The sequence below is a fragment of the Chthoniobacterales bacterium genome (assembly GCA_018883245.1).
Taxonomy (GTDB): Bacteria; Verrucomicrobiota; Verrucomicrobiia; order Chthoniobacterales; family JACTMZ01; genus JACTMZ01.
The window spans coordinates 1-88,121 of record VEQL01000008.1; the positions used below are offsets into that span (position 1 = coordinate 1).

The following is an 88,121-nucleotide window of genomic DNA, read 5'->3' on the forward strand; positions in this document are numbered from 1 at the left end:
GCGCGTGTTGCCCCCTCCTTGGACCTCTCGCAAGATCCCGATAATTTGCTCCTCGCTGAATCGACTCCGTTTCATTGGTTCTGCTCCTTCTAATGGCGCAGAACTTCACTTTTCAACTGTCCTCTTTCAGGGGGGCAGGCCAAGAGGGTCAGGCCACCATACCATCAAATCAATGCTTCAATCACTGGCAAAGCAGGATACCGCTTCAAAAGAGAAAGTCGGCGATACTAGTCGGCGATACTTTTACTGTCCGCAGAATATCCATGTGGCTCCGAATCTTTCTTTGAAGATTAGATTCACGAAGGAAGCAGACGATTGATCAGGGTTAAGCTCGCGATAATAGGGCGGTGTCAATTTTCCGTGCCTGATCCTGTGCCTACCCGCAGACGACTGGAGCGACTACGACCATAAGGGCGATGCGTATAAGGCCGCCGGACGTGCGCCGGACTGCCCTTACTACGCCAACAAAACGAGTGTATTACTGCGGCCCAAGTGCGCGAATCCGCATAAAGGCTCTATTGCCGGGCATATCGAGAAAGATGGGTATAGTGCTGTGGTTTGTCCAAGCATTGGTCATGTTGCTCTTGCTTTGCAACTGCAGACGCAAGCTGACCGTGTTTCCCGACTTCTGAAGCAATAGGGCGCCGAGATTCAAATCGGCGATGCTATTACTGGTGTAGAGTCCGAAGCGTGAAGCAGCGCTGTTTTCGGACGTGTGCTTGAGGAAATTCACGACCGAGCGCTGGTCGATAAGTGGATTGAATTTCCAGACTACGGCCTCGCCATCCTTGATGCCGTCGCCGCTGGTGTCTTCATTTACAGGACTGGTTCCTGTATTCCCCTCACCAACGTAAACACCCGTGTTCGTTTCGGCACTATCGGCCAGCCCATCCCAGTCCGTATCCCAAGTATTTGGGTCTGTTCCCGTATCTGTTGGTGACAAGTAAATCCAGGTCGCCGTCTCGATGCCATCAGCCAAGCCATCGGCGTCGGAATCCGCTTTGTTCGGATCCGTGCCCGTATCTGTGGCAGACAAATAGACACCCGTCACTGTCTCCGCGCCATCGCTCAGACCGTCACCGTCGGTGTCAGGATTGTTCGGATTCGTGCCGGTGTCAGTCGTCGAAACCCACGTGCCCGTGGTGGTTTCGTAAATGTCGGGAATACCATCACCATCGGTATCTATGGCTGGAGTGTAGAGCGCAATACTGTGTCCACCTCCGGCAGCTAAACTGAGCACGTCGATTAGATTTTCGGGAACGGTCGCCTGGCCGAGCGAGTTATCCCCCCAAGCAACCACAGTCCCATCGGCCTTCAAAGCCAGTGCATGACCAGCAACAAGTGATGCGCTGATATCCACAACATCGGTTAGGCTTGGCGGCACGCTGAGTTGCCCAAACTGATTTAGACCCCAAGCAACTACTGTTCCGTCCGACTTGAGTGCCAGCGTGAAATGATCTCCGGCGGCAACCTTAACTACCCCGTTCAAACTCTCTGGCACTTGGTAAACAGACGAATGATTAAACTGGCCCCAGACAACGACCTTGCCATCCCGTTTCAAAGCGACTGAATGATAAGCGCCAGCAGAGACTTGGATTACATCCGAAAGACCCGTAGGCACGTTCAACTCTCCCCAGTTATTGGAACCGCGTGATTCGACCGTGCCATCAGCTTTGAGCACCGTGTAGTGAGATGCACCTGCAGACACCTGCACCACTCCAGTGAGGCCAGACGCATCAGGCGCGGCTAAGTGGCTATATCCATCCCACAACCACCCCCACACGGCAACCGTGCCATCGCCTTTGAGAGCGACTTTATAGTCGAAGCCACTTTCAATCTGCACGACGTTGGCCACACCCTCTGGCACATATGAAGGAATATGCTGCAGAGATTGGTCAAGCATGGCTCCCCAAGACTCGATAGTTCCATCTAATTTCACAGCGATGGAGTCGCTGCTTCCGGCAGCCACTTGAATAACGCCTTCAAGAGTCGGCGGCACGGCACACTCACCGAAAGCGCTGTCTCCCCAAGCTCGCACACGCCCCGCAGGCCGGCTATTATTCGGCGTGACCGCTGCATTATTCGGATCCGTCTTGTAGTGCGTCTCAATGGAGTCGTTGAACCCGTCTCCGTCGCTATCGGCGTTATACGGGTCGGTCGGATAGCCAAACTCGAAAATATAGGCAGCAACATTTGGATCATCGACGCGTTCGTCACCCCAAATGTCCGAGCCATTGAAGTGCGTAATTAAATAGTGCTGATTCCCACCGTAGTTGTCAGGCTCTTGGCCGTCATAGCCGATATACCAATTGCTATAATTAAAACCCTCACCTGTCACCCACTGCCACAGTCCCTCTTGGGAGCTGTCTGTAGCACCCAACCACGCAAGTTGCGTGTTCATTCCAGAGATAAATGCGTTTTCATCTGCACTGGTTACGGTGGCCAAATGTCCCCCTTTAGATTCAGCATCAGCCTTTGCTTGCTCCCATGTGAAGCTGCCTTGCACAACTTGGTAACGCCCGAATCCCCGCTCCCAAGCATCGGTCAAACCATCGCCATCAGAATCAGCATCTGAATTGGTAAGAGAAATCCCGTCCAAACTGATATCTTTTCTCAAGGCACCTCGGGTGCTGATGTCAGTAAAGCGGACTGTTATTGAAGGCCCATTGGCCGCAGCCTGCAAAGAGAATCGATACCACTGGCCGATATTGTAACCAGCTGCGGTATCAAGATACACGCTCGTTGCCGCGAGAACACTTCCATTTTGCAGCAGTTCCGCTTTGATGCCGACTGTGCCCGGTCGAGTGTTAGAGTCTGTGCCATCATGCCTGAGCCAGAAAGACAAGAGGTATGAAGGTCCAGAAACTACGTTTACAGTTTGCTCGATTGAACCCGATGGAGTTGTCTCGCCAGCACTAAAGACCAGAAATTTTTCGCCTTGATAGGCATCCGGATAGTTAAGTCCATTGGTGATGACTTGAAAGTTCCCACTCCCTGACCAGCCATCCATCAAAGGATTAAAAGTGTTGGAGTTTGCTGGCATATAGACCGAGTCTTCAAAACTCCCATTGGCAAGGAGATTGCCCGCGGTATCATTTCCAGTCGTTGCTGCGGCAAGAACCGAAGTGCTCGCCAGCAGTATCGTGCCCACGAAGCAGCAGAGCGAGACTCCCCACCTACAAAAGGAATATTGAGGGCGCAAAAGGACAAGGATTCTGGGAGTGTTCATAAACTGCTAATATCGCCCACCCTTGGATGGGTGCAACCTAAAACTCAATCCCGACGTATTACTCCGCATGCTGCTATGGATGCGTGTGAGCTTGGTGAGTCAACGGTTGAGGGAGCTGCGGAGGTCCTTGGAGATTTCGCAAGAGGCGCTTGGAGCCCAAGGGTTTGTGTCCGCTCCGGGTTGGGCCAAAATCGAGAACGGGACGCGTCAACCGAGCGATGATTTGCTGGAAAAACTGACCGATTGGATGGTGAAATACGGCTATCTTAAATTGCGGGAAAAGTCGCGGCTATTGGACGAGCTTCTCAGTCTGAAATACATGGAGCACCTTTCACCATTCGTCTGTAGGCTGGCGCGGGACTTTCACCAATCCATTACCACTACCCCTCTCCTCCGTGTGGCGGAACCCGCACCGACCTACCGCGCAAAGCGAAAGAGGTAATAGCTTCAATCTGTCGCGACGAGCGCAGCCAACTCGGGGGCGGTCACTGGCGAAGGCACCGTTGACGCCATCAAATCATCGACAAGATACCGATGCCACAAAGGGGCGCACGCCGCGTGTAGTCCCCTACCCCAAGGGCGGAACCCGAAAAAGCGGGATTGGTATCATCCTCCTTTTGCCTGCACTAAAAAGCTATTTTGCATGCGCACATAGAAGGCATTCCGTGCCATACACGGTGCGGGATATTCCCGAGAACACCGACCTCCGCTTGCGGGAGGTGGCGGAGGCGGAAAAGATCAGCCTCAACAAAGCGGCCGTGCAGGCACTTTCCCGGGGCCTAGGCCTCGACACGGCGGGTGTGCGCCACCGTTCTTTGCGCGGACTTCTGCACAAACGCAAGGCTCCGGACCGGAAAGCTTGGGCGCGCACATTGGAAGCCATGGACAAGGTTGAGGAAGCAGACTGGACATGAGGCTGCTCATCGACTCGAACCGGTTCATCGATTTCTGCGCGGGTGAGGATGATGTGGTGGCGCAATTCGAAAATGCCGAGGCCCTGCTCATCCCTTTTGTCGTGCTGGCCGAAATACGGGCCGGGGCAGGACTGACGCGCCGCGGCGGTGAGCAAGCTTCCCTCCTACAGGAACTTCTCCAGCAACCCGGCGTGCGGGCCGCGCACAGCACCGATGCTGCCGCGCACCACTACGCGACGATCTACCAACAGCTGCGCCGCAAAGGAACGCCCATGCCGTCCAACAACCTCTGGATCGCCGCGCTCGCGCTGGAGCATGGCCTCGTGCTCTACACGCGCGACAAACACTTCGATCACATTCCTTTCGTGCCGAAGCTGGGGTGAACAATTTTGCCTCTGCGGCGCGGGTGAAAGCGGCGCTTGGCGGCTTCACCATTCTTCAACGGCCAGAGCCGGAACGCGGAGAAACTCGGCAGTGTTGCGCGTGACAAGCGTGCATCCGGAGGCGCCCGGCGCAAAGAGGCATTCGATGCGCCTTCCCTCGCGGGTCCGGTAGGCTCTGAAGTCCCCTCAATCGATGGCCACAATCTTGCGGTGCCTGCGCGCTAAGTTCCATAGAGCTGAACCAACCAAGCGTCGGCCAAGCTAGTAGGCGGTCGGCGTATTCGCGCATGAGCGAACGCACGTCCGCGGCATTGCGCTGCAAATCGAACCGGCAATCTACCTCGGCCAGTCGAGGAGCGGGATCACCTTGCGCCCCATGCGGCGATAGACGCGAAAATCTTCGTCGAGCGTCCAGACAACGCTGCCGGCATGCAACTCGCTCATCCGAACCATCGTGGCATCGGCCAAGGACATCCCGGTGTCTTGGTATTTCTCCAGCAACGCGATCAAAGCGGCCCTTTCCCGTCCTGCATCGAATGAAACCTTCAGCGCCCCCTCGGACCAGAAGTCGAGGAATGCCGCGCGCGAACGCGGCATGTCCCCAAGAAGGAAAAGGACCTCGCTGACCACCGGCTCGGAAGTCAGCAAGGGTCCGCGGATTTTCCCCAAGCTGCGCTTAGCCCAATCGTGGTGTTCGTCGCCCCGGTCGAAGAGCGCAACCAACGGACCCGTATCGGCCAAGACAACTTGGTTCACCGCCCGTAGCCGCGAAGCCGTTGTTTGTTGGTGGATAAATCCCCCGGGCCGCGGTCGAGGTCATCGAAGAGGTGCGCGTGTCGCTCGAGCAGCGATGCACCGGCGGCCTGCGGGGAGCGAACCACCGAAAGCAAGGCCTGCCGCAACAAGTCCGAGGCAGACCGGCGGCTGCGACGTGCGCATTCGCGAAGAAGGTTCTTTTCGGCTTTGGAAACCTTGATGGAAAGAGTTTCGGTGACCATGGGCGCAAACGTAGTCGCAAACCGCCGGAAAGCAACTACATCGAATGCTGTGTGGTTTCGCCAGCCGCCAGCGGGGTGCTCCAGCAAAAGCATGCCTCATGCTACCGCGCGCCACTACGCAACGATCTACCAATAGCTGCGCCGCAAAGGAACGCCCATCCCATCGAACGACATCTGGATCGCCGCGCTCGCGCTGGAGCATGGCCTCGTCCGAGCACGGGTGCGGTCTCTGGACAAGGGGCGGAATTTCCAAGTCCAGCCTGCCTTTTTATCCCCCAACAAATAAAGCAGCGTGCGTTTTGGCCTTGCAGCAACCGGGGCAAGGCTCAGGAGCTGGCAGATCAGATCGCTGATCCAACCGGGCAGCGACTGGGCCTGCTTGGAGCATTTCCTTGACGCATGTTGAAGCGAGAGTATCAGTGTGCTATAAATTACTTAGCTTATCACATTGCTGAAAAACGAAATTTTCTTGTTGGCGTAGTGAGAGTGCCGTCCGGCGCAAGCCGGGCGGCACTTTTCGCATTTCGGGAGCCCGCAGACGGCTTCAGTCGCAGCTACAGCTTGAAAAAAACGCGCGTGGTTTGTTCGGTATCGGCGGCGACTTTTTCCAAAGTTTCGCCGCGCAGTGCGGCAATCTTTTCGACGGTGAGGCGGACATGCGCCGGCTCGCACGTTTTTCCCCGGAAAGGAACGGGCGCGAGATACGGGCAGTCGGTTTCCGCCATGTAGCCATCTGCCGTGACGGAGCGAACGGTTTCCTGCACAAGCGCGGCATTTTTGAAAGTCACGATGCCGGTGAAGGAAACAAGATGTCCCAGAGCGGCGATCTCCGCGGCGTCATCCGGTGATCCGCCGAAGCAGTGGAAAACACCTCGCACTTTCCCGGTGTAGGGGCGCAGAATTTCCAGGTTATCCTGCCAGGCGTCGCGCTGGTGGATGACGACGTTGAGACCGAGTTCGACGGCCAGATCGAGCTGCACCTTGAAGGCTTCTGCCTGCGCGGACTTCATTGCGCCATCCGCAATCTCGGCTTCGGTGGCCTCCGCCGTCCCCGCCAACAAGGCGTTGAAGACCGCCTCCTCTTTTTGCACGGTCCGCGCACGGCTCGGCAGATGGTGGTAATCCATGCCGGTCTCTCCGATGGCAACGACTTTCGGGTGGCGTGCGAGCGCGGGAAGTTCATCGAGGAAATCCATCGCGCCTGCTTCCATGACCGAGCAAGGATGCAGACCGACTACGACGTGGACGTTGTCGTATTTTTCCGCGATGGCGAGAGACTTTCGGCAGCTTTCGCGGTCGATACCGATGGTGATGACACGCTGCACACCGGCTTCAGATGCCCGCGCGAGCACGGCATCGAGCTGCCCTTCGAACTCGGGAAAATCAAGATGGGCGTGGGTATCGGTGAGCACAACTGCTACCAGCGAACCACGGCAGAAGCCCACGTCAACCCGCCGCCGAAGACCACCATGAGGATGTGGTCACCGTGCTTGATGCGTCCGCTGCGCTGCGCCTCGTCGAGGGCGATGGCCACGGCCGCGGCCGACGTGTTGCCGTATTCGGTGAGATTCACGAAAAAGCGCTCCATCGGCACATGCAGCTTGTCGGCGATGGTCTCGATGATGCGGAGATTGGCCTGATGGGGGATGAAGCATTCGATGTCGTCGACCGTGAGACCCGCGCGGCCGATGGCTTCCTTGGCGGCGGACATCATCGTGGTGACCGCGTGACGGTAAACCTCGCGGCCAGCCATTTTCATGGTGTTGAGCCTGCTGTCCACGTTGGCCGCAGTAAGCGGAAGGCGCGAGCCGCCGGCCGGCACATTGAGGATCTCGTCGAGCGAGCCGTTGCTGCCGGAATAAACCGAAAGAATTTCTCCCCCGCCCTCTTTGGCCGGCTGGAGCACGGCCGCGCCGGCGCCGTCACCGAACAAGACGCACGTATTGCGGTCACTCCAGTCGATCACACCGCTGACTTTGTCCGCCCCGATAACCAGGATGTTTTCCGCAGCACCCGTGGCGATGTAATTGCGCGCGATGTCGAGGCAGTAAAGAAACCCCGAGCACGCGGCCGAGACATCGAAGCACGTGGCCTTGGAGGCGCCGAGAGCTTTCTGCACAAAGCAAGCCGTCGAAGGGAAAAACATGTCCGGGGTGAACGTGGCCACGATGATGAGATCGAGGTCGGCAGCGGCGACGCCTGCGTTTTCCAATGCGGCGCGCGCCGCGTGAACGGCAAGATCACTGGTGGCCTCGTTGTCCGCGGCAATCCGGCGCTCTTTGATCCCCGTGCGCTCGGTGATCCATTCGTCGCTGGTATCGACGATTTTTTGCAGGTCCGCGTTGGTGAGGACCTTCTCGGGAACATATTTCCCGGTGCCGGTGATGGCGACGGGGCGGAGTGTTTTCGTGCTCATCAACGGGCGTAGAATGCGGCGAGTTCCTCGACGATGTGCGGGTTGATCCGCGTCTGGATCGATTCAAGGGCGACACGGATCGCGTTCTTGATGGCTTTGGGGCTGCTCGACCCGTGCGCGATGATGCAGATGCCGTCGACACCGAGCAGCGGGCTGCCGCCGTATTCCTCGTAGTTGGTGCGTTTCTTCAACTTGCGGAAAGCGCCCTGCATGAGATAGGCGCCGGCCATGCGGAGCGGGGAGCGTTTGATTTCGTTTTTAAGCCAGTGAAAAACCGCTTCAGCGGTGGCTTCGCAGGATTTGAGGACGACGTTTCCGGTGAAGCCGTCGCAAAGAACGACCTCGACAGGGTTTTGGAAGAGGTCATGACCCTCGATGTTCCCGCGAAAGTTAAGTCCGCTCGTTTTGAGGAGTTTGAAAATGTCCTTGGTGAATTCGCTGCCTTTGACGTCCTCGCCGCCGATGGACATGAGACCGATGGCGGGATCCTTGTAGCCGAGAACGTAGCGGGAGAAGACGGCTCCCATGATGGCGTATTGCAACATGTGCTCGGGGCGGGCGTCGGTATTGGCACCGGCGTCGATGAGGACGCAAAGGTTGGTCTCCGTCGGGAGCAAGGCGGCGATCCCCGGGCGGTCGACACCTTCGAGAGTGCGAAGTTTGATCGTGGTGGCGGCGACGGCGGCGCCGGTGTGTCCGGCACTGACCACGGCGTCGGCGCGTCCGTGTTTGACCAAGTCGACCGCGCGAGAGATGGACGAATCTTTTTTGCGGCGCACGCCATCGACGGCGCTTTCCGACATCTCGACGACTTGCGTGGCGTGGACAATTTCCACGCGCGGATCGCGGCAGCCGTTCTTTTCCAACTCGGCGCGGATGCGCGCCTCGTCGCCGACGAGGAATAATTTCTCGAGGTTGGCAAACTCGCGGAGGGCGAGGACCGCGCCATCCACGCAGGCTTGCGGGGCGTGGTCGCCGCCCATGGCATCGAGGGCAACCTTCATCGGCTCAAAAACAAGATCAGGCCGCGCCGACCGAAAGGACTTGGCGCCCTTTGTAGTATCCGCAGGACGGACAGGCGGTATGCGAGGGGATCTTGGCACCGCATTGGGCACAAGTGCCGAGCTTGCCGGCGCGCCAGCGGTTGGCCGCCTTGCGGGTGCGCAGGCGCATTTTGGAAACTTTGCGTTTGGGAACTGGCATAAGAACTCAGCGTTTGATTTTTAGCTTATCCAACTGGTCCCAAGCAGATTCCGCGGTTTGCGGCGACCCGCGGCCGGAGGTCTCCGGCTGTTGATAGGGACAACGGTGGCCGGGAATAAGATCACAGCGGGGGTGATTTGGCAAAGCCAATAAAAGCTCCTCGCGGACCATGGGGGTGAGGTCGACCAGTTCGCGCCCGTCGATCTCGACCTGTGCCGCGAAAGGGTCCACAACCGCTTGGAAAACAAAAGGCTGCAGGCAGGCGACGCAGTTCATTTGGACGGGTGCGACCACGCGCCCGGTGGCAAACAGGCCGCCGCCCGAGAGTCCCACTTGGAAATCGTAAGCGACGGGGCCGGCCGGCTTGGCGCCGATCGCGGAGAGGTCGAGAAACCCCGCGTCTTCCTCGCCTTCGAGGTGTTGGCCCTCGGGCGGGACCTGCCGCAGATGGACACCGATCATGACGCCCCGCCTTGCCGTGAGAACTTTTCCCCGAGCGCAGCCTGCACTGACGGCGACACCACACCGGACACGTCGCCGCCGAGGCGCGCCACTTCCTTGACGATGCGGCTGCTGATGTAGCTGTAGTCCTCCTTGGGCATGAGAAAGATGGTTTCCACAGCCGGAGCAAGGCGCCGGTTCATCAGGGCCATCTGGAATTCGAACTCGAAGTCGGACACCGCACGCAATCCGCGGACCACGACTTGGGCGTGTTCGGCCCGGACAAAATCCACGAGCAGGCCGTCAAGTTTCTGGACCTTGAGGCGCGGTTCGCCGGGGAGGGATGAGCGGATCAGCTCGAGTCGTTCTTCGATATTGAACAGCGGTTTCTTTCCCTCGCTGGGTGCGGCCGCGACGATGACCTCGTCAAAGAGCTTCAAGGCCCTCTGGATCACGTCGATATGGCCGAGGGTAACGGGATCGAAGCTGCCGGGATAAATCGCGCGGACCATGGCGGGCATGTTGTCGCAGATTCGCGGTGTTTGTCAAAACGGCGAACCCGCGCGCAGGTTCACTCCCACTCGATGGTGGCGGGCGGTTTGCTCGAGATGTCGAAGCAGACGCGATTGACCCCGCGCACTTCGTTGATGATGCGCCCGGAGATGCGGGCCAGCAGATCGTAGGGCAAGCGCACCCAGTCGGCGGTCATGCCATCGCGACTGTCCACCACGCGCAAGGCCACGGTATTCTCGAAGGTGCGCTCGTCGCCCATCACGCCCACCGATCGCACGGGAAGCAGCACTGCGAAGGCTTGCCAGACGCGGTCATACCAGCCCGATGACACCATTTCGGCCTGCACGATTTCATCGGCTTCCTGCAGGACGCGGACGCGGGCGCGGCTGACTTCGCCCAAGATACGCACCGCGAGCCCCGGACCGGGGAACGGGTGGCGATGGACGATTTCGCGCGGGAGCCCGAGCTGCAGTCCGACTTCGCGCACCTCGTCTTTGAATAGCTGGCGCAGGGGCTCGACGAGTTTGAACTTCATCCGCTTCGGCAGGCCGCCGACGTTGTGGTGGCTCTTGATCAGCGAAGCCGGGTTCCCGCCGATCGGCACGCTTTCGATCACGTCGGGGTAAAGCGTGCCTTGGGCAAGGTAGCGATAGGGACGGCCGCGGCGCTTGGCAGCCAGGGAGCCCGCTGCCTGCTCGAACACGCGCACGAACTCGGTGCCGATGATCTTGCGCTTGCGCTCGGGGTCGGTGACTTTGCGCAGCTTCCCGAGGAACCGTGCCGATGCGTCAATGATCCGCAAATCGATGTGGAAATGGCGCCCGAAAATTTCCCGCACCCACTCGCGCTCCCCGCCGCGGAGGAGGCCGTTGTCCACGAAGATGCAGGTCAACTGCTCGCCGATGGCCTTGTGCAGCAAGGCGGCCGCCACGGAAGAATCGACGCCACCGCTGAGCCCGAGGACCACGCGGTCCTCCCCGACCTGCTCGCAAATATCCGCGCACGCACGCTCGATGAAGGACCCCGTCGTCCAATCAGGTGCGCAGCCGCAGACACCGAGGACGAAATTCTCGATCACCTCGACGCCACGCGGCGTGTGCGAAACCTCGGGGTGGAATTGCAGGCCGTAAAACTTGCGCTTCTCGTCGGCGATGGCGGCAGCCTTGGAATTTTCAGTCGTGCCGGCCACGACGAAACCGCGGGGAAGCTTCGTCACTTTGTCGCCGTGGCTGTTCCACACATCCATGACCTTGGGCAGACCGGCGAACAGCCCGGCCTTGCGGTTGATGGTCAGCCTGCCCGGGCCGAACTCCCTCTCGGTGGACGGCTCCACCGCGCCGCCGAGATCGCGTGAAAGCAACTGCATGCCGTAGCAGATGCCGAGGATGGGAAGCCCGAGGTTGTAAACGGCACGGTCCACACGAGGCGCGTTCTTGGCATAAACGCTGGCCGGTCCACCGGAAAAGATGATGCCGCGCGCCCCGCTGCGCTTGAGTTCGGCGGCGGAAACCGTGTGCGGAAAAATCTCGGAATAAACGCGGCACTCGCGCACGCGGCGGGCAATCACTTGCGTGTATTGCGAACCGAAGTCGAGGATCGCGATTTTGGAATTTGCAGAAGACATCCGGGTGCGTCCGCTGGACCTCAATCGTAGTAGGACCCGAAGCGGTCGCCCATCGGATCGGGGGAGACGAGGCGTCCGCGCCCGGACAGGCCCTCCTCCAGTTTGTTTGTCACGGCTGCTTCCGCCTCGTCGGCGGTCGCACAACCGGAGAGCGCGGCGAGAACCAAGGCACCGAGGGGGAATAGAATCGTTTTGATCATAAGCGGCCGAATTTGAACCAATAGAATACGCGAGTTTACCCGCATCAGCTCAAAAGTCGAACCCCAATCAGCTCATGATCGCGCGGGCAATCTCCTCCTCCCTCGCCTCGCCGAAAAGCCGGTCCACCAATGCCAAACCGAACTCGAGCGCAGTTCCCGCCCCGCGCGACGTGATGACGAGACCGTCTTCGACGACCCGCTCGCCGACCTGCGCGCCGGGCAGTTCGTTGGCCGCCGAAAAATGGGCGGTGAAGCGCTTGCCCTCGAGCAGACCGGCGTCCTCGAGCACGAGAGGACCGGCACAGATCGCGGCAACAGCCTTGCCCTCGGCGACGAAGTTTTTCGCCAGCTGGGCTGCCGTGCCGTCTTGCCGCAAAGCGGCAACCGCAGCACCACCCGGAATCAAAAGCAGGTCGAAGCTCTTCGCATCGACATCGGTCAGCCGCGCGTCCCCGTGCAACACGATGCCGTTGCGTCCGGTGACATGGATCCCGTCGCCGACAACGGCCATGACAACTTCCGCGCCTGCGCGGCGGAGCACATCCACAGGCGCCACAAGTTCCAGCTCTTCCACGCCGTCGGCGAGCAGGGCGAGCACGCGTTTATTCATGGATGCATCTTAATGCAACCGTGCACGTCGGCGCGAGTCTGCGCGCGTGCCATCAGATCACGCTTTCGAGCCGGCGGGCTTCGGCCAGCGCCATGCCGACAACCTGGTCCATGTTGTAGTAGCGGTAAGTCGCCAGCCGCCCGATGAAAGACACGGATGTCTTGGCGTGCCGCAGACCGAGCGGAGAGTGACCGCAGTCGGCCAACTCCTTGTATTTCCGATACAAAGCCGCCGAATCGGGCGCGGGGACGGGATAGTAGGCCTCTTTGCCCGGACCGTAGTCCTCCGGATACTCGCGGACGATCGTGGTATTCGGACACTGCTGCCCGGTGGCGTGTTTGATTTCCACGATGCGCGTGAAGTCCTCGCTGTTGGGATAGTTCACTTGCATCGCCGGCTGCCAGAATCCCGGCTTGCCCGCTATGGCCTCGCGGTCTTTGAGCCGGTCGGGCGTGAAAGACTCCGACTCGAACCGCAAGGAACGGTAAGGCAAAGGGCCGAAGCAAAAGTCGAAATATTCGTCGATCGGTCCGGTGTAAACGAGGTGCTTGAACGCGACCTGCGGCAAGATGTCACGGAAGTCCGTGCCGAGGAGGATCTGGACCTTGTCGGCGCACGCAACCGCCATGCGCTCGAACATTTTCGTATAGCCGTCTTTGGGCAAGGCCTGGAAATCCTCGCGCAGGTAGCGGTCGTCGCGGTTGGTGCGAACCGGAATGCGCCCGCAGACGGAAGCATCAAGATCCCGCGGGTGCCGTCTCCATTGCTTGAGCGTGTAGCCCTCGAAAAATTTCGCGTAAAGCTCGCGACCGACCTGGCTGACGATCACTTCTTCCGAATTGGACGGGTTTTCGATCGGCACGCGGTGAGCCGCGAGCCAGGCTTCCATCTCCTGCGAGGTGGACGAACGCCCGAGAAACTGCTCGAAAGTGTTGAGGTTGATCGGAAAGTTCCAGTATCGGCCGTCGTCGAAAGACAGGATTTTGTAATCGACCGGATGCCAGCCGGTGAATTGCCCGAGATATTCGACGATACGCGGCGCGTTCGTCCGGAAGTAATGCGGACCGTAGGCGTGGATGAGCACGCCCGCCTCGTCATACTTGTCGTAGGCATTGCCGCCGAGATGTCCGCGCTTTTCCACCACGAGACACATCTTGCCGCGGGTTGTGGCGAGCCGCTCGGCGATGGTCAGCCCGGAAAATCCGGCGCCGACAATCAGGACATCGACTTCGATCGGCATAGGGCCGGTGCGCGGGTGCGGGGGCTCAGGCCGCGCGTTGCCGCCAAGCCTCGACGATCTGCCTCACGGTTTCCTCCAGCGAGACGGTGATATCCCACGCGGGGTAATGCCGGCGCATCTTGGCAAGGTTGCTGATGTAGCAGATGTGGTCGCCGATGCGGTTTTCGTCGATATAAGTATAGGCCTGCTTTTTGCCGGTGAATTTTTCCGTCATGGCAAACGCCTCGAGGATGGAGCACGAGTTGTCGCGGCCGCCGCCGATGTTGTAAACCTCGGCCACCCGGGGAGCCTTGAGAAATTCCTCGATGAAGCGGGCCACGTCGTGGCTGTGGATGTTGTCGCGCACCTGTTTTCCCTTGTAGCCGTAAACTTTGTATTCCCTGCCCTCGAGATTGCATTTCACGAGGTAGCTGAGGAATCCGTGCAACTCGACACCGGAGTGATTCGGTCCGGTGAGGCAACCGCCGCGCAGACAACAGCCGGGGATGCCGAAGTAGCGCCCGTATTCCTGGACGAGAATGTCGGCGGCGACTTTCGACGCTCCGAAGAGCGAATGCTTGGACTGGTCGATGGAAAAATCCTCGGCAATGCCGTCGGCGTAGGCGGGATCGTCGTAATCCCACCGTGTATCCAGTTCGCGGAGTTTGATCGTGTTCGGCCGGTCGCCGTAAACCTTGTTGGTGGACATGTGGACGAACGGCGAGGTCGGGCAGGCCCGGCGCACGGCTTCGAGGAGATTGAGCGTGCCGACCGCATTGGTGTCGAAATCGTCGAATGGGATGGCGGCGGCCCTGTCGTGGCTGGGTTGCGCGGCCGTATGAACGATGGCATCGGGTGCCACCAGCGCCAAAAGTTCGAGCACGCCGGCGCGGTTCCGGATGTCGAGTTCGTGATGATGGAAGTTCGCGATGAGCTTGGCCAGGCGTTCCTGGTTCCAGCGCGTGTCCCCCTGCGGACCGAAGAAGACCGCACGCTGGTTGTTGTCCACGCCGTGGATCTCCCAACCGAGACCGGCGAAGTGAAGGCACACCTCGGAACCAATGAGGCCTGAGGAACCGGTGACCAGGAGTTTCTTCATGTTGGAGATAGGGAAGGCACGAACTTGTCAACAAACATCAAAAACGGCCGGTGATCAATCCGCAACGCCGGCGCACGCCGCGCAAGGTTGGACGAAGGCGGGGAGCCGCAGTAAGGTGAGAAATTATGGTCCCTTTTCCGAATCCTCTGCACCCGGCCGTTGTCCACTTTCCCATTGCTTTCGTTCTGCTCGGAGCCGGGTTGGCGGTGCTGGCGGTGCTCCTCCGGCGTTGGAATCTTCCTTTGATGGTGGCCATTCTGCTCGTGTGCGGCGCCGCAGGAGCAGTCGTGGCGACATCAACCGGCGAGGAAGAGGCCGAACGTCTCCACGAGATCTCGGCCGCCGGAGAAGAGGTCCTCGAAGAGCATGAGGACTGGGGTGAACTGACGAGAAACATCGCCGTGGTTGCCGCGCTGCTGGCGGTGGCGGCGGCTTTCGCGGCCAACAAACGCGTTGCGGGAATCGTCCTCTCGGCGCTCACGGCGGCGGCTGCCTTGGCGGCCGCTTACTCCGTGGTTCAAACCGGCCATTATGGAGGGGAACTGGTTTATCGCCACGGCGCGGGAGTGCGCGCCGCTGCGGACGGCGCACCCTCAGAAACAGCCGTCTCGCCATCCTCCAGCCACGAGGAGAAAAAGAACGAAGAGCACGGCGACTGAGGCCGCACCCGGCTTCAGCCGGCCCACCCGAGCAAACGCCGCTCGCGGATAATCTGCGCCACCTCGGGCGGAACGCACTTTTCCCATGCCGGGTCACCGGCCCGCAGCTTGGCCAGAACATCCGGGGACTTGATGCCGAGAATGTCCTCGCGGTAACGGCTCACGGGGACAATGAAGTCATTCTCGCGCAGGTAGGCGTAGAGGTGGCGCAGCTTGGGATCGACGCGGAGATTGTCGGCCGTGATGACTTTTCCGTCGGGACCCGACCGCGGGTAGGCGTAGAGACGCACGTTGGTTTTGAAAAGCCGTCCGAGTCCCTCGAGGATACCCCCTTCGAGTCCGATGTAATATTTTTCGAGGAAAATTTCCTCCAGGGCCGGAACACCCAAGGCCAAGCCGATGGCCTCGTTGGTGTAGCGGGCGATGTAATCGACGAGGCGAAAGTATTCGCCGAAATTGGAAACGAGCACCGTCTGGCCCAGGGCACCGAGGATGTCGGTGCGGTCGAGAAAATCGCGCGGGTCGAGTTCGCCCGCACTGAGAAGATTCTGCATGGTGATTTCCGCCAGCGTGAGGAATCCGCGGGGGGCTTCCTTCTCGCGCGGGGCAAACTCTTCGCAGGCGCGGCTGAGCATCTCGTGCGTGACGAGCGTGACGGGACGGAAACTCCCGCGCTCCACGAGGACGGCGCGCTTGTAAAGCTCCTCGGACGGCTGGAGCACTTCGCCATCCGGGCGGAACATGGCTGCGCGCCCGAGACCCTGCGCGACGAGTTGCAGGCTCATGAGGCGATTGTCCACGCCGGAGAAGTCCGGACCGCTGAACCGTATCATGTCCACCTCGATACGCTTCGACGTCAGGTCGTCGAGGAGAGTGGCGATGAGCTTCTCCGGTTCGCGGTGGTGGCGGAAAGCCCCGTAAATCAAGTTGACCCCCATGATCCCGAGAGCCTCCTGCTGCGCGATGTTCTCCGCATCGAGCATACGCACGTGGATGATGATCTCGTTGACCGGACCGCGCGGAACACTCTGGAAGCGGATGCCCATCCAGCCGTGGGACTCGCTGTGGCTGTGGTAACTGCGGGCCGCCACGGTGTCCGCGAAGACAAAAAAAGTTTTTTCCGCCCCGATTTTCGCGTCGAGCCGCTCGCGCAACAGCTCGAATTCGTGGTCGAGCATACCCCAAAGACGCTGGCGGCTGACATAGCGCTCGACCGGTCCGTAGATGGCATCGCTGAAAGTCATGTCGTAAGCCGACATGGTCTTCGCCACGGTGCCGGCGGCCGCCCCGACATAGAAGAAACGCCGCGCGACTTCCTGGCCGGCACCGATCTCGGCGAAAGTCCCGTAAACGCGCGGGTCGAGATTGAGTTCGAGCGCCTTCTGGTTGACCTGCTGGTTGAAAGTGTCCGATGACATGAGCGCGATACTTTGCGGTCCGGCGATTCGCGCGGCAACGGCAAAACCGCGCCGGGTCATATGGCGCTCGAAATCAGGCACGGATAATGCAGACTGGCGCGGATGGGATGGGAACACCGCAACGGGGAGGAAGCGCCTTGAGCCGCACGGCCGACGCGACAAGGGCCGCAGCTCTGGCTTCCATCACCGGATGGGATCCCGTCGCCCGCCGACGCGCATTTCTCTCGGTGTGCCTCGCACCAGCACTGGTGTTTCTCGCCCTGGCGATGGTGTATCCGCTTTTCTACAACGTGCTGCTTTCGTTCTCGGACGCGGAAAACGGCCGCATCCGCGAATGGCACTACGTCGGTCTCCGGCAATACGCGCTGGTTTTTCTCGAGCCGGGGTTCTGGTTCACCTTTTGCCGCACCGTGGTATGGACCGTGGTGAGCACGGGACTCCAGGCGGTGATCGGCGTCTTTCTCGCCATCATTCTGAACCAGCATTTCGTGCGCGGGCGGTCCGCGTGGCGGGCGTTGCTGCTTCTGCCGTGGGCCATGCCGCAATACATCACGGCGCTTACTTGGCAAGGCATGTTCCATGGCCACCAAGGCACGGTGAATTCGTTCCTCGGTGCGGCATTCGGTCTTCCGCCGGTCGAATGGCTCACGCACCCGTTCGCCGCTTTCACCGCGGCGATCGCCGTCAATGTCTGGATGGGTTACCCGTTTCTCATGATCGCGGCGTTCGCCGGCCTGCGGGCGGTTCCTCCGTCGATCTACGAATCGGCGATGCTCGAGGGAGCGACGCCGTGGCAGCAGTTCACGAACCTGACTTTGCCGCTGCTGCGTTCCGTGATGCTTCCGGCCACGGTCATAGCGATCATCTGGAATTTCAACAGCCTGAACGTCGTGTGGCTCTTCACCAACGGCGGCGAACCGGCCGACTCCACGCACATCCTTGTCTCGTATGTTTACAAGACAGCCTTCACTTACTACCGCTTCGGATGGTCGGCCGCGCTGTCGGTCGTCATTTTCGTCATCCTGTTTTTCTTCGTGCAGACATTCCTGAAGGTCAACCGGTGGCGCGGCTGATCTTTCAGCGCAGGAAGCACCAGCGCACGAGATCGGGGCCGGCGGCGATCCAGAGCAGGGCACCCGCGGCGAGATAAGGACCGAACGGGATGCGCCCGGCTTCCCCCAAACGACCGGCGGCGAGCAGGAGCACTCCGGCAAACGCGCCGATCACGGAGCCGGCACCGATGCTGAAGAGGGCGCCGGGCCAGCCGAGAAACGCGCCGAGCGTGAGCATGAATTTCACATCGCCGAATCCCATGGCTTCGCGCGGAACCACCACGGCCTCGGCCGCGCCCTTCCATCCGTGAGCACTCGCGTAATCAGCGAGCGCCCCTCCCCGTCTCACGCCCCGGACCCCGAGATGCCAAACCTCGCCGCCTTGCAGGTGAATCTCGAGAACATCCGTCGGGCGGTAAAAAAATTCTTCCAGCTCCCACTCTTCGGCCCCGAAGACGAGCCGCGGCGCGCCTTTGTTGAAGGAAATCTCGAACGGCTCGGCCGGCTCCAAAGCCACGCGTTTCCTGCCGAACGCCAGCTTGCCGAGTTCCACAACGGCGAGAAGGACGGCGAATCCGACAGCCGCCCCGAAGATCGACGCCCTGAGCCGTTCGTCCCACTCAAGCGCTCCTGGCTGAAGTCCGGGCACGACCATGCTCAAAACAACACCGGCAACCGCTCCACCCACGGTCAGGGAGTCGGGCAAGATCATGTGCTCCAGGTCGATGAAAGTCCCGGCGATGAGAATGGCCGCGAAAATCATGTAGGCGGCCGCCACCGGAGGCTCGAACCCGCGCCAGATCAGGACAAAAACAACCGCTGTAAGCAATTCGACCAGCGGGTAACGGAATGAAATTTTCGCCCCGCAAGACGAGCAGCGACCGCGGAGCAGCACCCAGCTGAGGACCGGGATGTTTTCGTGCCAAGGCAAGCTGCGGCCGCACGAGGGGCAGAAGGACCGGCGGGGAAAGGAAAGCCCGATGCCGCGAGGAAGGCGGTGGATGACGGCATTGAGAAAAGAGCCGACAACAAGCCCGAAAACAAAAACGGCCGCAGAAGCCAACGCGGGGTTCATTCCTTCGGCAACTTCTCCTCGGCCAACTCGCAGAGCACATGGAGAAGGAACTTCTGCGCTTCCTGGATGCGCGCGGTGTTGGGACCCTCGACGATCAATTCGATGTCGGCCGCGCCTTTGGTGAAGCCGCCATCGCGACCGAGCAGTGCGATGGTCACAAGCTTGCGCCGGCGCGCCTCCTCAATCGCGGCGAGAACATTGCGCGATTTGCCCGAGCTGGATATGGCGATCAGCACATCGCCGGGTTTGCCGAAGGCGTGCACCTGGCGCGAGAAGGCGTCGGTGAACTCGTAATCGTTGCCGATCGCGGTGAGCAGACCGCCATCGACCCCGAGGGCCAGCGCCGGATAAGGGCGGCGGTCGCCGCAAAACCGGCAGACGAACTCGGCTGCGATGTGGGCCGCATCGGACGAACTCCCGCCATTGCCGCAGAGCAGAAGTTTGCCGCCATTAGTGAGGGCAGAGAGGACAGCATCTGCCGCTCGCACCAGCGGCTTCTCGAGCGCGGACAGGGAACCGAACACGCCCAAAGCGTCGTCGAGGGAACGGCGGAACGGGCTCAAGCGTCCACCTCCGCGCAGAAAACGGGCACCGCAAAAAGAATGGAAAAATGACGCATCATCGTGGCGAGCATTCCGGCCGGCCCCGCGGTTAAGCAAGACAATTTGCGGCATCGCGGCCGTTTGACATCCGCGGTCAAACCTTCTTTGATGCTGCCATGTTTCCGCGTTTTGCGCTCGCGTTGGCGGCGCTGATCCTCGCCTCGTGCGCCGCGCCGCCGCGGCCGGTCGAGCTGGCGTCCGCACCCGTTCTTCCCCTCGCCCTCGACAGCGATTTCCAATTCCGCAAGATGAAGCGCTTCATCAACCAGCCCGCGACCTTCCAGCCGACGGAGAACGAAACGATCAACTTCGACCGCAAGCGCGTGAACCACGGCGCGCTCTCGGCCGACGAACGGCGGCAGCGCGAAGGCACCTACTTCGACTTTTTCTGGCGTGCGCGGCGGCCGGCAGACCTCACCGTGCGTTTCGAATACCGCCAAGCGAAGCTCGGCAATGCGGTGCGCGCGCAGGAAGTGTCATACGAACAGGCAAAGGGGACGGTGAAAACCTCGTTCGCGGTCACCGGCGACGATTTCCAGTGGGACGGACCGGTGACGGCATGGCGGTGCCTGCTGATCGAAAACAAACGCATCGTCGGGTTCACGCAATCGTATCTTTGGAAATGAAAGCGCTGCGGGGGGCGGCGCCATTGACTAGGCCGGGAATCGCGGGCTAACTGGAACCAACTTGAGCGCAGTTTCTCCAGTGCAGGTAGGGGTCGCCGGTTCGACGGTCTGGATCAAGGTCGATGGCCGCGGCACGTTCCAGAACAGCGCGGGCATGAAAGACTTCGCGGCGGAGATGACGCGGCGCGGCCACACGGAATTTATCGTGGACCTGAAAAACTGCGAACTGATGGATTCCACCTTCATGGGGACTCTCGCGGGCATCGCCCTGCGATTGGGAGACAAAGGCAAAGTTCGCATCATCCGCCCGAACGAACGCAACCGGGGCGTCCTGCGAAATCTCGGCCTTGACCGCATTATGCAGGTAGAGACCACGGATCCCGGACAACCCGGGAGCCCTGAGTGGCACGATGCGGAGGGGGAACAGCCGCGCGAAGCGAAGAAACAGGCGATCATCGAGGCCCACGAGAATCTCATGGCTGCCAACCCGGAAAACGCCGTGCGGTTCAAGGACGTGCTGGAATATCTCCGCGAGGGAAACCCGGGGGGAGAAAGCAGCCCTTGATGGGCGTCGGCCGCGCGCACTAACCTCCGACCGTCCCCGCTGGCGAGATGACGACCCTCCTTCTTGCAATTTTCATCGCGCTGTCGGCTGCGCTCGCCTGGCTCGTCGTCCGCCAGCGCCGCGCCCTTTTTGTCCTCGGCCGTGAATGGCGCGCTTTGCGCACCGAGGAGGACCAAGTCTTCGACTTTCTGCACGGCCTCGGGGAAGCTTTCGGTGGCCAGGCCAAACGCCGCGAGCTATACCGCCTCATTGTCGAGGGAGCCGTCCGTATTCTCGACGCCCACGGCGGCGCGCTCTACATCGCGGACAAATCGGGCGCCTTTCTCGCACCGGCCTACGTCAGCCGGGCCTGTCCTCCCCTTGTGCAGCTTCCGGCCCGGATCCGCGAGCAGGCCGCGGTGAATCCGGTGGCGCTCGAGAGCTATCTGCGCCTTCATCCGGTGCACCCGGGCGAGGGCGCGATCGGAAAAATCTGGAAAGAAGGCGGAACGCGCGCGTTCGATTTCGGCAGCGCGGAGTTGCAAGGCCTGGCCACCGAGGGCCAAGCACCGAGTTCCGCGCTCGTCGCGTGCCTCGCCTACCGCGACAAAGTCCTCGGTGTGCTGGCGGTGGTCAACGGGCCGATGTCCTCGGTGTTCGGCGCGGAGGAACTCGACGTGTTCAAAGCCATTGCCGAGCAGTCCGCTTTCGCGTTGTTCAGCGATGCGGTTTACCGGGAGGTCGGCGAGAAGAGGAAACTGGATAGCGACCTGGAAACCGCGCGGGAAATCCAGAGCGTTCTGCTTCCCGGCGAGCCGCCGCGAGTGGCAGGCTATGACTTGGCGGGATGCAACGTCCCGGCGCGCCATGTGAGCGGGGATTACTTCGATTACCTCGCCATCGACGAACACCGCTGGGGCATCGCCATCGCCGACGTCTCGGGCAAGGGCATCCCGGCCGCCCTGATCACCGGTATGTGCCGCAGCGTTCTCAGGGGAGCCATGCAAGGCTGCGCCTCTGCGGCGGAAGTCCTGCGCCGCGTGAACCGCCAACTCTACCCCGATGTGAAGGAGGACATGTTCGTCAGCCTGCTTTACATCATCATAGACACGCGCTCCGGGGACGTGACGCTCGCGCGGGCCGGACACGACCCGCCGCTGGTCTACCGCGCCGCCACGCGCGAGGTTTCCGCACTTGCCGCGCCCGGCATGGCCATGGGCGTTGACAGTGGTGATGTCTTCGATAGGGTCATAGCCGACGAAGTCGTGAAGCTGGAGCCCGGCGACGGAATCCTGCTCTACACCGACGGCGCAACCGAGGCGCTCGACGCCGCCGACACGGAATTCGGGACCGCGCGGCTGACGCAATCCCTGCAGGCCAACGCCCCGAAGGGAGCCGTGGCGACCGTGCGCAACATAGCGCACGAACTGGCGGAGTTCGCCGGGGATGCGCCGCAGCACGATGACATAACTCTGATTTTCATCCGCAAAACATGAGCAAGAAAGACAATCACCAGCCCGCCGGTCACAAACAGGAGGTTCAGGCTGCAGCACCTGCAGAAGCTGCAGAAAAAGACGGGGCGGCGCCGGCCGATGCCGCGGCGGAGGCGGAGAAATTCCGCGATCTCGCCATGCGCACGGCGGCCGACTTCGACAACTACCGCAAGCGCGCAGCGCGCGAGAAAGAGGAAGCCATACGCTACGCGAACTCCTCGCTTCTCGGCGATCTGCTCCCGTTGATCGACAACTTCGAACTCGGCCTCGAGGCGGCGCGCTCCGCCCCGGGCGCCGATGCCATTCTGCAAGGGCTGGGCATGGTCGCGAAGCAGTTCCGCGACTTTCTCGGGTCATCCGGCCTCGAAGAAGTCAAAACGGAAGGGGCCGCATTCGACCCGAACCTCATGGAAGCCGTGGGACATGAAGCCGACGCGAAGACACCCGAGGGCAACGTCTTGAGGCAAACGCGGCGCGGATACAAATTGCGCGACCGGCTCCTGCGACCGGCCAGCGTGGTCGTCTCCAAGGGTCCCGCAGAGTAGTCCGAGCCATGTCATCGCGCCATCGCAGGGATCCTTACGAGATCCTCGGGGTTTCCCGCAGTGCCGCCGTCGAGGAGATCAAAACCTCCTACCGCAAGTTGGCGATGAAATACCACCCCGACCGCAACCCGGGGAACGCGGAAGCCGAGGAGCATTTCAAAGAAATTTCGCAGGCTTACGACATTCTCATCGATCCGGACAAGCGGGCGGCTTTCGACCGCTATGGCTACGCGGCATTCCAAGGCCCTGCCGGAGCGGGGGCGGGCTTCCACGATCCCTTCGATCTGTTCCGCGAGGTTTTCGGTTCGGGCGGCGGCGGAATTTTCGAGCACTTTTTCGGCGGAGGAGGCGGGGGTGCGGCGCAAGGCCGCGGTGCGGACCTTCGCTACGATCTGGAGATCAAGCTGGAGGAAGCCGCGCGCGGCGTGGAAAAGGAAATCGAAATCCGCCGCAACGGGCGCTGCACGGCCTGCGGCGGATCGGGAGCGGGGCCGGGAGCCAGACGCCACACATGCGCGACATGCCGCGGGCACGGCCAAGTCGTCGCCTCGCGGGGTTTTTTCCAGATCGCCCAAACTTGCCCGCGTTGCGGGGGCGCAGGCGAAACCTTCGACCACCCCTGTAAAGTGTGCCGCGGCGAGGGGCGCACCGAGACAACCACGCGCATCAAATTGAAAATCCCCGCCGGCATCGACGATGGTGCCCGGCTCAGATCCTCGGGCAACGGCGAGGCGGGATCACGCGGCGCACCCTGCGGCGATCTCTACGTGGTCATCCATATCCGAGAGCATGCCGTTTTTTCCCGCGACGGAGACGACCTTTACTGCGAACTCCCGGTGCCCTTCGTCACGGCGGCGCTGGGCGGCGAGATTGCGGTGCCCACGCTCGACGGACGCGCATCGCTGAAAATTCCCGCCGGCACGCAAAGCGGCACAATTTTCAAACTGCGCGGCAAGGGCATGCCCCACTTCCGCGGTTCGGGCAACGGTCAACTACTCGTCCGCGTGGCCGTGGAAGTGCCGAGCAAACTTTCGGCCGAACAGCGCAGGAAACTCGAGGAATTCGCCGCGAGTTGCGGCGAGCAGAACACGCCGCTGACCAAGGGATTTTTCGAGCGGGCCCGGGACTTTTTCTCCTGACGTCTACCAGCCCCGTTCCTCGACCGAGTCGAGATAGCGCGAGATCTTGTCGTTGCGGCGCTCCGCAGGCTCGGTGCGGGGAATGCTCGTCACCTTGATCGCGCCGGAATTCTGGTCGCCGTCATTGGCCTGCATCCAGTTCATGAAGTCGGTGATCTCGCGCCCACGTTCGCCCAGCTGCAAGCGGAGTTCTTCCAATTCCTCGAAGCGGCGGTTGAAGCCCCCGCGACGCTTTTTGCCGAGGTTCGTGAAGAGCAACCGGTATTCCTCGACGACCGGCGCGTAGAGCGTGTGCGCACGAAAGCCGAGTTTTTGCGCTTCGATCGAGGCTTGGGAAAGCCGGAACCGTCCGGGTTCGCTGCGCGAAAGATCGAGAATGGCCGCCGCCGGCTCCTTGCCGTCCCCGGATTCGGAGAGAGGCGAAAGAATTTTGTCCAGTTCGTCGCCCGTTTCCTCGATGCCGAGCAGATCAACCCTCGCCTCAGAAGATCGGCGAGCCAGCGACAAGGCCCAAAGGCGCGCGAGCTTGGCCTGATCCGCGGCCAAGTCGGGCCACGTTTGCGCGAAACGTTGCAAAGGATCGCGATCCGGTTCCACGAGCAGGAGGTTCTCGAGCACGCGGCGGCGCCCATCGGGCAAACCGCTCAGCGCTTCGTAGAGCGCAAGGCTCTGCGCGGCGTGCAACTCCCGCGCGCGTCCGCGCAAAGTGCCTGCATTCTGGCCCAGAAAACGGTCGAGACGCGGCATCCCCTTCCCTTCGAGCATCTTGGTGTAGAGCGAGGACCCTCCGGCGGATTCGGGAGCAAGCGATGCGGAAAGCGCGGCGGCCAGCCAGTCGGGAGGATCAACATAACGGCCCGCTTCGAACTTCTGCCGACGAAGCGACCGCTCGAGCAGCAGGCCGCGAAGAATCGCCTGATCCACAAGCCCCGCGTCACCGAGCGCCGAAGGCGCAAGATCGATCTGGATCTTTCGACCCGCCGCGTCGGCATCGAAAACTTGAAGAACCACGGCAGGCTGACGCAAACGGAATCCGTCACCGGGCGAGAGGATAATGAGGATCGGCGACTTCCAATCCTCGGAATCGCGCAACTCGCGCTCGGTCCCGCGTTTCAATTCCTCCGCACGCCGCACCAGGTCCGACCGGCGGCCCGGTGTTCCTCCGAAAACGGTGAACTGCTTCGAGTTGCTCGCGGTCCGGTTCTCCGGCTTGAGCAGATCCGGAGCCGCCACCTGCGCCGATGCCGCGCTGACGAGCACGGCGCAAACCGGCACTAAGAACGAGCGCAATCTCACGGTTTGCCGCCCGACCAACTCAGCGTTGTCGTCGCGGGAGTGATGCGGACTTCCGATGCCCGCGAAAGCTGCGAGAGGGGCACGGACAAGGCGGCGCCCAGGCCGGAGAATTGGCGCGATGCAATCATTCCCGCCGCCGAGGGCAACGGCAATCGGCCGATCGAGAAACTCCGCGCCACCAAGCGCATACCCGCGGCGTCTTCCTCGGGCGCATAAACGCCTTCGAAGTAAATGCGCGGCCCCACCGACAAAGAAGCCTCGATGCCGACGCGCACATCTCCTTCTCCCGGGACGGCGTAGACACGCTTGGGGTGAAGCAAACCGGATGCTGGTCGGAACTTGACCAGCGTGACGAAGCTGGTCACCAACTCGCTCGAAGGCACGGCGAAGGATCTCTTTCCGTCCGCTGATGCGGAATCCGCAATGAGCGAGGTGATGCGCGACGCACACGCATCATCGGGTGCGAGCGGCGCGGGCAGATCGGCAGGCGGCAAGAAAGCCAGAACCGCCGCGGCTGCAAGACCCGCGAGGATGACGAGACGGCAAAATGCGGCAAAATATTTTCCCCAAGCGAGACGCGCACGCTGCCGGCGCTTCTTCTGCTCGACCTCACCGGGGGGAGAGAAACCCGTGGGTGGCGCAAATGGCGCCGATCCCCGCTCCAGCCGGAGCCCGCAGTTGTGGCAATAGACGCGCGTCGGGTCGTTGTCATAACCGCAGTTGGCGCAACTGAGACCCATGGGGAAGCGAACTATTTCCCGGCGCCGCCAGAGGACCCGGAGCTTTTCGCGGGAGGAGTGGCCGCGGGCGCCGGGCTGGCGGCCGGGGCGGGCTTAGACTCGCCCGCGCCGCCGCCCGAATCTTTCTTCGCCGCCTGTTTGTATCCCTCGCTGCGGTAGTCGGTGATGTAAAAACCGCTGCCTTTGAAAATCAGTCCTGCTCCCGTGCCGAGAAGCCGCTTCACCTCGCCGTGGCCCCAAGGAGTCTCCGGACATTGGGCTTCCGGGCAGGTCTTCAGCGGCGCGTCCTTCATGGACTGGAAGATCTCGAAGTTCTTGCCGCATTTCCGGCAATGGTATTCGTAGGTGGGCATGGGACTTTCCTTGTAGCCGCCGCCGATTGATCCGGCAAGGACGCGGACTACGAGCGCGCCTCGGCCGCGGCCATCCCCCGCGCCATGCTGTCGGCGGAAATCACCGCGTCAAGGTCGCCCGCCGCCCCGTCGGGAAACTTATCGAGCACGGCGGCCACGATATCCCAGATGCGCGGGAACGCGATGCGCCCGGCGAGAAACTCAGCCACGGCCACCTCGTTGGCGGCGTTGAGGGCGGCCGGCGCCGTGCCTCCGCGCTCTGCCGCTTGGCACGCGAGATCCAAGGCCGGAAAAACATCGCGGCGAGGCGCCTCGAAATCCAAACGCCCGAGATGCGCGAAGTCGAGCAGGGGCAAGCTGCCGCCCACGCGCTCGGGCCAAGTGAACGCATATTGGATGGGGAAACGCATGTCGGAATGGCTCATCTGCGCGAGCACCGAACCGTCCACGAACTCGACCATCGAATGCACGACGCTCTGCGGGTGTATGACAACATCGACGCGTGGTATATCGACTCCGAAAAGCCAGCGGGCCTCGATCATCTCCAGACCCTTGTTGAAGAGCGTGGCGGAATCGATCGTGATCTTTTCTCCCATTCTCCATGTAGGATGCCGCAGAGCCTCTTCCCGGGTCACGGCACGCAGCCTGTCCGCAGGCCACGTGCGGAACGGCCCGCCGGATGCGGTGAGGATCAGGCGGCGGACGCCACCGCCGTCCCGGCCTTCGAGGCATTGGAAGATGGCGTTGTGCTCGCTGTCCACCGGCAAGATGCGACGACCGTGCTTTTTCGCCGTTGCCATGACGATCTCACCCGCGACCACGAGCACTTCCTTGCTGGCCAAAGCAAGGTCTTTGCCCGACTCGAGGGCGCGTATGGCCGGGCGCAATCCCCCGGTGCCGACGATAGCCACGAGAACCATGTCCGCGTCCGCCATCCCCGCAAGCGCGCACAGCCCGTCTTCGCCGGTGAAAATTTCCCGCGGCGTGTAGTCGAGCTGCCCGCGCAAAAGCGCGGCAGATTCCTCGTCGGGAACGGCAAGCGCGTCCGGCCTCAGGGCATTCGCCTCGGCGGCAAGCTGGGTGATATTGCGAAACCCCGAGAGACCGGTGACGCGGATGCGCCCGCCCAGTTCGCGCGCCACACGGCAGGCGCTGCGGCCGATCGAGCCGGTAGCCCCGAGAATGACCACCCGGCGACCGCTCATGAGACGGGCAGGCCGAGAACCAGACGCATGTAGAAAAACATTATCGGCGCGGTGAAAAGGACGCTGTCGATGAGGTCCAGAACGCCGCCAATGCCGGGCAACAGGTCGCCGGAGTCCTTGGTTTCCGTGCTGCGTTTGACAATCGACTCGGCCAGATCCCCGATCACCGCGGCAGCCCCGAGCAACACGGCAAGAATGGCGAGGTCGAACGAGGTGAAGACGGAAAGTTTTGCGGGAATGAGATACCAGAGGCCGAAGCTGGCACCTATCGAGAAGAGGATCGCGCCGGCCAGCCCTTCCCACGACTTGTGCGGGCTGATGTGCGGCACCAGCTTGTGACGCCCGAAGAGCGAGCCCGCGATATACGCACCCATGTCGCTGAATTTCGTCACCAGCAGGAGATAGAGCACGTAATACTGCCCGGTCGGTTCTCCCAAGGGTCCGCGCGGCGCGAGGTAGATGATTTTGGTGAGGAAGTTGAACAGCCACACGATGTAAAGCAGCCCGAAGAGCGTGTAGGCCATCGTCTCGAGCGGATTCTGGTCGCGCGTGCGGCGGAACATCTGGCGGCCGAAGACCACGAGCAAAAACACCACCATCACGGCGATTTCGAAGTCGTAGGACTTGTCCGGGCCGTAAGACCGGAAGGTGTAAAAGCTCCCGATGAGAAAAATCACCGCGGTGATGAGAGCCGTGAGTTTGAAGTTCGGCACACCGCGGCGGTCGAGCATCTCGTAGTATTCCCAGAGCCCGAGGAGCCCTATGCCCGCGATGGTGATGAAAAAAATCTGCTCGTAGCCGGAGAGCACGGTTCCGAGGACCACGGCCCACATGACCAGCGTGCTGACCAGCCGGCGGTTGAATGTCGTGCGGGCGGATTCCATCGCGCCGCGCATCGTCAAAAGCCCGCGGGCCAAAGGCAAGCGCGCAGTGGTCGGGTCGCGGGCGCAGTGATAGCATCAGAGACGTGGAAAAGACACTCGCTGCCATGAGCCCGGACGAAACTGTCGCGGCGGGTCGGGCCTTGGCCGGCGAACTCGTTGCGGGGGACACGGTCGCCCTGAGCGGCGAACTCGGAGCCGGGAAGACGCATTTGGTTCGGGGTTTGGTCGAGGGCTGGGAAGGAAAGGTGCCCGCGACCAGCCCGACATTCGCCCTGGTCCACGAATATTCCACCCCGCGCGGACCGGTATTCCACTTGGATCTCTACCGTGCAGCTTCGGCCGAAGAGGTCTGGTCCGCAGCCCACGACGAACTCGATGCGCCGCACGGATTGGTGGTCATCGAATGGGCGGATCGCTTTGCCTCGCTTGTTCCGCCGGGGGCAATCCGGGTGCACATCGCGCACGAAGGCGACGACCGTCGCACAATCAGGATTTCCCGATGAAGATCCTCGCGCTCGAAACGTCATCGGCCGTCGGCAGCATCGCGGTGTCAAACGCCGGGAAAATCACCGCATCGCGGAAATTCGACATCCCGCGCGGGCGCGGAGCGGAGCTTTTCACCGCACTGCAGGAGCTTCGTCCCGCGTGGTCGGGATGCAACCGCGTGGCCGTGGGAATCGGGCCGGGTTCTTACAACGGATTGCGCGCCGCTTGCGCCTTGGCGGGGTCGCTGCAGATGGCGCTGGGCATCGATCTCGTGGCTGTGCCCTCGCCGTGCCTTCTGCCGGTGTCCGATGAGCGCTACGCGGTGGCGGGAGATGCGCGCGGCGGGCGCTTTTATCTCGCCGGAGTGCGCAAGCGCCGGCTGGAGGGCGAAGTCCGGTTGGTCACCCCCGAAGAGTTTCGACTCCAACGGCACAAGAAAGGCGATATCCCGTTCTACCGCATCGGAACGCTGGCCGGAGAAGACGATGTTCCGGAGACCTCTCCCGATGCGGCTGTCCTCGCTTTGATTGCCGGCGATCTGCCGCCGGCGGATCCCGCCACTTTCGGGCCGATTTATCTCAAGCCCCCTCACATCACCCAGCCGCGGGGCACAACCCGATGACTTGCCAGCGGCCCTCCGTGCGTGTTCATTGCCAGCCTTGTTCCGCATGAGGTCATCCGTGGTCACCATTGCCATTTTGCTGGCCGCTGCGACCTCGCGCGCGGCAGGCACGCCGCATTCGGATGTCGTCGAGGTCCCCCAACCCACATGGGAAACGCAGAAACAGGCCCGCACCTATTTGCTCCACATCCCCGCCCCGCGCGGCCAAATCACGGACCGCAACGGCGCCCCCATGGCGCAATCGCGCGTGAGCTACAACCTCGGCTTGAGTTTTCCCACGCCGCTCGAATTCACCGACGGGCAAGCGGTCAACTTCGCGCGCAGCCAAATTCTCACCGCGGAAAAGCTGCTAGGGCGCAAATTCGAAGTCACCGATGAAGCATTGCTGCAGCATTACAAGAACCGCGGGATCCTGCCGTTCATTCTCGCCGAGGATCTCGGCCCCGAGCAAATCACCGCCGTGAGTCGCGGCCTCGGTGCGGGGCTGGTGCTACAGCCCGCCTACGTCCGCTACTACCCCCTCGGCGCGCTCGCCGCGCACATCGTCGGCTACGTCGGCCGTGTGGCACCTCTCTCGGTCAAACCGATCGAAAACAAAGACCTGATCTTTCCTGATTCCGAGGGACGCGAGGGACTGGAGCAGGTCTTCGATGATGAACTCCGCGGAACGCCGGGCGTGGTCAACGTCACCCTCAACGCCGAAGGCAAGCGCACCCACGAGCGCATCGTGCAGCAGCCTGTCCCCGGCTACAACGTCATCACGACGCTCGATCTCAAGGTCCAAAAAGCCTGCGAGGATGCGCTGGCAAAAACCGGGCGGCGCGGCGCGGTCGTGGTCATCGACCCGAGAAGCGGCGAGATCCTCGGCATGGCATCGCGCCCCTCGTTCGATCCGAACGTTTTCATTCCCATCGTTCGGCCCGAAGTTTTCGACAAACTCAACAACGACCCGACGGCACCGCTTTATCCGCGGGCCTTCCGGTCGGCGTATCCTCCGGGTTCGACCTTCAAGACATTCGTCGGATTGGCGGCACTGCAGAGCGGCCTCATCACCGCGGAGACCGAGCTTTCGTGCCCCGGCGGACTGCAGGTGGGCAATTTTTATTTTCGCAACTGGAAGTCGGGGCATTCCGGCCAGCTCAACCTTGCCGAGGCGCTGGCACAGTCGTGCAACACATGGTTTTACCAGGCGGGTCTGAAAATCGGTGCCGCACCGATCATCGAATGGGCCACCGCGCTGGGACTCGGCAAGCGCACCGGGATCCCGCTGGGTTCCGAATCCAGGGGCAACATTCCCGACGATGATTACATGCTGCGCGTCCACAAGCGCCGCATTCTGCAGGGGGACGTGGCCAACATGAGCATCGGCCAGGGCGACATTCTCATCACACCGCTGCAAATGGCGCAGGCCATGGGCGTGATCGCCGCCGACGGATCGTTCCACCAGACGCGCTTGGTCAAGCAAGTGCAGAGCATCAACAACCAACCGGTCTCCGCCTACCAGGACCGGGTTCGCGCGGAGCTGAATATTTCCGAACAAAACCTCGCGGATCTGACCGAGGGCCTGGTCAAAGTCACGACCTCCGGCACCGGAAGCCGCGCAGCCACGGTCAAGGGCGTCAAGGTTGCGGGAAAGACCGGAACGGCCCAATGGGGCCCGGTGAGCAAAAGGCGTAACGCCGCGTGGTTCGGCGGATTCGCCCCCGCCGACAATCCGCTGTATGCGTTCGCCGCAGTCATCGAGGGAAATCCCGGAGAAACCATCGCCGGCGGCGCCAACGCGGCACCGGTCATCGGCAGCGTTCTGGCCACGCTTCTCAAGGATTACAAACCGCCGAAGCCCGAGGAGGAAAAGAAAGATGAGCCCGAAGAAAAGAAACAAGCCGAAGACAAGAAACCGGGCGTAGATGAAGCTGACATCACCGAAGACGTGATGAATCCGCAGGGCGCGCCCGAGGCGGCCGAGGGTGACACTCCCGCTGCGGGCGCCACTCAATCACCCGGACCTTCACCCGCACCATCGCCTTAGGCGCGGCTTTCGGTTTGCCCAAGCGGGGTGCAGACAGGATGATCATCGCGCATGCTCGAATTGCGCGATGTCACCGTGACGGCCGGGGACGGCGAAGACGCACCCGTCCTGCTCACGACCGTCACAGCACGCTTCGCACGCGGTGAGGTTTGCGCCCTTCTCGGACCGAGCGGCAGCGGAAAAACAACCCTCGTGCGGGCGGTGGCAGGTATCGCAGGCACCACCGGCGGATCGCTGCACTGGCAGGGCAACGACCTCGAAATCGAGGACCTCCAGCCATCGCAAATCGGCTACGTCCCGCAGTTCACCATCAGCCGCGAGAGCCTCACGGCGGAAGAGAACGTGATCCTTGCCCTGCAGCTTCGGGTGGCGGGGCTGTCACGCAGCGCGCTCTTCACGAGGGCAGCCGAACTGCTGGAACTCACCGGGCTCGCATCCGCGGCTGCAACCCTCTCGAAACATCTTTCCGGCGGCCAGCGCCGGCGACTGGCACTCGCCATGGAACTCGCCGGAGAACCGCCTCTTTTGCTGTGCGATGAAGTCACAAGCGGCCTCGATGCGCGCGCCGAACGAGAGATCCTGGAGCTTCTGCGGCGCATCGCGCGGGAGGGCGACCGCGTGGTGGTGGTCGTGACCCACGGTCTGCGCGGAATTGAAATGTTCGACAAGGTCGCCGTGCTGACCGAAGGCCACCTCGCCTACTTCGGCGCCCCGGACACTCTCGCCCACTACTTCCGCGCGAAGGATCCCGAAGAAATTTTCGACCGCTTGCCGCAACGCACGGGTGCGGAATGGCATGCTTCGTGGCAGAAGCACCACGGGCACTTCGAGGAAAAGAATGCCGGGAAACGGGAGAGCGACGAGCAGGAAGCAGAACTCTCCGCCCCGGCGATCCCGTCGCCTTTGGTCCAGTTCGTGACACTTCTCTCGGCACGGTGGAAAGTTTTCTTCCGCGAAAAAAGCGGCGTCCTGCTCCAACTCGGACTCGTTCTCGGTTTCCCCCTCGTGGTCGCGGTTTTCGCGCTCGACGGGTTTCCCGCCGTGCCGAATCTCGACGCGGCTCTCAGCGGCAATGTCGTGCGGCAATTGCTCGAGGCACGCACCTTCGCCGAGGGCGCAAGCAAGGCCGGGAGCGTCGTCTCGGGATTGATCCTGCTGCAGGTGATCCTTCTCGGATTGCTCGGCGCGAACAACAGCGCGCGTGAAATCGCCGGCGAGAGGGCGATCTACGAGAAGGAGCGTTTCGCCGGTCTGCATCCCATCGCCTACATCGCGTCCAAGGCGGCTTTTCTCGGCGCGCTTGTGCTCGTGCAGACCTCGTGGATGACATGGTTCGTGCGCGCCACCACGCAATTCCCGGGCAACGGTGCGGTCCAATTCGTGTTCTTTCTTCTGGTCAACGCCGCGCTTACGGCAGTGTGCCTAGGTATTTCGGCCTTGGCGCGGTCGGCCGACCAGGCCTCCCTCGCCTCGATTTATCTCGTCGGCTTCCAGCTCCCGCTCTCGGGCGCGGTGCTGGCCCTGCCCGCCGGACTCGACGCGGCTCTGCGCCCATTCATTGCCGCTTACTGGAGCTGGAGCGGGGCGCTGCAAAGCCTGCGCGAGACCCGTTATTACGACGTCCTGGAACTTGTTCTTCCCACGACGCTCTCGCCGTCCGCGCTCTGCCTGTGGGTTCTGCTCCTGCATATCGTTTTCGGCGTTTTTCTCGCATGGCTGGGTTGCCTTCGAACCGCTTGGGATCGATAAGTAACGCATGACACGCCGCGCACAACGCGCACCCAAGAACACCTGGCTGCTCGGGGGAGTGGCTGCCGCGCTGGTCCTCATTGCAGCCGGCGGATATTTCTTCGGATCATCGCGCGCCCCTTATCGCGCCGCGCAGGAGTTCCCCGTTGCCGAATATCTCAGCGAGTCCGGCACCACCACGCTGCGAGGAAACAAATACCGCCTTTCCGGCGCCGTGCTGAACTCGATTGCCTGGTCGCCCGCGGAAGGACGCCTGCTTTCGGTCGAGCCGAACGGCTCCGACTCACCGATACCCGTCATCGTCCCCGCGTCCCTCGGGGAGATCAACATCCAGAAAGGACAGCGCCTCCATTTCCTCGTCGAGGTCCGCGAAGGCGGTGTCCTTTACGTCACGGAATTGACCAAGTCATGAAAATCCGCACTCCGGCCTTGGCTCTCCTGCTTCTTTGCTGGCATGCAACGGCACAGGACGACGGTATCGGCGACTCATCGGCCGCAACCGGCGGTGCGCGGCCGCCGCAAATGAACGAAGGCTTCATCGGGCGCGACATTCCGGGCTTCGATCCGGGAAGCGAAGTGGCATCGTTCGACGGAAAAATCTGGAACATCAACGACAACCGCTTTTTCCGTGCGCGATTCGAAAAATATCTCAACTCCCCGCCGGCCACGAGCGCGGCGGACGTGGCTTACCGGAAGACAATCGACCAGATCCTCGAGCTGCTCTCCCCCGGCAAGGCGACCAAAAAGAACATCGACGAGGCTTTCGCGCTTCTGGCCAAAGCCTCGGCTTACCGCGACGACGCCAACCTCTGCCGGACGATGCAGGACGCAATCCACGCCGCCCGCACAAGTTTGCAGGCCATCGAAGGGCTCAAGCGGGAAAACGTCCTCCTCGAAAAACAACGTTCCACCGCCGAATGGAACAACCAGATGGCAGCGCGTGATTCGTCGCTCAGGGCGCCGAGCGGGAGCGACGCCGCGGCGATCGCCGCCCAGCAGGAGAATTTGAAGTTCGAGCGCGACGCGAAGATGGCGTCCGCCAAACGGATCCTCGCCGATGTCGGGCAGACGATCGAAAACAACAAACTGCGCATGGCCACGATGGAACTCAACACGCGCGGACACCTGCAGGCGCTGATCATGCAGTATTTCGCCACGCGCCGCTTCGAGCACGTCATCATCGCCAGCCGGTTTTACCGCGCGATTTACAAGGACGGCGACAACTCGATCGACGTTTACAAACGCATGGTCCAGTCGCTTCCGGCCAACAAGGACGCGGGGCAGGCGAAGATCTCGGCCGAACTGAATCCGCAGATTGCCGCCTCGGGCGGTGGTGCCGACGGCGGTATGCGAGGCGGCGCGTGGGCGGGGACGGGCGAACACGGGGCTGGGGCCGGCGTGGGCGCCGGCAACGACACCGGCGTTCGTGGAGGAAACGCCGGTTCCTTTGCGGCAAGCGGCGCACGGCTCGGGCTGGAGAATTTCAGCGTGGAAAGCCTCACCGGCGGTGCAGCCGCGGCAGCGCAGACAGTCAGCAAACTCGTCAGCTCCCTCAGCCAGATCGACAGTCTTGCCGCGGAAGCGATACGGGACATCAACGAAGGCGTCGAGGCTTACAAATTTCTCCTCGAGCAGGGAGAACTCAACAGCGCAACCGAACGTCTTGCCGAGACGTTTGCGCTCGGCGAATACATGCCCAGCGTCCGCCTTCTCTCGAGGGAGGACAAACGCAAGGCCCTCAAATACACGCAAACGAAAAACGAACTCCTCGCCGCGCTGGAAGTGAACGACCTCACGCGTGCCGAGAAACTCGTCGATGAGATGGCCGGGATGGCGGCGGACTTCGACGAAAGCAAGCCCCTCGCAAAGATCGAGACAGCCAAGACCCTGAGCGCGATGCATCTTTCCAAGGCGAAAAACGCCGCGGTCTCCGGCGACCGCGCCGCGATGGAGTCGGAATTGCGCGCGGCTGCGGAGATCTGGCCGCGCAACCCGGCCCTTGCCGAAGTATCCGGGCAAATTTTCGAGCAGACAGACGTGCAGCAGCAGGCGCTGAAAGAGCTGGACCAACTGATCGCACAGGGCGACCAACGCGCGATCTTCAAGCAGAGCGCGAAATTCATCGCCGCCACGGCCACCGATCCCGGTCGCCAGGAAAAGCTCGGGACTATTCTCGGGCAGATGACGGAGATCGAGGGCTTCCTCCAACGCGCACGCGAAATCCAGCAACGCGGCGATGCCGTCGGCGCGTGGGAGAGCATCGAGGAAGCGGCTCGCAAATATCCCGAGGACACCGAAATCAACAAGTTGAGGGCGGATCTGGCCGTCGGAGGAGCGTCCGACTTCGTCAAATCTCTGAACCGCGGACGCGACCTCGAAGCACGCGGCGAATACGGGGCGGCGCTGGCATGGTATCTGGATGCCCACCGGCAATACCCTCCAAGCACATCGGCACAGGAAAAGATCGACTCCCTCGCCGCCCGCCTCCTGCCCGGCGCCTCAGGGAAAAATTCTCCCTAGAATCAGCGGGGATTTATCCGCTGGCGCTATTTACTCATCGCGATTTCGGTGTATCCTGAAGGACTTGTCCCACGGTCCCAGCGCACCAATGTCTGCCAGCATCCCAGTCACGGAAAACTCCCTTGGGCCGCAAAGCACCCCGCCGGCACGCGCTTTGGAGATATCCGCCGAGCCTCGCGGCGGCGTGGCATCAATCCTTCGCAACATTGCCAGGCAGCCATGGTTCACGAGCCTGTGCCTTTTCGGAGCGGATATCGTGCTTGTTTCCGGCGCTTATTTCTTGAGCCGCGCGGTGCGGGTGAACCAGTCGATCGACATGTCGCCCGCTTACCTTTTGCAGATCAGCACCTTTTTCACCTGCATACTTGCCGCCGTCGCGCTGATCGGGGGTTACAAGGGACGCCGCACGTTCCGCATGCTGCACTTTGCCGCGGAGTTCCTGGTCGCCGTGCTCGTCGGCGCGGCGGTCGGAGCCTTTGTGCTCTTCGTGTTCTTCTCGGCCGGTGACTTTTACACGGCGCAAAGCCGTGTCGTGCTCCTCTACACGGCCGTGGGATATGCGATCCCTGCGCTGGCCCTGCGTTTGCTCGCGGCATCCGTCTGGACCAGACGTGCGCGGCGCGTTCCCTACCTCGCTATCGGCTCGCAGGACGAGTTGGCCACGTTCGAGGACTACTGCCGGCGCATGGATTTCCACAACCCCGTCGTGCTGGCCGATCTCGATCTGCGGGTGGTGCGCAGCTTGATGGATGAAGAAGCGCGCGGCCTCAAAGTGTCGCCCCGCACCATTTTGCAGGAAGCCTCCAAGATGGAGGCAACCCCGGACGCCAAAGGCGCAACGCGACGCGCACAGGATTTCGAGGGCATAGTCCTCACCGACCCTCCGGAGTCCTACCCGCCGGCCCTCTTGGAAAAACTTGCCCGGCTTCATTTTCTCCGGATCCCCGTTTACAGCGAAGACGCCTTTTTCAGCGAGGTTTGGCGCAAGGAATCGGTGCACCGGCTGGACCACTCTTGGGCCATACGCCAAAACTTCCAGCTGACCCGGAACTCCGCCTACCGCTACGCCAAGATCGCCACGGATTATGCCTTGGCTTTGCTCGCGCTGCCGGTGGCGCTTCCCCTGATGGCACTGATCGCCCTCATGATTGTCATCGACAGCGGGTTCCCGGTGTTTTTCCGGCAGGAGCGGGTGGGACGCGGAGAGCACCGCTTCAAGCTCTGGAAATTCCGCACCATGCGCGTGCGGCACGAGGAGGATGATCCTTACACACGCACCCGCGACACCCGCATCACCCGTGCGGGTCGCCTGCTCCGGCGTCTGCGGCTCGACGAGCTGCCCCAGATATTCAACGTCCTGCGCGGCGAAATGAGCTTGATCGGTCCGCGTGCGGAATGGTCGCGCATAGTCGCGGATTACGAGACCAAGATCCCCAGCTACCACTTGCGCCACTTGGTTAAACCCGGAATCACCGGCTGGGCGCAGGTCAACTACCACTACGGCTCCGGCGCGGACGATGCCGTGGAAAAACTGCGCTACGATCTGTATTACATCAAAAACTATTCCCTTGTTCTGGACGTCGAGATTCTGCTCAAGACCATCCTCAAAGTCTGCTCGCTGGGGGGGAAATAGACGCCTTTTCGCCGTGCCGGTCGGCGTCATTTTGTGCCAAGGTCTGCGATTCATTTCATGAGAATCGTCCGAAATCTCTGGCCATGGGCAGCCGCCGCCCTGTCGGGTGCGTTGCTCGTCCTGTGTTTTGCGCCGTTCGACCAATCGTGGCTCGCCTGGATCGCGCTCTCACCACTGCTCGCGGCGATTTGGTTCGGACCTGTCCACGAGCGTCACCCGCTCCTGCGCAAGGCGGAACTCGGCTATCTCGCCGGGCTGGTTTTTTTCCTGGGTTCTTTGTCCTGGCTCACCACGGTGAGCGTGCCGGGATGGTTCGTGCTGTGCCTTTATCTCGCAATCTACCCGGCGCTCTGGGCAGCGATCGTTTTTCTGGTGGCCACACCGCGCGAATCCGCGGACACCGCTCGCTCCGTGTGGGTTAGTTCGTGGCGCAACCTGCTCACTGGAATCACTGCTGCGGCCGCATGGGTCGCGCTCGAGCACCTGCGAGCGCGGGTTTTCACGGGCTTCGGTTGGAATTCCCTCGGCGTCGCCCTCCACGGCAACATCCCGATCATCCAGATCACCTCGTTCGCGGGGGTGGCGAGCCTGGGTTTTCTGTGCGCGCTGGCTTCGGCAATCGCCGTCGCCACCGTCCGCCGGCTCATGGTGGAGGCCCGCGGAGGGAAGATACGAGCCCACTTCGATTTCACCCTCACCCTCGCGCTCATTGTCGGCGTGTTTGTCTTCGGCCTCCGCATGCTGGGCGGATCCGAAGGCAAATCCACCGCCCTGCGCGTTGCGGCGATCCAGCCGTCGATACCCCAGGACGTGAAATGGAATCCCGCCTTCGAGGAACACATCCTTGAGACGCTCTCGCGATTGACCGATGCAGCTGCTGCCATGGCCCCCGACCTTCTGGTCTGGCCGGAAGCTGCCACGCCACGCGGATTTTTCGAGGACCGCATCGTCAACGAGTTTGTCAAAGAGCAGGCGGAAAAAGGCGCGTTTGCGCTGCTGTTCGGGACACTCATCCTCAGCCACGAGGCGGATTACAACGCGGCGGTGATGCTCGGCGGCGGAAACGCGGAGCCACAGGTTTATCCCAAGTCGCATCTTGTGATGTTCGGCGAATACGTCCCGTTCCGCGAAAGCTTCCCGCTCTTCGCCATCATCGTCGGCAACCTTGTGCCGGCAGACTTCGATGCGGGTGCAGGCCCTGTCATTTTCCGCCTGCAAAAACCCGCGGTCGCGCTCGCACCTCTCATCTGCTTCGAGGACACTGTCGCTCACCTTGCTGGCGAGGCCGCAATGCTCGGGGCCCGGTGCTTCGTGAACGTCACCAACGACGGATGGTTCAAGCGCACCGCGGCTTCGCGCCAGCACTTGGCCAACGCCGTTTTCCGCTGCGCCGAGAACCGGCGCCCGATGATCCGCTGCGCGAATACGGGGGTCACTTGCGTGATCGACCGTTTCGGCAGGGTGCAGCAGACTTTGCAGACACCCGAAGGCGACAGCTTTGCCGAGGGCGTCATGCTTGCGGAGGTGCAAGTTCCGGAAGATCCGGCGCTCACATTCTACGCACGGCACGGGGACTGGTTCTCCGGCGGCTGTCTTGCCTTTACGTTCGCGGTGCTGGCCGCAAGAATTGTGCGGCGGCGCGGGGCCTCAGCCTGACGGCCGCGCAAACGGTTGCAGAAGCTGCAACAAGGCTCTACGGTGACCCCAAGATGAAGCGGCTGCCCAAAGCGGTGGATCTTTCCGGCTCTTTGCTTGTCGCACATCCCATGATGGCCGACCCGAACTTCCGCCACGCCATTCTTTACCTCTCGCACCATAGTGCAGAGGAAGGCGCGCTGGGCTTCATTCTCAACCGCCCGCTCGGACAGAAAGCCGGCGAGTTGCAAATCAACGAATCCTTCGAGCACATCGCCAACGTGCCCTTGTTCGAAGGCGGTCCGGTGCAGCGCAACCAGGTGATCGTGGCCAGCCTGGAGTGGGACCCCAAGCGCGCCACTTGCAAGTTCGAGCCGGTCGAGCCTCCACAGGGCGAAGAATTCGAGATCCCCGAGGGGCTGGACGACAAACTGCGAGTTTTCCTTGGATACGCGGGATGGTCGAAAAACCAACTGGAAAAAGAAATCGCGCTCAACTCGTGGCTCGTGCTTAAACCCCATCCCGAGCTGCTCAGAGCCGATGCGGATGACGGCACATGGCACCGCATCATGCAGGGCCTCGGTCCCATGTATCGCGTCCTTGCCGACGCACCCGAGGATGCCTCGCGCAATTGACTTGCGGCGTGCTCCCGTAGAAACCCACCACAGACTGAGTCACTGAAAACTGAAATTTTTCCCTCCCCCTTCGCCCTCCGCATCTACGCCGCCCTTCGCAAAGTTCCCCGCGGCAAAGTGATCACTTACGCCGCTCTCGGCCGGAGCATCGGCTGTCGATCGCCGCGCGCCGTGGGACAAGCGCTGAGAGCAAATCCTTTCGCCCCCGAAGTCCCGTGCCATCGTGTGATCGCCTCCGACCTCACCCCGGGCGGATTCCAGGGCAAGCGCGGAGGAACTGCACTCGAAAAGAAACTCCGCCTCCTCGCCGCCGAGGGCGTGCATTTTAAAAACCGCCACTTGGCTGATCCCGCGCGCGCTATACGCTGAACCCTCAACTGCCTCAATGTTTCACCGCGGCCAGATCATAGATATCCAACGCCAACGCATTTTCCCCGGCGTCATCGAAGTCACGGACGGAAAAATCACGGCCGTCCGCGAGGATCCGTCGGTGGAAGAGCCCGGCTACCTTTGCCCCGGCTTTGTCGATGCACATGTGCACATCGAAAGCTCCATGCTCACGCCCCCGGAATTCGCCCGAATTGCGGTTACCCATGGAACGGTGGGAACGGTTTCCGATCCCCATGAAATCGCCAACGTTCTCGGGATCGACGGCGTGCGCTACATGCAGAATCTCGCCGCGCAAACCCCGTGCAAAATCCACTTCGGCATCCCCTCGTGTGTTCCGGCGACCGGTTTCGAAACAGCCGGGGCAACCCTCGGACCCGAAGCCGTCGAGGAACTCTGCCGCGACAAGTCGCTCCTTTACCTGTCGGAAGTCATGAATTTTCCGGGCGTCATTCACCGCGACCCGGAGGTTCTTGAAAAAATCCTCATAGCGCGGAAATACGGCAAGCGTATCGACGGTCATGCGCCCGGATTGCGCGGCGAGGACCTGAAAAAATACGTCGCTGCGGGAATCGAAACCGACCACGAGTGCTTCAAGATCGACGAGGCGCGTGAAAAGCTCTCGCTCGGACAAAAAATTCTCATCCGCGAAGGGTCAGCCGCCAAAAATTTCGAAGAGCTTTGCCCCATTCTCAAGGAAGCGCCGGAGTCGTGCATGCTCTGCAGTGATGACAAGCACCCGGATGACCTGATCGAGGGGCATATCAACCAGCTCTGCGCCCGCGCTGTCGCACACGGAGTTCCGCTGTTCAATGTCCTTCGCGCTGCGTGTGTGAATCCGGTCGAGCACTACGGATTACGCTGCGGCCTGCTGCGGCTGGGCGATCCCGCAGACTTCATCCGCCTCCATGACCTCATCGGATTCAAAGTTATGGAGACCTGGATCAACGGACAATGCGTCGCGCGCGACGGGCGATCGCTGCTTCCGAAGACTGCCTCACCCCGAGTAAATAGGTTTCACACCCTTCCCAAAAGCCCGTCCGACTTCGCAATTCCCTCAAATGTGGCGTCGCTGTCCCCGGCGACGCCTGCTCCCGCTGCCATCCGGGTTATCGAAACGATCGATGGACAGATCATCACCGGGGCTGGTGAAGCCGCGCCACTAATTCGCGATGGCTGTGCCGTGGCGGACCCTTCGCGGGATTTGCTCAAAATTGCCGTGGTCAATCGTTACAAGGATGCTCCGCCGGCTGTTGCATTTGTTCGGGGCATCGGACTCAAAAGCGGCGCAATTGCCTCCAGCGTGGCGCATGACTGCCACAACATCGTCGCGGTCGGTGCTTCGGACGATGACCTCGCGCGCGCTGTCAACCTCATCATCGCCAACCAAGGCGGTATCAGCGCGGTCGGCCCGGACGGTTTGCAGGACGCACTGCCACTTCCGGTGGCAGGCCTGATGAGTGATGGCTTTGCCGAGGACGTGGCTTCGGGCTACACGCGACTCACCAAAATGGCCAGGGAACTGGGAAGCCCCCTGCACGCGCCTTACATGACGCTCAGCTTCCTCGCCCTGCTTGTCATTCCCGCACTCAAGCTCAGCGACCTTGGACTCTTCGACGGAAACAAATTCCAATTCGTGTCGGTTTTCACAGGCAACACCCCGCCAACAACTTAATCGCCCACAAACCAAAAGGGCGCCCGAAGTCGCCCTCTTCATGAAAATATAATAATACCCTTTAACGCCGACGGCGCCGCATCACGTAGCCACCAAAGCCGAGAGCGCTCATGCCAAGCAGCGCGTAAGTCGAGGGTTCAGGAACCGCGGTTGCCGTAAGCTCTGTGAAGGTCGCATTAATTGCGTTCCCTGAGCCGCCGCTATCGAAAGTCCAACCAACTATATTAGTCCATTGAAATCCGACGGGAGCAGCAGCAAAATTAACGGGTAGGGTAACTGTAGAAGAGTTACTGCTGAACGAGTTCCAGTTGAAGGTGGTGGCAAGATATTTTCCAGATCCACCCTCGAGCGTGATTGAGAAGCCACCGGAGGTAGGTGCCGTGGCAAGTCCGGTGAGGTTCAATCGGAGACTGCTAGGGCCTGTGTAATTGTCAAGCGTGGTCAGATTGACCGACGTCCAAGGGTCGGGATAGAGCAGCGCACCGGGGGCATCAAGGCCTGTAAGCGTGCTTGTTGTGGGATTATACGTAAAACCATCAGATGTCACTGAGGATCCGAACAATGAAAGATTGATAGATGTGACAGCTTGCACATGGGAAGCAGCGAGCAAGACCGCGAAGAGGGAATATATATAGGTTTTGAATGTTTTCATGGGGCAATTAAGTTTAATGAGCTAAAAGAGTAAAGTAAGGAGAATGGTAAATCAAAGATTGTAAGGTCTATCGACGCGCAGAAGTTGCGCTGGTCCGGAGCCAGACCTGCTGACCGAGACCGCACCGCCAATCGGTATAACCGTAGATCCTTGATCGGCCGAAGTTCCCGAACGACGCCATTGAGATCCGTTCCAGAAGTAGGATCTGACAGTGCCAGTAGAGTCCGTGGTGGAAACTCGATCGGACGCTGACCAACCCTGAAGATTTTGGAAACCAAAACTGTTCAATGTGCCACCTGTGGGGAAGAACCTTGCGAAATAAGTTAACCCAGAGGTAGGGACGAGATACTTCACAGCTGTTGTGGGAACATTACCGGTGGTGGTGATGTTGAGAGCTGTCGTTCCAATTCGAAGGTAGAAAGCTCCAGAAAGCGGAGGGATAGGAATGGTGCCTTGGTCTGCAGATGTTCCCGATCGCCGCCACTGATTTGCCTCAGTGTTAAAATAATATGTCCGCACTGTGCCAGTAGTATCGCGAACGTTAACGCGATCAGTTTGACCCGCAGTGTATTGAGCCGAACTCCCGCCAACGACACCGTTCGCAGACGTCCCAAACATCGAAAGCAGCGTGTCGCCTTGCACGAGTTGAACTGAGTCCCCGATGGCTGCTCCAAGCGCAGTCAAGTCGGCAGAGGAAGTATCAACAGTCGCTGTGGAATCTGTGTTTGAAGTAACACGCAATATGAGCCCCTCTAAGGCACCCGATTTAAAAAGAACATTCGCAGAACTTGATACCAGCTCATTAGCAGTCCAACCAGCAGAAGCAATAGTGACTGAATTAGAACTGACACCGGTGACATTGCCAAGTTTGGCACCTGTCACAGCAGAGGCTTCAAGTAGTGCTGGAGAAACGGGTGTTGTCGTCCAACTGACACCATTGGGACTGGCTGCAATTGTGGCAGTCACGAACCCAACCGGATCCGTCGTGGCATTGGTTTGAGCCTGGGAACCGACATTCGTCAGGAGTAACAGCGCGGAAATTGCTATTAGGGAGAACAAAGGCTTTCTCATACGGGATTAAACTTATGGATTCAGAAGACGCTGTCAACGGGTTTTTGGGCAAAAAAACAATAATTTTGGGGACGGGAGAGGCAACATGGGGAAAAGTTTGCCGCCAGAGAGGCGTCCAAAGTCGGCGCGCAGAGCCTACGGCGATTTCGATCTTCTCTCCCCAGATTTCAAGGCTGCAGAATCGCCCGCAAAGACCTCCCTTCCTCCAGCCCGCATGGGCACGGAGCCGGAGGGAACCATTTCCAATTCGACCGCATCCTTGGCAGAGAATTTGTCCGGAAAATTCGACGGCACCGGCGCGGACGAAGGCAAGTGCACTGACACAGCGCTACTGGCAGGCTCGGATTTGGCGAGATCCGCTCCAGAGCTGAAGCCTTCCTCGGATACCAGTTGCATTCGACTCTGGAGAGCGGAGGAACTTGTCCAAGGACCAAAGCGGTGCAAGGCAGAGAGGAAGTTTGCATGCGCTGCTGAGGTCCGCCCGAGTATCCGGTCCAGCTCCCCGAGAAAGAAATAGGCGGTGCCGTTGAAGGGTAGCTCCGCACAAGCTTCCTCGAGCAACTCGCGTGCGGCGTCCGCGGGATCCATGACTTTCCCGGGTTGCGCACGAAGCATCCAAGTGTTGAGTGCGAGCAGGACTTTTGCACCGGCAGCATCGTCGCCGCGTTGCAGCGCAGCGCGCGCCGCGCTTTCCAGCGCCAGCGGCTGTTTGCGCTCAAGGGCAATCTCGGCGGCGATAAGCTCGGCGCCCGGCACGTCCGGGTCGGCTGCGCGAGCCCCGTCCGCTAATTGAAGCGCCTTGTCGTATAGCTCTTCACGCTTCGCCCTCACGGCATCGTCCATGAGCTTCAGCGCCCCGGTTTTCCGCTCCCGCAAGGATTGGTCGGTCCGCGATGCGCCGATGGAAAAGGCGCCTTTTTCAAATCCCCAACCGAGAAGGAAAAAAAACGGAAGAACTCCCAGCGGGAGGATGCGCCATATCTTGCGCTTCCTGCGCGCGCGAAGCTTTTTGCGGTGAACACGGTCGCGCTCGAGAATAACATCGTCCGCAGGCTTAAGACGTTTCAGTTTCTCCGCCAATTCTTCCGATGAAAGCAGGGGATTGAGCGGGACGGGAGGAAGGGAAGGGCCGGACGGCCGCTTCGGTGCGTCCAATGGCGGCTGAGAAATCGGAACCGCAAGCTCAGGTGCCGTCTCGACTTGCCTCTTCTTGAGAAAAGCCTTTCGCCCCAGATCCGCGGGACGAATGCGCAGGCGTTGCGATTCGGTGAGGGTCCGTGGACGCCTGCTGCGGCTCATTGCTTATCGATACGGGATATTCCGATTCTTTGTGAAGCTCGGATTGCGCGCTTTGTCCGTGCACATTCGCAAACAGATTCGCTACAAAAGCCGGCAGCTATGCTGCGCTACGACACAGAGATCACGGTCCGGTTCGAGGATGCGGATCCGGCAGGAGTTGTTTTTTATCCGCGCGCGCTTGCCTTGGCCCATGCGGCGGTGGAGGAAATGATCCGTCGGTCGGCTCTCGGATGGGAAGAATGGTTCGCCTCTAAAACTCATGCCGCGCCGCTGCGTCGTGCAGAAGCCGATTTCTTCCTGCCCATGCGTGCGGGCGAACGATTCACCGCGCGTGCGAGCGTGGAAAAAATCGGCGACACATCGGTGGAGTTCTCCGTTGCATTTGCAAACTCGCGGGACGAGGTGGCAGCCAAAATCCGCACGGTGCATGTCCTGGTGGACTCATCCACCGGCCGTCCGAAACCGCTCGCGGATGCCATGCGCGCCGCATTTGCCGGCGGCCCGGTGCGCTCCTCTTGACCAAAACCGTTTGAAATGCCCGGCGTCAACGGACGCGCAGGATCTTGCCCGACGCGGTGCGCGGAATTTCCCCGATCTGAACCGATACGGGGCATGCAAACGGCGGGAAAATGTCCGTGGCGGCCCTCGCTTGCCCGACTGCGACGGCATTCTCCGCAACAAGGCGCAGCGTGAAACCGTTGCGCTCGTCCGGGTCCGCCTGAACACAAACCGCACCGCCCGCAACCCGGGCCTGCAACGCACGCTCGAGCGCGGAGATATCGACCAGCTCACCGCGGATCTTCAGAAGATCGTCGGCCCTTCCAAGCATCTTTAGCTGGCGTCCGCGCAAATCAACGCGATCACTGGTCCGAAACCACCCTTCGTTCTTGGGATCTTTCCAGCGTGTGGCGCCGCAATCATCGAAGACCATCCAGCCTGTGAGCAACGAAGGGCCGCGCAACTCGAGCAGCCCGCCCTCGCTCACCCGCGCTTGGACGTGCGGCAGCAAAGGCAGCCACTCGAAATCAGCTGTTCCCGGATCAGCCGTGGCGACTTGCGAAGCGGCCTCGGTCAGTCCGTAACTCGGCAGCACGGGCCAGCCGAGCGATGCAGCCTTCGCGCGCAAGCTCTCGTCCAATGCACCGCCGCCGACCACCACAGCGCGCAAGCTCGCAGGTGCGCGCTGTTGCCGCTGCACGAGATCATGGACCTGTGCCGGCACCAGCGAGGAAAGCGTTGCGTGTCGCGACGAGGCGGACCGCACAAACTCCTCGGGATCCCAAGGGCCGAACTGTTGCCATTTCGCGCCGCTCAAAGCGGAACGGACGACAATGCCAAGTCCTCCAACATGAAAAAGCGGCAGCGGGTTGATCCAAACATCGCCCGACAGCGCGCCCAGATGCGCATTGACCGCGCGCGCATTGGCCTCGAGAGCGGTGCGCGAAAGCGCGACGATTTTCAACGTTCCGCCCGTGCCCGAAGTCGCGAGCCAAATGTGGTCCGGCAGATCCGGAAAATCCGCTGCCAAGATCTCTGCGCGCCGTCCTGACGGCGTCCGCGGATTGAGCAGCAGCATGCTTCCCCTGCCCTCCCAAGACCGGACATCATCCGATAGCAAATCTTTCCCGCGCGGCATGGGCGAAGTTTCCGTGCCTGCCGGACAGTTCACAAGCGCGGCGCACGCCCGGTTTTTACTTGCCGGCTGCAAACGCGCTGGACAAATTGAACTTCTTTCGCGGCTCCTCCGCCTTCGCAATGGAGCCGCCGCTGCCGTAAGCCAGGGTAGCTCAGCGGTAGAGCAGGGGACTCATAAGCCCTTGGTCGGGAGTTCGATTCTCCCCCCTGGCACCACGTCACTTGCGGGTCACGTGATAAAGCGGGAACGTGCCGAATCCTTTCGGCAGCGCCGTTTCGCCGGCGTATTCGAAGCGCACGCCCGGCACGTCCAAGGCCAGCGCCAGCGCGGCCATTGTGCGGCTGGCATAAACGTGGTTCACCGGCGTGACGGGTTCGATGCGCGCCGCGCGATTGACCAGGCGACCGGCAACATCGTCACGCCCCGTGACGGGGTCTTTGAATTCCATCACCGGTCCGGCATCGAGCGAGATGCGCAGCCCGAGATCTTCGGGAAACCCGCGCCGCGTCCAATCGATCCCTGCCGTTGCATCGCGCAACTCGAGACCGAAACGGATCGCACCGGGCACATCACGGAACGCCATGAACAAACCGTCTCCCGCCGTCTTCACCGTGAGCGTGTGCTCGCGGAAGGAATCCACGACGCCTGCCACGCATCCCAGAAAGTCACGGCAGAAAATGCGGAGTCGTTCCGCCTCGAGCCGGCTGTAACCCTTGGCATCCGCGCAGAGCAGCGCGCGAAAAGGCAAAGATTGCCCCGGAACCGCACCGCACTGCGCGGGCGAAGGCAGCCCGTGCGGCACGAGGTCCAACTCACCCGCCCGCAACAGCGCGAGCCCGCGGAAAAAAAGTTTGGTGAACACCGGCGTGGTCTCCTGCCCCGCGGCACGGATTTCGTTCTGGCCGAGCACACGCGCGGCGCCGGCGAGAATCTTGTCGAGGAGTTCGCCTTGCGCCGCAGACAGGCGTTCGCGGAATTTGTCCAACGGCTCCTCCGTGCCGAGATGAAACTCGGCAGCGCGAGGGACAAGGTGCGCCGCGCGCTCCAACTGGCGTGCGTCATTGAGATAGAAAAAGACGATCGAGCCGTCGGCAGGCGGCGCATCCCCTTCCCCGTCGAGGCCGGCGACGTGCAGTCCCGGCAGCCGGAACCAGGACTCCACCTTCGCTTCCGGAAAGCCCGTGCGGCGTGCGGTCTCGAGCGCCTGGCGCCGCATGGACTGGAGCGGCCGCCATTGTCCTTTGAGGCCGTGAGCCGCGGCACTGTAGGCGGCGCCAGCACTTTTGCCGTCGTGCAAAAGCAAATGCGCCTCGCCGCGCGTGGCCTCCAACCAGGGATCGGCCGAACTTCCGGCGCGCGAAGATTCCGCGCGATCGCACAAGTCGAGCACTTCGCGCGCAAGAATCTTCGACTCTTCCGTGCGACCGGCCCATGCACCCAGCGTGGCGGCGTTGATGCCGAGGTAGTAGGCCGTCTCCGCGTCCTCCGGCTTGCCGCATGACGAAAAATTTTCGCGGGCCGCACGGTAGGCTTTTTCGTAGGTGGTTTTGGACCGCTCGAAGCAGACCCGCGCCTCATCCGGTTGCGTTGCGCGCAGTCCCTGCATTTTCGCGATGCGTCCGCGCAAGCCTTGAAGATCTCCGGTCACACCGCCGAGGTTCTCCAATTTCGCCAATTCCTGCGCGGCGCGCTCGAGGGCGCCGACTTCGACGAGGGACAAAACCTCCAGATACCGCAATGGTCCATCCTCGGGACACGGCCCGGAACCTGCCGAGGACTCACGGCGGGCGAGCGCCTGCGAGGCCATGTCGAAAACCATGAGAGGCCAACCTGCATCGGACGCGTGCCGCGCCAAGCGCAGCAGCAGCGCGGGATGTGCGGCCCAAAACTCCGCCGGCTTGCTGCGGCGCAGCGCATCCGCAGCCTCGAAAGTCAGCGTTCCTGCGTCGCGGAGCAGCATTTCTACGGCCTGAATTTCACCGGAGGCGGCATCGGAGGCGGGAACTGCGGGGACAATCGTATACCCCTCGCCCAGGATCGTGCGCAGTGTTGTCAGCGCCGTGCCGCGATCGACATCTTTCTCCGCCTCGGGAAGATTGTCATAAGCAACAAGGTTCGGTGTCGTCTTGAGCTTCTCATCGCGCACGGGCCCGTAGCGCCAACCTTCCGCCATGCGCTGGCGCGCCCAACGCTCGTGAACCTCACCGGCCAGACGTTCGGTGAGGCCCGCAAGGAACGGGGGCAATTTGACCGACGCATTGCGGTCCGGAGCAGGAGCCCAGGGAGACGTGGAACTTTGGTCCGCCATCGACCCCGTCATGATCGGAGGACCTTGTCGGTCTGGCAAGCCGCAGGCAGCCGCGGAAACCGGCGCCCGCTTACAGGCTGCGGCCCGTGCCGACGTATTGCGCGCTCACCGTCTCGTAGCGGTTGACGGAGCCGACTCCCGGCGTTTTGCCGACATTGTAAACGTTATTGCCGACGATTTGCTCGGAGCGCGTGTCATAAACCATCACTTGACTCGTCCCTTTCGGGCTTTCAGCTGCCGCGACCGTGTCCACAGCGATGAACTGCGGTTTTTTCACTTTCGGCTTCGACGCACCGCCCGAAGACTGCCGTTTCTCCTTGGCCTCCATCTTGGCCATGGCGGCGCGCGCGTTGGCCAGAGCGATCTGCCGCTGGCGCGCCGTGGCTTGCTGCTTGGAAACCACGTATGCCGCCGCGCCGGCAAGAACGGCCGCGCCCGCAGTCACGGGGATGGTGATGGCGGAATCGACACCCGCCGCGCCCAAGGCGATGCCGGTGGCCGCGCCCGCAATACCGCCGAAGACTGCGGCATTTTCACCGGGGCTCATGTTCTGACAACCGGCGGCAAACATGGATCCGACCACGACAACGGAGAGAATTTGGGAAGTTTTCATACTATTATTTTACGGAATCGTCCGAACGCGGCGGACCGGCGGTCAAGTCAGAAATCGACGCGGTTCTGTATGCACCAATTCTGCGCGTCCGGGTTTCCCGCTTTCGCGGCTTTTTGATACCAGAACGTGGCTTCGGTTTTGTTCGGAGGCCCGATTGCGCCCGACTCGAGGGAAATGGCGAAGAACAGCATGCAAACCGTATCGCCCTTGCCGGCGCCGTCCTCCCACAATTGCACGGCCTTTTGTGGATCTTTCGACCCGGCCTCGCCGCTCATATACATCGCTCCAAGGCGGCCTTGTGCCTCGACGAATCCCTGCGCGGACGCCTCCTCGAAAAGTTGGAAAGCTTTTTTCGGATCCGCCGCCGGCACTCCGACGCCATGCTGGTAGAGCCTGGCCAAGTGCGACTTGGCCGCGACATTCCCCAAGGCTGCCGCTTTTGAATACAGTTCGGCCGCTTGACGTTCGTCCATCGGCGTGCCCTTGCCCGTCAGCAAACACTCGGCATAGAGCATCATACCTTCGGGGAATCCGGCGTCGGCGGACCGCTTGAGCCACTTCGCTGCCTCGACCATGTCGGCGGGTGCGCCGTCGCCGTTGGAAATCATGAGGCCCGCCTCGGCCATCGCGCGGGCCATTCCCTGCTCGGCGGCCTTTTTGAACATCGACAAACTTTCCTGCGGGTTGGTCTTGCGGAGAAGAATCCCCAGAAAATTCTGCGCGGCAGCGACGTTTGCATCGGCGACTGCGCGCACTGCGGCGACCAGACGTTGATCGCCGGCGCGATCACGCGAATCCTCCATCAGGCGCGCGATGGCGTTGGCCGCGCGCATGCGGATCGGAGGCTGCGAGGGATTGCGGGCAAGCATCGCACCGTAGGCCTCGAGTGCACCGACAAAATCCTCGTCTTCCTCGCAAGCGTCCGCCCTCGCGGCGAGATCCTCGGTTTGGACGGGCGGTGCGGCGGCCGTCGGCGCGGCGGTCGCGACCGGTGAAGCAGCGGGCGTCGCAGCGGTCGTTTCCGCGGGCGGCTTTGCTTCGTGTTGCGGACGCAAAAAGAAAAATGCGATCGCTGCCGCCAAGACAAAAGCCGCGACCGCCGCGAGCCCGAGCACCACACCGCGGCGCGACCGGACGGATGAAGCGGAAGCTGCCCCGGCAGCAGCGTGGGCCAGGCCCTCCGGCGGACGGGCCTGCTGCCCCAGCGCCTCGCCGACTGCGTTCACCAAGTCGGTGATCCTCGATTGCCTCGGCGGGGAAAAAGCATCCAGCCAGTGACAGCTGCTGATGAACAGCTCCAAGTCCTCCGAGGGCTGCACCTTCTCGATCCGGAAGGGAATGATCGTCACGCGGTGTGACACCGCGCGCTCGATCTCGTTCATCACATGGCGCGAATTGTTTGTGTGGCGGGAGAAGACCAAGACCATGACTTTGGCCGCAGCGATGGATTTCACGATGGATCCGCCCCAGTTCTGGCCCGGCCGCACGTCGCGCGGCGCGATCCAGCAAGGAATCCCGCTCGATTCGAGGCCCGCACAAACGGCCTCCGCCACGTTTTTGTCCTCGGTGCAATAGCTGATGAATACCCGCGGATTTCGGAAATCCGCAGGGGCGGCGCTGGTGTTTTCCGGCTCGTTCATCCTTTGACAGGTCTTCTCATACGATACACGGGCAGGGGGTTGCCGGGCAAAAGCGTTTGCAAGCTCCGTGGATCGGCGCGCACAACGCAAGTCCGGGATGGACTTTGCGACGCACAATCGCTAATTATCCTTGTTTGCTCGGTTCCTGCCGGGCGGCAAATTCCAATCACATCCCTATGGCCAACATCAAATCCGCCGCTAAACGCGCCCGCCAAGCCAAGGTTCGCACCGAACGCAACCGCAGCAACCTCAACGCGCTGAAGACCCTCTCCAAAAAGTCCCGCGCGGCACTGGGCACCAAAGACAAGTCTTCCGCCAAGGCGCAGATCTCCGCTTACGTTTCGGAACTCGATCGCGCAGTCAAGCAGGGCACAATCCACCGCAACGCGGCAAACCGCCGCAAAAGCGCCCTGGCCCGGAAACTCGCGGCCATCTGACCTGCGCACAGACCCGGCGCGCCGACAGGACGCCATTGCCTTCGATCCGGCCATTGACACGGCCAACGTCACGGCATCCATGAACCGAAGTTTGCTGGTCCTCCGACTTCCCGAGACGCAGGACAAAAAGCCGCGCCGCATCCAAGTGACCGGCTGAGCACTGCTCCGCGCAAATCGAACAGCCGGGGTCGCCTCAAGGCGCTCCGGCTCTTGTATTTTCCGAGGCCAGCTTGCGCAGTGCGTCGAGGGTCAGCACATTTGTATTGTCGAAAACGGCCGGCGTCGCGTCCGCCGGAGCCAGCCAGGAGAGTGCTGAACCTCCGGTTCCGGTGGCGCGCACAAGCAAGAGAAAAGCGCTGCGCGGGCCCCAACTGCGCATGCGAAACCTTCCGTCGGTGTCGATCTTCTGCGCCGGCGAATTATCGGAAAAATCGTCGAGGATGAATGCGGTGTCCTCGAGCGCCTCCCGGTCCATCGCGCGTTTTTCCATCGCGGCGTAGGCGGCCTCCGCGTCCTGCGATGAACGCTCATAAGCCGCGCGGCAGGACTCCAGATCGGAGGAATTCGCGCCCTCGGCAACCCGCAAAATCTTCGCCGCATCATCGCGCCGGCGCGCTTTGCGCGACCATTCCTCCCTTGCACGGACAGCCGCCTCATCCGCGGCAGCCACCAGGGAAGGCAGGGCATCCAGTTCGTGCCGTGCATGGGCCAGGAATGTGGCGCGCGGAACCAGCCGGACCGTTGTTTCGCCGGGGACAGAGACCGCCCCGTCGAACGACTCGAGGCGCACGCGACCGGAAACCTCGAAAGGTCTCCACTGCAGCGCGAGGACAAATAACAGCGCAGCCGCCGCGGCAACCACGGCGGCCCGGAAAACGCGTCGCATGCGCACTGGCACCACAAAGCAATGCCTTCACGGGGCGCGCGGCTCAAGGTCAAGTTGCACACGACGTTGCCAAGCCCCGCCTCGCGGCATAAGAATTCGTGTTTTATGCCGTCCAAAAATTCTTCCGTCACCCCGGCCATCGACGTCTCGGCGCGCACACTTCTCGTCGCCAACCGCAGCGAGATCGCCATCCGCGTTTTCCGGGCGGCCAACGAACTCGGCATGCGCACCATCGCGGTCTACGCGGAGGAGGACCGTTTTTCCATCCACCGCTTCAAAGCCGACGAAGCGTATGTCGTGGGCCGCGGCAAAGGACCAGTCGGCGCTTACCTCGACATCGAGAGCATCGTCGGCATCGCACGCGAGCGCGGCGCGCACATGGTGCATCCGGGCTACGGGTTCCTCTCGGAAAACGCCGAGTTTGCCCGCGCCTGCGGCGAGGCGGGGATCACCTTCGTGGGCCCGCGCCCCGATCTTTTGGAAATGATGGGCGACAAAACGGCCGCGCGATCGCTGGCCGTGAAACTCGGCGTTCCGGTGCTGCCCGGCACGGAAGATCCGGTGGAAGACCGCGCGGAGGCCATCAAGATCGCGAAAAAAATCGGCTTCCCCCTCATCATCAAAGCGGCTTTCGGCGGTGGCGGACGCGGCATGCGTGTGGTGCGCAAGGAAAGCGAACTCGTCCCCTTGCTCGACGAGGCGCGCAACGAAGCAGGCCGCGCTTTCGGCAACCCGGCGGTCTTCCTCGAGAAATACATCCCGAGAGCCAAACACATCGAGGTGCAGATTCTCGGCGACTCGCACGGGGGCGTGCTGCACCTGCACGAGCGCGACTGCTCGATCCAGCGCCGACACCAGAAAGTCGTCGAAGTCGCGCCGTCGGTGAACTTGCCCGACAAAGTGCGCACGGACCTCTGCAACGCCGCGGTCGAGATCGCCAAGGGCATCGGCTACAACAACGCGGGCACGGTGGAATTCCTCTATGACGCGGACCGCCGTGAGTGGTTCTTCATCGAGATGAACCCGCGCATCCAGGTCGAGCACACCGTGACGGAGCAGATCACGGGGATCGACCTCGTTCGCTCGCAGATCCTCGTCGCCGCCGGCGCGCGCCTGCACGGACCCGAGCTTGCGCTGCCGGCGCAGGAAAACATCCCGCGCAACGGTTTCGCCGTGCAGTGCCGCGTGACGACCGAGGATCCCGCCAACAACTTCACGCCGAACTACGGCAAGATCATCACCTACCGCAGCGCCGCCGGATTCGGAATCCGCCTGGACTCGGGTATGGGCACAACGGGCAGTTCGATCACGCCGTTCTACGACTCGCTGGTGGTGAAGATCACGGCCTCGGGGCAGACGTTCCCGGTGGCGCTCGACCGCATGCACCGTGCGCTGCGCGAGTTCCGCATCCGTGGCGTGAAGACCAACATACCTTTCCTCGAGAATGTCGTGACCAATCCGGTCTTCCGGGCCGGTGACGCAACCACGACCTTCATCGACAAAACGCCGGCCCTCTTCGACTTCAAACCGCGGCGCGATCGCGCGACGAAACTCATGCAATTCCTGGCCGACGTGACGGTCAACGGCAACGCCGAAGCCAAAGGCTACCGGCCTTCCGCCCGGTTGGCGCCCGCGCCGCTTCCCGCCGTCGATTTGCGCATCCTCCCCCCGCCCGGCACGCGCCAGAAGTTGATCGAACTCGGACCGGAGAAGTTCGCCTCTTGGACGCGCAGGCAGAAGCGGGCGCTTTTCACCGACACGACCTTCCGCGACGCCCACCAGTCGCTCCTCGCCACGCGCGTGCGCACCCACGACATGCTGCTGATGGCGGACGCCGTGGCGCGGCGCACACCGCAGCTGTTCAGCGTCGAAATGTGGGGCGGCGCGACATTTGACGCCTCGATGCGCTTCCTTCGCGAAGATCCGTGGGAGCGTTTGCGCGCCCTGCGGGCCAAGATCCCCAACATTTGCTTCCAGATGCTGCTGCGCGGATCGAACGCGGTCGGCTACTCGAATTACCCGCCGAACGTCGTGTCAGGTTTCATCCGCCATGCCGCGGAGAGCGGTATGGACATCTTCCGCGTGTTCGACTCGTTGAACGATCTCTCCAACATGCGTGCGGCGATGGAAGCCGTGCGCGAGACGCGCGCCGTGTGCGAGGGCACGGTCTGCTACACCGGCGACATCCTCGACCCGCAGCGCACGAAATACTCGCTCAAATATTACATCAAGCTGGTGAAAGAGCTGGAAAAAATGGGCGCGCATTTCATCGCCATCAAGGACATGGCGGGGCTCTGCCGTCCGTTCGCGGCCAAGGCGCTGATCAAATCCCTGCGCGCGGAGACCGACCTTCCGATCCACTTCCACACGCACGACACCAGCGGCGTGAATGCAGCGTCCGTCCTCGCCGCGATCGAATCGGGGGCGGACATCGCGGACTCGGCCATCAGCTCGATGTCCGGCTCGACGTCGCAACCCAACCTCAACAGCCTCGTGGCCGCGCTGCAGCACACGCCGCATGACAGCGGCCTCGATCTCGACGCCTTGAACGAGTTCGCCGACTACTGGGAGCAGGCTAGGACTTTCTACGCGCCGTTCGACACCGCCCCGCGCACCGGCAGCGCCGAGGTTTATCTGCACGAAATGCCCGGCGGGCAATTCACCAACCTCAAGGAACAGGCCGCCTCGATGGGCCTTGGCCACCGCTGGCCGGAAATCGCCCGCTGCTACGCCGAGGTGAACAAGCTGTTCGGCGACATCGTCAAAGTCACGCCGTCCAGCAAAGTCGTTGGCGACATGGCGCTGTTTCTTTTCACGCGCGGGATCAAACCCGCCGATGTTCCGAACCTTCCGCCCGGGACGCCTTTTCCCGAGTCGGTCAAGGACATGCTGGCCGGCGGACTCGGACAACCCATGGGCGGGTGGCCCAAGGACGTGGTCAAGGCCGTGCTCGGCAAGGCCGCCGCGAAGCCGGCCCGCGCACCCAAGGTTCACCTCGAAAAAGTGCGCGCCGAACTTGCCGCCAAGCTCAAGCAACAGCCCCACGATGACGATCTCTACAGCTATTTGATGTATCCCGACGTGTTCGCCGCATTCAGCAAATTCGAGCGCGAATACGGCGACGTCAGCGTCCTTCCCACGCCGGCCTTTTTCTACGGACTCAAGCCCGGTGAGGAGATCGCCGTGGAAATCGAGCAGGGCAAAACGCTTTTCATCAAGCTGGTCAACCTCGGTCCCGCCGACAAGGACGGACATCGCATCGTGTTCTTCGAACTCAACGGCATGCCGCGCGAAGTCACCATCATCGACAAATCGCTGCAGACCGCCAAAAAGACCCGCGCCAAAGCCAACCCGTCGAAGCCGCTCGAAATCGGCGCACCGATACCGGGCATGGTCACGAGCGTCGGGCCGGGCAACGGCGCGCGCGTGGCCAAGGGGGACAAGCTTCTCACACTCGAAGCGATGAAAATGCAGACCACACTCTACGCGCCCTGCGACGGTTCGGTGGAAGAGGTCCTCGTCGCGACCGGGGATGCCGTCGATGCCGGCGACCTGCTTGTCAGGATGCGCGAGTAGCACAGCGGTGCCGCTGCTTGCCTGCGGAGCTCCCACGCTTTAGACCAGCCCCGTGCTGAATTACATCTGGCTCGGATTGGTGCTCGCGGCCGTTCTGCTCGGCGGAGCGACGGGACAACTCAAGGAAGTCACCGCCGCCGCGTTCGAGGCGTGCAAGACGTCGGTGATGACCATCGCCCTGCCGCTCGCCGGCGTCATGGCGCTGTGGCTGGGCATTATGCGCTTGGCCGAAAAATCCGGACTCATCCACGCCATCGCCAAGCTGCTGCGTCCGATCATGACGCGCATTTTCCCGGACGTTCCCGCCGAACATCCGGCCATGGGGTCCATGATCATGAACATGGCCGCGAACATGCTCGGACTGGCCAACGCCGCCACCCCCCTCGGGCTGCGCGCCATGCAGGATCTCGAGAAGCTCAATCCGCGCCCCGGCACGGCGACCAACGCGATGTGCACTTTCCTCGCCCTCAACACCAGCTCGGTGCAACTTATCCCTGCCAGTGCCGTTGCCGTCCTCGCCGCCGCCGGATCGGTCCAACCCACGGCGATCATCGGCACAGCACTCGTCGCCACCGCCTGCTCGACGCTCGTCGGGCTGATCTCGGTCAAAACGCTGGAAAAACTTCCTTTTTACAAATTGCCGCCAGTCACGGCCGAAGACGAAACGGCGAAGAAAAAGGAAGAAGAAGAGCAACCCTCGGCTGTCGCCACCCCGCCGCCAGAGCCTCTCGCTTGGCGCGCGCGCCTTCTGCTCGCGATCTTCGGGGCGTTTTTCCTGTTCCTGCTCTGGCGCACGGCGGGCGCCGGCTATGACGGCAACCGCGGGATCTTCGCCTCCTATGTCGAAGCGATTTCGTTGCTCGCGATTCCGTTCCTCCTCTCGTTCTTCCCGCTCTACGCCGCGCTTCGCCGCGTTCCCGTCTATGAGGAATTCGTCGAGGGCGCCAAGGAAGGCTTGCAAGTCGCACTGCGCATCATTCCCTTCCTCGTGGCCATCCTCGCGGCCGTCGGCATGTTCCGCGGCGCCGGTGGCATCGACATGTTGAGCCGCGGACTGGATCCGCTCTTCTCCGCCATCGGTTTCCCGACGGAGCTTCTGCCGCTCGTGTTCATGCGCCCGCTCAGCGGCAGCGGGACGATGGGGATTTTCACCGAGTTGGTCGGCGCGCACGGGCCGGACAGCATCATTGCGCGCATGGCGGGAACCATCATGGGAAGCACGGAGACGACATTTTACGTCATTGCAGTCTATTTTGGTTCGGTTGCAATCCGCCGCACCCGCCACGCCGTTCCTGCCGGACTCCTCGCCGATCTTGCCGGCGTCATCGCATCCATCGCCGTCTGCCGTCTGGTTTTCGGGTGAGCGAACCGCGCTATCTCTGCCAGCGCTGCGGCAACTGCTGCCGCTGGCCGGGCTTTGTCCGGGTTGATGAAAATGAAATCACCGCCATCGCAAATTTTTTGGGAATGGCCGACGACGAATTCATCGAGCGTCACACCGAACTTCGTCCGAGCAGGTCGGGCCTCATGCTGAAATCGAACCCCGACGGCTCCTGCATTTTCCTCGAGGGCATCAACACCTGCACCATCCAGCCGGTCAAACCGCAGCAATGCCGCGACTTCCCGAACAAATGGCGCTTCGACGGATGGCGGGAAAAATGCGAGGCGATCGAGGTGATGCCTTGACATCATTGACTGGCGATGCTTGATGTCCGGTATGAGAACAACGCTTTCTCTGGACTCCGATGTGGCCCAGCGCCTGCGGCAGGAGTTGGCCTCGGGGAAAAAGTCCTTCAAGGAAGTCGTCAATGAACGCCTACGTCTGGGTTTCGGACTAAAAAGAGACAAGCAGCGCACGCCATTTCGGGTCAAAGCGCACTCCTCGGCATTCCTGCCGGGAATCGACCAGACCAAGCTCAATCAGTTGGTGGACGAACTCGAGGTCGATGAATTCATCGGAAAATCCAAATCCAAGTGATCATCCCCGACGTCAACCTGCTGGTTTACGCATACAACAAGCAAGCCGTGCGACACGCACCCGCCAAGGCTTGGTGGGAAGCCACACTTAACGCGAACACACCCGTCGGCCTTCCATGGATCACCTCCTCCGGATTTATCCGGCTCATGACCCATCCACGCATTACCGCGGAACCGCTTTTCCCCGATGATGCCGTTGACCTCGTGCGGTCATGGCTTGATCAGCCGGCTGTCGTCGTTCTGCAACCCGGACCGAAGTTTGCCGGACTTTTTTTCGGTTATCTCGAAAAAATCGGCGCGGCTGGCAATCTAACCACGGACGCCCAACTCGCCGCGCTCGCGGTGGAGAACCAGGCCGAACTGCACAGCAACGACACCGACTTCTCCCGCTTCGACGGCCTGCGCTGGCGCAATCCGCTGAAGTAAGCGACCGATTTAAAGCAACCGGTCACCACCCGCGCCGGCCGGAACGAACGCCTCGAACTTGGCGGCCAGATCCTCGAGCTTGGACAGATAGTATGCCGTGTTCTCGTCGCGCTGTTTGGGATTCCACTCTTCGAGCAGCCTCGCGCTCTCGTAAGCCTTCACCGTCTTCTTTGTGCCGGTGATGTAATAAGTCACACGGTCGCCCGCCTGCATCTTGCGCCCGCTTCGCAGCGCCAACTCGAAAGCAGCCGAGCGATTCCTCGACGAAGCCGCGATCTTCTTCTGGTAAGCTTCGAGCGAATCCTGCAGCGCCTCGGTTTTGACAAACATCTCCGCATCCCAACTGCGATCGCGCAGCGCTTTGGCGAACTCCGCGTGCATGGATGGAATCACCTCGGGTTTGCCCTCGAGCAACGCCCGCACCGCACGCTCGATGAAGATCCGCTGGAATTTTTCCAGCCCGCGCGATTTCAAAGCCGCGCCCTTGATCGACAACTTTCCGTCCTCCGAAAGAAGCGCATAATTCTTCGCCTTGTAGCTGAACATCGCCGCATAACGCGCGTCGAATTCGACCTCGATGCCCTCGGGCAAAGTGGCCGCCAGTTCCCGGTAAAGACCGTGCCACGTCGCGTCCTTCGGCGGCGTGAAATAAATGCCGTCCGTGTCGATCTCGATGACGTCCGCCCCGCGCTGGCGCAACCAATCCACCATCCCGCGCAGCAACTCTCGTCCTTTCGCCGTGACCGCCGCAGCAGCCTCGAAATCGGCGAAATTTCCCTGCGCAAAGCCAAGATATCCGTAAAAGCTGTTGATGAGGATTTTGAAGGTTCCCTGCAACGCGTCGAGGTGCGCTTTCTGCGCGCCCTTGGCCGAACGCATGGCCGCCTTTGCTTCAAGCCGGAACTTGCGCAACCGCGCCAGCATCTCGCCGAAGACCCCGAGCGTGTCCGCCTTCGGAAAAAGCCCGAACGAAAGCATGACGGACGGATAGAGCGAGGCAATGTCGCAATGCCACACATCACGCGCCACGCCGGTGAAAAAAATGTCAGTGTATCCACCCTCGAACCGGCGCACCTCGGGCAATGACGGGACCGACTGTCCTTGGCGCAGGTATTCGCGCAAAAACAGGCTGTTGATCTTTGTTGCGTTCCCGCGAATGACCACATCCTGGTAGTTGTAGGGAAAGATCGCCGTCTGCGTGAACCACGCCGGACTCAACGCCGCGGACAGCGCCCGAGTCTCGCGCACGTCTTGCAGGGCATACTGCGTGAATGTCTCGCGCTTCTTGTCATGCGCCTCCGTGATCTCGCGTGCACCGAGCTCGATCCGGTCATCTTCCGCCACGCCGAAATGACGCGCGGCAGCTTTGAGTCCGAAACTTTCCAGCTCGCGCGCTCCCACATCATGGAATTGGACGAGAAACAGCGTGTCCACAATGTGGCGTCCGTGGATCTCGAACTTGCGGTATTGGATCAGCCTCTCGGCGATCTGCAGCCTCGACGGATGCGACCTCAGCGCGCTGCCGTCGCGTCCAAGGTCCAGCTTCACCTTGTGCTTGCGCGCCCGCGTCTCGAGATAGGGCAGGTCGAATTTGAATATGTTGTGCCCCTCGATGACATCCGGATCGCGCTGCCGCACCAAAGCGACGAATTTTTCCAGCACCTCTTTTTCCTGCGCTTCGTCCGAAGGATCATCCACCACGAGGATCTCCTCCCATCCCGAACTGTCGCTCAGCGAAATGGCCAACAGCGGGTCTTTGGCCGAATCGGACATGACACCATCCGCGCCGGTGAATGTCTCGATGTCCACCTGCATCCTACGCAGATCCTGGAACGCCATGCCTTTGAACAATGTCCGCCCGCTCTGCAGCAGGTATTGGTGCGCGAGATCGTTCAGCGCGAACACTTGCTTTTTGTATGCGGCCTTCGCTGTGGAAAACTGTGCAGCACTGTCAAAGGCGACGGTGAAACGAAAAGCATTTTTGCCGGCCAATTCCCTCGAATTTCCCGGCAACGGCTCCGTGGCCCAGGCGAACGGCTTGTGCGTTGCCTCCTCGACCGTCGTTTTATCCCCGTCGCGCCGGTAAATGTGAACATGGTCCGGAGCGGCAAATTCGACCGCCACGATCCCCTCTGTCGGATCGACACCAAAAAGCACGGGATCGAGTTCAAGCAATGAAACCGGAGACATATCGGCCACAACCCGGCGATCATAGCTCTGCGCGGAAGCATGGACCACAAAGACTTCGGCGGAAGGATGCAAAACACATCCCGGCGCCTCCGGGCCGGTCAGCGTGATGCCCGGCGCAAAGCGCGCTCCGCTTTGGCCACGTCGTCGGGCGCATCGACGCCGACCGAACCATGCCGCACCACGATCACTCCGATGGGAACGCCGTGTTCCAAGGCGCGCAACTGCTCGAGCTTTTCCGCTTTCTCCAGCGGCGTGGGCTTCCATTTCACGAAATCGAGCAAGACCTTGCGCCGGTAGCCATAGATGCCTTGATGGCGGAGATATCTGACCCCTCCGCGCCCGTCGCGGTCATGAGGAATCACGCTGCGCGAAAAATAAAGCGCGCGTCCGGAGAGATCGGTCACCACCTTGACCACGTTGGGATTGTGCACATCGGCGGGATCCGTGACGGGATTCGCTGCCGTCACCATTCCGAGCGCCGGATCGGCCTGCAACGCACGCGCCAATCGGTCGATGGTGGACGGCGAAATATCGGGTTCGTCGCCTTGGACGTTCAATATGACCGGCGAGGATTTGAGCTTCCTTGCCACTTCAGCGAGGCGGTCGGTGCCCGTCGGGTGTCTGGGCGAGGTCAGCGCCACCTCCGCGCCGAAATCGAACGCGGCCTCGGCAATGCGCATATCGTCGGTGGCGATTATGACATGATCGACACACTTGGCCCGGCGGGCGCGTTCCCACACATGCTGCACGAGAGGTTTGCCATGCAACTCGACCAGGGGCTTGCCGGGGAAGCGCGTCGAGGCCCAACGCGCGGGGATGATCGCTGTCACCGCGGACATGCCGCCTCCTTCAGAATAAAATCCGCGGCCGCGCCGATCTCGGGCACGACGGCATCGGCGCCGCAGTCGAGGTGACCACGGCCGTGGCCGGTCTCGACGAGAACCGTGCGCAGGCCGGCGTTTTGGCCGCAGTCGATGTCCGACGTCTTGTCGCCGACCATCCACGATCGCGAGAGGTCGAGCGCGTGTTCGCGGGCCGCCTCAATAATCATTGCCGGCGAGGGCTTGCGGCGGTCGCTCGGACGGTCCGGCGTGCTGTCATCGTAATAGGTCGCGAGAATTTCCACCGGACGCAACTGGCGGAGAACCTCCTCGTGCACTCTCTGGTAATCCTCGCGCGCGAAATATCCGCGGCCGATACCGCTCTGGTTGGTGACGATTACGAGGGCGAACCCGGCTTCCGAGAGCTTGCGCAGCGCCTCGCATGCGCTAGGAATGACCTCTACCTGCGAGGGTCGGGAGCAATAGTTGACCTCGCGGATGAGTGTGCCGTCGCGGTCGAAAAAAACGGCGGGGCGCTCAGCCGGCATGGTTTTCGAAGCTGGCCAAGAGTTCCTCCGGCGTGAGCGTTGCCGTGCCAAGCTTGCCCACGACAACCCCGCTGGCGTGGTTGGCGATTTCCGAGGCCTCGACCGGAGTCGCGCCGGCGCAGAGGGAAAGTGCATAGAGCGCGATTGCGGTGTCGCCCGCTCCGGACACATCGAAAACTTCGCGTGCCCGCGTGGGCGTGTGGTGGCGGGTGCCGTCGCGCGTCACCAGCAGCATGCCAAGCTCGCTCAAGGTGATGAGCAACTGCTCGGTGTCCCATTTTTCGAGAAGGACGGACGCAACCTCGAGCAGCGGACGGTCTTCCAACGGATCGGCGGCAGGCTCGCGCCACGGCTTGCCCGCAGCGGCGAAGGCCTCGTGGCGGTTGGGCTTGACCACCGTGGCCCCGCGCCATGGCAACGGATTGCCGGGGTTGGGATCCACGGCCACCACGCATCCTGCATCGCGGGCCAGACCGATCATGGACGATGCGAGGTCCGCATCGAAAAGACCCTTGCCGTAATCTTCGAGGATGACCGCATCGCAGCGCGGCAAAGACTCCTCCAAAGCGCGGATCAAACCTTTGCGTTCTGCCGGACCGGCCGGGGAAACCGTCTCGCGGTCCACGCGCACGACTTGCTGGGTGCGCGCGATGATGCGCGTCTTGACAGTGGTCGGCTCGCCACCCTCGCGCGTCAGCACAGCGCCTGTTCCGATGTTGCCCTCTCCGAGCAACGTGCGCAGCCGCGTTCCCGCGGCATCGTCGCCCACGAGGCCGAGGACCGACGCACCGGGAGTGAAGGCCCGCAGATTGCGCGCCACATTGGCCGCACCTCCCGGATAGAAAGTTTCGCGCTCCACGGCCACCACCGGCACCGGTGCCTCCGGCGAAATGCGCGAGACACGCCCCCAGATGAACTCGTCGAGCATCAGGTCGCCCGCGGCGAGAACGCGGCATCCCGGCATCGCCCCGATGATTTCTCTGAGCCGCAGGGCGCTGGGGACTTGTTCCACGGCGACGTTTTTATGCTTTATCTTGCCGCCTCCCCAAGTGAAATTTCCACCACATCTATCTAATGCGCCGTTATTTCACCTTTTTCGCTTCAGCCGCCATCCTCGCCGCACCCCTGTCCGCGCAGGAAAAGCCGCCCAAGCAGATCGACCTCGGCCAGTTCCCCGCGGAGACGGTTGACGACGTGGTCGTGCCCGTGCCGAGCGAAGTCTTCGCCGTGCTCGATAAACTCGGCAATCCTAATTGGCGCGCCCAACTCGGCCCGCAAACCACCTACCCCGCCACGGCCAACAGGGCCAAGGACGCGCTGCTTCTGGGAACCGTGATCGCGGACGGGTTCGTCGCGGTGGAGGCGGAGGACGGAGAGCGCGTGAAAGAAATCGGGCGCAATGTTCTCACCCTCGCCGAGGCGATCAATGTGCGAAAATCCGTGGTCGCACGCAGCAACAGCATCATCGAGAAAGCCGACGCCCGCCAGTGGAACGCCGTGCGCCGCGAGTTTGACGGCGCGCTGCAGGACGTCCATCAGGCGATGGTCGAACTCAACGACGAGGAACTGGCCCGCTTGGTCAGCCTGGGCGGGTGGCTCCGCGGCACAGAAGCGCTCACTTCGATCGTCGCGGAAAAATATTCCCGCGAACGGGCCGAACTCCTTTACCAACCGCTCCTTGTCGGGCACTTCGACAACCAACTCGCATCCATGGGTTCCCGCCTGCGACGCAACCCGCTGGTCGGCGAAGTGCAGAACGCGCTCGCGCAAATCGGACCGCTGATCAAGGAATCGCCCGAGCACGACATCAGCGCCGAATCGGTCGGCAAAATCAACGGGATCACCAAGCGCACGGTCGCGATGATCCGCTCGAAAGCCGAGTGACCATGAATTTTTCCCTTCGCCCCGCCACGCTTGCCCGCACTCTGCTTGCGGCCGCCGCCCTCGCCATGCTTCCCGACGCCGCGCTGGCTTACGTCGATGACGCCCTCTCCTTCGCTTACGAGGCCGCCAACCCTTACGCCCAACAGGGATGGATCATCCGCGAGGATGCATGGGGCGGCGACTTGGGCAAAGGTGACAAAAAAGCCGTCACCGCACAGCTCTTCCGCGGCAACAGCTACATGTTCTTCCTGGCCACGGACGTGGACACCGCATCGCTGCGGGTCAACATCTACGACGCGCAGGGCAATCTCGCGGAATCGAAATCGTGGCAGCGCGGACGCTTCGCTTACGCCGAGATCAAGCCGCGTGCCACCGGCACCTACTACGCCGTGGTGGAAGTCCTTTCCTCGCCCGAGGAACGCACCGGCTGGGCCCTCGTTTACGGGTTCCGCCAGTGAGCGCCTGATGGAGAGCACGACGCTCCATTTCGACAACGCCCGCGCCGCGGCCGCGCTTTACAGCAGCGACGAAAAATTGCTCCGCGAGATGGAACAGGCCCTCGGGGTGCGGGTGGCCGCGCGCGAAGGATGGATCAGCCTCGAGGGGGAAAAAGAAAACGTCGCGCGCGCGGCACGCGTCTTCTCGCAGTTGGACGAGGCACGCCGGCGAGGCACAGTCATCGGACGCCACGAGTTCCGATACGCGCTGCAAACCTCGCAGGACAACGCCGCCGGGGAAAAATTCACCGATCTCGCTGCCGAACGCATCGTCTGCTCCCCGCGCAAGGCACCGGTCATCCCGAAAACCGCGGGCCAGCGCGACTACGCGCGTGCCATCAGGGAAAAAGACGTCGTCTTCGGCGTCGGTCCCGCCGGCACGGGCAAGACTTATCTCGCCATGGCCATGGCCGTGGCCGCGCTGAAAAAAGAGCAGGTCAGCCGCATCGTGCTCACCCGGCCCGCCGTGGAAGCCGGAGAGGCGCTCGGCTTCCTACCCGGGGCGCTGGAGGAAAAAATCCTGCCCTACCTCCGGCCGCTCTACGATGCGCTCTATGACATGCTCGAGACCGACGAGATCCAGAAATTCATGGATCGCGGGATCATCGAGATCGCCCCTCTCGCCTACATGCGCGGGCGCACGCTCAACCACTCCTTCGTCGTTCTCGACGAGGCGCAAAACACCACCGCCGAGCAGATGTTCATGTTCCTCACCCGCCTCGGCAACGAATCCAAGTGCGTGATCACCGGGGACCGCACGCAAATCGACCTTCCCCGCAACAAAAGGTCGGGGCTGCTCGAAGCCCTCGATGTGCTGCAAAATGTCGAGGGCATCAGCATACGCACGCTGAGCCAGCGCGACGTCGTGCGCCACCCGCTCGTCCAGGCCATCATCAACGCCTACGAACAACACCGCGGGGAATCTCCCGCGCCATAGACATGACCAAGCCCTCGCTACTCGTCCTCGCCGCCGGCATGGGCAGCCGCTACGGCGGACTCAAACAACTCGACCCCGTCGGACCCGGCGGCGAAACCCTGCTCGACTACTCGGTTTACGACGCCATCCGCGCAGGATTTGATCGTGTCGTTTTTCTCATCCGCCGCGACATCGAAAAAGAATTCCGCTCGCAGATCGGCACGCGCTACGAGGGCAGGATCGCCGTTGACTACGCTTTCCAGCAGCTCGACCAACTGCCCGCCGGACACAAGCCGCCGGCCGGCCGCTCCAAACCGTGGGGCACAGCCCACGCGATCTGGTGCGCACGCAACGTCATAACGGGACCGTTCGCGGCCATCAACGCCGACGATTTCTACGGTCAGGCCGCCTATCGCCAACTCGGGTCGCTGCTGCAGTCGGCGGCACCCGATGCCCGGCCCGCCCGCTTCGTCATGGCCGGTTACCGGTTGGACAAGACTTTGAGCGAACACGGCACGGTCGCCCGCGGCATATGCAAGGTCGGTCCCGACGGTCTGCTCCGGGAAATCGAGGAAATCACGGATATCGCCCGGCGCGAGGACGGCCGGATCGCATGCGGCGACCGCGTGTTGGCGGACGACACCCCGGTCTCGATGAACTTCTGGGGCTTCACGCCGCAGGTGTTTTCATTTCTTGAGAAAAGCCTGACCACCTTCCTCGACCGCAGCGGAACAAGCGAAAAGGCCGAGCACTACATTCCCTCCGCCGTGGCCGAAATGATCGCGGATGCCCGAGCCACCGTTCGCGTCGAGTCCACCGACTCCGATTGGTTCGGCGTGACCTACCGCGACGACAAACCGCGCGTAGTGGAGAGCATCCGCCGTCTGGTGAGACAGGGCGAATACCCTGAAAAAATATGACACTGCCACGAGGCGGGAGCTTGATCCCGCGGGCCGTTCGCCGAAACTGTCTGCCGACCGGCGCGACACGCGAATCATGAGCAACCACCCGTTTTCAAACCGTGAGACACGGATCGGCCGCCGCGAGGAGCGCAACCTTTTCCGGCGCCGCCTGCTCCCGATCGCTTGGGTTCTTGCCGCCTTGGGAGGTTTGGGGCTGTTGGCCTCCTGCGGTCACCTTCTGCTCTATGGCGAATGGCCTTACCAAGTGAGCGGACTCTTTGTCGCGCTTGCCGTGCTTCCCTTCGTCCTCATCGTGATCGCATTCCTGAGGGGGCACTACAGCAGCCGCCTCGAAGAGCCCTGACCCGGACGGCAGCCCCTACTCGATCGAGGGGAAAGGAATCTCGCCGACCGGCGTGGGAACCCGCCCGGATTTCTTGGCGCGCACCTTGCTCTTGACCAAGCCGTGCAGGGCGAGTTTTTCGTGCACCTGCGCCGCCGCCGTCCGTCCCGTGCGTGCAGCATCCTGGCTTACGCCTTTCACTCCGAGCGCACCGGCGGCGACAGTTCCGCCGACCAGCGACACGGCGACCGGGATCGCCACCGGCGAAGGCACGAGCATGCCGGCCAGGCCGGGTTCCATGTTGCTACCGCCGCTCGTTTCAAAGGAAAGCCACGGCTCCGTCTTCGACTTGCCGAGCGAATAAACGCGCACCGACGTCTCGAAAAGCGAGCGCCCCGCGCCGAATCCTATGCCGAGCCGCAGCACGCGGCTGCCCTGCTGCACGCGGAGCACTTTGCCTTCGACAAGAAGACCGTCGCCGGGAACCGCGGCTCCGGGTTCAAGAAGGTGTCCCGGAGCGATGAGCGAGTCGGACTTCGAGAGAAAACCCTCCGCTACCGCCCGTCCGATCCGGGCGCGGGCGTCTTGTTCGCCCGGCGCGGGCGACGCATCGAATTCCCCGTGCCGCGGCATTTCGAACGGACGCACCCAGACATTGGCGGGGCGCGAAGCCGGGGCGAGGTGCGCCGATTCCCTTTCATCGAGGACGCTCACCGAGGAGCAGCCGGTGCAGAACATGGCAAGGATGAGCAGGAGCAACGTTCTCATCGCCGGAGTTCAAGCCGGGCGAAACGCGCCCTGTCGTGGAAATCCGCGGGCAAAGTCTGCGCGGGGAACGACGACAAAACGGGCTTTCCTTCCGTCGTGTCATAATCGTAGCGCCCCGCAAGGATCTCCCAGGGCCCCCGTTCCGGATCCCCGCCCAACGCCGCCCAAGGCAACGAAACCAGGGCCCGCCAACCGCGTTCGGTTTCCGCGGATTTCACCACGATATCGCGCGATGCCGCCGGCGGAGACGCCGACTTTCGGTAACCATCGAAGCAGTAAACCGTTTTTTTCCCCGCCGGCGTCGCATGCGCCTCGAGATAAAACGGGGCCCCGGCTCGCGCGACAAACACCTCCGCCACGTCGCCGAGCTTGAAATGGTCAAGGCCGTCCTTTGTCCCCGGGGACACGAGAACTTTGTCGGCGCAGTCGAACGCGACAAACAGCCACTGCTCGTTCCACAGCGCCTTGACGGCAGCCACCTCCGCAAAGGCGCCGCCTGCGCCGCGCAACTTCACCCCGGAAAAATCGCGCCACAAGGAAGCGTCGGACCACACCGGCTGCGGCGTGGCTCCTTGGACCATCGTGGCCATCAGCAAAACGGCGGTCGAGGCGGGGGTCATGGCGTGCGTTATCCTTAGCCTTCGTCGGCGAGGATCACACGGAAAAATGAGTCGTGGCCCGGGGTGCTACCTTTTTGCCTCCCGAACGGCGGGCAAGCCGCTAACCTTCAAGTTTGTCGATTTTGCCGAAACCATGAAAAGCACGACGGCACTGTGGCCGGTTATTTTCTGCCTTGCCACGGCGGGTCTGCAGGGCGCGCCTCCGCAACGAGTCGTCAGCTTGGCCCCCAACCTCACGGCAATGATCATGACCCTCGGACAGGCCGATAAACTTGCGGCCGTCACTCCCTTCTGCGACGCGCCGCCCGCCATCCCGCGCATCACCGGAGGCATGGTGCCGGACGCGGAAAGCGTGTTGGCACTCGAGCCGGATCTCGTGCTTGCCACGTCGCTCACTCCCGAGGCCACCTTGCGGCAACTGCGGCAACTCGGCCTGCGCGTGCAGCAGATCGACGCCGGCACCCTCGGCGAAATACGCGGGGCGATGTCGGAAGTTGCGGCCATCATGGAAGCCGCACCTCCGCCGCCCGCGGATCCGCAGGCACCGGCTGCCGACCGGAGCGCGGTCCTGCTCTTCGGCGCCGACACCGGATTCAGCGCGGGCCCGGGCACCCATGCCGATGAAATCCTGCGGGCCGCGGGCCTGCGCAATATCGCCTCGGAGAGCGCGGTGCCGTGGCCGCAACTCGGCGAGGAATTTCTTCTCTCCGCCGATCCCGACATTGTCATAGTCGCCGACTACGGCTCGGCACAGAGGGATGATGCCATGAAGTTGCTCCTGACCCACCCGGTCCGGCGCCATCTGCGCGCGGTGCAAACGGGAAATGTTGTGGTTTTGCCGGCGGCCGCGTTCAGCGTTCCGGGACCGGCGGCACTCGGCGCGGCGGCACAATTGCGCGCCCGGCTCGAAAGACCATGAGCACGCCGGCCCTTCAAGCGCGGGGAATTCGTGCCGGCTACGGCGATCGTGAAATCCTGCTCGGATTGGACTTCGATCTGCACCAAGGCGAAGTCCTCGGCGTGGTCGGTCCCAACGGAAGCGGAAAAAGCACCTTGCTGCGCGCCGTGACCGGACTCATTCCTTTGCTTGCCGGGACTGTCGCGATCCGGGGCCAAGATCTCGCTTCCCTCGGCGCGCGCCAACGCGCCCGGCTCTGTGCCGTGCAACCGCAGGTCGAAGCGCCGCTCTTCGACTACACCGTCGGCGAACTCGTGCTCCTCGGCCGCCATCCGCACCGCGCGCTGGTCGGTTCCCCGTCCCGGGAGGACCGTGCTGCCGTGGAGCGGGCACTTTCGCAGACCGGACTCGCCGGACTTGCATCGCGCAACATCCGCTCGCTAAGCACCGGCGAATGGCAACGCTCGCTGCTCGCCCGCGCGCTCGCGCAAGAGGCTCCCCTCCTCTTCCTCGACGAACCCGCGGCACATCTCGATCCCGGCTTCCGCCACTCGATCCACGTTCTCCTGCGCAAACTCGCGCGGGAACAGCAGCGCGCCATCCTCTGCGTTTCCCACGACCTCAACCTTGCCGCTGAATTCTGCGACCGGCTCATGGTCCTTTTCGGCGGACGCATCTACGCCATCGGAAAACCGGAGGAGGTGATGAGCGAGCAAGTCCTGCAACCTGTTTACTGCTGCCCTTCGCTGCGCATTGCCGCGAATCCTTTCACCGGGAAACCCGGCACCGTCTTCGTCGCATGAAAAACCGCAACCGTCTTTTGCTGCTTTTTGCAGGAACCGCGGCGCTGATGGTTTTCGCCGTTTGCACGGGACCCACCCCGTTGCTGGATTTTCCGTCGCTGGTCGAACTGATGCGCAACGGACCCGCGACCCCGCAGCTGCAGAAAGCCGCGCTCGTGCTGTGGGAGTTGCGCCTGCCCCGCGTGCTGCTCGCCGCCGCGGCGGGAGCCAACCTCGCGCTCGGGGGACTTCTGCTCCAGGCCGTCTTCCGCAACCCGCTCGCCGAGCCTTACCTTCTGGGGATTTCCTCGGGTGGCGCGCTCGGCGCCGTGCTCGCCCTCGCCGCGGGAGCGACCGCCACGGTCTGGCCCGCGCTCGCCGGAAGCCTTGTCGTCGCGGGCCTTGTTCTCGGCCTGTGCCGCCGCCGCATCGCTTCGGACTTGCCCTCGCTGCTGCTGGCCGGCGTCGCGCTCGGGGCGCTGGCCCAGGCTTTCACCACGGCCATCATCATCCGCTTCGATCCCGGTGCGATGCGCAGCATAATTTTCTGGCTCATGGGAAGTTTCGCCGGACGCGGATGGAGCGAAGTCTGGCTGCTTGCTCCGGCGGCGATCGCGGCGACCGTGGCCGTGTGCATCATGCACCGTCCGCTGGACCTCATCGCCGTCGGCGGCGAGAGCGCTCACCACCTCGGCGTGCGCGTGCGGCTGGTGCAAACGGCCGCCATCGCGCTGGCGGCGATCCTCGCCGCGCTGACTGTTGCCGCATGCGGAACAATCGGCTTCGTCGGCCTCATGGCCCCGCACGTCGCACGGCGCCTTGCCGGAACTCCCCACGCTTTTTCGGCACCGGCCAGCGCCGTCGTCGGCGTCGCCTTCGCTGTGGCGTCCGATCTCGCCGCGCGCACCATCCTCGCCGGAACCGAACTTCCGGTCGGTGTCGTCACCGGCGCCCTGGGCTGCGTTTTCTTCCTCGTGCTGCTCACGCGGAAAAACTGAAAGCTGCGCCGTCCCCCGACAATCGGCTTGCGCAGGTCGCACAACATGCCGACGCTGGACGCATGGTAAACATTTCCATCACCTACGAAGGAGATTTGCGCTGCTCCGCGACACACGGCCCCTCGGGGAGCAAAGTCCTGACCGACGCACCGGTAGACAACCACGGGCGCGGCGAATCCTTCTCGCCCACCGATCTCGTTGCCACCGCGCTCGGCGCCTGCATGGCGACCATCATGGGAATCTTCGCCGCGCGCCACGGCATCGAACTGCGCGGGATGAAGATCGAGGTGACCAAGGAAATGTCCAGCGACAGCCCGCGGCGCATCTCGCGCCTCGCCACCCGGATCCGCGTGCCGCTGCCACCCGGTCACCCCAACCGCGCGGCGCTGGAAAATGCCGCGCTCACCTGCCCCGTGCACCAAAGCCTGCATCCCGACATCGACAAACCACTCGAGTTCGACTGGGCCGGCTGAGTCTTTGGAACGCGCCGACGGCGCTTCACGTCGAAACGGCCGGCAACCGCTCAGGCCAGGCGACCGCAGCAGGACTTGAACTTTTTCCCGCTGCCGCAGGGACACGGCTCGTTGCGGCCGACCTTGGGAGCCTCGCGGCGGACCGGCAGATCGATCTTCAGCTCGGCCTCCGCGGACTGCGCGGACTGGGCCGCGGCGGGACGTGCCGCCGCACCGTCCGGCGATTCCCCGCCGGAGAGTTTCTGCTGCAAATGGGAAAGGAAGGTCTCAAACGACGCGAGATTCGTCGTGCTGCGGAACAGGTTGCCCAGCACCTCGCCGTGGATGCGATCCATCAACTCGACGAACATTTTGTAGGCCTCAGCTTTGTATTCAACCAACGGATCCTTCTGCCCGTAAGCGCGCAGATAAACTCCCTCGCGCAAACCGTCCATGGCGTAGAGATGCTCCTGCCAGAGGCGGTCGATGGCGTTGAGCAGGATGTAGCGCTCCAACATCGTGAGCGCATCGCCCTGTTCGTGGCCCGCCTTCAACTCGTAGGCAGCCTTGATTTTCCCGACGAGAAACTTCCCGTTTTCCTCCGGTGTCCGCGTATCGAATTGCGCGGTTTCTTTCCTGAGCCCGAGCGGGAACGTCTGGTTCACCCACTGCAACAGCCCCTCGTGGTCGGCCTCCCCCTGTTCGCCCGGCTCCAGCATCTCCGCGACTTTTTTGGGCACCATGTCGTCGATCACCTCGTAAACCATGGCCCGCGGATTGTCGGTCTCGATCGCCTCGTTGCGGTAGCCGTAGATGACCGCGCGCTGCTGGTTCATCACGTCGTCGAACTCCAGCGTGCGCTTGCGGATGAGATAATTCCTCTGCTCGACGCGCTTCTGCGCGGTTTCCACGCTCTTGTTCAACCACGGATGCTCCAGCTCTTCGCCCTCCTCCATCCCGAAGCGCTCCATGATCTTGGTCATGCGGTCGGCCGCGCCGAAGTTGCGCATAAGGTCGTCCTCGAAACTGACGAAAAATTGCGAGCTGCCCGGGTCGCCCTGACGCGCGCAACGCCCGCGCAACTGCCGGTCGATGCGGCGCGATTCGTGGCGCTCGGTGCCGATGACGTGCAAACCCCCGAGTTCCTTGACGCCCGGCCCCAGTTTGATGTCCGTGCCGCGGCCGGCCATGTTGGTCGAGATCGTGACCGTGCCCGGTTGGCCGGCGCGCGAAACGATCTCCGCCTCCTGCAGGTGAAACTTCGCATTCAGCACATTGTGCGGGATCTTCTCGCGCTTGAGCATGCGGCTGAGCAGCTCGGATGACTCCACGCTTGCCGTGCCGACGAGCACCGGCTGCTTTTCCGCATGGCGTTTCTTGATCTGCTCGATGACGGCGTTGTATTTCTCGCGCCGCGTCTTGTAGATGCGGTCGTTGGAGTCCTTGCGCCCCACCACGCGGTTGGTCGGGATCACGACCACGTCGAGGCCGTAGATGTCGTGGAACTCGTTGGCCTCGGTCTCCGCGGTGCCCGTCATGCCGGCCAGCTTCTCGTAGAGACGGAAATAATTCTGGATGGTGATCGTCGCCAGCGTCTGCGTCTCGCGGTCGATCTGCACGCCTTCCTTGGCTTCGACCGCCTGGTGCAGTCCGTCGCTCCAGCGGCGCCCGGGCATCTTGCGGCCCGTGAACTGGTCCACGATCATGACCTTGTTTTCCTCGACGACGTATTCGACATCCTTCTCGTAGAGGCAGTAGGCCTTGAGCAACTGCGAGATGTTGTGGATGCGCTCGGCCTGCGTGTCGAAATGCTGTTGCCGCTTCGCCTTGGCCTCGATCTTGTCCTTGTCGGACAGCGACACATCCAGATCGATGTCCGTGAACTCGTTGATCAAGTCCGGCAGGACAAACGCATCCGGGTCGTCCGGATTCATGAAAGTGCGACCGCGCTCGGTCAGGTCCGCTTCGTGCTGCCGCTCCTCGATCGTGTAAAAAAGCTCCTCCTTGAGCGCAACAAGCGCGTCCTTCTGCGTGTCCTGGTAAAAGGACAATTCCGCCTTGTCGAGCAGCTTGCGCATCTCGGGCTCCTCCATCAACCGCATCAATCCCTTGTTGCGAGGTTCGCCCAGCTTGACCTTGAAAAGCGCGCGGCCCGCCGCTTCGGCATCCCCCTTTTCCATCAGCTCCTTCGACTCGGTGACGAGGCGGTTGCAAAGCATGTTCTGCTTGCGCACCAGCTGGTCGACCAGCGGCTTGAATCGGTCGTATTGGTGGGTCGAGACCGTGGCCGGTCCGCTGATGATCAGCGGCGTGCGCGCCTCGTCGATGAGGATGGAATCCACCTCGTCCACGATCGCGAAGTAATGGCCGCGCTGGACCTGCTGGGCGCGCGAGGTTGCCATGCCGTTGTCGCGCAGATAATCGAAGCCGAACTCGCTGTTCGTGCCGTAAGTGATGTCGCAGGCGTATTGCTGGCGACGCACATCCGGCGGCTGGTCGTGCTGTATGACACCGACCGTCAGGCCGAGGAACCGGAAGATCTCTCCCACCCATTCCGCGTCGCGGCGCGCCAGGTAATCGTTGACCGTCACGAGGTGCGCCCCGCGCCCGGCGAGCGCATTGAGGTAAAGCGGAAGCGTGGCCACGAGCGTCTTGCCTTCGCCGGTCGCCATTTCCGCGATGCGCCCGCTGTGCAGCACCATGCCGCCGATAAGCTGCACGTCGAAATGCACCATCTGCCATTCGATCGGATGGTCCACCACCGTGACCGTCCGCCCGCAAAGACGGCGCGCCGTGTTTTTCACCACGGCAAAGGCCTCGGGAAGAATTGCGTCCAGCGCCGACTGCTGCTCCTTGTAGCCCCCGATCGCCGAAATGCGCGCTTTCCACTCCGCCGTCATGCGCCGCAGATCGTCGTCGGCAAGCGACTGGTATTGCTGCTCCAGCTCGTTGATGCGCCGCACGACGGGCATCATGCGCTTGATCTCGCGCTGGTTCTTGGAACCGATGATTTTCCTGATGATAAAATTGATCATACTCGCGCCCGCCCGGGGGCGCCGAAGAGGTGAAGCTATCCTCCCGAACGCTGCGGGCAAAGGAAATTGCCTGCCTCGGGGCTTGCCCGGCCGCCGCGCACACGTAAGTTCTGAGCCGTCATGAGCATTCTTTCCCTGTGCCTCGCACTCCTCCTCGCCGCCTCTGCCGCGATCGCCCAGAATCCGCAGCCCCCGGCGCCCGGCACGACCCCGGATCAGGGCGCGATCATGGCCGGCCTTGCACAAGCCTTTGGAACCAACGGCATGCCGGATGACATGCAGCAGGGAATGGCCGCCGCAGCGCAGATGTTGAAAGCGATGCAAGGCGGATCGACCAACAACCCGCTCGCTGCGGTCGGCGGAAAACCCGCGGTGGATTTCCGGGAGTTGAAGGCGCTCCTGCCGGAGGAATTGGCGGGCCTTCACCGCACCAACGCGGGCGGGGAGAAATCCGGGGCGTTCGGCGTGCAAGTTGCCATGGCACGGGGCGACTACGGCTCGCCGGATGGCCCCCGACTCGAAGTCAAAATCACCGACCTCGGCGCGATGGGGCAACTTGGCGCCATGGCCCAGTTCGGATGGATGGCAACCGACATCGACCGGGAGGACGACAATGGATACGAACGCACCGCGACCTTCCGCGGAGCCAAAGGATTGGAAAAATATTCCGCGGCTCAGAAGTCCGGCTCAATCAAGGTCATGATCGGCGGACGCTTCCTCATCGAGGTCGAAGGCGATCAAGTCGAACCTGCACAACTCATGACCGCTGTCGAAGCGCTCGATTTCGATCGCCTCACGCGCCTCGCGAATCGGCCGACGGTGAACTGATCGCACCGCGCCAGTGGAAACATTTCTCCGGCGCGACTGCTCCCCGCAGAGAACGGGAAAAGGCTCACAGCTTCCTCGCCTACCGCAACGCTCAATGCTTTAACCGCATCCTGCCCACCGACCGGTTGCAGCGTTTTTCCGGGGTCAGCCCGATCAGACCTGCGGCTATGCCATTTCGCCAGAAAGGACGGCCGCGGGTTCCGTCGCGCCACAACAACAACGACAAAAAGCGGCCCACCTTCTCCAAACAAGCCTCAGGAAGACTGTTATTTTACTTTCTGCAGAAAATAAGAATGTTAATTTTAGACCCCTATGGCAAACACCGATCGAGGAAGGGCACTCATTGCAGGCGGTCTGGCAAACCATCGCCGGATCGAAATTGTCAGGCTTCTCCAAACCCGCGGAAGCCTGTGCGTCAACGAAATCGCGATCGAATGCGGCGTCGATGTGGCGACGGCATCGCAGCACGCCAAGCGCCTGCATGAGGCAGGATTGATCAAAAAACGCGCGCAAGGACGCCGCGTTCAACTGTTTCCCACCCGACGCGCTGCCACTCTGCTCGGCACGATCGATCTGCTTTGGGAAACGCCTGCCGATTGACGACGCCGCAATCCCGAGCCATGCCCGCTGGCCACCATGGCGCCCCTCAATCTGCCCCCGGGCAACGCAAATTACTTACAATGACTTTCTGCAGAATGTCCAATACCTGCCATCGGCACTTTTGACTGCAAAAAAATCCAAAAAAAACCCGCCCGGGGTTTCAGTGCTGACATGGTTGACTCCGTTGGCTGCTTTGCCACGAGTCACCGCGGCCAAAGCCCGCGCCTTGGCGGAGGCCGGGATGGAAACGGTCGGTGATCTGCTGCGCCATTACCCGCGGCGCCACGAGGACCGCAGAAAATTCCCCGCTTTTCCTGCCGGCGAAACACCAGAACCTGTCTGCCTTCGGGGCATCGTCGGGGAAACAAAGACAGCCTATTTCGGCCGCCGCTGCCAGTTCACCCTTGTTTTGCTCGAACCGCCTGCGGGTGTTGGTTCGGCCGCCGTCAAATGCCGCTGGTTCAATCTCCGCTACCTTTCCAGAATTCTCCGGCCGGGGCAGGATCTTGTCATCCACGGACGCCCCCGCGCGCTGAAAAAAGGCGGCCTTGTTTTCGACCATCCCGAGTTCGAAGTGCTCGAGACGGAGTCACCCGATGGCGCGCTCATCCACGTCGATCGTATCACCCCAGTGCACCCCGGTGTGGGTCCATGGAGTCCGCGCGCCATGCGGCGACTGATCCATGAAACGCTCGCCGCTCTCGATGATCGCGAGATTCCGCAGATCGATCCCGCCCTGCAGGTCGGTGACATCCGTCTTTCGCCAGCAGGTGCGCTGCGCACCATTCATTTTCCCGGTTCGTGGGAAGAACTCGCGCAGGCGCGCACCCAATTGGCCCGCGAAGAACTCTTCGACATGCAGTGTGTTCTGGCACGCCGGCGGCACGATCTGGGCGGAGCCACGGCACCGCTCATCCCCCGGCAAAGCGCGTTGCTCTCCGCCTTTCTGAAATCCCTGCCCTTCTCCCTCACCGCCGCGCAAAAACGCGTGCTCGGCGCGATCTTCCAAGACCTCGGGTCGGGACGCCCCATGAACCGCCTGCTGCACGGCGACGTCGGCAGCGGAAAAACTGTTGTCGCGGCGACCGCCATGCTCGGCGCCTTTGCGGCGGGAAAATCCGCGGCCCTCATGGCGCCCACCCAGGTTCTCGCCCGTCAGCACTATGAAAATTTCAAGCGGTTCTCCGGACCTCTCGGCGTCCCTGTCACACTGCGCACCGCCGCGCATCGCGGCGACACGAACGGAACGCAGCCCGGGATCGTCATAGGAACCCATGCCTTGCTCTTTGCCTCGGAAGACATCGGCAACCCGGCCCTCGTGGTCATCGACGAGCAGCACAAGTTTGGCGTGCGCCAAAGGGCGGCCCTCTCCGCGCGCGACCCCCGGCCGCATGTCCTCGTCATGTCGGCCACCCCCATCCCGCGCACTCTCGCGCTCACCCTTTACGGCGATCTCGACGTCTCCGTGCTCGACGACATGCCCCCGGGCCGCGTCCCCGTCCGCACCCTCGTGCGCGCGCATGAAAAACTCCCCGAGGCCGCGGATTTCGTCCGTTCCCAACTCGAAGCCGGACGCCAAGCTTATCTCGTTTATCCGCTGATCGATGAAAGCGCACGAACCGCCCTCAAAGCGGCCAGCGCCGAGCACCAACGGTGGAGTCGCCTGTTGGCACCGCACCGTTGCGCACTGCTCCACGGCAAGCTCGACGCGGAGGAAAAGGAACAAATCATGCGCAGCTTCCGCTCGGGCGAAACGCGGGCGCTCGTCAGCACCACCGTCATCGAAGTCGGCATTGACGTTCCCGATGCCACGGTGCTGCTGGTCGAGAACGCCGAACGCTTCGGCCTCGCCCAACTTCACCAGTTGCGCGGGCGGGTCGGACGCGGGTCGGAAAAATCCTGGTGCGTCCTCCTTGGCGGCAAAGACGCCGGGGAAAAACTCGAACGACTGAATATCCTCGAGCACGCATCGGACGGATTCGCCATTGCCGAGGCCGATTTGGCACTCCGCGGCCCCGGCGATCTTCTCGGCACCGCGCAGACCGGACTGCCACCCGTTCGTCTGGCCCAGCTGCCGCGCGATCTTGCATTGTTGGAAGAGGCTCGGGAATCGGCTCGGCGTTTGCTCGAGGCAGACCCCGGACTCGTTTCGTATCCCGCGTTACGCGCGAGGATGGCCGCGTGGGAAAAACGAATCTTCGCCGGTGTGGCTTGAGGCCGACCTTTTTCTCACAGCCGCGACCCTCTCGGGCAGGGCCATGGCGGGGCGTCTGGCGGCGTTGCTTCGCCAGTCACGATACGCAAAGGCATCGCCCCCTGCTCCCGCCTTGCCATCCGGTCGGCCATGACTCTGCGCCATCCCGCGAGATTTTGGGATAGGTTCTGGTGTCACGCGCTGAATACTTCTCGCAGGCTGGAAGATACCAAGCCGTATATAATGTCGGCATTATGTTTACGTCTCAAGCTTTTGGACGTCTGTGAAATCGAGGGGAAGGGTGTCCTGCCCTCTTTCCATCCGACCGCACGGGCGAACCCGAACAGAGGTGGAGACGCCCCCAGCGAAAGCGCCCATGCACCCATGCCCGAGAGCCAAAAGCCTGTTTGCCAAGAGACGTTGGCCTTGAATGGCACCTCGGAGGCATTCAGCCAGATCAATCCCGCATCCAGATGAATCCGAAAGGCTCCCAATTTGGGAACGTTGGAAACGTTGGGGACGCTACATGGACATTCTGCAGAATGTCCATGTAGCGGATTGATCCGATCTTACTGCGCCGCGGGCGTTGGAGTGGGAGAGGAGACCGGGGATACGGAAACACTGGGCGTGGAGGCAGGAGGCATCAACAAGGGCGGAGTCGCGGACGCCGTTGCCTGCCGAACAACCATCGGGACAGATGACCCCGCGGATGAAGCGCCGCCGGTATCGACCACGGGCCCTTCCGCCGGACTGGCGGTCGGCGTGGGCGTCGGCCATGGAGGGACGATATTTTCCCATCGATGCAAAGCTGCGTTGTTGGTCACACCGATCTCCGCCAACAACTCGCTGCACCGCGCGTGCCAGCGATCCAAGTCCGGCTGCGAGCGCTTGTCGTCCGCCGATCCCGGGAAAACGAGATAGGTCACGCCGAGGTCGCTCACCGGTCGCATGAGGGGCGAGCCGCCGGGCTTGATCTCGTTGCAGAGCCGCAGCGACGCCTCGCCGACTTTATAGGATGGCCCCGCATCGCCGAGTATGGCCGGATACATTTTGTCGTCGTGGATCACCACGGCATAGTCACCGACCTTCGGGCGACCATCGCCGCCCATCATGAACCCGGGAAGCACGATCGATGGATCGGCTTTCGACACGAGAAAACTCGCGCTCTTCAGATCGGAGATGTTCCTCTTGAACAACGCGATGTCGTCCCGAAGCTGCGTTTTGCGCGCATCCTTCGTCTCCGGCTTCGCCAACTCGGCCTCGGCCTCGGCGATGCGCTCCTCGAACCGCTTGATGAAAGGGTTCGGACGATCTGTCGTCTTCGGCCACCGGTAGCTCGTCTGCGGTTGGAAAAACTGGCCCGAACCGTCCACCTCCACATTGCGATCGCCGTCGGAGCCATCGACATTCACATCCATGTCACCCTGCACGAGCAGTGCGCGGCGTCCGCTCCCCGCATGCCTCAGCTCCAAGATCGTATCGCAATCGTAGTAGTTGTGGCGCGAAAGGATCTGCTCGATCTTTTCCAGCCGCTCCTTGAGAAAGTTCATCTTACGGCGGTAAAGATCCTCGTAATCGGGGGAGACTTTGGCCGTTTCGAGCATCTCGCTCAGCGAAGGCACCAAATCGGCGATGCGCGGACTCGCCACCTTCAGGTCTTCGATCGTTGTCGCGGGACGCGGGGTGCGGATCTTCAGGTTCAGTTCGAGACGGTAAGACCCGTCCTTCTCGCGGTCGATCGCGGCCGTCTCCCCGGGCAGCGTCTCGATGTTCCATTTGAACTGCAATCCGTTGAATAGCATTCCGGTGTCCATCGGCTTGCGCGGCACGAATGGCGTCGGCGTGGGCGTCGGCGATGGGGCGGGCGTAGCCGTGGGCGACGGTGTGGGAGGGGTCGCCGGCGGAGGCGCCGGCTTGCACGAGGCCAAGGCCAGCATTCCTAAGAGAGAGAAAAAACGCCGCATCCGCCTATGACGTCAGCCGGCCGCGCTCCTGTCCAGCGCAACCGGAAATTTTTGCGGGACGCGGGCCGCTTTCGTGCTAATTTCGCGCCTTGTCACGGGCTGTGGCTCAGCTTGGTAGAGCGCTTGAATGGGGTTCAAGAGGTCCCGGGTTCAAATCCCGGCAGCCCGATTTCCCGTCCGCAAAAAAACGCATAAACTCGCACAAGGTCATCGACGCGCGATCGCTCGAAATGGACCGGCTCATCGCAAAGCGTTTGCAGAACAATCCCTCCGTTTTGCTCAAAGCGCGCCAGGTTCTGGGCAACTGGCTGGCATCTTGTGATGACAGCGTTCGGCCGGCGCTCGAAGAATGGCGCGGGATTTTGGATGGCCCTTTGTCCGGAATACTCGCCGCGCTCGAAAGCGAGGACGAACGATCAATCCGTCTTCGTCAATCGAGCCCCTTCTGCGGCATACTCACCACGGCCGAGCGCACCGCCATCCTGATGTCGCACCACCATGACCAGAGAGCAGCTTGAGCACGTGATCCGCGCGGCGGCGCCTTCGTGGAATGATCGAGGAGGGGCTGCTCGAATATCCGATTCTTGAGGAACGCCTTCGGACAGTTCAATTCGCGAGCCAAGGGCAAAGGGAATCAGCTCTTGCCCGATGCAAGCGGCTGTTCGCCGGCCGCTAAACACACCTTCTGCCCGTTTTCACTCTCGGCCCTCGGAAGCGAAGGTCAAACCGTCAAAAGCACCGGTGACATTTTGGACAGCCGTGGCCGACGCGGTCCGGCAATCCGCATTTCGCGACCTGCGACCATGACAAACAAAAAGCGCGCCGTCAGGCGCGCTTCGCATGGGGAAATGTATTTATTTCAGCCCAAGATTTCTTTCCAACGTCCGAGCGCTTTGCCGAATGTGAATTCTCCGGCTGCCTGTTCCGCGATCGATCCCATTTCCGCTACCCGGGGTCGATCGCGCTCCAATTCTTCCAATGCGGACGCAACGCCGGCAGCATTGCCGTTGCAAAAAACAAGGCCCGCGCCGCACTTCGCGATCAGCAGACCGGCTTCGCTTTCTTCCGGGCCGACATAAATAACAGGGCGCCCTGCTGCCATGATTCCGTAAATTTTGCTCGGCACCACGAGGCCGGCGAGACTTTCCCTCACTGTCACGAGATGCAGATCGGCCGCCGCGAGAAACGCGGCCAGATCCTGCTTTGGTTGCGGCGGCACAAACGACACGTTTGCGATGCCCGACAGCGCGGCCTTCACCTCCTCGGCGCGCTGACCTTCCCCGGCGAACACAATGTGCACACGCCCGCCACGCAAAATTTTCGCTGCTTCGACGATGGTGGCGAAATCGTGAGCCAGCCCGATGTTCCCCGAATATAGAACGATGAACTTGTCGGCCCACCCCATGCGTTTGCGCATCCCGGCCACGGCTTCGTCGGACGGCTTCCCGACCGGACTCCAATTCGGAATGACGTCGATGCTGCCTGCATTCACACCGCGGGCGATCAATTTTTCGCGCATGCATCGTCCCACCGCGACCACTTCATCCTGCTTGCGCAGCGCCCGAGTGGAAACAGCGCGCAGGACGCGGGCGGCGAATCCTGCCCGTTCGATCACGCCCAACTCCTCGGCCAGCTCCGGATAAATATCCTGCGCCCAGTGGATGCGTTTGCGAGAGCGACCCGAGGCGAGCGTCACCGCGGCCACCTGCAGCGGCGGATCAGTCATCGACACGACCGCATCGACATTTCCCAGTTTCCAGACCTGCCACGCGAATTGCGGATAGAGCAACGCATAGCTCAGAGCCCTTCGCCAATGCGAGGCACGCGTGAATGGCGCGGAGCCGACCCGGATCAATTCCACGCCGTTCACCGTCTCCCGGTGCGGCAAGCCCAATGTGTCCGGCCCGCGACTCGTTATGACAACAACCCTGTTGCCTTCGGCCGCCAGCCCCTCGGCCAAATCCTTCAACAATTCACCCGTCGCACCCCCGACCGGCGGATACACGCGGTTTGTGAATACGTGGGTTTTCATCGCGGGAACCGCCAAGAGGGCGAAGGTCTAAAATTCGCCCTGCGACGTCTCGTTCCTCAGCGCCTCTTGGATCTTCAGCCTGATGTCGGAAAAATAGCGGCGCTTGAACAGCGCGAAACGCAACCCTGCCAATCCATCGAGAAAGCCGCATTTGATGACGTAGCCGATCACAAAATACAGTGGCGCAAACCACCACTTGGCCAAGTTGCGATATTTGAAACGCTGCCGAGGAATGAGCTTCGACCATTCCTCCGGTCCCGCCGATGCCAGCCACATGCACCGGTTCGCCTCCCATGTCGAATATTCGTTGTGCCTCCAGATGTAGCTGTGCAGCCCGCGGTAATCATGATGCTCGAGATGCGCCTCGATCTTCCCGATCTCACCTTCCAGCACGGGGTGCTCGTGCACTTCCATATCCAAGTCGCTCCACCACTCTTCGGGAAAACGCTCGTATTCCCCCGAGCCGACACGGAAGAGCGCCAGTTTGCAAAAGACATCACCGTGAAATAGTGGACGGCCCATGAACCAATCGTTGAAACTGATCCAAAACCCCGACTTTGTTGTCCGGGGCAACACCCGCTCGATTTCCTCGACGAACTCCGGCGTCACCCGCTCGTCTGCATCGAGAAAAAGCACCCACGGCGTCTGCCACACGTGATTTCGCAGTGCCCAGTTGCGCTTCTTGGGAAATTTTCCGTCCCAGCGGAAATCGAGAACCGTAGCGCCCGCCTTGTCAGCAATGTCTCGCGTCGCATCGTCACTGGCGGAGTCGATCACGACAACCGCAGCAAAATTATCACCCAAAGAATCCAGGCAGGATGACAGATTTTTCTCCTCGTTCCGAACGGGGATACAGACAGTGACGGGCAATTTCATCCTGCAGATCTCACCGGTTCCCGAGTTCCCTTGCGGGATTCCCGGCAACGATCTTGTCTGCGGGGACATCTTTCATCACCACCGAGCACGCGCCCACGACGGCGCGGGCGCCCACATGGACTCCGGGGCCCACAAACGCATCCGCACAGATCCACGCTTCGTCGCCGATCGTGACCGTCACGCGCACCAGCGGCATCGAGGCCTCGCGGAATTTGTGGGTGCCGCCGCACAGATGCGCCCGCTGCGAGATGGTCACGCTCTTGCCGATCTTCATCGGCCCCAGATTGTAGAGCAGCGCGTCGAAGCCGACGGACGACCAGTCGCCGATCTCCAGATTCCACGGGATAAAAATCCGAGCCGAGGGATGAATATGGACCTGCCGCCCGACCTTGGCACCGAACAAACGCAACAAAAGCCGCCTCCATCCCCAGCACAACCGCGGACTCCATCGGAACAGCGGCACGCAAAACGCCCATAGAAACCGCCCCGCCAACTCCTTGGGAGTGTATTTTGTGCTCCGGCGATTCTCCTCGATGTTCATGTCACGGGTTTCGACCCTTCAAAGCCTCTTCGTATAATTCCGCCATCTCTGCGGCGATCTTATTCCATCCGAACTCGGACTCCATCCAACGTCGTCCGCGCTGTCCCATCGCCGAAAGCGCATCGACTGGAAGTGCGCAGGCCTCGCGCAACGCCGCCGTCAAATCTCCGACCGTCGCCTCGACCCACCAACCGCATTGGTGCGAACGCAACCCCTCCCACGGACAGCCCTTGGTGGTGATCACCGGAACTCCCGCGGCCAGGGCCTCGCCGACCACCATGCCGAAATTTTCCGAGTGGCTCGGGAGAATGAACAAATCCGCCTCCGCATACCGGCTCCACTTTTCCCGATTGTCCGCCTCTCCCATGAATTCCCATGAATCGGCGATACCGTTGCGTCGCAGAAGTTCTTTCACCTCCGATGCATGTTGATCCTCATCCGGCCCCACGACGCTCATCATCCAGCCGGCGGGTTGCAGGTCCGCCCATGCCTCCACCAAAAGCGGAAGACCCTTCTTGCGGTGGATACGCCCCAGGAAGAGTGCCTTCCTCTTGCGATCGCTCGCTCGGGAAGCGCCACGCGCATCGGGCAGATCGATGCCGTTTGGAATAATTTTCGCAGGGTTGCGCAACCCCAAGCGCCGGAACTGTGCCGCCTCGGCATCCGCGGTGGCGTGCAGCACAGCAGCCTTTGCCAAATCGCGTCTCTGGTAAATCCACCAAGCGAATCTTTTTTTCCAACGCCGGTGCCGCAAAGACCACGGTTCCAACATGCCGCGCGGGCTGACAATCCGCGGTATGCCGGATTTCGCGGCGAGAATGCACGCCTCGTGGTTGCAACGAAGCCAGATCCCGTGGTCGTGCAGAATATCCGGCCGGAGGCCGTTGCGGCCGAGCAAGTCACCGAGCGGCCCCGTGTGCAGTTTCACACCGGGCGGCGCCGCCAAATCCGCCGGCAAGTCGCGCGTCCACAAGTGAACCTCCAAGCCGTGTTCCGCCAACGCCTTCGCCAAAGCCGGAACCGTGCGTGCCGGCCCGCCGGTCTGCGATCTTAAGCTATCGACGGTGTGGAGAACGCGCATGGGCAGGCAAAAATCGCCAGGGAGTCGGCATACGACCGAAAGTCAACCGAGGCTTTTGGAAAAAGCGGATATACTCGCTGTGTGTCATACCAGCTCCGAGACTAGAACCTATCCCAAAACCTGGCGCGGTGGCGTTGCATATGATTTTCGTTTGTGGCAAGGAGCAAGCGATGTGGCTGTATCCTCTGCGATACAGTCCCGAGCGCCGCGACGCAGCCACGGAAGAAAAGCGCCGCACCCCTCTCGGGCAGGGCCGGATGGCCTCGTCCGGCCATTGCCGGATTTCACTATTTTCCGTGTCAAGCCGCGCGACCGAAATTCCCGACGGCCCGGCTTCCGACGGCCGCAGCCCAAATGCGATACCAGGTGACCAGCGGCACAGGCGAAGCTTTCTGCGCCTCCTCGAGCATTTCGGCAAAGACATTTTCCATCCATCGGGAAAACGGAAAAACGAATCCCTTCTTCGGGCGGTTGCGCACCCACTCGGGGATTTCCGGCACGGCGTCCAGGAGGAGTTGCTTGCCTTTTTCCAACCGGTATCCCGGCGGCAACTCAAGCAGCGCATCGGCCAGCCTGGCATCGACGAAAGGCACCCGCAGTTCGATGCCCTGCGCCATGGAGAACACATCGCTATCGCGAAGGAGTTGGTTCCGCATGTAGCGGGTGACCTCCATCCACCCTGCGATCTCCGGCCCCGTGGCCGGTAAAAATTCCTCGCTCCACTCCGGAGGCGGCGGCCGCGTGCCGGCGAAGTGCCCGGCGAGTTCTTCCGCTTCCTCGGAAGTGAAAATGCCGCGCATGGCATGGAAGGCCTGCAGCCAAGACCCCTCCCCGCGCAGGAAGGCGCACAATCTCCGCCGGGGCGAGCCCGCGGTCGCGTTCCCGCAACATGCGGCGACGAACCTCCGCACCCGTGCCGGCAGCACCCCGTGCAAGAAGTGCAACTGCGGCACGCGTGCGAAGCTTCCGTAGCCCGCAAACCACTCGTCACCGCCCAGCCCGGACAACACCACTTTGATACCTTCGCGCCGGGCCAGCTTGGACACGCACCAACTGTTGAAGCCGTCGATTGTCGGCTGGTCGATCGTCGCAAGGTATTCACGGATTTCCTCCGCCCCCTCCCCGGGCGTCATGCGCCATTCCGTGTGCAGCGCACCGAAATGCTCTGCCGTGCGCCGTGCCACGGCCGACTCGTCGAATTCGGGATCCTCGAATCCGATGGAGAACGTCCGCAGTTCCGCCTTCGGGCCGAGTTGCTGGCGGGCCAAGGCGAGCACCGTTGTCGAATCGATGCCGCCGCTGAGAAATACTCCGACCGGCACATCACTGACCAAATGACGCAGCATCGTTTCCTCGAGCGCACCGCGCGTCCGGCGCACCGCCTCGTCTCGCGGCATCGTCCGGTGCCGGCGCAAATCCGGTTTGTGCCAGCGCACAACTTCCGCCCGTCCGTTTTTCCAACGCAGGAAATGCCCGGCAGGCACTTGACGGACTTCTCTGGCCACCGTTGCAGGTTCCGGCACAGATCCCCAGAGGAAAAAATCGCGCAAAGCCCCCGCATCGGGCTCGTCACCGGGCCGGCGCAGGAGCCGTGCTTCCGAGGCGAAGGCGAGATTGTCACCGTCGATGCGGTAATAGAGAGGCTTGATGCCGAATGCGTCGCGCGCGAGCAGAGCTTCGCCTGCGGACGGACGGTAAAACGCGAAGGCGAACATCCCTGCCAGTCTCGGCAAGCACGCCTCGCCTTCCAGATCCAGGAGTTCGAGCAGCACCGCTGTGTCGCTCTCCGCATCCGAACGGCCCAGTTCGCGGTAATTGTAAATCTCGCCATTGAAAACGAGCACCGAATCGGAAGCGTCGTCGCCGTTGCGCGGCGCGCGCGACATCGGTTGTGCTCCCCGCTCGCCGAGTCCGATCACCGCGAGACGCGTGTGCACCAGCGTCGCTTTGTCGCTGCGCCAAATTCCGGATCCGTCTGGACCGCGGCGCGACAGGCCGTCGCGCAACACATTGGCATCCCAGTGCCCACCCGAACCGAACCAGCCGGCAATTCCGCACATAACGTCAGTCGTCTTTTATTGGAGATTGCGAAGATCCGGCGCGCAGGAACCGCAAATAATCGCGGCTCAGTGTCGTTACTCATAAGCGGCAATCAAGCCTCTTCTGCAACTTTCCGATAAATCCCCGCATATCGTGCGGCGACGACTTCCGGGCGGAATCGCTCGGCATTCCTGAGCCCCTTCTCAACCAACGCGGCCCTCAAAGCCGCATCTTGGACCACCCGCATCACCGCGGCCCGGATATCATCGACCGAATACGGATCGACGAGCAGCGCCCCGTCGCCTGCCGCTTCGGGCAGAGAACTGATCCTCGATGTGATCACGGGCCGCCCCGTGGCCTGAGCTTCGAGGATCGGCAATCCGAAGCCCTCGTAAAGCGACGCGAACACCACGATATCGCACTGCCGATACGCCTGCACAAGTGCCTCGTCACTCACCGCACCTCGCGCGCAATAGGGGATGCCCAGCGCTTGGCACTTCGACCTTTGCTCGGGTTCCAAGTCACCGATGACATGCAACCGGCACCCGGTGGGCGCGATCGCCTCCGCCACCCGCTCGACATTCTTGTTCCATTTCGTCCCCACTTGCAGAACGACCGGTGCCTGCTCGTTGAACGGTTTCGGGTCGTAAATGAATTCTTCGAACACACAATCGGGCACGACGACAACCCTTTCGGCCAACGGACCAACCCATTTCCGCAACTCCTCTTTCGTTGCCTGCGAGATCGTCGTCACTACCGCGGCGCGCCGCATCGGCCCGGTGAACCAGAAATATTTCAACAACGCCCGTTTCCATCCCGTCAGACGATCCAATGCCGCGCAATCATGGATCGTCAGCACCGTCTTCTCCGGCGGCAGCCCGAATGCGAGATAATGCGAATCGCCCACAATGTGATGCACATCCGCCTTTTGCTTCGATGCATGCCGCACGTTGCGCCAGCGAGGCAAGAACCCGGCGCTTGCATACGGCGCGGGACAAGACTCCACCTCGCAGTCCGGCGGCATGTGCCTCCGGATCTCGGCAAACAGCCGCTCGATGCTGAAATGCGACTCCAGCCGCTTCCGCTCGTGATGAATGATTTTCATAGCGGCCGGGTAAAACGTGACCGTGCCAAGGTTTGAAGGTCGCGCTACGCGCGAAGGTGTTTTTGAAAACTTGCGATCTGTCGCGAGAGCATCTCGTAAGACACACGAAGCCTTTGTGCAGCGGTCACGTTGAGAATTTCGATATCTTCGGCAGCAAATGTCATGCTCCGCACCTCGCCAGCGGAACCTTTCGCCAAATCGAGAAAGTGAGCAAAATCCTTCTTGGTCCTCCTCTCGAAGCCCTCGCTGATATTATTCATCACCGAAAGAGCTGCCCGTTGCATCTGATCGCGAAAGCTGTAGTCCTTGCATGTTTGCAACGCCTTATAGACCTGTTGATTCAGGGTCCGGGCTCGCTGCCAGATTTCCAAATCTTCAAAGCGCTCTGCGAAGCTCATGAGCCGGATAATGGTCGAAGAGAAGCTGCACTATATTGCCACAATCGTGCTCTACGCGAAAGCATTCGGCTTTGGCCCAACCACCTTCCCACTTTTCCACCTTCCAACCTTCCCACTTTGGCGCAGCCACCTCCCACTTTCCCACCTTCCTACCTTCCCACTTTCCAACTTCTCACCTCGGCAAAGCCGGTCCAGGTTCAGAACATCGGTAACGGAATAGGTTCAAAACATGGGTAACACTTTTCGGCGATGGGCCGATGTGATGAGCATCGGTTCATGCCTTGGAAAGAGACCCAAAAGATGGACCAGAAAGTGATGTTTGTTCAACAAGCGCTCAACCCGCAGGCCAACTTCCGGCAGCTATGCCGGGAGTATGGCATTAGTGCCAAGACCGGCTACAAGTGGTTGGAGCGTTTCGAGATGGGCGGGTTAAGCG

Annotated in this window: 86 protein-coding genes, 2 tRNA genes and 1 pseudogene; 45 read left to right on the forward strand and 44 right to left on the reverse strand. The window is 61.9% G+C overall.

Annotation, left to right across the window (positions count from 1 at the left end; genetic code table 11):
* Window positions 1-478: 478 nt before the first annotated feature.
* On the reverse strand, window positions 479-3,229 hold the full coding sequence (locus tag FGM15_04350; protein ID MBU3665096.1) for a hypothetical protein: 2,751 nt from the start codon (window positions 3,227-3,229) through the stop codon (window positions 479-481).
* 22 nt (window positions 3,230-3,251) lie between these two features.
* Here FGM15_04350 and FGM15_04355 point away from each other — a divergent pair, with 22 nt between their 5' ends.
* The 3 genes from FGM15_04355 to FGM15_04365 all read left to right on the forward strand — a co-directional run bounded on the left by FGM15_04355 (window position 3,252) and on the right by FGM15_04365 (window position 4,526).
* Window positions 3,252-3,671 carry a helix-turn-helix transcriptional regulator gene (locus tag FGM15_04355; protein ID MBU3665097.1) on the forward strand — a complete coding sequence of 140 codons (420 nt, stop codon included), beginning with the start codon at window positions 3,252-3,254 and terminating at the stop codon, window positions 3,669-3,671.
* 223 nt (window positions 3,672-3,894) lie between these two features.
* Window positions 3,895-4,143 carry a hypothetical protein gene (locus FGM15_04360; protein MBU3665098.1) on the forward strand — a complete coding sequence of 83 codons (249 nt, stop codon included), beginning with the start codon at window positions 3,895-3,897 and terminating at the stop codon, window positions 4,141-4,143.
* Window positions 4,140-4,526, forward strand: coding sequence for a type II toxin-antitoxin system VapC family toxin (locus FGM15_04365; GenBank protein MBU3665099.1), 387 nt, complete (start codon window positions 4,140-4,142; stop codon window positions 4,524-4,526). Before FGM15_04360 ends, FGM15_04365 begins: the two co-directional genes overlap by 4 nt.
* A gap of 336 nt (window positions 4,527-4,862) precedes the next feature.
* Here FGM15_04365 and FGM15_04370 read toward each other — a convergent pair whose 3' ends face one another.
* The 13 genes from FGM15_04370 to FGM15_04430 form a co-directional block, all read right to left on the reverse strand.
* Entirely contained in the window at window positions 4,863-5,318 is a 456-nt protein-coding gene (locus FGM15_04370) for a PIN domain-containing protein (protein ID MBU3665100.1), read from the reverse strand.
* On the reverse strand, window positions 5,279-5,617 hold the full coding sequence (locus FGM15_04375; GenBank protein MBU3665101.1) for a ribbon-helix-helix protein, CopG family: 339 nt from the start codon (window positions 5,615-5,617) through the stop codon (window positions 5,279-5,281). The genes FGM15_04370 and FGM15_04375 overlap by 40 nt, the downstream gene beginning before the upstream one ends.
* 461 nt (window positions 5,618-6,078) lie before the next feature.
* Complete coding sequence (locus FGM15_04380; GenBank protein MBU3665102.1) at window positions 6,079-6,969, reverse strand: TatD family deoxyribonuclease; 891 nt, start codon at window positions 6,967-6,969, stop codon at window positions 6,079-6,081.
* Entirely contained in the window at window positions 6,942-7,940 is a 999-nt protein-coding gene (locus tag FGM15_04385; GenBank protein ID MBU3665103.1) for a ketoacyl-ACP synthase III, read from the reverse strand. The genes FGM15_04380 and FGM15_04385 overlap by 28 nt, the downstream gene beginning before the upstream one ends.
* Window positions 7,940-8,944 (reverse strand): phosphate acyltransferase PlsX, encoded by a 1,005-nt coding sequence (gene plsX, locus FGM15_04390; GenBank protein ID MBU3665104.1) that lies wholly within the window; start codon window positions 8,942-8,944, stop codon window positions 7,940-7,942. Before plsX ends, FGM15_04385 begins: the two co-directional genes overlap by 1 nt.
* 16 nt (window positions 8,945-8,960) lie before the next feature.
* Window positions 8,961-9,143, reverse strand: a complete 183-nt coding sequence (locus FGM15_04395; protein MBU3665105.1) for a 50S ribosomal protein L32 — start codon at window positions 9,141-9,143, stop codon at window positions 8,961-8,963.
* Window positions 9,144-9,149: 6 nt separating this feature from the next.
* The gene (locus tag FGM15_04400; protein MBU3665106.1) at window positions 9,150-9,605 is read right to left on the reverse strand and encodes a DUF177 domain-containing protein; all 456 of its coding nucleotides are present in this window, start codon (window positions 9,603-9,605) and stop codon (window positions 9,150-9,152) included.
* The gene (gene coaD / locus FGM15_04405; protein MBU3665107.1) at window positions 9,602-10,105 is read right to left on the reverse strand and encodes a pantetheine-phosphate adenylyltransferase; all 504 of its coding nucleotides are present in this window, start codon (window positions 10,103-10,105) and stop codon (window positions 9,602-9,604) included. The genes FGM15_04400 and coaD overlap by 4 nt, the downstream gene beginning before the upstream one ends.
* Before the next feature lie 50 nt (window positions 10,106-10,155).
* Window positions 10,156-11,721: a glutamine-hydrolyzing GMP synthase gene (guaA, locus tag FGM15_04410; protein MBU3665108.1), complete on the reverse strand. Its 1,566-nt coding sequence runs from the start codon at window positions 11,719-11,721 to the stop codon at window positions 10,156-10,158.
* 20 nt (window positions 11,722-11,741) lie between these two features.
* On the reverse strand, window positions 11,742-11,921 hold the full coding sequence (locus tag FGM15_04415) for a hypothetical protein (GenBank protein MBU3665109.1): 180 nt from the start codon (window positions 11,919-11,921) through the stop codon (window positions 11,742-11,744).
* 67 nt (window positions 11,922-11,988) lie between these two features.
* Window positions 11,989-12,531, reverse strand: a complete 543-nt coding sequence (locus FGM15_04420; protein ID MBU3665110.1) for a DJ-1/PfpI family protein — start codon at window positions 12,529-12,531, stop codon at window positions 11,989-11,991.
* Between the two features lie 52 nt (window positions 12,532-12,583).
* Entirely contained in the window at window positions 12,584-13,771 is a 1,188-nt protein-coding gene (gene glf, locus FGM15_04425; GenBank protein MBU3665111.1) for a UDP-galactopyranose mutase, read from the reverse strand.
* A gap of 25 nt (window positions 13,772-13,796) precedes the next feature.
* The gene (locus tag FGM15_04430; GenBank protein MBU3665112.1) at window positions 13,797-14,849 is read right to left on the reverse strand and encodes an NAD-dependent epimerase/dehydratase family protein; all 1,053 of its coding nucleotides are present in this window, start codon (window positions 14,847-14,849) and stop codon (window positions 13,797-13,799) included.
* A gap of 125 nt (window positions 14,850-14,974) precedes the next feature.
* On the opposite strand from FGM15_04430, the gene FGM15_04435 reads away from it, so the two are divergent.
* A complete protein-coding gene (locus FGM15_04435) occupies window positions 14,975-15,508 on the forward strand; it encodes a hypothetical protein (GenBank protein ID MBU3665113.1) in 534 nt (177 codons plus the stop codon).
* 14 nt (window positions 15,509-15,522) lie between these two features.
* On the opposite strand, the gene FGM15_04440 is transcribed toward FGM15_04435, so the two are convergent.
* On the reverse strand, window positions 15,523-16,926 hold the full coding sequence (locus FGM15_04440) for a TonB-dependent receptor (GenBank protein ID MBU3665114.1): 1,404 nt from the start codon (window positions 16,924-16,926) through the stop codon (window positions 15,523-15,525).
* A gap of 86 nt (window positions 16,927-17,012) precedes the next feature.
* Here FGM15_04440 and FGM15_04445 point away from each other — a divergent pair, with 86 nt between their 5' ends.
* Entirely contained in the window at window positions 17,013-17,999 is a 987-nt protein-coding gene (locus FGM15_04445; GenBank protein ID MBU3665115.1) for a sugar ABC transporter permease, read from the forward strand.
* Between the two features lie 4 nt (window positions 18,000-18,003).
* On the opposite strand, the gene FGM15_04450 is transcribed toward FGM15_04445, so the two are convergent.
* Entirely contained in the window at window positions 18,004-19,053 is a 1,050-nt protein-coding gene (locus tag FGM15_04450; GenBank protein ID MBU3665116.1) for a prepilin peptidase, read from the reverse strand.
* A complete protein-coding gene (locus FGM15_04455; GenBank protein ID MBU3665117.1) occupies window positions 19,050-19,727 on the reverse strand; it encodes an SIS domain-containing protein in 678 nt (225 codons plus the stop codon). Before FGM15_04455 ends, FGM15_04450 begins: the two co-directional genes overlap by 4 nt.
* A gap of 44 nt (window positions 19,728-19,771) precedes the next feature.
* Between FGM15_04455 and FGM15_04460 the strand changes: the two genes are divergently transcribed.
* From FGM15_04460 to dnaJ, 5 genes are all read left to right on the forward strand, one after another.
* Window positions 19,772-20,281: a hypothetical protein gene (locus FGM15_04460; GenBank protein ID MBU3665118.1), complete on the forward strand. Its 510-nt coding sequence runs from the start codon at window positions 19,772-19,774 to the stop codon at window positions 20,279-20,281.
* Window positions 20,282-20,342: 61 nt separating this feature from the next.
* Complete coding sequence (locus FGM15_04465; GenBank protein MBU3665119.1) at window positions 20,343-20,846, forward strand: STAS domain-containing protein; 504 nt, start codon at window positions 20,343-20,345, stop codon at window positions 20,844-20,846.
* Between the two features lie 47 nt (window positions 20,847-20,893).
* Window positions 20,894-22,321: a GAF domain-containing protein gene (locus FGM15_04470; protein ID MBU3665120.1), complete on the forward strand. Its 1,428-nt coding sequence runs from the start codon at window positions 20,894-20,896 to the stop codon at window positions 22,319-22,321.
* Window positions 22,318-22,863 (forward strand): nucleotide exchange factor GrpE, encoded by a 546-nt coding sequence (locus tag FGM15_04475; GenBank protein ID MBU3665121.1) that lies wholly within the window; start codon window positions 22,318-22,320, stop codon window positions 22,861-22,863. Before FGM15_04470 ends, FGM15_04475 begins: the two co-directional genes overlap by 4 nt.
* 8 nt (window positions 22,864-22,871) lie before the next feature.
* Window positions 22,872-24,002 carry a molecular chaperone DnaJ gene (gene dnaJ, locus FGM15_04480; GenBank protein ID MBU3665122.1) on the forward strand — a complete coding sequence of 377 codons (1,131 nt, stop codon included), beginning with the start codon at window positions 22,872-22,874 and terminating at the stop codon, window positions 24,000-24,002.
* 3 nt (window positions 24,003-24,005) lie between these two features.
* On the opposite strand, the gene FGM15_04485 is transcribed toward dnaJ, so the two are convergent.
* From FGM15_04485 to FGM15_04505, 5 genes are read right to left on the reverse strand one after another with little or no spacing between them, the layout of a single operon-like run.
* Window positions 24,006-25,277 (reverse strand): hypothetical protein, encoded by a 1,272-nt coding sequence (locus FGM15_04485; protein MBU3665123.1) that lies wholly within the window; start codon window positions 25,275-25,277, stop codon window positions 24,006-24,008.
* Between the two features lie 17 nt (window positions 25,278-25,294).
* Window positions 25,295-26,038, reverse strand: coding sequence for a zinc ribbon domain-containing protein (locus FGM15_04490; protein ID MBU3665124.1), 744 nt, complete (start codon window positions 26,036-26,038; stop codon window positions 25,295-25,297).
* A gap of 11 nt (window positions 26,039-26,049) precedes the next feature.
* On the reverse strand, window positions 26,050-26,391 hold the full coding sequence (locus FGM15_04495) for a zinc ribbon domain-containing protein (GenBank protein MBU3665125.1): 342 nt from the start codon (window positions 26,389-26,391) through the stop codon (window positions 26,050-26,052).
* A 47-nt stretch (window positions 26,392-26,438) separates the two neighbouring features.
* Window positions 26,439-27,596, reverse strand: coding sequence for a 1-deoxy-D-xylulose-5-phosphate reductoisomerase (locus FGM15_04500; protein ID MBU3665126.1), 1,158 nt, complete (start codon window positions 27,594-27,596; stop codon window positions 26,439-26,441).
* The gene (locus FGM15_04505; protein MBU3665127.1) at window positions 27,593-28,492 is read right to left on the reverse strand and encodes a hypothetical protein; all 900 of its coding nucleotides are present in this window, start codon (window positions 28,490-28,492) and stop codon (window positions 27,593-27,595) included. Before FGM15_04505 ends, FGM15_04500 begins: the two co-directional genes overlap by 4 nt.
* Here FGM15_04505 and tsaE point away from each other — a divergent pair.
* Genes tsaE through ade form a run of 11 tightly spaced genes read left to right on the forward strand, consistent with a single transcriptional unit; the run spans window position 28,459 to window position 41,851 of the window.
* Window positions 28,459-28,983: a tRNA (adenosine(37)-N6)-threonylcarbamoyltransferase complex ATPase subunit type 1 TsaE gene (gene tsaE / locus FGM15_04510; GenBank protein ID MBU3665128.1), complete on the forward strand. Its 525-nt coding sequence runs from the start codon at window positions 28,459-28,461 to the stop codon at window positions 28,981-28,983. The two genes, FGM15_04505 and tsaE, sit on opposite strands and share 34 nt — an antisense overlap.
* Window positions 28,884-29,588: a tRNA (adenosine(37)-N6)-threonylcarbamoyltransferase complex dimerization subunit type 1 TsaB gene (gene tsaB, locus FGM15_04515; protein ID MBU3665129.1), complete on the forward strand. Its 705-nt coding sequence runs from the start codon at window positions 28,884-28,886 to the stop codon at window positions 29,586-29,588. Before tsaE ends, tsaB begins: the two co-directional genes overlap by 100 nt.
* Window positions 29,589-29,634: 46 nt before the next feature.
* A complete protein-coding gene (gene mrdA, locus FGM15_04520; protein ID MBU3665130.1) occupies window positions 29,635-31,617 on the forward strand; it encodes a penicillin-binding protein 2 in 1,983 nt (660 codons plus the stop codon).
* 51 nt (window positions 31,618-31,668) lie between these two features.
* Window positions 31,669-33,366, forward strand: a complete 1,698-nt coding sequence (locus FGM15_04525) for an ATP-binding cassette domain-containing protein (protein ID MBU3665131.1) — start codon at window positions 31,669-31,671, stop codon at window positions 33,364-33,366.
* A 7-nt stretch (window positions 33,367-33,373) separates the two neighbouring features.
* Window positions 33,374-33,778, forward strand: a complete 405-nt coding sequence (locus FGM15_04530) for a hypothetical protein (GenBank protein MBU3665132.1) — start codon at window positions 33,374-33,376, stop codon at window positions 33,776-33,778.
* On the forward strand, window positions 33,775-35,886 hold the full coding sequence (locus tag FGM15_04535) for a hypothetical protein (protein ID MBU3665133.1): 2,112 nt from the start codon (window positions 33,775-33,777) through the stop codon (window positions 35,884-35,886). Before FGM15_04530 ends, FGM15_04535 begins: the two co-directional genes overlap by 4 nt.
* Window positions 35,786-37,519 (forward strand): exopolysaccharide biosynthesis polyprenyl glycosylphosphotransferase, encoded by a 1,734-nt coding sequence (locus FGM15_04540; protein MBU3665134.1) that lies wholly within the window; start codon window positions 35,786-35,788, stop codon window positions 37,517-37,519. Before FGM15_04535 ends, FGM15_04540 begins: the two co-directional genes overlap by 101 nt.
* 57 nt (window positions 37,520-37,576) lie before the next feature.
* Window positions 37,577-39,175 (forward strand): apolipoprotein N-acyltransferase, encoded by a 1,599-nt coding sequence (gene lnt / locus FGM15_04545; protein MBU3665135.1) that lies wholly within the window; start codon window positions 37,577-37,579, stop codon window positions 39,173-39,175.
* Between the two features lie 53 nt (window positions 39,176-39,228).
* Window positions 39,229-39,789: a YqgE/AlgH family protein gene (locus FGM15_04550; GenBank protein ID MBU3665136.1), complete on the forward strand. Its 561-nt coding sequence runs from the start codon at window positions 39,229-39,231 to the stop codon at window positions 39,787-39,789.
* Between the two features lie 54 nt (window positions 39,790-39,843).
* The gene (locus tag FGM15_04555) at window positions 39,844-40,158 is read left to right on the forward strand and encodes an MGMT family protein (GenBank protein ID MBU3665137.1); all 315 of its coding nucleotides are present in this window, start codon (window positions 39,844-39,846) and stop codon (window positions 40,156-40,158) included.
* A 16-nt stretch (window positions 40,159-40,174) separates the two neighbouring features.
* Window positions 40,175-41,851 (forward strand): adenine deaminase, encoded by a 1,677-nt coding sequence (gene ade, locus FGM15_04560; GenBank protein ID MBU3665138.1) that lies wholly within the window; start codon window positions 40,175-40,177, stop codon window positions 41,849-41,851.
* A gap of 61 nt (window positions 41,852-41,912) precedes the next feature.
* Here the strand turns inward: ade and FGM15_04565 are convergent, their stop codons facing one another.
* Complete coding sequence (locus FGM15_04565; GenBank protein ID MBU3665139.1) at window positions 41,913-42,503, reverse strand: PEP-CTERM sorting domain-containing protein; 591 nt, start codon at window positions 42,501-42,503, stop codon at window positions 41,913-41,915.
* Between the two features lie 661 nt (window positions 42,504-43,164).
* Here FGM15_04565 and FGM15_04570 point away from each other — a divergent pair.
* Complete coding sequence (locus FGM15_04570) at window positions 43,165-43,503, forward strand: hypothetical protein (protein MBU3665140.1); 339 nt, start codon at window positions 43,165-43,167, stop codon at window positions 43,501-43,503.
* A gap of 206 nt (window positions 43,504-43,709) precedes the next feature.
* Here FGM15_04570 and FGM15_04575 read toward each other — a convergent pair whose 3' ends face one another.
* Window positions 43,710-44,873: a hypothetical protein gene (locus FGM15_04575; GenBank protein MBU3665141.1), complete on the reverse strand. Its 1,164-nt coding sequence runs from the start codon at window positions 44,871-44,873 to the stop codon at window positions 43,710-43,712.
* A 99-nt stretch (window positions 44,874-44,972) separates the two neighbouring features.
* Between FGM15_04575 and FGM15_04580 the strand changes: the two genes are divergently transcribed.
* Window positions 44,973-45,392: an acyl-CoA thioesterase gene (locus FGM15_04580; protein ID MBU3665142.1), complete on the forward strand. Its 420-nt coding sequence runs from the start codon at window positions 44,973-44,975 to the stop codon at window positions 45,390-45,392.
* Between the two features lie 25 nt (window positions 45,393-45,417).
* Here the strand turns inward: FGM15_04580 and FGM15_04585 are convergent, their stop codons facing one another.
* Window positions 45,418-46,509, reverse strand: a complete 1,092-nt coding sequence (locus FGM15_04585; GenBank protein ID MBU3665143.1) for an AMP-binding protein — start codon at window positions 46,507-46,509, stop codon at window positions 45,418-45,420.
* Between the two features lie 140 nt (window positions 46,510-46,649).
* On the opposite strand from FGM15_04585, the gene FGM15_04590 reads away from it, so the two are divergent.
* A tRNA-Met gene (locus FGM15_04590) sits at window positions 46,650-46,724 on the forward strand.
* A gap of 2 nt (window positions 46,725-46,726) precedes the next feature.
* Here the strand turns inward: FGM15_04590 and FGM15_04595 are convergent.
* The 3 genes from FGM15_04595 to FGM15_04605 form a co-directional block, all read right to left on the reverse strand.
* Window positions 46,727-48,817 carry a hypothetical protein gene (locus FGM15_04595; protein MBU3665144.1) on the reverse strand — a complete coding sequence of 697 codons (2,091 nt, stop codon included), beginning with the start codon at window positions 48,815-48,817 and terminating at the stop codon, window positions 46,727-46,729.
* 70 nt (window positions 48,818-48,887) lie between these two features.
* Window positions 48,888-49,430, reverse strand: a complete 543-nt coding sequence (locus FGM15_04600) for a hypothetical protein (protein MBU3665145.1) — start codon at window positions 49,428-49,430, stop codon at window positions 48,888-48,890.
* A gap of 47 nt (window positions 49,431-49,477) precedes the next feature.
* Window positions 49,478-51,070, reverse strand: a complete 1,593-nt coding sequence (locus tag FGM15_04605) for a toll/interleukin-1 receptor domain-containing protein (protein MBU3665146.1) — start codon at window positions 51,068-51,070, stop codon at window positions 49,478-49,480.
* A gap of 176 nt (window positions 51,071-51,246) precedes the next feature.
* Between FGM15_04605 and rpsT the strand changes: the two genes are divergently transcribed.
* On the forward strand, window positions 51,247-51,507 hold the full coding sequence (rpsT, locus tag FGM15_04610) for a 30S ribosomal protein S20 (protein MBU3665147.1): 261 nt from the start codon (window positions 51,247-51,249) through the stop codon (window positions 51,505-51,507).
* A gap of 193 nt (window positions 51,508-51,700) precedes the next feature.
* Here the strand turns inward: rpsT and FGM15_04615 are convergent, their stop codons facing one another.
* Window positions 51,701-52,393, reverse strand: a complete 693-nt coding sequence (locus tag FGM15_04615; GenBank protein ID MBU3665148.1) for a hypothetical protein — start codon at window positions 52,391-52,393, stop codon at window positions 51,701-51,703.
* A gap of 105 nt (window positions 52,394-52,498) precedes the next feature.
* Between FGM15_04615 and FGM15_04620 the strand changes: the two genes are divergently transcribed.
* Genes FGM15_04620 through FGM15_04640 form a run of 5 tightly spaced genes read left to right on the forward strand, consistent with a single transcriptional unit; the run spans window position 52,499 to window position 58,372 of the window.
* Window positions 52,499-55,969 carry a pyruvate carboxylase gene (locus FGM15_04620; GenBank protein MBU3665149.1) on the forward strand — a complete coding sequence of 1,157 codons (3,471 nt, stop codon included), beginning with the start codon at window positions 52,499-52,501 and terminating at the stop codon, window positions 55,967-55,969.
* Between the two features lie 52 nt (window positions 55,970-56,021).
* Window positions 56,022-57,332: a nucleoside recognition protein gene (locus tag FGM15_04625; GenBank protein ID MBU3665150.1), complete on the forward strand. Its 1,311-nt coding sequence runs from the start codon at window positions 56,022-56,024 to the stop codon at window positions 57,330-57,332.
* Window positions 57,329-57,655, forward strand: a complete 327-nt coding sequence (locus tag FGM15_04630; protein ID MBU3665151.1) for a YkgJ family cysteine cluster protein — start codon at window positions 57,329-57,331, stop codon at window positions 57,653-57,655. The genes FGM15_04625 and FGM15_04630 overlap by 4 nt, the downstream gene beginning before the upstream one ends.
* 31 nt (window positions 57,656-57,686) lie before the next feature.
* Window positions 57,687-57,947: a hypothetical protein gene (locus tag FGM15_04635; GenBank protein ID MBU3665152.1), complete on the forward strand. Its 261-nt coding sequence runs from the start codon at window positions 57,687-57,689 to the stop codon at window positions 57,945-57,947.
* On the forward strand, window positions 57,920-58,372 hold the full coding sequence (locus FGM15_04640) for a type II toxin-antitoxin system VapC family toxin (protein MBU3665153.1): 453 nt from the start codon (window positions 57,920-57,922) through the stop codon (window positions 58,370-58,372). The genes FGM15_04635 and FGM15_04640 overlap by 28 nt, the downstream gene beginning before the upstream one ends.
* 9 nt (window positions 58,373-58,381) lie before the next feature.
* Here FGM15_04640 and FGM15_04645 read toward each other — a convergent pair whose 3' ends face one another.
* From FGM15_04645 to FGM15_04660, 4 genes are all read right to left on the reverse strand, one after another.
* Window positions 58,382-60,562, reverse strand: coding sequence for a DNA polymerase II (locus FGM15_04645; GenBank protein ID MBU3665154.1), 2,181 nt, complete (start codon window positions 60,560-60,562; stop codon window positions 58,382-58,384).
* Window positions 60,563-60,660: 98 nt separating this feature from the next.
* Window positions 60,661-61,401: a 3-deoxy-manno-octulosonate cytidylyltransferase gene (gene kdsB / locus FGM15_04650; protein ID MBU3665155.1), complete on the reverse strand. Its 741-nt coding sequence runs from the start codon at window positions 61,399-61,401 to the stop codon at window positions 60,661-60,663.
* On the reverse strand, window positions 61,389-61,931 hold the full coding sequence (locus tag FGM15_04655) for an HAD family hydrolase (GenBank protein ID MBU3665156.1): 543 nt from the start codon (window positions 61,929-61,931) through the stop codon (window positions 61,389-61,391). The genes kdsB and FGM15_04655 overlap by 13 nt, the downstream gene beginning before the upstream one ends.
* Complete coding sequence (locus tag FGM15_04660) at window positions 61,921-62,895, reverse strand: D-glycero-beta-D-manno-heptose-7-phosphate kinase (GenBank protein MBU3665157.1); 975 nt, start codon at window positions 62,893-62,895, stop codon at window positions 61,921-61,923. Before FGM15_04660 ends, FGM15_04655 begins: the two co-directional genes overlap by 11 nt.
* A gap of 110 nt (window positions 62,896-63,005) precedes the next feature.
* Here FGM15_04660 and FGM15_04665 point away from each other — a divergent pair, with 110 nt between their 5' ends.
* The 5 genes from FGM15_04665 (at window position 63,006) to FGM15_04685 (ending at window position 66,494) form a co-directional block, all read left to right on the forward strand.
* Window positions 63,006-63,815 carry a hypothetical protein gene (locus tag FGM15_04665; protein ID MBU3665158.1) on the forward strand — a complete coding sequence of 270 codons (810 nt, stop codon included), beginning with the start codon at window positions 63,006-63,008 and terminating at the stop codon, window positions 63,813-63,815.
* Between the two features lie 2 nt (window positions 63,816-63,817).
* On the forward strand, window positions 63,818-64,273 hold the full coding sequence (locus FGM15_04670) for a hypothetical protein (protein ID MBU3665159.1): 456 nt from the start codon (window positions 63,818-63,820) through the stop codon (window positions 64,271-64,273).
* A gap of 7 nt (window positions 64,274-64,280) precedes the next feature.
* On the forward strand, window positions 64,281-65,249 hold the full coding sequence (locus FGM15_04675; protein MBU3665160.1) for a PhoH family protein: 969 nt from the start codon (window positions 64,281-64,283) through the stop codon (window positions 65,247-65,249).
* 2 nt (window positions 65,250-65,251) lie between these two features.
* Window positions 65,252-66,148: a nucleotidyltransferase gene (locus FGM15_04680; GenBank protein ID MBU3665161.1), complete on the forward strand. Its 897-nt coding sequence runs from the start codon at window positions 65,252-65,254 to the stop codon at window positions 66,146-66,148.
* Between the two features lie 76 nt (window positions 66,149-66,224).
* Window positions 66,225-66,494, forward strand: a complete 270-nt coding sequence (locus FGM15_04685) for a hypothetical protein (GenBank protein ID MBU3665162.1) — start codon at window positions 66,225-66,227, stop codon at window positions 66,492-66,494.
* Window positions 66,495-66,509: 15 nt separating this feature from the next.
* On the opposite strand, the gene FGM15_04690 is transcribed toward FGM15_04685, so the two are convergent.
* Together FGM15_04690 and FGM15_04695 are read right to left on the reverse strand one after the other, a co-directional pair.
* Window positions 66,510-67,241 carry a DUF4410 domain-containing protein gene (locus FGM15_04690; GenBank protein MBU3665163.1) on the reverse strand — a complete coding sequence of 244 codons (732 nt, stop codon included), beginning with the start codon at window positions 67,239-67,241 and terminating at the stop codon, window positions 66,510-66,512.
* A complete protein-coding gene (locus tag FGM15_04695) occupies window positions 67,238-67,861 on the reverse strand; it encodes a hypothetical protein (protein ID MBU3665164.1) in 624 nt (207 codons plus the stop codon). Before FGM15_04695 ends, FGM15_04690 begins: the two co-directional genes overlap by 4 nt.
* Between FGM15_04695 and FGM15_04700 the strand changes: the two genes are divergently transcribed.
* The 4 genes from FGM15_04700 to FGM15_04715 all read left to right on the forward strand — a co-directional run bounded on the left by FGM15_04700 (window position 67,824) and on the right by FGM15_04715 (window position 71,012).
* A complete protein-coding gene (locus FGM15_04700) occupies window positions 67,824-68,780 on the forward strand; it encodes a hypothetical protein (protein ID MBU3665165.1) in 957 nt (318 codons plus the stop codon). The two genes, FGM15_04695 and FGM15_04700, sit on opposite strands and share 38 nt — an antisense overlap.
* Window positions 68,777-69,562, forward strand: a complete 786-nt coding sequence (locus FGM15_04705; GenBank protein ID MBU3665166.1) for an ABC transporter ATP-binding protein — start codon at window positions 68,777-68,779, stop codon at window positions 69,560-69,562. The genes FGM15_04700 and FGM15_04705 overlap by 4 nt, the downstream gene beginning before the upstream one ends.
* Window positions 69,559-70,539 (forward strand): iron ABC transporter permease, encoded by a 981-nt coding sequence (locus tag FGM15_04710; protein MBU3665167.1) that lies wholly within the window; start codon window positions 69,559-69,561, stop codon window positions 70,537-70,539. Before FGM15_04705 ends, FGM15_04710 begins: the two co-directional genes overlap by 4 nt.
* A gap of 62 nt (window positions 70,540-70,601) precedes the next feature.
* Complete coding sequence (locus FGM15_04715) at window positions 70,602-71,012, forward strand: OsmC family protein (GenBank protein MBU3665168.1); 411 nt, start codon at window positions 70,602-70,604, stop codon at window positions 71,010-71,012.
* Window positions 71,013-71,062: 50 nt separating this feature from the next.
* Here FGM15_04715 and secA read toward each other — a convergent pair whose 3' ends face one another.
* A complete protein-coding gene (gene secA, locus FGM15_04720; protein MBU3665169.1) occupies window positions 71,063-74,026 on the reverse strand; it encodes a preprotein translocase subunit SecA in 2,964 nt (987 codons plus the stop codon).
* Between the two features lie 120 nt (window positions 74,027-74,146).
* Between secA and FGM15_04725 the strand changes: the two genes are divergently transcribed.
* From FGM15_04725 to FGM15_04735, 3 genes are all read left to right on the forward strand, one after another.
* Window positions 74,147-74,854 (forward strand): hypothetical protein, encoded by a 708-nt coding sequence (locus FGM15_04725; protein ID MBU3665170.1) that lies wholly within the window; start codon window positions 74,147-74,149, stop codon window positions 74,852-74,854.
* Window positions 74,855-75,166: 312 nt separating this feature from the next.
* On the forward strand, window positions 75,167-75,454 hold the full coding sequence (locus FGM15_04730; GenBank protein MBU3665171.1) for a winged helix-turn-helix transcriptional regulator: 288 nt from the start codon (window positions 75,167-75,169) through the stop codon (window positions 75,452-75,454).
* Between the two features lie 163 nt (window positions 75,455-75,617).
* Window positions 75,618-77,669, forward strand: a complete 2,052-nt coding sequence (locus FGM15_04735) for an ATP-dependent DNA helicase RecG (GenBank protein MBU3665172.1) — start codon at window positions 75,618-75,620, stop codon at window positions 77,667-77,669.
* A 1,811-nt stretch (window positions 77,670-79,480) separates the two neighbouring features.
* Here the strand turns inward: FGM15_04735 and FGM15_04740 are convergent.
* Window positions 79,481-79,561: pseudogene (locus FGM15_04740) on the reverse strand (energy transducer TonB).
* Between the two features lie 146 nt (window positions 79,562-79,707).
* Between FGM15_04740 and FGM15_04745 the strand changes: the two are divergent.
* Window positions 79,708-79,781, forward strand: a tRNA-Pro gene (locus tag FGM15_04745).
* Between the two features lie 61 nt (window positions 79,782-79,842).
* Window positions 79,843-80,130: a hypothetical protein gene (locus tag FGM15_04750; GenBank protein ID MBU3665173.1), complete on the forward strand. Its 288-nt coding sequence runs from the start codon at window positions 79,843-79,845 to the stop codon at window positions 80,128-80,130.
* 341 nt (window positions 80,131-80,471) lie between these two features.
* Here the strand turns inward: FGM15_04750 and FGM15_04755 are convergent, their stop codons facing one another.
* The 7 genes from FGM15_04755 to FGM15_04785 form a co-directional block, all read right to left on the reverse strand.
* Entirely contained in the window at window positions 80,472-81,644 is a 1,173-nt protein-coding gene (locus FGM15_04755) for a glycosyltransferase family 4 protein (protein ID MBU3665174.1), read from the reverse strand.
* A gap of 27 nt (window positions 81,645-81,671) precedes the next feature.
* On the reverse strand, window positions 81,672-82,520 hold the full coding sequence (locus FGM15_04760; GenBank protein MBU3665175.1) for a glycosyltransferase family 2 protein: 849 nt from the start codon (window positions 82,518-82,520) through the stop codon (window positions 81,672-81,674).
* Between the two features lie 10 nt (window positions 82,521-82,530).
* Window positions 82,531-83,061, reverse strand: coding sequence for a putative colanic acid biosynthesis acetyltransferase (locus FGM15_04765; protein MBU3665176.1), 531 nt, complete (start codon window positions 83,059-83,061; stop codon window positions 82,531-82,533).
* A 1-nt stretch (window position 83,062) separates the two neighbouring features.
* A complete protein-coding gene (locus tag FGM15_04770) occupies window positions 83,063-84,142 on the reverse strand; it encodes a glycosyltransferase (GenBank protein MBU3665177.1) in 1,080 nt (359 codons plus the stop codon).
* Window positions 84,143-84,441: 299 nt separating this feature from the next.
* The gene (asnB, locus tag FGM15_04775) at window positions 84,442-86,202 is read right to left on the reverse strand and encodes an asparagine synthase (glutamine-hydrolyzing) (GenBank protein ID MBU3665178.1); all 1,761 of its coding nucleotides are present in this window, start codon (window positions 86,200-86,202) and stop codon (window positions 84,442-84,444) included.
* A 92-nt stretch (window positions 86,203-86,294) separates the two neighbouring features.
* The gene (locus FGM15_04780; GenBank protein MBU3665179.1) at window positions 86,295-87,287 is read right to left on the reverse strand and encodes a glycosyltransferase family 4 protein; all 993 of its coding nucleotides are present in this window, start codon (window positions 87,285-87,287) and stop codon (window positions 86,295-86,297) included.
* A 44-nt stretch (window positions 87,288-87,331) separates the two neighbouring features.
* Window positions 87,332-87,685: a four helix bundle protein gene (locus FGM15_04785; protein MBU3665180.1), complete on the reverse strand. Its 354-nt coding sequence runs from the start codon at window positions 87,683-87,685 to the stop codon at window positions 87,332-87,334.
* Between the two features lie 276 nt (window positions 87,686-87,961).
* Here FGM15_04785 and FGM15_04790 point away from each other — a divergent pair.
* A partial coding sequence (locus FGM15_04790) for a helix-turn-helix domain-containing protein (GenBank protein ID MBU3665181.1) occupies window positions 87,962-88,121 on the forward strand: 160 nt, incomplete at its 3' end.

Excerpts from the sequence above, each read along its gene's own strand:
- FGM15_04350 (MBU3665096.1), bottom strand. The coding sequence starts at position 3,229 with ATGAACACTCCCAGAATCCTTGTCCTTTTGCGCCCTCAATATTCCTTT.
- FGM15_04365 (MBU3665099.1), top strand. The coding sequence starts at position 4,140 with ATGAGGCTGCTCATCGACTCGAACCGGTTCATCGATTTCTGCGCGGGT.
- FGM15_04375 (MBU3665101.1), bottom strand. The coding sequence starts at position 5,617 with ATGCTTTTGCTGGAGCACCCCGCTGGCGGCTGGCGAAACCACACAGCA.
- FGM15_04385 (MBU3665103.1), bottom strand. The coding sequence starts at position 7,940 with ATGAGCACGAAAACACTCCGCCCCGTCGCCATCACCGGCACCGGGAAA.
- plsX (MBU3665104.1), bottom strand. The coding sequence starts at position 8,944 with ATGAAGGTTGCCCTCGATGCCATGGGCGGCGACCACGCCCCGCAAGCC.
- FGM15_04395 (MBU3665105.1), bottom strand. The coding sequence starts at position 9,143 with ATGCCAGTTCCCAAACGCAAAGTTTCCAAAATGCGCCTGCGCACCCGC.
- FGM15_04400 (MBU3665106.1), bottom strand. The coding sequence starts at position 9,605 with ATGATCGGTGTCCATCTGCGGCAGGTCCCGCCCGAGGGCCAACACCTC.
- coaD (MBU3665107.1), bottom strand. The coding sequence starts at position 10,105 with ATGCCCGCCATGGTCCGCGCGATTTATCCCGGCAGCTTCGATCCCGTT.
- guaA (MBU3665108.1), bottom strand. The coding sequence starts at position 11,721 with ATGTCTTCTGCAAATTCCAAAATCGCGATCCTCGACTTCGGTTCGCAA.
- FGM15_04415 (MBU3665109.1), bottom strand. The coding sequence starts at position 11,921 with ATGATCAAAACGATTCTATTCCCCCTCGGTGCCTTGGTTCTCGCCGCG.
- FGM15_04420 (MBU3665110.1), bottom strand. The coding sequence starts at position 12,531 with ATGAATAAACGCGTGCTCGCCCTGCTCGCCGACGGCGTGGAAGAGCTG.
- glf (MBU3665111.1), bottom strand. The coding sequence starts at position 13,771 with ATGCCGATCGAAGTCGATGTCCTGATTGTCGGCGCCGGATTTTCCGGG.
- FGM15_04430 (MBU3665112.1), bottom strand. The coding sequence starts at position 14,849 with ATGAAGAAACTCCTGGTCACCGGTTCCTCAGGCCTCATTGGTTCCGAG.
- FGM15_04435 (MBU3665113.1), top strand. The coding sequence starts at position 14,975 with ATGGTCCCTTTTCCGAATCCTCTGCACCCGGCCGTTGTCCACTTTCCC.
- FGM15_04440 (MBU3665114.1), bottom strand. The coding sequence starts at position 16,926 with ATGTCATCGGACACTTTCAACCAGCAGGTCAACCAGAAGGCGCTCGAA.
- FGM15_04445 (MBU3665115.1), top strand. The coding sequence starts at position 17,013 with ATGCAGACTGGCGCGGATGGGATGGGAACACCGCAACGGGGAGGAAGC.
- FGM15_04450 (MBU3665116.1), bottom strand. The coding sequence starts at position 19,053 with ATGAACCCCGCGTTGGCTTCTGCGGCCGTTTTTGTTTTCGGGCTTGTT.
- FGM15_04455 (MBU3665117.1), bottom strand. The coding sequence starts at position 19,727 with ATGCCGCAAATTGTCTTGCTTAACCGCGGGGCCGGCCGGAATGCTCGC.
- FGM15_04460 (MBU3665118.1), top strand. The coding sequence starts at position 19,772 with ATGTTTCCGCGTTTTGCGCTCGCGTTGGCGGCGCTGATCCTCGCCTCG.
- FGM15_04470 (MBU3665120.1), top strand. The coding sequence starts at position 20,894 with ATGACGACCCTCCTTCTTGCAATTTTCATCGCGCTGTCGGCTGCGCTC.
- FGM15_04475 (MBU3665121.1), top strand. The coding sequence starts at position 22,318 with ATGAGCAAGAAAGACAATCACCAGCCCGCCGGTCACAAACAGGAGGTT.
- dnaJ (MBU3665122.1), top strand. The coding sequence starts at position 22,872 with ATGTCATCGCGCCATCGCAGGGATCCTTACGAGATCCTCGGGGTTTCC.
- FGM15_04490 (MBU3665124.1), bottom strand. The coding sequence starts at position 26,038 with ATGGGTCTCAGTTGCGCCAACTGCGGTTATGACAACGACCCGACGCGC.
- FGM15_04495 (MBU3665125.1), bottom strand. The coding sequence starts at position 26,391 with ATGCCCACCTACGAATACCATTGCCGGAAATGCGGCAAGAACTTCGAG.
- FGM15_04500 (MBU3665126.1), bottom strand. The coding sequence starts at position 27,596 with ATGAGCGGTCGCCGGGTGGTCATTCTCGGGGCTACCGGCTCGATCGGC.
- tsaE (MBU3665128.1), top strand. The coding sequence starts at position 28,459 with ATGTCGTGCGGGCGGATTCCATCGCGCCGCGCATCGTCAAAAGCCCGC.
- FGM15_04505 (MBU3665127.1), bottom strand. The coding sequence starts at position 28,492 with ATGCGCGGCGCGATGGAATCCGCCCGCACGACATTCAACCGCCGGCTG.
- tsaB (MBU3665129.1), top strand. The coding sequence starts at position 28,884 with ATGGGCGGATCGCTTTGCCTCGCTTGTTCCGCCGGGGGCAATCCGGGT.
- mrdA (MBU3665130.1), top strand. The coding sequence starts at position 29,635 with ATGAGGTCATCCGTGGTCACCATTGCCATTTTGCTGGCCGCTGCGACC.
- FGM15_04525 (MBU3665131.1), top strand. The coding sequence starts at position 31,669 with ATGCTCGAATTGCGCGATGTCACCGTGACGGCCGGGGACGGCGAAGAC.
- FGM15_04530 (MBU3665132.1), top strand. The coding sequence starts at position 33,374 with ATGACACGCCGCGCACAACGCGCACCCAAGAACACCTGGCTGCTCGGG.
- FGM15_04535 (MBU3665133.1), top strand. The coding sequence starts at position 33,775 with ATGAAAATCCGCACTCCGGCCTTGGCTCTCCTGCTTCTTTGCTGGCAT.
- FGM15_04540 (MBU3665134.1), top strand. The coding sequence starts at position 35,786 with ATGCCCACCGGCAATACCCTCCAAGCACATCGGCACAGGAAAAGATCG.
- lnt (MBU3665135.1), top strand. The coding sequence starts at position 37,577 with ATGAGAATCGTCCGAAATCTCTGGCCATGGGCAGCCGCCGCCCTGTCG.
- FGM15_04550 (MBU3665136.1), top strand. The coding sequence starts at position 39,229 with ATGAAGCGGCTGCCCAAAGCGGTGGATCTTTCCGGCTCTTTGCTTGTC.
- ade (MBU3665138.1), top strand. The coding sequence starts at position 40,175 with ATGTTTCACCGCGGCCAGATCATAGATATCCAACGCCAACGCATTTTC.
- FGM15_04565 (MBU3665139.1), bottom strand. The coding sequence starts at position 42,503 with ATGAAAACATTCAAAACCTATATATATTCCCTCTTCGCGGTCTTGCTC.
- FGM15_04570 (MBU3665140.1), top strand. The coding sequence starts at position 43,165 with ATGGCTGCTCCAAGCGCAGTCAAGTCGGCAGAGGAAGTATCAACAGTC.
- FGM15_04575 (MBU3665141.1), bottom strand. The coding sequence starts at position 44,873 with ATGAGCCGCAGCAGGCGTCCACGGACCCTCACCGAATCGCAACGCCTG.
- FGM15_04580 (MBU3665142.1), top strand. The coding sequence starts at position 44,973 with ATGCTGCGCTACGACACAGAGATCACGGTCCGGTTCGAGGATGCGGAT.
- FGM15_04585 (MBU3665143.1), bottom strand. The coding sequence starts at position 46,509 with ATGCCGCGCGGGAAAGATTTGCTATCGGATGATGTCCGGTCTTGGGAG.
- FGM15_04595 (MBU3665144.1), bottom strand. The coding sequence starts at position 48,817 with ATGGCGGACCAAAGTTCCACGTCTCCCTGGGCTCCTGCTCCGGACCGC.
- FGM15_04600 (MBU3665145.1), bottom strand. The coding sequence starts at position 49,430 with ATGAAAACTTCCCAAATTCTCTCCGTTGTCGTGGTCGGATCCATGTTT.
- FGM15_04605 (MBU3665146.1), bottom strand. The coding sequence starts at position 51,070 with ATGAACGAGCCGGAAAACACCAGCGCCGCCCCTGCGGATTTCCGAAAT.
- rpsT (MBU3665147.1), top strand. The coding sequence starts at position 51,247 with ATGGCCAACATCAAATCCGCCGCTAAACGCGCCCGCCAAGCCAAGGTT.
- FGM15_04615 (MBU3665148.1), bottom strand. The coding sequence starts at position 52,393 with ATGCGACGCGTTTTCCGGGCCGCCGTGGTTGCCGCGGCGGCTGCGCTG.
- FGM15_04620 (MBU3665149.1), top strand. The coding sequence starts at position 52,499 with ATGCCGTCCAAAAATTCTTCCGTCACCCCGGCCATCGACGTCTCGGCG.
- FGM15_04635 (MBU3665152.1), top strand. The coding sequence starts at position 57,687 with ATGAGAACAACGCTTTCTCTGGACTCCGATGTGGCCCAGCGCCTGCGG.
- FGM15_04645 (MBU3665154.1), bottom strand. The coding sequence starts at position 60,562 with ATGTCTCCGGTTTCATTGCTTGAACTCGATCCCGTGCTTTTTGGTGTC.
- kdsB (MBU3665155.1), bottom strand. The coding sequence starts at position 61,401 with ATGTCCGCGGTGACAGCGATCATCCCCGCGCGTTGGGCCTCGACGCGC.
- FGM15_04655 (MBU3665156.1), bottom strand. The coding sequence starts at position 61,931 with ATGCCGGCTGAGCGCCCCGCCGTTTTTTTCGACCGCGACGGCACACTC.
- FGM15_04660 (MBU3665157.1), bottom strand. The coding sequence starts at position 62,895 with ATGCCGGGATGCCGCGTTCTCGCCGCGGGCGACCTGATGCTCGACGAG.
- FGM15_04665 (MBU3665158.1), top strand. The coding sequence starts at position 63,006 with ATGCGCCGTTATTTCACCTTTTTCGCTTCAGCCGCCATCCTCGCCGCA.
- FGM15_04670 (MBU3665159.1), top strand. The coding sequence starts at position 63,818 with ATGAATTTTTCCCTTCGCCCCGCCACGCTTGCCCGCACTCTGCTTGCG.
- FGM15_04675 (MBU3665160.1), top strand. The coding sequence starts at position 64,281 with ATGGAGAGCACGACGCTCCATTTCGACAACGCCCGCGCCGCGGCCGCG.
- FGM15_04680 (MBU3665161.1), top strand. The coding sequence starts at position 65,252 with ATGACCAAGCCCTCGCTACTCGTCCTCGCCGCCGGCATGGGCAGCCGC.
- FGM15_04685 (MBU3665162.1), top strand. The coding sequence starts at position 66,225 with ATGAGCAACCACCCGTTTTCAAACCGTGAGACACGGATCGGCCGCCGC.
- FGM15_04690 (MBU3665163.1), bottom strand. The coding sequence starts at position 67,241 with ATGAGAACGTTGCTCCTGCTCATCCTTGCCATGTTCTGCACCGGCTGC.
- FGM15_04695 (MBU3665164.1), bottom strand. The coding sequence starts at position 67,861 with ATGACCCCCGCCTCGACCGCCGTTTTGCTGATGGCCACGATGGTCCAA.
- FGM15_04705 (MBU3665166.1), top strand. The coding sequence starts at position 68,777 with ATGAGCACGCCGGCCCTTCAAGCGCGGGGAATTCGTGCCGGCTACGGC.
- FGM15_04710 (MBU3665167.1), top strand. The coding sequence starts at position 69,559 with ATGAAAAACCGCAACCGTCTTTTGCTGCTTTTTGCAGGAACCGCGGCG.
- FGM15_04715 (MBU3665168.1), top strand. The coding sequence starts at position 70,602 with ATGGTAAACATTTCCATCACCTACGAAGGAGATTTGCGCTGCTCCGCG.
- secA (MBU3665169.1), bottom strand. The coding sequence starts at position 74,026 with ATGATCAATTTTATCATCAGGAAAATCATCGGTTCCAAGAACCAGCGC.
- FGM15_04725 (MBU3665170.1), top strand. The coding sequence starts at position 74,147 with ATGAGCATTCTTTCCCTGTGCCTCGCACTCCTCCTCGCCGCCTCTGCC.
- FGM15_04730 (MBU3665171.1), top strand. The coding sequence starts at position 75,167 with ATGGCAAACACCGATCGAGGAAGGGCACTCATTGCAGGCGGTCTGGCA.
- FGM15_04750 (MBU3665173.1), top strand. The coding sequence starts at position 79,843 with ATGGACCGGCTCATCGCAAAGCGTTTGCAGAACAATCCCTCCGTTTTG.
- FGM15_04755 (MBU3665174.1), bottom strand. The coding sequence starts at position 81,644 with ATGAAAACCCACGTATTCACAAACCGCGTGTATCCGCCGGTCGGGGGT.
- FGM15_04760 (MBU3665175.1), bottom strand. The coding sequence starts at position 82,520 with ATGAAATTGCCCGTCACTGTCTGTATCCCCGTTCGGAACGAGGAGAAA.
- FGM15_04765 (MBU3665176.1), bottom strand. The coding sequence starts at position 83,061 with ATGAACATCGAGGAGAATCGCCGGAGCACAAAATACACTCCCAAGGAG.
- FGM15_04770 (MBU3665177.1), bottom strand. The coding sequence starts at position 84,142 with ATGCGCGTTCTCCACACCGTCGATAGCTTAAGATCGCAGACCGGCGGG.
- asnB (MBU3665178.1), bottom strand. The coding sequence starts at position 86,202 with ATGTGCGGAATTGCCGGCTGGTTCGGTTCGGGTGGGCACTGGGATGCC.
- FGM15_04780 (MBU3665179.1), bottom strand. The coding sequence starts at position 87,287 with ATGAAAATCATTCATCACGAGCGGAAGCGGCTGGAGTCGCATTTCAGC.
- FGM15_04785 (MBU3665180.1), bottom strand. The coding sequence starts at position 87,685 with ATGAGCTTCGCAGAGCGCTTTGAAGATTTGGAAATCTGGCAGCGAGCC.